Origin of the sequence: Xanthomonas arboricola pv. juglandis, from assembly GCF_905367715.1 — a bacterium.
Lineage (GTDB): Bacteria > Pseudomonadota > Gammaproteobacteria > Xanthomonadales > Xanthomonadaceae > Xanthomonas > Xanthomonas arboricola.
In genome coordinates this window covers 57,672-173,014 of the sequence record NZ_HG999362.1, presented here as the reverse complement: position 1 = coordinate 173,014, position 115,343 = coordinate 57,672, and the positions used below count along the sequence as shown (strand labels likewise).

92 protein-coding genes and 2 pseudogenes (2 of these 94 cut by a window edge) are annotated in these 115,343 nt (G+C 66.0%); 50 read left to right on the top strand and 44 right to left on the bottom strand.

What is annotated here, in order from left to right; translation table 11 throughout:
- Positions 1-1,061, bottom strand: partial view of an enoyl-ACP reductase FabV gene (gene fabV, locus KHN93_RS00690; RefSeq protein ID WP_211921516.1) — the 5' portion only. The gene continues 148 nt to the left of window position 1, outside the view; 1,061 of the gene's 1,209 nt are visible here — the first part of the coding sequence; its start codon is at positions 1,059-1,061; its stop codon lies beyond the left edge, outside the window.
- 293 nt (positions 1,062-1,354) lie between these two features.
- Here fabV and KHN93_RS00685 point away from each other — a divergent pair, with 293 nt between their 5' ends.
- A complete protein-coding gene (locus KHN93_RS00685; RefSeq protein WP_211921513.1) occupies positions 1,355-4,705 on the top strand; it encodes an nSTAND1 domain-containing NTPase in 3,351 nt (1,116 codons plus the stop codon).
- The gene (locus tag KHN93_RS00680) at positions 4,702-5,106 is read left to right on the top strand and encodes a hypothetical protein (protein ID WP_024939867.1); all 405 of its coding nucleotides are present in this window, start codon (positions 4,702-4,704) and stop codon (positions 5,104-5,106) included. The genes KHN93_RS00685 and KHN93_RS00680 overlap by 4 nt, the downstream gene beginning before the upstream one ends.
- Positions 5,107-5,402: 296 nt before the next feature.
- On the opposite strand, the gene KHN93_RS00675 is transcribed toward KHN93_RS00680, so the two are convergent.
- The 3 genes from KHN93_RS00675 to KHN93_RS00665 form a co-directional block, all read right to left on the bottom strand.
- Complete coding sequence (locus tag KHN93_RS00675; protein WP_244812176.1) at positions 5,403-5,861, bottom strand: hypothetical protein; 459 nt, start codon at positions 5,859-5,861, stop codon at positions 5,403-5,405.
- A gap of 550 nt (positions 5,862-6,411) precedes the next feature.
- Positions 6,412-7,044 carry a response regulator transcription factor gene (locus tag KHN93_RS00670; protein WP_024939865.1) on the bottom strand — a complete coding sequence of 211 codons (633 nt, stop codon included), beginning with the start codon at positions 7,042-7,044 and terminating at the stop codon, positions 6,412-6,414.
- On the bottom strand, positions 7,041-8,267 hold the full coding sequence (locus tag KHN93_RS00665; protein WP_211921511.1) for a sensor histidine kinase: 1,227 nt from the start codon (positions 8,265-8,267) through the stop codon (positions 7,041-7,043). Before KHN93_RS00665 ends, KHN93_RS00670 begins: the two co-directional genes overlap by 4 nt.
- Positions 8,268-8,300: 33 nt before the next feature.
- Here KHN93_RS00665 and KHN93_RS00660 point away from each other — a divergent pair, with 33 nt between their 5' ends.
- From KHN93_RS00660 to KHN93_RS00650, 3 genes are all read left to right on the top strand, one after another.
- Positions 8,301-8,867 (top strand): methyltransferase family protein, encoded by a 567-nt coding sequence (locus tag KHN93_RS00660; protein ID WP_211921509.1) that lies wholly within the window; start codon positions 8,301-8,303, stop codon positions 8,865-8,867.
- 207 nt (positions 8,868-9,074) lie between these two features.
- Entirely contained in the window at positions 9,075-9,497 is a 423-nt protein-coding gene (locus tag KHN93_RS00655) for a DUF2141 domain-containing protein (protein ID WP_244812175.1), read from the top strand.
- Positions 9,498-9,523: 26 nt separating this feature from the next.
- Positions 9,524-11,041, top strand: a complete 1,518-nt coding sequence (locus tag KHN93_RS00650) for a carotenoid oxygenase family protein (RefSeq protein ID WP_211921505.1) — start codon at positions 9,524-9,526, stop codon at positions 11,039-11,041.
- A 1-nt stretch (position 11,042) separates the two neighbouring features.
- On the opposite strand, the gene KHN93_RS00645 is transcribed toward KHN93_RS00650, so the two are convergent.
- Positions 11,043-12,155, bottom strand: coding sequence for a serine hydrolase domain-containing protein (locus tag KHN93_RS00645; RefSeq protein WP_244812174.1), 1,113 nt, complete (start codon positions 12,153-12,155; stop codon positions 11,043-11,045).
- A 401-nt stretch (positions 12,156-12,556) separates the two neighbouring features.
- Between KHN93_RS00645 and lldD the strand changes: the two genes are divergently transcribed.
- Positions 12,557-13,717 (top strand): FMN-dependent L-lactate dehydrogenase LldD, encoded by a 1,161-nt coding sequence (gene lldD / locus KHN93_RS00640; RefSeq protein WP_046345257.1) that lies wholly within the window; start codon positions 12,557-12,559, stop codon positions 13,715-13,717.
- Between the two features lie 366 nt (positions 13,718-14,083).
- Here lldD and ligD read toward each other — a convergent pair whose 3' ends face one another.
- Both ligD and ku read right to left on the bottom strand, forming a co-directional pair.
- Positions 14,084-16,861, bottom strand: coding sequence for a DNA ligase D (ligD, locus tag KHN93_RS00635; protein WP_211921501.1), 2,778 nt, complete (start codon positions 16,859-16,861; stop codon positions 14,084-14,086).
- 9 nt (positions 16,862-16,870) lie between these two features.
- Complete coding sequence (gene ku / locus KHN93_RS00630) at positions 16,871-17,830, bottom strand: non-homologous end joining protein Ku (RefSeq protein WP_047129870.1); 960 nt, start codon at positions 17,828-17,830, stop codon at positions 16,871-16,873.
- Between the two features lie 154 nt (positions 17,831-17,984).
- Here ku and KHN93_RS00625 point away from each other — a divergent pair, with 154 nt between their 5' ends.
- Positions 17,985-18,164 carry a hypothetical protein gene (locus KHN93_RS00625; protein ID WP_039529303.1) on the top strand — a complete coding sequence of 60 codons (180 nt, stop codon included), beginning with the start codon at positions 17,985-17,987 and terminating at the stop codon, positions 18,162-18,164.
- 49 nt (positions 18,165-18,213) lie between these two features.
- Here the strand turns inward: KHN93_RS00625 and KHN93_RS00620 are convergent, their stop codons facing one another.
- From KHN93_RS00620 to adh, 3 genes are all read right to left on the bottom strand, one after another.
- Positions 18,214-18,609 carry a DUF779 domain-containing protein gene (locus tag KHN93_RS00620; RefSeq protein ID WP_102583418.1) on the bottom strand — a complete coding sequence of 132 codons (396 nt, stop codon included), beginning with the start codon at positions 18,607-18,609 and terminating at the stop codon, positions 18,214-18,216.
- Between the two features lie 21 nt (positions 18,610-18,630).
- Entirely contained in the window at positions 18,631-19,659 is a 1,029-nt protein-coding gene (gene adhP / locus KHN93_RS00615) for an alcohol dehydrogenase AdhP (RefSeq protein WP_211921498.1), read from the bottom strand.
- Between the two features lie 135 nt (positions 19,660-19,794).
- On the bottom strand, positions 19,795-21,324 hold the full coding sequence (gene adh, locus KHN93_RS00610) for an aldehyde dehydrogenase (RefSeq protein ID WP_104554704.1): 1,530 nt from the start codon (positions 21,322-21,324) through the stop codon (positions 19,795-19,797).
- 238 nt (positions 21,325-21,562) lie between these two features.
- On the opposite strand from adh, the gene KHN93_RS00605 reads away from it, so the two are divergent.
- On the top strand, positions 21,563-23,458 hold the full coding sequence (locus KHN93_RS00605; RefSeq protein WP_211921496.1) for a sigma-54-dependent Fis family transcriptional regulator: 1,896 nt from the start codon (positions 21,563-21,565) through the stop codon (positions 23,456-23,458).
- Between the two features lie 123 nt (positions 23,459-23,581).
- Here the strand turns inward: KHN93_RS00605 and KHN93_RS00600 are convergent, their stop codons facing one another.
- The 4 genes from KHN93_RS00600 to KHN93_RS00585 form a co-directional block, all read right to left on the bottom strand.
- The gene (locus tag KHN93_RS00600) at positions 23,582-24,073 is read right to left on the bottom strand and encodes a hypothetical protein (protein WP_126968550.1); all 492 of its coding nucleotides are present in this window, start codon (positions 24,071-24,073) and stop codon (positions 23,582-23,584) included.
- A 196-nt stretch (positions 24,074-24,269) separates the two neighbouring features.
- Positions 24,270-24,650 carry a cupin domain-containing protein gene (locus tag KHN93_RS00595; protein ID WP_126968551.1) on the bottom strand — a complete coding sequence of 127 codons (381 nt, stop codon included), beginning with the start codon at positions 24,648-24,650 and terminating at the stop codon, positions 24,270-24,272.
- Positions 24,651-24,773: 123 nt separating this feature from the next.
- Positions 24,774-25,073: a hypothetical protein gene (locus KHN93_RS00590; RefSeq protein ID WP_212579570.1), complete on the bottom strand. Its 300-nt coding sequence runs from the start codon at positions 25,071-25,073 to the stop codon at positions 24,774-24,776.
- 285 nt (positions 25,074-25,358) lie between these two features.
- A complete protein-coding gene (locus KHN93_RS00585) occupies positions 25,359-27,497 on the bottom strand; it encodes a TonB-dependent receptor family protein (protein WP_211921493.1) in 2,139 nt (712 codons plus the stop codon).
- Positions 27,498-27,654: 157 nt separating this feature from the next.
- Here KHN93_RS00585 and KHN93_RS00580 point away from each other — a divergent pair, with 157 nt between their 5' ends.
- From KHN93_RS00580 to KHN93_RS00565, 4 genes are all read left to right on the top strand, one after another.
- Complete coding sequence (locus KHN93_RS00580) at positions 27,655-28,857, top strand: amino acid aminotransferase (protein ID WP_016903903.1); 1,203 nt, start codon at positions 27,655-27,657, stop codon at positions 28,855-28,857.
- A gap of 268 nt (positions 28,858-29,125) precedes the next feature.
- The gene (locus KHN93_RS00575; protein ID WP_016903904.1) at positions 29,126-30,142 is read left to right on the top strand and encodes a class 1 fructose-bisphosphatase; all 1,017 of its coding nucleotides are present in this window, start codon (positions 29,126-29,128) and stop codon (positions 30,140-30,142) included.
- 314 nt (positions 30,143-30,456) lie between these two features.
- Positions 30,457-30,924 (top strand): LuxR family transcriptional regulator, encoded by a 468-nt coding sequence (locus tag KHN93_RS00570; protein WP_126968559.1) that lies wholly within the window; start codon positions 30,457-30,459, stop codon positions 30,922-30,924.
- A gap of 585 nt (positions 30,925-31,509) precedes the next feature.
- A complete protein-coding gene (locus KHN93_RS00565) occupies positions 31,510-31,764 on the top strand; it encodes a DUF2164 domain-containing protein (RefSeq protein WP_039509942.1) in 255 nt (84 codons plus the stop codon).
- 148 nt (positions 31,765-31,912) lie between these two features.
- Here KHN93_RS00565 and KHN93_RS00560 read toward each other — a convergent pair whose 3' ends face one another.
- Complete coding sequence (locus KHN93_RS00560) at positions 31,913-32,554, bottom strand: TetR/AcrR family transcriptional regulator (RefSeq protein ID WP_211921491.1); 642 nt, start codon at positions 32,552-32,554, stop codon at positions 31,913-31,915.
- A gap of 178 nt (positions 32,555-32,732) precedes the next feature.
- Between KHN93_RS00560 and KHN93_RS00555 the strand changes: the two genes are divergently transcribed.
- The 11 genes from KHN93_RS00555 to KHN93_RS00505 all read left to right on the top strand — a co-directional run bounded on the left by KHN93_RS00555 (position 32,733) and on the right by KHN93_RS00505 (position 48,524).
- Complete coding sequence (locus KHN93_RS00555; protein WP_212579569.1) at positions 32,733-33,647, top strand: NmrA family NAD(P)-binding protein; 915 nt, start codon at positions 32,733-32,735, stop codon at positions 33,645-33,647.
- Position 33,648: 1 nt separating this feature from the next.
- Complete coding sequence (locus KHN93_RS00550; protein ID WP_211921489.1) at positions 33,649-34,803, top strand: epoxide hydrolase family protein; 1,155 nt, start codon at positions 33,649-33,651, stop codon at positions 34,801-34,803.
- A 195-nt stretch (positions 34,804-34,998) separates the two neighbouring features.
- A complete protein-coding gene (locus tag KHN93_RS00545) occupies positions 34,999-36,627 on the top strand; it encodes a TldD/PmbA family protein (RefSeq protein WP_184353057.1) in 1,629 nt (542 codons plus the stop codon).
- Between the two features lie 579 nt (positions 36,628-37,206).
- The gene (locus KHN93_RS00540; RefSeq protein ID WP_167707536.1) at positions 37,207-38,841 is read left to right on the top strand and encodes a TldD/PmbA family protein; all 1,635 of its coding nucleotides are present in this window, start codon (positions 37,207-37,209) and stop codon (positions 38,839-38,841) included.
- 14 nt (positions 38,842-38,855) lie between these two features.
- Positions 38,856-40,190, top strand: a complete 1,335-nt coding sequence (locus tag KHN93_RS00535; protein ID WP_039517956.1) for a TldD/PmbA family protein — start codon at positions 38,856-38,858, stop codon at positions 40,188-40,190.
- Positions 40,187-41,005, top strand: coding sequence for a DUF4159 domain-containing protein (locus KHN93_RS00530; protein ID WP_102255277.1), 819 nt, complete (start codon positions 40,187-40,189; stop codon positions 41,003-41,005). The genes KHN93_RS00535 and KHN93_RS00530 overlap by 4 nt, the downstream gene beginning before the upstream one ends.
- 254 nt (positions 41,006-41,259) lie before the next feature.
- Entirely contained in the window at positions 41,260-42,252 is a 993-nt protein-coding gene (locus tag KHN93_RS00525; protein WP_024940482.1) for an AAA family ATPase, read from the top strand.
- 13 nt (positions 42,253-42,265) lie between these two features.
- Entirely contained in the window at positions 42,266-43,162 is an 897-nt protein-coding gene (locus KHN93_RS00520; protein WP_211921487.1) for a DUF58 domain-containing protein, read from the top strand.
- A 43-nt stretch (positions 43,163-43,205) separates the two neighbouring features.
- Positions 43,206-44,393, top strand: a complete 1,188-nt coding sequence (locus tag KHN93_RS00515) for a BatA domain-containing protein (protein ID WP_211921485.1) — start codon at positions 43,206-43,208, stop codon at positions 44,391-44,393.
- Positions 44,390-46,648 carry a hypothetical protein gene (locus tag KHN93_RS00510; RefSeq protein WP_211921483.1) on the top strand — a complete coding sequence of 753 codons (2,259 nt, stop codon included), beginning with the start codon at positions 44,390-44,392 and terminating at the stop codon, positions 46,646-46,648. Before KHN93_RS00515 ends, KHN93_RS00510 begins: the two co-directional genes overlap by 4 nt.
- A gap of 115 nt (positions 46,649-46,763) precedes the next feature.
- Positions 46,764-48,524: a carboxypeptidase regulatory-like domain-containing protein gene (locus KHN93_RS00505; protein ID WP_211921481.1), complete on the top strand. Its 1,761-nt coding sequence runs from the start codon at positions 46,764-46,766 to the stop codon at positions 48,522-48,524.
- A gap of 124 nt (positions 48,525-48,648) precedes the next feature.
- Here KHN93_RS00505 and KHN93_RS00500 read toward each other — a convergent pair whose 3' ends face one another.
- Positions 48,649-49,293: a DUF938 domain-containing protein gene (locus KHN93_RS00500; protein WP_211921480.1), complete on the bottom strand. Its 645-nt coding sequence runs from the start codon at positions 49,291-49,293 to the stop codon at positions 48,649-48,651.
- A 183-nt stretch (positions 49,294-49,476) separates the two neighbouring features.
- Here KHN93_RS00500 and KHN93_RS00495 point away from each other — a divergent pair, with 183 nt between their 5' ends.
- Positions 49,477-49,833 carry a hypothetical protein gene (locus KHN93_RS00495; RefSeq protein WP_146090922.1) on the top strand — a complete coding sequence of 119 codons (357 nt, stop codon included), beginning with the start codon at positions 49,477-49,479 and terminating at the stop codon, positions 49,831-49,833.
- Between the two features lie 95 nt (positions 49,834-49,928).
- Here KHN93_RS00495 and KHN93_RS00490 read toward each other — a convergent pair whose 3' ends face one another.
- Positions 49,929-50,717 carry an EcsC family protein gene (locus tag KHN93_RS00490; protein ID WP_212579568.1) on the bottom strand — a complete coding sequence of 263 codons (789 nt, stop codon included), beginning with the start codon at positions 50,715-50,717 and terminating at the stop codon, positions 49,929-49,931.
- A 173-nt stretch (positions 50,718-50,890) separates the two neighbouring features.
- On the opposite strand from KHN93_RS00490, the gene KHN93_RS00485 reads away from it, so the two are divergent.
- Entirely contained in the window at positions 50,891-51,364 is a 474-nt protein-coding gene (locus KHN93_RS00485; protein ID WP_211921479.1) for an SRPBCC family protein, read from the top strand.
- Positions 51,365-51,500: 136 nt separating this feature from the next.
- Here the strand turns inward: KHN93_RS00485 and proP are convergent, their stop codons facing one another.
- The 5 genes from proP to KHN93_RS00460 all read right to left on the bottom strand — a co-directional run bounded on the left by proP (position 51,501) and on the right by KHN93_RS00460 (position 56,073).
- Positions 51,501-52,991, bottom strand: coding sequence for a glycine betaine/L-proline transporter ProP (gene proP / locus KHN93_RS00480; RefSeq protein WP_104596089.1), 1,491 nt, complete (start codon positions 52,989-52,991; stop codon positions 51,501-51,503).
- A gap of 357 nt (positions 52,992-53,348) precedes the next feature.
- Positions 53,349-53,684, bottom strand: coding sequence for a thioredoxin family protein (locus KHN93_RS00475; protein ID WP_211921477.1), 336 nt, complete (start codon positions 53,682-53,684; stop codon positions 53,349-53,351).
- A gap of 21 nt (positions 53,685-53,705) precedes the next feature.
- Positions 53,706-54,104, bottom strand: coding sequence for a host attachment family protein (locus KHN93_RS00470; RefSeq protein ID WP_016902952.1), 399 nt, complete (start codon positions 54,102-54,104; stop codon positions 53,706-53,708).
- A 100-nt stretch (positions 54,105-54,204) separates the two neighbouring features.
- Positions 54,205-55,341, bottom strand: a complete 1,137-nt coding sequence (locus tag KHN93_RS00465) for an alpha/beta hydrolase (RefSeq protein WP_211921476.1) — start codon at positions 55,339-55,341, stop codon at positions 54,205-54,207.
- Positions 55,342-55,614: 273 nt separating this feature from the next.
- A complete protein-coding gene (locus tag KHN93_RS00460) occupies positions 55,615-56,073 on the bottom strand; it encodes an NUDIX hydrolase (RefSeq protein WP_211921473.1) in 459 nt (152 codons plus the stop codon).
- Positions 56,074-56,395: 322 nt separating this feature from the next.
- Here KHN93_RS00460 and KHN93_RS00455 point away from each other — a divergent pair, with 322 nt between their 5' ends.
- The 4 genes from KHN93_RS00455 (at position 56,396) to KHN93_RS00440 (ending at position 60,082) form a co-directional block, all read left to right on the top strand.
- The gene (locus KHN93_RS00455; protein WP_039529366.1) at positions 56,396-57,052 is read left to right on the top strand and encodes an SDR family oxidoreductase; all 657 of its coding nucleotides are present in this window, start codon (positions 56,396-56,398) and stop codon (positions 57,050-57,052) included.
- A 110-nt stretch (positions 57,053-57,162) separates the two neighbouring features.
- Positions 57,163-58,233, top strand: coding sequence for a M4 family metallopeptidase (locus tag KHN93_RS00450; RefSeq protein WP_211921471.1), 1,071 nt, complete (start codon positions 57,163-57,165; stop codon positions 58,231-58,233).
- A complete protein-coding gene (locus tag KHN93_RS00445) occupies positions 58,230-58,541 on the top strand; it encodes a protealysin inhibitor emfourin (RefSeq protein ID WP_102253053.1) in 312 nt (103 codons plus the stop codon). Before KHN93_RS00450 ends, KHN93_RS00445 begins: the two co-directional genes overlap by 4 nt.
- Positions 58,542-58,930: 389 nt before the next feature.
- Entirely contained in the window at positions 58,931-60,082 is a 1,152-nt protein-coding gene (locus tag KHN93_RS00440) for an HDOD domain-containing protein (RefSeq protein WP_211921468.1), read from the top strand.
- Positions 60,083-60,150: 68 nt separating this feature from the next.
- Here the strand turns inward: KHN93_RS00440 and KHN93_RS00435 are convergent, their stop codons facing one another.
- A complete protein-coding gene (locus KHN93_RS00435; RefSeq protein WP_164496966.1) occupies positions 60,151-62,439 on the bottom strand; it encodes a hybrid sensor histidine kinase/response regulator in 2,289 nt (762 codons plus the stop codon).
- Between the two features lie 169 nt (positions 62,440-62,608).
- On the opposite strand from KHN93_RS00435, the gene KHN93_RS00430 reads away from it, so the two are divergent.
- On the top strand, positions 62,609-62,788 hold the full coding sequence (locus KHN93_RS00430; protein ID WP_104535312.1) for a CsbD family protein: 180 nt from the start codon (positions 62,609-62,611) through the stop codon (positions 62,786-62,788).
- Between the two features lie 283 nt (positions 62,789-63,071).
- Here the strand turns inward: KHN93_RS00430 and KHN93_RS00425 are convergent, their stop codons facing one another.
- A complete protein-coding gene (locus KHN93_RS00425) occupies positions 63,072-63,449 on the bottom strand; it encodes a winged helix-turn-helix transcriptional regulator (protein ID WP_104574751.1) in 378 nt (125 codons plus the stop codon).
- A gap of 92 nt (positions 63,450-63,541) precedes the next feature.
- On the opposite strand from KHN93_RS00425, the gene KHN93_RS00420 reads away from it, so the two are divergent.
- Positions 63,542-63,949: a DoxX family protein gene (locus tag KHN93_RS00420; protein WP_211921467.1), complete on the top strand. Its 408-nt coding sequence runs from the start codon at positions 63,542-63,544 to the stop codon at positions 63,947-63,949.
- A gap of 75 nt (positions 63,950-64,024) precedes the next feature.
- Here KHN93_RS00420 and KHN93_RS00415 read toward each other — a convergent pair whose 3' ends face one another.
- The 5 genes from KHN93_RS00415 to KHN93_RS00395 all read right to left on the bottom strand — a co-directional run bounded on the left by KHN93_RS00415 (position 64,025) and on the right by KHN93_RS00395 (position 69,288).
- On the bottom strand, positions 64,025-66,109 hold the full coding sequence (locus KHN93_RS00415; protein WP_211921465.1) for a S9 family peptidase: 2,085 nt from the start codon (positions 66,107-66,109) through the stop codon (positions 64,025-64,027).
- A 213-nt stretch (positions 66,110-66,322) separates the two neighbouring features.
- Positions 66,323-66,958, bottom strand: a complete 636-nt coding sequence (locus KHN93_RS00410) for a hypothetical protein (RefSeq protein WP_016902940.1) — start codon at positions 66,956-66,958, stop codon at positions 66,323-66,325.
- Positions 66,959-67,478: 520 nt separating this feature from the next.
- Positions 67,479-67,898, bottom strand: a complete 420-nt coding sequence (locus KHN93_RS00405) for a hypothetical protein (RefSeq protein ID WP_211921464.1) — start codon at positions 67,896-67,898, stop codon at positions 67,479-67,481.
- 237 nt (positions 67,899-68,135) lie between these two features.
- Entirely contained in the window at positions 68,136-68,873 is a 738-nt protein-coding gene (locus KHN93_RS00400) for an RNA polymerase sigma factor (RefSeq protein ID WP_244812173.1), read from the bottom strand.
- Entirely contained in the window at positions 68,866-69,288 is a 423-nt protein-coding gene (locus KHN93_RS00395; protein WP_167707528.1) for a SymE family type I addiction module toxin, read from the bottom strand. Before KHN93_RS00395 ends, KHN93_RS00400 begins: the two co-directional genes overlap by 8 nt.
- A 610-nt stretch (positions 69,289-69,898) precedes the next feature.
- On the opposite strand from KHN93_RS00395, the gene KHN93_RS00390 reads away from it, so the two are divergent.
- Positions 69,899-70,120 carry an XAC0095 family protein gene (locus KHN93_RS00390; RefSeq protein WP_211921463.1) on the top strand — a complete coding sequence of 74 codons (222 nt, stop codon included), beginning with the start codon at positions 69,899-69,901 and terminating at the stop codon, positions 70,118-70,120.
- A 622-nt stretch (positions 70,121-70,742) separates the two neighbouring features.
- On the opposite strand, the gene KHN93_RS00385 is transcribed toward KHN93_RS00390, so the two are convergent.
- Genes KHN93_RS00385 through KHN93_RS00375 form a run of 3 tightly spaced genes read right to left on the bottom strand, consistent with a single transcriptional unit; the run spans position 70,743 to position 74,544 of the window.
- Positions 70,743-71,588: a hypothetical protein gene (locus KHN93_RS00385; RefSeq protein ID WP_211921461.1), complete on the bottom strand. Its 846-nt coding sequence runs from the start codon at positions 71,586-71,588 to the stop codon at positions 70,743-70,745.
- The gene (locus KHN93_RS00380) at positions 71,588-73,288 is read right to left on the bottom strand and encodes a hypothetical protein (RefSeq protein WP_211921459.1); all 1,701 of its coding nucleotides are present in this window, start codon (positions 73,286-73,288) and stop codon (positions 71,588-71,590) included. The genes KHN93_RS00385 and KHN93_RS00380 overlap by 1 nt, the downstream gene beginning before the upstream one ends.
- A gap of 23 nt (positions 73,289-73,311) precedes the next feature.
- Positions 73,312-74,544 carry an N-6 DNA methylase gene (locus KHN93_RS00375; RefSeq protein WP_211921456.1) on the bottom strand — a complete coding sequence of 411 codons (1,233 nt, stop codon included), beginning with the start codon at positions 74,542-74,544 and terminating at the stop codon, positions 73,312-73,314.
- Between the two features lie 795 nt (positions 74,545-75,339).
- Here KHN93_RS00375 and KHN93_RS00370 point away from each other — a divergent pair.
- Positions 75,340-75,927, top strand: a pseudogene (locus KHN93_RS00370) (NAD(P)H-dependent oxidoreductase).
- A gap of 112 nt (positions 75,928-76,039) precedes the next feature.
- On the opposite strand, the gene KHN93_RS00365 reads toward KHN93_RS00370, so the two are convergent.
- Positions 76,040-76,792, bottom strand: a complete 753-nt coding sequence (locus KHN93_RS00365) for an SDR family oxidoreductase (protein ID WP_211921454.1) — start codon at positions 76,790-76,792, stop codon at positions 76,040-76,042.
- Positions 76,793-76,934: 142 nt separating this feature from the next.
- Between KHN93_RS00365 and KHN93_RS00360 the strand changes: the two genes are divergently transcribed.
- A complete protein-coding gene (locus KHN93_RS00360; protein WP_104544175.1) occupies positions 76,935-77,828 on the top strand; it encodes a LysR family transcriptional regulator in 894 nt (297 codons plus the stop codon).
- A 10-nt stretch (positions 77,829-77,838) separates the two neighbouring features.
- On the opposite strand, the gene KHN93_RS00355 is transcribed toward KHN93_RS00360, so the two are convergent.
- Positions 77,839-78,552, bottom strand: a complete 714-nt coding sequence (locus KHN93_RS00355; RefSeq protein WP_211921452.1) for a hypothetical protein — start codon at positions 78,550-78,552, stop codon at positions 77,839-77,841.
- A 455-nt stretch (positions 78,553-79,007) separates the two neighbouring features.
- Between KHN93_RS00355 and KHN93_RS00350 the strand changes: the two genes are divergently transcribed.
- A complete protein-coding gene (locus KHN93_RS00350; RefSeq protein WP_212579566.1) occupies positions 79,008-80,099 on the top strand; it encodes an ATP-grasp fold amidoligase family protein in 1,092 nt (363 codons plus the stop codon).
- Positions 80,100-80,258: 159 nt separating this feature from the next.
- Here KHN93_RS00350 and KHN93_RS00345 read toward each other — a convergent pair whose 3' ends face one another.
- Together KHN93_RS00345 and KHN93_RS00340 are read right to left on the bottom strand one after the other, a co-directional pair.
- Positions 80,259-80,555 (bottom strand): YciI family protein, encoded by a 297-nt coding sequence (locus tag KHN93_RS00345; protein WP_039529401.1) that lies wholly within the window; start codon positions 80,553-80,555, stop codon positions 80,259-80,261.
- A 134-nt stretch (positions 80,556-80,689) separates the two neighbouring features.
- Positions 80,690-81,492, bottom strand: a pseudogene (locus KHN93_RS00340) (SDR family NAD(P)-dependent oxidoreductase).
- A 233-nt stretch (positions 81,493-81,725) separates the two neighbouring features.
- Here KHN93_RS00340 and KHN93_RS00335 point away from each other — a divergent pair.
- The 4 genes from KHN93_RS00335 (at position 81,726) to KHN93_RS00320 (ending at position 83,714) form a co-directional block, all read left to right on the top strand.
- A complete protein-coding gene (locus KHN93_RS00335) occupies positions 81,726-82,163 on the top strand; it encodes a winged helix-turn-helix transcriptional regulator (protein ID WP_039529406.1) in 438 nt (145 codons plus the stop codon).
- A 170-nt stretch (positions 82,164-82,333) separates the two neighbouring features.
- Positions 82,334-82,855, top strand: coding sequence for a hypothetical protein (locus KHN93_RS00330; RefSeq protein WP_211921450.1), 522 nt, complete (start codon positions 82,334-82,336; stop codon positions 82,853-82,855).
- 86 nt (positions 82,856-82,941) lie between these two features.
- Positions 82,942-83,415, top strand: coding sequence for a hypothetical protein (locus KHN93_RS00325; RefSeq protein ID WP_244812172.1), 474 nt, complete (start codon positions 82,942-82,944; stop codon positions 83,413-83,415).
- A complete protein-coding gene (locus KHN93_RS00320; RefSeq protein ID WP_039411584.1) occupies positions 83,412-83,714 on the top strand; it encodes a plasmid stabilization protein in 303 nt (100 codons plus the stop codon). The genes KHN93_RS00325 and KHN93_RS00320 overlap by 4 nt, the downstream gene beginning before the upstream one ends.
- Positions 83,715-83,795: 81 nt before the next feature.
- Here the strand turns inward: KHN93_RS00320 and trhA are convergent, their stop codons facing one another.
- On the bottom strand, positions 83,796-84,458 hold the full coding sequence (gene trhA, locus KHN93_RS00315; RefSeq protein WP_039511099.1) for a PAQR family membrane homeostasis protein TrhA: 663 nt from the start codon (positions 84,456-84,458) through the stop codon (positions 83,796-83,798).
- A 173-nt stretch (positions 84,459-84,631) separates the two neighbouring features.
- Between trhA and KHN93_RS00310 the strand changes: the two genes are divergently transcribed.
- Positions 84,632-87,127: a DEAD/DEAH box helicase gene (locus tag KHN93_RS00310; protein WP_211921448.1), complete on the top strand. Its 2,496-nt coding sequence runs from the start codon at positions 84,632-84,634 to the stop codon at positions 87,125-87,127.
- Positions 87,124-88,632, top strand: a complete 1,509-nt coding sequence (locus tag KHN93_RS00305) for a ribonuclease H-like domain-containing protein (RefSeq protein WP_211921446.1) — start codon at positions 87,124-87,126, stop codon at positions 88,630-88,632. The genes KHN93_RS00310 and KHN93_RS00305 overlap by 4 nt, the downstream gene beginning before the upstream one ends.
- Positions 88,633-88,820: 188 nt before the next feature.
- Here the strand turns inward: KHN93_RS00305 and avrBs2 are convergent, their stop codons facing one another.
- Positions 88,821-90,977 carry a type III secretion system effector avirulence protein AvrBs2 gene (avrBs2, locus tag KHN93_RS00300; RefSeq protein WP_211921444.1) on the bottom strand — a complete coding sequence of 719 codons (2,157 nt, stop codon included), beginning with the start codon at positions 90,975-90,977 and terminating at the stop codon, positions 88,821-88,823.
- A 142-nt stretch (positions 90,978-91,119) separates the two neighbouring features.
- Entirely contained in the window at positions 91,120-92,277 is a 1,158-nt protein-coding gene (locus tag KHN93_RS00295) for an ROK family protein (protein ID WP_211921442.1), read from the bottom strand.
- Positions 92,278-92,382: 105 nt separating this feature from the next.
- On the opposite strand from KHN93_RS00295, the gene KHN93_RS00290 reads away from it, so the two are divergent.
- Positions 92,383-95,046 carry a TonB-dependent receptor gene (locus KHN93_RS00290; protein WP_425600164.1) on the top strand — a complete coding sequence of 888 codons (2,664 nt, stop codon included), beginning with the start codon at positions 92,383-92,385 and terminating at the stop codon, positions 95,044-95,046.
- A 10-nt stretch (positions 95,047-95,056) separates the two neighbouring features.
- Entirely contained in the window at positions 95,057-95,845 is a 789-nt protein-coding gene (locus KHN93_RS00285; protein WP_211921440.1) for a DUF1868 domain-containing protein, read from the top strand.
- A gap of 428 nt (positions 95,846-96,273) precedes the next feature.
- On the opposite strand, the gene KHN93_RS00280 is transcribed toward KHN93_RS00285, so the two are convergent.
- From KHN93_RS00280 to KHN93_RS00265, 4 genes are all read right to left on the bottom strand, one after another.
- Positions 96,274-97,404: a saccharopine dehydrogenase NADP-binding domain-containing protein gene (locus KHN93_RS00280; protein WP_211921438.1), complete on the bottom strand. Its 1,131-nt coding sequence runs from the start codon at positions 97,402-97,404 to the stop codon at positions 96,274-96,276.
- A 211-nt stretch (positions 97,405-97,615) separates the two neighbouring features.
- Positions 97,616-99,460, bottom strand: a complete 1,845-nt coding sequence (locus KHN93_RS00275) for a M56 family metallopeptidase (protein WP_211921436.1) — start codon at positions 99,458-99,460, stop codon at positions 97,616-97,618.
- A gap of 2 nt (positions 99,461-99,462) precedes the next feature.
- Entirely contained in the window at positions 99,463-99,861 is a 399-nt protein-coding gene (locus KHN93_RS00270) for a BlaI/MecI/CopY family transcriptional regulator (RefSeq protein WP_211921434.1), read from the bottom strand.
- A gap of 446 nt (positions 99,862-100,307) precedes the next feature.
- A complete protein-coding gene (locus KHN93_RS00265; RefSeq protein WP_211921432.1) occupies positions 100,308-101,156 on the bottom strand; it encodes an SDR family NAD(P)-dependent oxidoreductase in 849 nt (282 codons plus the stop codon).
- Between the two features lie 233 nt (positions 101,157-101,389).
- Between KHN93_RS00265 and KHN93_RS00260 the strand changes: the two genes are divergently transcribed.
- The 6 genes from KHN93_RS00260 to KHN93_RS00235 all read left to right on the top strand — a co-directional run bounded on the left by KHN93_RS00260 (position 101,390) and on the right by KHN93_RS00235 (position 109,044).
- The gene (locus tag KHN93_RS00260) at positions 101,390-102,286 is read left to right on the top strand and encodes a LysR family transcriptional regulator (RefSeq protein ID WP_104561539.1); all 897 of its coding nucleotides are present in this window, start codon (positions 101,390-101,392) and stop codon (positions 102,284-102,286) included.
- Positions 102,287-102,852: 566 nt separating this feature from the next.
- Positions 102,853-103,980 (top strand): NADH-dependent flavin oxidoreductase, encoded by a 1,128-nt coding sequence (locus KHN93_RS00255; RefSeq protein WP_211921430.1) that lies wholly within the window; start codon positions 102,853-102,855, stop codon positions 103,978-103,980.
- Positions 103,981-104,043: 63 nt separating this feature from the next.
- Positions 104,044-104,580: a (2Fe-2S)-binding protein gene (locus KHN93_RS00250; RefSeq protein WP_211921428.1), complete on the top strand. Its 537-nt coding sequence runs from the start codon at positions 104,044-104,046 to the stop codon at positions 104,578-104,580.
- Complete coding sequence (locus KHN93_RS00245; RefSeq protein WP_211921426.1) at positions 104,577-105,569, top strand: FAD binding domain-containing protein; 993 nt, start codon at positions 104,577-104,579, stop codon at positions 105,567-105,569. The genes KHN93_RS00250 and KHN93_RS00245 overlap by 4 nt, the downstream gene beginning before the upstream one ends.
- The gene (locus KHN93_RS00240) at positions 105,566-107,953 is read left to right on the top strand and encodes a xanthine dehydrogenase family protein molybdopterin-binding subunit (protein ID WP_211921424.1); all 2,388 of its coding nucleotides are present in this window, start codon (positions 105,566-105,568) and stop codon (positions 107,951-107,953) included. Before KHN93_RS00245 ends, KHN93_RS00240 begins: the two co-directional genes overlap by 4 nt.
- Before the next feature lie 44 nt (positions 107,954-107,997).
- Positions 107,998-109,044, top strand: a complete 1,047-nt coding sequence (locus KHN93_RS00235) for an XdhC family protein (RefSeq protein ID WP_166769325.1) — start codon at positions 107,998-108,000, stop codon at positions 109,042-109,044.
- Here KHN93_RS00235 and KHN93_RS00230 read toward each other — a convergent pair.
- On the bottom strand, positions 109,032-111,500 hold the full coding sequence (locus tag KHN93_RS00230; RefSeq protein WP_211921422.1) for a penicillin acylase family protein: 2,469 nt from the start codon (positions 111,498-111,500) through the stop codon (positions 109,032-109,034). The genes KHN93_RS00235 and KHN93_RS00230 overlap by 13 nt on opposite strands.
- 397 nt (positions 111,501-111,897) lie before the next feature.
- Between KHN93_RS00230 and KHN93_RS00225 the strand changes: the two genes are divergently transcribed.
- Positions 111,898-115,343, top strand: the 5' portion of a protein-coding gene (locus KHN93_RS00225) for a glycoside hydrolase family 94 protein (protein WP_425600163.1). It continues 5,215 nt past the right edge of the window; 3,446 of the gene's 8,661 nt are visible here — the first part of the coding sequence; the start codon lies at positions 111,898-111,900; its stop codon lies beyond the right edge, outside the window.

Here is a 115,343-nt window from a genome sequence, read left to right as displayed (position 1 = left end):
TGCGGCCAGAGCGCCTTGCAGGCGTCCTGCACGTCGTCGCGCAGTTCCCAGTCGTCCAGGCGCAGGCGGTTTTCGGCGTCCACCTCGGCGGGCTGGCCATCTTCGCGGTACAGGCGCTCGCGGAACAGGCGGTCGAGCTGCTCGATGGTGCCTTCGTGCAGGCCCTTTTCCTTCATGATCTTGTAGACCATGGAGATATACAGCGGCATCACCGGGATCGCCGCGCTGGCCTGGGTGACCACCGACTTGAGCACCGCCACGTTGGCGCTGCCGCCGCGCTTGGCCAGGCGCGCGTTCAACCGCTGCGCGGTGTGGTCCAGATCGACCTTGGCCTTGCCCAGCGCGCCGTGCCAGTAGATCGGCCAGGTGATCTCGGTACCGATATAGCTGAAGGCCACGCTGCGCGCGCCGTCGGCGAGCACGCCGGCGCCTTCCAACGCGTCGATCCACAGCTCCCAGTCCTGCCCACCCATCACGGTGACGGTGTCTTCGATCTCCTGCGCGCTGGCCGGCTCGATCGAGGCCTGGATGATGGTGTCCTTGTTGGTGTCGATGGCGGTGGCGGTGTAGGTGTTGCCGATCGGCTTGAGCGCCGAGCGCTTCACTTCACCCGTGCCCGGCAGCTTGCGCACCGGCGAGGCCAGCGAATAGACCACCAGGTCGACCTGGCCGCCCATCTCGGTCTTGATCAGCTCGATGACCTTTTCGCGTGCGGCATCGGAAAACGCATCGCCGTTGATCGACTTGCTGTACAGGCCCGCGGCCTTGGCGTGCTTGTCGAACGCGGCGGAGTTGTACCAGCCGGCGGTGCCGGCCTTGCTGGGGCTGCCGGGTTTTTCGAAAAACACGCCCAGCGTGCCGGCACCGAAGCCGAACGCGGCGGTGATGCGCGAGGCCAGGCCGTAGCCGCTGGATGCGCCGATCACCAGCACCCTCTTCGGGCCGTCGTTGCGTAAGCCGCGCGCGCGCGTGGCCGCGATCTGCTCGAGCACATTGCGCTCGCAGCCAAGCGGATGCGTGGTGGTGCAGATGAAGCCGCGCACTTTGGGATGGATGATCAACGTGGACTCCTGGTCAGCAAGATGCTGGCGGCATCTTAATCGCTGGCCTGCTGGCGAAACAGCCTGAGGCGCACCACACGCCGCTGTATGGCGCTGCGTGAAGCCCGCTTGCAGCGCCTGGCATGCCGCACGACCGGGCATGCATCTTCCGCGCACGGGCGCGAACGAACGGCGATCACCATCGATTTCCTGCGTCAGCGCCTGTGCTACTTTTGCGCCTGCCGTGCCGTGCCTGGCCGCGCCTGATGGCGATCGTCGAGGCTCCTCCCACCGTGCGACCGGTATCCGAGCGAATGTCTCTTCGAAGCGAGCGCGTCACGCAGCTGGGCTCTGTCCCGCGGTTTCGGCTTGGGCCCTTGCTGGTCGAGCCGGAACGGCTTGCGCTGATCGACGACGGCCAGACCATCGCGCTGGAACCGCGCATGATGGAAGTGCTGATCGCGCTGGCCGAGCGCGCCGGCGAGGTGGTCAGCGCCGAGCAGTTGCTGATCGAGGTGTGGCACGGCAGCTTCTACGGCGACAACCCGGTGCACAAGACCATCGCCCAACTGCGCCGCAAGCTGGGCGACGACAGCCGCCAACCGCGCTACATCGAAACCATCCGCAAGCGCGGGTACCGGCTGCTGCCCAAGGTGGTGTTTCCCGACGATTATCGCGGTGCGGTGATGGGCACGCAGGTGTGGGGACACGGCAGCCCGTACGTGGGGCTGCAGGCGTTCGATCCCGCACACGCCGAGGTCTTCTTCGGCCGCAGCCATGCGATTGCGCAGGTGCTGGGCGCGATGCGCGCGCAATTGCACAGCCAGCGCGGGCTGGTGCTGGTGAGCGGTGCCAGCGGCTGCGGCAAGACCTCGTTGCTGCGCGCCGGCGTGGTGCCGTTGCTGGCGCAGCCCGGCGGGCTGGATGGGCTGGAAGCCATTGCGGTGGCGTACTGCAACCTGGCGCAATGCCGTGGCGGCGATGTGCTCGACACGCTGGCGCGCGCACTCGGCGACTGGACAGCGGGTGGGCGCGCGGTGTTTTCGCCGGCGCAGATGGCGGCGTTGCCCGAGTGGCTGCAGCGCCCTGCCCCGCTGCATGCGGCCATTGGCGAGGCGATGCGTCAACGCCCACCAGCGCGCGACAGCGCGCAGACCCAGCGCCATCTGCTGCTGGTGATCGACCATGCAGAAGCGCTGGTGGCCACGCCCGGGATCACCGATGCCGACCGCGCCGCACTGGCCGCGGCCTTGCAGGCGCTGTGCAGCAGCGCGCAGGTGGCGGTGCTGATGCTCACCCGCAGCGATTTCTACCCGCGCCTGATCGACGCATTGCCACAGATCGTCGAACTCAAACGCGGCGACGGGCACGTGGATCTGCTGGCGCCGCGCGATGGCGAGATCGGCCAGATCATCCGCGTGCCGGCGGCCATGGCCGGGCTGCGTTTCGAAGAGGACCGCGACAGCGCCAGCCGGCTGGACGATGTGCTGCGCGATGCCACCGCGCGTCAGCCCGATGCCCTGCCGTTGCTGCAGCATCTGCTGCATGCCTTGCACGCGCAACGCAGCGACGACGGGCTGCTGACCTTTGCCGCTTACCGCGCATTGGGCGGGCTGGAAGGCGCGTTGGCGCACCATGCCGAACACACCTTCCGTGCCCTGCCGGCTGCCGCACAGGCGGCGCTGGGCGAGGTACTGAGCTTGCTGAGCGTGATCCATCCCGACAGCGATGCGGTGACCGCGCGGCGTGCGCTGTGGTCGGCCCTGCCGGCGCACGGCGCAGCGCGCGTGCTGGTGGATGCCTTCGTGCAGGCGCGCCTGTTCGTCAGCGAGCTGGTGGCCGGCGAGCCGGGGTTTGCGGTTGCGCATGAAGCCTTGCTGCGGCAATGGCCGCGCGCGGCCGAGTGGATCCACGAAAACCGCCGTCTGCTGCAGGCACGCAAGCGGCTGCAGCTGGCCGCACAGCGCTGGGCTGCCGAAGGCCGGCGCAGCGATCACCTGCTCAACAGCGGGCGCCCGTTGAGCGAAGCGCGCGAGGCGGCGCGGCGCATGCCGCAGGATCTGGATGCGCTGGATCACGCGTTCCTGCATGCCTGCGAGCGCTCGCAACAGCGCCGCCGCGGCCTGTATGCAGCGGCAGCGACCTTGCTGGTGGTGCTGGCAAGCGCCTCGATGCTACTGGGCTGGCAGGCGCGGCAAGCGCAGCAGGTGGCCGAACAACGGCGCGACCAGGCCCAGCAACTGGTGAGCTACATGCTGGGCGACCTGGCCGAGCAGTTGCGCACGGTGGGCAACCTCAAGCTGCTCGACAGCGTGGGCAGCCGCGCGCTGCGCTATCTGGAAGACCTGCCCAGCGCGAGCATGCAGCCAGGCGATCTGATCAACCACGCCCGTGCGCTGCGCACCACCGGCGAGGTACTGATGAACCAGGGCAAGCTGGACGAGGCGCAGGCGGCATTCACGCGTGCCGCCGCCACTGCCGAGCAGGCGCGTGCGCGTGCACCGGGGTCCCTGGAGGCGCACGCCGAAACCGGGCAGACCGCGTATTGGCTGGGCGATCTTGCCTACCGGAGCAAGCAGTTGCCCGTGGCACAACGCTACTGGTCGCAGTACCTGGCCGCCTGCGAACACCTGGTGCGCGCCGCGCCGCAGGATCCGCACTGGCAACTGGAACTGTCCTACGCCCTCAACAACCTCGGCACGCTGGCCAAGGAACAGGGCCGGACCGGTGCGGCAATCGGCTTGTTTGCACGCTCGATCGCCCTCAAGCGCCAGTTGCTGGCGCGCACACCGGACAACGCGGCGCTGCGCTACGAGCTAGTGGACAGCCTGTCCTGGCTGAGCCTGGCGCAGGAAATGCAGGGCTCGCTGGCCCCCGCCGAGCAGGGCTACCGCGAGCAGATCACCATGCTGCGTGTGCTGGTCGACCACGATCCCGACGCGCATGCCTGGCGCAGGCGTCTGGCCGGCTCACTGATCCGTGTCTCCAACCTGGCACTGGCGCGCGGCCAGCTGCACCAGGCGCAGACCGATGCGCAGGACAGCCTGCGCATGCTGCAGGCGCTGGTGGCCTTGCAGCCGGACAATGTCGCCTGGCGCCGCGATCTGGCGCATGCCGACGCCCAGGTCGGCTGGATGGCCGCGCTGGACGGGCAGCCCGCGCTGGCGGTGCGGCACCTCGAGCGCGCCCGCCAGACCATGGCCCGGTTGCTGACACAGGCGCAACCGCTGCCGGAGTGGCAGTGGCTGGACGCCATCATCGCGCTGCGCCTTGAGCGCGTGCAGCGCACGCGCGCGGGCAACCACGCCGATGGCCTGGCGCCGATCGTTGCGCAACTGGATGCCCTGCACCGCGCCAGGCCCGACGATCTGCTCGGCCTGGCCGCGCTGGCCCAGGCGCTGGTCTGGCAGGGCGAACAACAGGCCGACGACGGCGACGCGGCCGGCGCACGCGCGGCGTGGCAGCGCGCGGTGGCGGTGTTGGGCAAGGACATCGGCAACAGCCGCGACAAGAACCTGCTGGACCCCTGGATTCGCGCACAGGTGCATCTGGGCCAGCGCAGCGCCGTTACGCAACAGCTCGGATGGCTGTATCACGCGGGCTACCGCCACCCGGGATTCGTCTCCCTCTATGCCCCGCTTTTCAAGGAACAGGACAGCTCATGACGGACTTCAAGATCAAGCTCACGGTGGCGCGGGTGGGATTCGGCGGCAACACCGGTGCCGGCGAGTATTTCTACAGCTTCGCCCCGGACCTGCTGATTGTGGACAAGCACGACAAGGCATCGACGCTGCACTATTACTTCGATGAAGACGTCGTCCCCCGGCATTTCAAGATCAGGAGCCTGCTGAGTTCCGATGCCTTGAAACAGATCGGGCAACCCACGATCAGCCCCGACGGCCGCAGCGTGCAGGTCACCAATGCCAATAGCGTCCCGACCCTGATCTTCCTGACCATCATCGTCGAGGACGAAAGCCGGAAGGACAAGAAGACCTGGTTCAGCTGTGACCCCCAGGTGGGCAACGATCCGCAGATCAACCCGCAGGAAACCCCGCCCCGGCCGTAAGCCCTGCGTCGACCACCGTCTGGCGGCTCGCCGCCAGGCGGTGTGTTGCTGCGGTGTGTTGCCGAGGCACAGCGTGCGCATGCGCGGGGCTTGGGCCAGCGATGGCCGAGCCACTGCCGCAGATACCTAAGGTCGACCTGCACACTGGACCAGTTGCCACGGAGGAGACTCCTGGCGGTCGCGATATATCTCGCTGCGAGCTGGCTGGCGTGCGCGTTGCCGGGCGCTCCGGCCAACCGTAGATGGCGGCAGGCAGGCCTGCCGTGGTCTCGCCAACGGCACCTGGCGACGTTTTTTTATCCCACGCAGTCCCGCGCGCGCGGCTGGATGCCGGCCGGCGCGTTCGCCAGGCCGGTAGTGCAGTGCGGCGCCACCGGGTGCAGCCGGTCATCGCGCTCGGAGCCGTTGCTGAAAGCCACCTTGAACTGGCCGCGGCTAGACCACGCGCCGGGCATGCCGGTGCCGACGCGGTGGGTGCTGCCAACGCCGCGCCCTGCCCTTGGCCAACAGGCCGGGCCCCGGCTGCAACCGCCCTGGTCGGTCTGGGCGAACAAGCTGTCGCAGGTCCGGGCCGCTGCGCCCTGCGCAGTCAGGTCGCAGGGCACCACGCCGACGCGCAGGTCGCGCTCGGTTGGCAGCTGGGTGTGCAGTGCGGCCTGGACCCAGGCGATCGGCAAGTCGGCCTGGGTGGGCGCCGCCCAGGCGCTGGTGGACAGCACGACGATCAACACGAACAGATACCGGACCAGGCGCATGACGGACTCCGCAGCGGACCGGAGCGCGGCGCGTCCCCGAGCGACCTCGGTGGCCGCCGGACGACCTTCCCGCCTGGCCGCCCGCACGACCTGACGGCAACCTTACGGTTGCTACCCAATCCTGCAGAAGCCGGGAAATCCCTTATGAAACAATGTCATGCAACCTGGCGAGATCGCGTCATGCACTATGGCGGCGATGTGTCCAAGCGTTGCGCCAGTTCCCGCATGCGGCGGTGACAGCTCCGCAAAGCCCCGCCCTTCGACTGAGCGGAATGGGCCAACGCCAGCACCGACAACAGCGAACTCGGCCAGCAAGGGGCAGGCGCCAAGCGCTCCAGGCTGACCGCCGGCTCTTCCTTCTCCCTGCGGGAGAAAGGTGCCCCGCAGGGGCGGATGAGGGCACGGGCGAAGCCTCGTGCCATCTAATTCCAGGAGCGGCCTCGCCCGTACCCTCACCCCAACCCGCGCTCCTTCGATTCCCGATTCCCGATTCCCGATTCTTGAGTCCGCTCTGACCAATCCCCCACTCCCGACTCCCCAATCCCCGCCCTCAAATCACCCGCAACGTGATCGCCTTCAACACCGCCCTTGTGCGGTCGCGGGTGCCGAGCTTTTCCAGGATGGTGGAGACGTAGTTCTTCACCGTGCCTTCGGCCAGGAACAGGGTGCGGGCGATCTCCTTGTTGGAATAGCCGCCGGCCAGCAGGCGCAGGATCGCCACCTCGCGCTCGCTGAAGGTCTCGCGCGGGGGCTGCTGGTCGCGGAACTGGTAACGCGCCCGCACCGGGTCGGTGCTGACCGGCTGCAGCAGGGTCTCGCCGTGGGCAACCCGCTCGATCGCCTCGCGCAGGTCTTCCGGGGCGGCGTCCTTGAGCAGGAAGCCCTGCGCGCCGGCCTCGGTGGCGCGCAGCAGCAGGTCGCTGTCGTCGAAGGTGGTCAGCAGCAGCACCGGGGTGCGGTCGCCACGGGCGCGCAGTTGCTGCAGCGCCTGGATGCCGTCCACGCCGGGCATGCGGATGTCGCTGAGCACCACGTCCACCGTGGTGCTGACCAGCGCGTCCAGCAGGCCCTGGCCGTCGTCGGCCTCGCAGACCACCTCCACGCCCTGTTGCTGCAACAGCGCGCGCAGGCCGGCGCGGACCAGGATCTGGTCGTCGGCCAGCGCGATGCGATGGGCACTCATGCCGGTAGCCTCGCCATCAGGTGCATGCCGCCAGTGGGCGTGCGGCCAAGCTCAAGCTGCCCGTGCAGGGCGGCCAGGCGTTCGCGCATGCCGGTGATGCCGTTGCCTTCGCGGATGCGCTCGGCGCGGCGGCCATCGTCGCAGATGTCCACCTGCAGCTGCGCACCCGCGCACTGCAGGTGCACCGCGACCTCGTTGGCGTCGGCATGCCGCACCGCGTTGGTCAGCGCCTCCTGCACCAGCCGCAACAGCAGCTCGGCCACGCGGGCATCGGTGATGCGCACGGCCGGGTCGATCTGCAGGCGCAGCGCCGGGCGCGGGAACGGTGCGGCCAGCGCGCGCAAGGCGGTCTGCAGGTCCAGGCCCTGATCGTCGCGCAGCGACTGCACCACGTTGCGGATGTCCGACAGCAGCTCGGCCGACAGCTGCTCCACCACCGCAATCTCGTCGCGCCGCGCCAACGCCGGGTCGGCGCCGAGCAGGCGCAGGTTGATGCGCATGGCGGTGAGCTTGTGCCCGGCCACGTCGTGCAGCTCGCGCGCCAGGCGCAGGCGCTCGGCATCGCGCGCGCTGTCGGCCAGCAGCGCGCGGGTGGCTAGCAGGTCGGCGTTGACGTAGGCCAGCGCATCGCGCGCACGCTCGGCGCTGCGCGCGTAATGCGCGGTCAGCGCGGCGAAGGCCTGGAAACCGGCGTAGATACCGACGATCAACCACGGGCGCTCGAACCCGGCCTGCACCAGCAGCGCATACATGCCCGCGTTCAATGCCAGCGCCAGCAACAGCACGCGCACCGGCGGCCAGGTCATGCCCGCCTGCGCCACCAGCATGACCAGCAGCACCGGGGCGGTGCCGGCACGCGGCTCCATCCACACCAGCAGCAAGGCCAGGACCGCCTGCAGCAGTGTGGCGACAGTGCGCAAGGCATGTAGCGACGGCAACACGGTGTGCAGCAGGAACAAGGCGGTGAAGCCGGCCAGCACGCCCCAGCGCCAGGCGCCCTGCGCTGACGCATCGGGCATGAACGACAACGCCACCGCCGCAATGGTGAACGCACCGGCCAGCCGCAGCGGATGCGAGAGATGACTCAGGGAAGAATGCATGCGGCGATGCTGACGGCCGCGCGGCCACTCGGCAATGGTGCGCGTGCAGAAAGTGACTTCCGGCAGGTGCGATCGATGACCTGCGGCCCCTGTGCCGTGCGCAGCGCCTGCGCACACTGGCATCACCCCGCCACCCCATCGCCACGGAGTCACACCATGTCTGCTTCCAGTCTGTTTCTCGCCCTCACTCTGGTCTGGGGAGGCTATGAAATGCTGCTCAGCCGCCGTCGCCGCGCCAACGATGGCGGCGCGCACGACCAGGGCACGCTGCAGCAGCTGTGGCGGGTGCTGTCTATGGCGGTGGCCATTGCGGTGGCGCTGGCCTATAGCGGGCTGGCGCGCTGGCCGCAGGGCTGGTACGCACCGCTGCAGTGGGCCGGCTGCGCCCTGATCGTCAGTGGGCTGGCATTGCGCGTATGGGCCATCCAGGTGCTGGCACGCTGGTTCACGGTGGATGTGACCATCCAGTCAGACCACCAACTGGTACGCAGCGGCCCATACCGCTGGCTGCGTCACCCGTCCTATACCGGCGCGCTGATGGCGTTCTACGGGCTGGCGCTGGGCATGGGCAATGCGTTGTCCGTAGCGGCGATCGTGGTGCCGGTGACGTTGGCGTTTCTGCACCGCATCCGGATCGAAGAGGCCGCGTTGCAGCGTGCGTTTCCGGTTGCCTACCCGGCCTATGCCGCGCAGAGCCGGCGCCTGCTGCCGCTGGTGTGGTGAGGTCGGCAGGCGCGGATGGCACGCAGCAGCGCTTCGCGCGCTCGTACACCGGTTCGGCATGTGCTGGATGCACGTGCGAGCAGTGCCGCACTGTCTGGCGTCGGCGTGCATCGGTCGATGTGCGACGGCCGCCACCGCAGCCAGGCTGGTGCGCTGCGTACCATCGAGCTCCACGCGCCGCATCCCCATCGTTGCCAGGAGAGTTGCATGCTTGCCCGCACTTATGCCGTTGTCGCCCTCGCCGGACTGCTTGGCAGCGCTGCCGCCAACGCTGCCGATCTGGACGTGGGGGTCAGCGGCCTGCGTTCGCAGCAAGGCAAGCTGCGCGTTGCGGTGATCGCCGCGCCCGCGCAGCTGGATGGCGCCCAGCCGCCAGTGCAGGCGCAGACGGTGCCGATCACCAGCAGCACGCCACAGATCCAGTTCAAGAACCTTGCCCCGGGGCGCTACGCGGTGATGATCAATCACGACGAAAACAGCAACGGCAAGTTGGACACCAACCTGATCGGCATGCCGGTGGAAGGCTACGGCTTCAGCAACAACCCGACCGGCATGCGCAAACCCGACTTCGACGAGATCGTCTTCGAGCTGCCGGCTACCGGCAAACGCATCAGCGTGCAGATGCGCTGACGCCGGCACGCGCAAGGAGAACTGCCATGCACCGCCGTCGCTTTCTGCAGTCCTTGCTGGCCGCCAGCGGCAGCGCCGCACTCGGTAGCTGGGCTGTGCGCAGCCTGCCGGCCCAGGCCGCAGAAGCGGCGGCGTTTCATGCGCAATTGCAACGCACCCCGTGGCTGCTGGGCTGGCGCAGCGTCACCAGCCCAAGCTTTGCTCCGACCACGGCAACGCTACAGGGCACGCTGCCCGATGGGCTGGCCGGCAGCCTGTATCGCAACGGCCCGGCCTGGACCGAGCGTGCGGGATTCCGCTACGCGCACTGGTTCGACGGCGACGGCATGGTGCACCGCTGGCGCCTGGGCGGGGCGCAGGTGCAGCACCAGGCGCGCATGGTGGCCACGCACAAGTTCACCCGGGAGCAGCAGGCCGGTCGCTTTTTGTATCGCGCTGCCGGCACCTCGGTGCCGGACATGCAGCCGGGCCGCAACAACGACGACGTCAACACCGCCAATACCTCGGTGGCGATGCTCAATGGGCGCCTGTTTGCGTTATGGGAGGCCGGCTCGGCGATCGAACTGGATCCGGATGCGTTGGACACGCTTGGCCCGGTGACCTGGCGCGACGATCTGGCAGCGATGCCGTTCTCGGCGCATCCGTTGATCGATGACGACGGCAGCGCCTGGAATTTCGGCTCGATCGGCGTGATCGGCTCGACCGGGGTGGTGATCTGGCAGTTGGGCGCCGATGCGACGCTACGCAACGTGCAGCTGATGCATACCGATGCGCCCGGCTACCTGCACAGCTTTGCGATGACGCAGCGCCATCTGATCTTCGTGCTGGCGCCGTACCGGCGGCTCGAGGGCGATGGCGCGTTCTTCGAACAACTGCGCTTCACCCCGGACGCACCGTGCCGGATTGCGGTGGTGCCGAAGGACGCGCTGGACCAACCACGCTGGTTCGAGGCCGACTTCGCCGTGGCCTATCACTTTGCCGATGCCTACGAACACCGCAACCGCATCGTGGCACGCGCAGTGGTGCATACCGATCCGGAAGAAGCACGTTCGCCGATGCGCGCGGCCATGCTCGGCGATGCGCACGCGCAGCCGGCTGCGGTGCAACTGCGCAGCCTGCATCTGGATCTGCGAAGCGCCCGCGCGCACTGGCAGGCGCATCCGGTGGACAGCCTGGAGCTGCCGTTGTTCGACCGCCGCACCCCCGGCACGCGCGGCGCCCGGCTGTATGCACCGTGCATCGACGGGCCGAACACCTCGCCGTTTCTCAATGCGGTTGCCGGCTACGACCTGGAGCGCGACCGCCGCCAGGTGCACCGCTACGGCCCGGAGGTGCTGGCCGAGGAACACGTGTTCGTGCCCAGACCCGGCAGCCAGCGCCCCGACGACGGCTGGCTGGTCGGCACCGTGCTGGACACTGCGCATGCCCGCAGCGGGCTGATGGTGCTGGACGCGCGCCACATCGATGCGGGACCGATCGCCGAAGCCTGGCTGCCGTATGCGTTGCCGCTGGGTTTTCATGGGCATTTTGCGGCTGCCGGGTGAGTCAGCGTCGCGGTAGCGCTTGCACTGCCGTCGCGTGGCCGGCAGCGGGCCCCGCCTGCTGCCTGAGCTCCAATGCATACGCCCACAGATCGTCGAACAGCTGCGCATTGACCCTGGCATCGCTGCTGTCCAGGGAGGTGTTGCTGATCAGCACCACCGCATTGTCGTGCGCCAGGTCCGACAGCATCTCGGTGTGCACGCCCGGGTCCGAGCCGCCGTGGCCGATGCGGGTGACGTTGTACTTGGTGGACCAGAAGATGCCGGAGTTCTTCTCGTTCAAGGCGACATTGTCGGGCTTGTTGGCGGCGGTGTACTGGAAACGCAGCATCTGCGCGGTGGTGGTGGCGTCCAGGATGCGCACGCCCTGGTACTGCCCGCCATCAAGCAGGGCGATGAACAACCTGGAGAGGTCGTTGACGCTGGTGCGCACGCCGCCGTCGGGATAGGTGGTGAGTTCGTAGGACGGGATCGGCACGCTCACGCCGAACTGGCTCACATACAGCGTGGCCTGCGCGGCGGCCGGCAGATCGGCCGCATGCCAGGCGGTGTGCTGCATGCCCAGTGGCGCGAAGATGCGCGTGTGCGTGTAGCGCTCCAGCGGCTGGCCCACCGCACGCGCGACGATGTAGCCCACCAGGCCGGCACCGATGTTGGAGTATTCGCGATGCGTGCCGGGTTTGACCTGCAGATAGTTCTGCGCCTGGTAGTCGCGCCCGCCGGGCGCCAGATAGCCGCGCAAGAAGTCGCCCAACGGCGCGACCGGCAGGCCTTGCCAGCGATAGGTGTCGCGGTAGACCTCCCAGCGGTCGGTCAGGCTGGAGGTGTGCGTGGCCAGTTGCCGCAGGGTGATCGGCACCAGGGGAAACTGCGGGTTGCGCACGGCGAACGGCAGATAGGTGTTGATGTCCGCATCCAGCGCCAGCTTCCCGTCCTGCACTGCCTGCATCAGCGCCACGCCGGTCACGGTCTTGCTGATCGAGCCGATGTTCATGACGGTGTCGGGCGTGAACGGGGTGCCGCGCGCGCGGTCGGCAAAACCGACGCCACCGGTCCAGACCACCTTGCGGTCGCGGATGATCGCCGCGCCCAGGCCGACCACGCCGGCGGCGTCCATGTGTTGCTGCAGTGTGCGTGTGATGGCGTCCGGCGCGGGCGGCTGACCTGGCCCGCCCGCCCACGCCTGACCACTGCAAAGCACACCGATCGCCAGCCCGACCTTTACCGTCCATCCCGCTGCTGTGCCTGCACGCATGGCGCCCTCCGTCCGTGATGTGGTTGCTGCAGATGCCCCGCGTGGGCGGCACCGGCAAGCGCCAGCGCCGCTGCGGCAGCGCACGCAGTCTTGCAACCGATCCGTGCCGATGCCAGCGCGATGCGACCAAACCGCCTGTGCGTCCGACGAAACGCCGCGCACATCGCGCGCGGCTTGCGCAACGTGCCGATCGCGCAGCGGTCCACCGGCCACACCGATGGTCTTACACTCAGCGGCTACCCCGCCGCTGCCGTTCGTCTTCGATGATCATTTCCGCCGCTTCCGACTACCGTGCCGCCGCGCAGGCGCGCCTGCCGCCGTTCCTGTTCCACTACATCGATGGCGGGGCGTACGCCGAGCACACCTTGCGGCGCAATGTCGCGGATCTGGCCGATATCGCGCTGCGCCAGCGGGTGCTGCGCAACATGTCGGACCTGAGCCTGGGCACCGAGCTGTTCGGCGAGACGCTGGCGATGCCGGTGGCATTGGCGCCGGTCGGGCTGACCGGCATGTATGCGCGGCGAGGCGAAGTGCAGGCCGCGCGCGCGGCGGCCGCACGCGGGATCCCGTTTACGTTGTCCACGGTGTCGGTGTGCCCGATCGAGGAAGTGGCGCCGGCGATCACGCGGCCGATGTGGTTCCAGCTGTACGTGCTCAAGGACCGCGGCTTCATGCGCAACGCACTGGAGCGCGCCAAGGCGGCCGGGGTGACCACGCTGGTGTTCACCGTGGACATGCCCACGCCGGGCGCGCGCTACCGCGATGCGCACTCGGGCATGAGCGGGCCCAACGCGTCGCTGCGGCGCATGCTGCAGGCGGTGACGCATCCGCGCTGGGCCTGGGACGTGGGCCTGCTGGGTCGCCCGCACGATCTGGGCAATATCTCGACCTACCGCGGCAGCCCGACCGGCCTGCAGGACTACATCGGCTGGCTGGGCGCCAACTTCGACCCGTCCATCGCCTGGAAAGACCTGGAATGGATCCGCGAATTCTGGACCGGGCCGATGGTGATCAAGGGCATCCTGGACCCGGACGATGCGCGCGATGCGGTGCGCTTCGGCGCCGACGGCATCGTGGTGTCCAACCATGGCGGCCGCCAGCTCGACGGCGTGCTGTCCAGCGCGCGCGCATTGCCGGCCATTGCCGATGCGGTGAAGGGGCAGCTGAAGATCCTGGCCGACTCGGGCATCCGCAGCGGCCTGGACGTGGTGCGCATGCTGGCGCTGGGCGCCGATGCGGTGCTGCTGGGGCGCGCGTTCGTCTATGCGCTGGCGGCCGGTGGCCAGGCCGGCGTGGAGAATCTGCTGACCCTGATCGAGCGCGAGATGCGCGTGGCGATGACCTTGACCGGCACCCATTCGATTGCCGAGATCAGCAGCGATGCGTTGAGTCGGGTGACGCGGGAGAACGCGGTCTCGCCTTGATGGGATTTGGGACTTGGGATTCGGGATTCGGGATGCGTTAGTAGCAGAGCGGATGGTCTGCGGCTTTGCTGCAGGGCCCTTGCCCGCCCACCGTCGCGGGACACGCCGCAAGTACGTCCTTGTAGGCTCTTACGCGGCATCCATGCCGCGTAAGGTCCCGCGACGGTGAGCGGGCAAGGACCTGTCGAGAGGGTCGGTGCGCATGGTCAGGCTGTGTGCGTGATGCGTGTCTGATCGAATGAACGTAGCGAGCAGTCGTCGGGTCGGTGCGGGCCGCGTGGATAAGCATCGGCGCACGCGGGGGACATGCCAATTCCGAGCATCGACCGCGCCCGCCTGGTGGCGGCGCAGCCGTCTTGTTGGCTCTTAGTGGTTGTCGTCGCCGGTGGGCAAGTATTGCTGCAACGCCAGCACCGATTCCCAGGGATCTGCACGCTGACGCCTGGCACGCTGCAGGGCCTTGTCCATCGGGAAGGCATCCGGGCCGCTGATCTTGCCGAGTTCTTCCCAGCGCAGCGGCACGGCGACGGTAGCCTTTTCGCGCGCGCGCAGCGACCACGAACACACGCTGGTATTGCCGCGCCCGTTGCGCAGCCAGTCGACGAAGATCACGCCGTGGCGCTTGGCCTTGCTCATGGTGGCCACGTAGCGATCCGGCGCGTGCGTTGCCAGCGCCTGGGCGAAGGCCTCGCAGAAATCGCGCGCCTGTTCCCAGTCCGCTTCCGGCACGATCGGCACCACCACATGCAGGCCTTTGCCGCCGGACAGGCGCACCGCGCTCTCCAGGCCGGCACTGCGCAGCTTGGCGCGGATGTCGCGCGCGGCCGCCACCACGTCGGCCCAGGACACCCCGTCGCCCGGGTCCAGGTCGAACACCAGCCGATCCGGATGCTCCGCATCGTCGACCTGCGCGCCCCATGGATGCAGCTCCAGCGTGTTCATCTGCACCAGCTCGAGCAGGCCGGCGGCATCTTCGACGTAGATGTAGTCCTCGGTGCCGCTCTTCTGCTGCAGCGGAATCGCCTTGATATGCGTGCCCAGGTGGCGGCCTTCGTGCTTCTGGAAGAAGCAGTCGCCACCGGCGCCATCGGGGCAGCGCAGCAGCGACAAGGGGCGGCGTGCGATCTCTGCCAGCACCAGCGGCGCCACTGCGCGGTAATAGTCGGCCACATCGCCCTTGCTGATGCCCGCTGCAGGAAACACGACCCGCTCGGGATGGGTGATGGTGATGCCGTCCGTCGACGTGGACGTGGATTTGGATTTGGATTTGGATGTTGTGGACTTGGACGCCGTAGATTTGGAGACCGTGGACGTGGGCGCTGCAGCCTTTTTGGATGTCGTGGTCGCGGTCGTCTTCGATGCCGTCGACCGCACGCGCTTGCTGGCGGTGCTGGTGGATGCTTCGACCGTCGTTCTCGACGTTTTTTTACTCGCCGCCTTGCGCGCAGGCGCAGTGGCCGTGGTCGCAGCACTGCCTTTACCTGCAGCACGCGCCTTGCCCGGCGCGGCGCGGTCGCCGCCCAACTCGCTCATGGGTTTGTCCTCGCGCAGACGCTTGAACGCGGCCTGCCGCAGCAGGCCTTCCTTCGCCCAGCCGCGGAAGGCGACCTCGGCGATCAAGACCGGCCGTACCCAATGCACATCGCGTGGCCGCCCCGGAATATGCGTCGGCAATTCCAGCGTGGCGGTGTCGCTGTGCAGCGCCTGCAACAGCGCGGTGATCTTGCCGAGCAAGGCATCGTCGAAGCCGGTGCCCACACGCCCGACGTAACGCAGCGTCTTGCCCTCGCGCTGCGCCATCAGCAAGGCACCGAAGCCGCTGCGCGCGCCCTTGGGATCGGTGTAGCCCACCACCACGAACTCATCGCTGTCTTCGTGCTTGGTCTTGACCCAATCGGCGCTGCGCCCTTCGCGATACCGCGCATCGGCGAGCTTGCTGACGATGCCTTCCCAGCCGGTGCCGGCACTGGCCGCGAAGACCTCCGGGCCGTGGCCGATCACATGGTCGCTAAACGCCAGCGTGCCCGGCACATCGCCCAGCACGTCGTGCAGCAATTGCTTGCGTTGCAGCAGCGGGGTGTCGCGCAGATCCACTCCGGCCACGCCGAGCAGATCGAACACGATGTAGCGCAGCGGTTGCGTGACGCTGCCATCGAGCGCGCGTTGCAATGCCGAGAAATCGCTGCGCCCATGCGCGTCCAGCACCACCAGCTCGCCATCCAGGCGCGCATCGCGCACCGGCAGGGCCTGCACTGCGTGCACCACGTCCGGGAAGCGCTGCGTCCAGGCCTGGTCGTTGCGCGAGCGCAGCTGCACCTGGCCATCGACCATGTCGGCCAGCAGGCGGTAGCCGTCCCACTTGATCTCGTGCAACCAACGCTCGCCATCCGGCGCCTGCTCACGCAGCAAGGTCAGTTGCGCGCGCAGCTCGGTTGGGCATGGCGCATCGCGCGCGCCGTCCAGCGCCAGGGCGCGGGTACGCCATTGCCTGGCGTCCGCACGCGCCGGGCGTGCGCGTTTGCCGGCTGCAGTCGTCTCGGCGCTCGCCGTTGCCGTCGGCGCGCGCCGCGCCCGGCTGGCCTTGGCACGGGTTGCCGGCGCCGCCGCAGCAGCCGATGCGCCGGCGGCCTGCTGCGCCACCAGCGCATCGGCATCCAGATCGGCCGCGTACGCATCGCTGCGCTTGAACAGCAGCCATTGCGGTTTGCCACCGCGCATCTGCGTGCGCACCAATGCAAAACCGCCGCGCAGCAACGTGCCCTGCAGTTCGAATTCCAGCTTGCCGGCTTCCAGTGCCGCCAACGCATCGCCGTCGCACTGCCAATGCCCGTGGTCGAACACATCCACATGCCCGGCGCCGTAATGGCCCTGCGGAATGTCGCCCTGGAAGCTGGCATACGACAGCGGGTGATCCTCCACCTGAACCGCCAGGCGCTTTTCGCCCACGCGCAACGATGGGCCCTTCGGCACGGCCCAACTCTTGAGCACGCCTTCGACCTCCAGACGGAAGTCGTAATGGCGCGAGCTGGCGTGATGCAACTGCACGACGAAGATCGGCTGCTTGCTGGCGCGCGCCGGCGTGTCGCCGGCCGGCTCCGGGGTCTGGTCGAAGCGGCGCTTGGCGTTGTAATCGTGCAATGACATGGGCGGGGCCTAGCCGGCCTTGCGGCGCGGTGCCGCCTTGCTGGCGGTGGTCTTGGTGGCCTTGGTGGCCTTGGCCGCGGTCTTCTTGGTGGCCTTCTTGGCCACTTTCTTGGTGGCGGTCTTTTTGGCCGACCCCGTTGCCGGCGCGCTGCTCTTCTTGGCCGGCGTACGCGTATTGGCCTGCAGGCTCTTCTGCAGCAGCGACATGAAGTCGACCACGTTGGTGCTGGCGTCTTCGTGCTGCGGTGGCTCGACATCCACGGTGGTGGTGCCGCCCTTGGCCTGGATGCGCTTGCGCAGGATCTGCTCGAGCTTGCCGCGGAATTCGTCGTGGTAATCCTCCGGCTGCCAGGTGCCGGACATCGACTCGATCAGCTGCTTGGCCATCTCCTGTTCCTTGGGCGTGATGCGGTACTCGCCCACCGCGCCGGCCGGCAGCTTGAAGTCCTGCGGGTCCACCACTTCCTGCTGGTAGCGCAGCAGCAGCAGAATCAACGCATCGCCCTGCGGCATCACCGCGGCCAGGTATTCGCGCGTGCGGATGACCACCTTGGCAATACCCACCTTGCCGGTGTCGCGCAGCGTCTCGCGCAGCAGCACATAGCCTTTTTCGGCCTTCTTGCCCGGCACCAGGATGTAGGGCTTTTCGAAATAGCGCGGGTCGATATCGGCAGCATCCACAAAGGTTTCCACCTCCACCGTTTCGTGGCTTTCCGGCGAGGCCGAGCGGATGTCCTGCTCTTCGACGATGACATAGCTGCCCTTGTCGTACTCAAACGCCTTGACGATCTCCTTCCACGGCACCTCATCGCCGGTGTCGGCGTTGACGCGCTCGAAGCGGATCGGCTTCTTGTCGCGCGAATCGAGCATGCGGAAATGCAGATCCACCTTGCGCTCGCCCGACATCAACGACACCGGCACATTGAGCAAGCCGAACGAGAGCGTTCCGGTCCAGATCGGTCGTGCCATCGGCGTGTGACTCCGGGTGTTGTGTGAGTTAACCCATAGCTGTAGCGCGGCCACCGTGATCCATGCGTGAGCCGTGCGTCTGCAGCTGCCACTGCGCCCCCTTCACTAGGCGCGCGGTGAACTGCGCATCCATCCCGATGACCAGGAGCACCGCATGTCCCGCGACCCACTGCGCGACCAACCGACCCAGCCGGGCGAACAGCACGGCAAGCGCGATGCCGAACATTACGAGGACCGCGGCGCCGGCGATGCGCCAGATACGTTGGTTCCCGCCGATGGCGACACCCCGGCCAAGAAGCCCGGCACCGCGCCGTCGACCGTGGCAGACCGCTGAAACCAGCCGGCCGATTCCCCGCCCGGCAGCACAGCCAGGCGGGCCCGGGTTACGCCCGGCCTGCCCGCTGCAACCGGGCGAACTCCTCGTCGGCAAACAGGCGCGAGCGCACCAGAAAGCGCACGCCCTCGCCGTTTTCCAGCGAGAACATGCCACCGCGCCCCGGCACCACATCGATGATCAGCTGGGTGTGCTTCCAGTATTCGAACTGCGAGGGGCTGATATAGAACGGCGCGCCGCCGATCTCGCCCAGCAGCACGTCGCGGTCGCCAACGATGAAGTCGCCCACCGGGAAACACATCGGCGAGGAGCCATCGCAGCAGCCGCCGGATTGATGGAACAGCACATCGCCGTGGCGTGCGCGCAGCGTGTCGATCAACTGCAACGCCGCCAGCGTGGCCATCACCTGCAACGGCGGGTCTGTCTGCGTGGTGGTGCCCTGCATCGTCTGCCTCCTGCGGCGCGGTCAGGCCGCCATGTCGAGCACGATACGCCCCTCGATCGTTCCGGCGTGCATGCGCGCGAACACGTCGTTGATGTTGTCCAGGGTGTCGGTGGCCACGGTCGCCGCAACCTTGCCCTGCTCGGCGAAGGCCAGCGACTCCTGCAGGTCCAGCCGGGTGCCGACGATCGAGCCGCGTACGGTCACGCCATTGAGCACCATGCCGAAGATGTCCAACGGGAACTGGCCCGGTGGCAGGCCGTTGAGCGACACCGTGCCGCCACGCCGCACCATGCCGATCGCCTGCTCGAACGCCTTGGGCGATACCGCGGTGACCAACGCGCCGTGTGCGCCGCCGATTTCCTTCTTCAGGTACGCCACCGGATCGGTGGTGCGCGCATTGACCGTCACCGTGGCGCCCAGGCGCCTGGCCAGTGCCAGCTTGGCGTCGTCCACATCCACGGCGGCCACGTTCATTCCCATCGCCTTGGCATATTGCACTGCCATGTGGCCGAGCCCGCCGATGCCGGAAATCACCACCCACTGGCCCGGCTTGGTATCGGTGACCTTCAGGCCCTTGTAGACGGTGACGCCCGCGCACAGGATCGGCGCGACCTCGACGAAGCCGATGCCCTTGGGCAGATGCCCGACGTAATCGGCATTAGCCAGCGCGTATTGCGCGAAGCCGCCGTTGACCGAGTAGCCGCTGTTCTGCTGCGCCTCGCACAGGGTTTCCCAGCCACCCAGGCAGTGCTCGCAATGCCCGCAGGCCGAGTACAGCCACGGGATGCCGACGCGGTCGCCTTCCTTGATGTGCTTGACGCCTTCGCCGACTGCCACCACGTGGCCAACACCTTCGTGGCCGGGAATGAACGGCGGGTTCGGCTTGACCGGCCAGTCGCCTTCGGCGGCGTGCAGGTCGGTGTGGCAAACGCCACAGGCTTCGATCTTGACCAGGATGTCGCCGGCGGCCGGGCGCGGCACCTGCACTTCCTCGATCACCAGAGGCTTGCCGAACTCGCGTACCACTGCAGCTTTCATCGTCTTGTCCACATTGCACTCCTGTCGCTGTCGTTGAGGAACCTTAGCCCCGGGCCGCAACCGGGGCCTTGATCGAGGTCAAAGCCGCGGCGCGCACGCGCGGTGCCAGCCGATCGTCGCCGCGCACGAGCGCGACCGGCATGGGTGTCAGAAGAAGCCCAGCGCCTTGGGCGAATAGCTCACCAGCAGGTTCTTGGTCTGCTGGTAATGGTCGAGCATCATCTTGTGATTCTCGCGGCCGATGCCCGACTGCTTGTAGCCGCCGAACGCGGCATGCGCCGGATAGGCGTGATAGCAGTTGGTCCACACGCGCCCGGCCTGGATCGCGCGGCCCATGCGGTACAGGCGCGACGCATCGCGGCTCCACACACCGGCACCCAGGCCGTACAGCGTGTCGTTGGCGATCGCCAGCGCTTCGGCCTCGTCCTTGAAGGTGGTCACAGACACCACCGGCCCGAAGATCTCTTCCTGGAACACGCGCATCTTGTTGTGGCCCTTGAACACCGTCGGCTTGACGTAGAAGCCCTCGGCCAGCTCGCCATCGAGCGTGTTGCGTTCGCCGCCGATCAACACCTGCGCGCCTTCCTGCTTGCCGATGTCGATATAGGACAGGATCTTTTCCAGCTGCTCGCTGGAGGCCTGCGCGCCGACCATGGTGTTGGGATCGAGCGGGTTGCCCTGCTTGATCGCGGCCACACGCGCGAGCGCCTTTTCCATGAACCTGTCGTAGATCGATTCCTGGATCAGCGCGCGCGAGGGACAGGTGCACACCTCGCCCTGGTTGAAGGCGAACAGCACGAAGCCTTCCACCGCCTTGTCGAGAAAATCGTCGTCTTCGGCCATCACATCGGCAAAGAAGATGTTGGGCGATTTGCCGCCCAGCTCCAGCGTCACCGGGATCAGGTTCTGGCTGGCGTATTGCATGATCAGCCGGCCGGTGGTGGTTTCGCCGGTGAAGGCGATCTTGGCGATGCGCGGGTTGCTGGCCAGCGGTTTGCCGGCCTCAAGCCCGAAGCCGTTGACCACGTTGAGCACGCCCGGCGGCAACAGGTCGCCGATGACTTCCATCAATACCAGGATCGAGGCAGGTGTCTGCTCGGCCGGCTTCATCACCACGCAGTTGCCGGCGGCCAGCGCCGGTGCCAGTTTCCAGCACGCCATCAGCAGCGGGAAGTTCCACGGAATGATCTGCCCGACCACGCCGAGCGGTTCGTGGAAGTGATAGGCGATGGTGTCGCTGTCGATCTCGGAGATGCCGCCTTCCTGCGCGCGGATGGCGCCGGCGAAATAGCGGAAGTGATCCACGCACAGCGGCACATCGGCATTGAGCGTCTCGCGCACCGGCTTGCCGTTGTCCCAGGTCTCGGCATGGGCGAGCAGTTCCAGATTCTGTTCGATGCGGTCGGCGATCCTGAGCAGCACATTGGAGCGCTCGGTGGTGGAGGCCTTGCCCCAGGCGTCCTTGGCCGCGTGCGCGGCATCCAGCGCGGCTTCGATGTCCTGTGCGTTGGAGCGCGCGATCGAGGTGAACACCTTGCCGTTGATCGGCGTGGTGTTGTCGAAGTACTGGCCGCTGTGCGGCGCCACCCACTTGCCGCCGATGAAGTTGTCATAGCGCGGTTTGAAGATGGACTGCGGGTCGGTGTTCAGCGGCTTGGCGGATGTGACGGCATTCATCGGTGTCTCCTGCGGTACATGGGAGGAAGCCCGTGACGGGCGTCTCCGATGTCACGCAAGGGCGATGCCAGGTTTTGCCTGCTGCACTGCGTCAGCCCGATCGCGTCGCAGGTGCTGCCGATGGACACGGTCTTCGCTGCGGCGCATCACGCGCGGCGCTTGCGCTGTGTCCGCAAACATGGTGTTTATCGCGACAGTGATCTTCTGGACTGTCGCAGATTGCGACACGAGGTGGCGAATGGCGATGTCGACGGAGCAGCAGCTGGGCCGTGCGCGGCGCTCGTTCTTCGAGCGTGGCGCGATGCCGGCCGGGCAGGTACCGGACGCGATCCTGCAGTCGTGGCGACGCTGCCAGCGCCAGGGCCTGGCCGCCGAGGCGGCACCGGCGATCGAACCGGTCAGCGCCGCACGCCTGCGCGAGATGCGCGAACGCCACGAGACCCTGTGGCGGCGCGCACGCGCCGAGCTGGAAGGGCTGTCGGCCGACGCAGCGGCCACCGGTAGCGTCGTGCTACTCACCGACGAGGCTGGCTGGATCCTCGATGCCGAGGGCAGCACCGGATTCCTCGAGCGCGCCGGGCGGGTGGCACTGATGCCCGGCGCCTGTTGGAGCGAGAGCGTGTTCGGCACCAATGCCATCGGCACCGCGATCGTGGAGAGCCGCTCGATCGAGGTCCGCGGCGGCGAGCACTACCTCGCCCCGCACGGCATCCTCAGCTGTGCCGCGGCGCCGATCTTCGACCCTTACGGGCAGCTGGTGGGCGTGCTCGACATCTCCGGCGACGCGCGTCTGCAGCACATTCACGCGCTGGGACTGGCGCGGCGCGCGGTCGCCAGCATCGAGCACCGCTACTTCGACGACGGCATCGCCGATTGCGAACTGCTGCGCGTGCACCACGACCCGGCCCTGCTCGGCACCGCGCGCGAGGGCCTGCTGGCATTCCGCGGCGGGCGCCTGGTGGCAGCCAACCGCGCCGGCCTGCAGCTGTTCGGGCTGGAGCGCCACGAACTGGGGCGCGCGCGCTACGACGCGCTGTTCGAGGAGCCGCTGACCCGGCTACGCCACGACGGCGCCCTGTTCGATCGCCAGGGCCGCGCCCTGTACGGGCGCGTGGACGAGCGCGGCGACGCGCGGCCGCGCCGGCGCGCGACGCAGCCACCGATCACGGTCTCGGCCGCCCGCCAGGACGGTGACCGCGACGCGCCGCTGTTCGAGGCCGAGATCGAGCGCCTGCTCGGGCGCGCCTGCCGGGTGCTGGATGCCGAGCTGCCGGTGCTGGTGCAGGGCGAGACCGGCACCGGCAAGGAGGTGTTCGCGCGCGAGCTGCACCGCCGCTGCACGCGCGCCGGCCGCCCGTTCGTCGCGGTGAACTGCGCCGCACTGCCCGAGGGCCTGATCGAGGCCGAGCTGTTCGGCTACGAGGACGGCGCCTTCACCGGAGCGCGCAAGCACGGCAGCCCGGGGCTGCTGCGCCAGGCCGAGGGCGGGGTGCTGTTTCTCGACGAGATCGGCGACATGCCGCTGGCGCTGCAACCGCGGCTGCTGCGCGTGCTGCAGGAGCGCGAACTGTCGCCGCTGGGTGGCGGCAAGCCGGTGCGGCTGGACTTCGCGCTGATCTGCGCCACCCACCAGGACCTGCAAGCGGCGATCGCCGACGGCCGCTTCCGCGCCGACCTGTACTACCGCATCGCCCATCATGCGGTGGCGCTGCCGGCGCTGCGCGCGCACGCCGACCGCCCGCTGCTGGTGCAGGAGCTGTGGCAGCGCCTGGGCCAGGGCCGCCGGCTCAGCAGCGACGCGCTGCGGGTCCTGGCCGATTACGACTGGCCGGGCAACCTGCGCCAGCTCTCGGCCTGCCTGCGCACGCTGGTGGCGCTGAGCGAACCCGGCGAGTGCATCGACCGCGACGCGCTGCCGGGCTACCTCGCCACCCGGACCGCAGTGTCGGCGCTAGCCGCTGCCGCACCGGCACCGGCACCGGCACCGGCACCTGCCGATAGCCTGGAGCAGCTTGCGCAGGCGGCGATGCGGCAGGCGCTGGACGCCTGCGGCGGCAACGTCGCGCAGGCGGCACGCCGGCTCGGCATCAGCCGCAGCACGCTGTATCGCCGGCTCGGCCCGCAACGGGCCTGACACTGGGCGCGCAAACGTATCGCCCGCCGACCCGGCCCGGGACAGCGCGGATGCGCATGCCCACCGTCAAGAACCCCTCGCCATGGAGTGCGACGGGTGACTTGCACGCCGTGCGCACGCACCTCAGCCGCGCGGTGCAGTCGGCTTGAAGACGTCAGGATCGGCCATGGCAGCAGCGCAGTCCTGCACGTTTCTCAGGTGATAGGACTGCAACTGCCAACCCGCTGTGGCCGATGCCGCAGTCCACCGATACGTCCAGTGATAGCGCATCCCCGCGCCACATGCGTCGATGGCGACCGTATCGCCAGGCTGACCATGTTCCGGGAAGGCCACCTCGCTACTGGCCAGGTCTGCACGCCCGCCGGCAGCTGGCGCGTGCTTGCGGTAACTGGTGCGCAGCTGGCCTAGCTCGGCGGCGCTTGCCGGCGGCTGTTGCCTGGACGGCTGCGCCAGCAACCAGCGATGCACCTGCGCCACGGCCGGGCTATCGGCCGGAAAGGTTCGCGTTATCTGCAGCGTGCCTGGTTCAGAAGATGCAGCGGCATTGGCGATGGTGCCGCTCAGGAGACTGATCGCGCCGAGCGCCGCAACCGACACCACTTGCAGGAATGTCATCCCGTGCTCCATGCGTTGTGTGCAGAAAACCGAGCCTAGCACGCAGCCCACGACCGGCTCGGCGCAGGCGCTGCAGCGCTGCTGTGCAGGACCAGATGCGCCCTACGCAGCTCGGTGTTTGCAATAACCTGCCATGCAGGAGTGGCTGCGTCGATGCAAACCGATGCCGCCAGCACCCGCCCTCCGGGCGCAGCGATCAGATCCAGACGTCGTTGTTTGCGGTGTATGCGCCGCCCGCATCGCCGGTATTGACCACGCCGCGCGGCTCGACCAGCAACACGCTGCATTCGTGCTCCGCCGCCGGGCGGTGTTCGACACCCTTGGGCACCACGTGCATCTGCCCGGCCGACAGCGCCACCACGCCGTCGCGAAACTCGATGGTCATGTTGCCGTCCAGCACGATGAACACCTCGTCCGTGTCCGCATGCTGATGCCACACGAACGCACCTTGCAGCTTGACCAGTTTGAACTGGTAGTCGTTCATTTCCGCGACGACACGCGGGGACCAGTGCTGCGACAGCAGGGCGAGCTTGTCGCTGAAATCGATCGGGGCGTAGCGCGTGTTCAACGGAAACATCCTTGTGCGGGGAATGCGCTTGCAAGCTTAGTGCATCGCATTGCCGGCAGTCACCGCTGCATCAACGCGGCGCATTGCAGCCGCGCGGCGAACAGCACAAGCGGTTTGCCCGGCGCGATGGGTTCATGCGCGCGCGGTGCTGGCGTCTGCCGCGCGCCACGCCCGCACCGCTGCGATGACCTGCACACCGTGGCTGGCGCTGACATCACGCGCGGCAAAATCGTGCGGCCGCCATTGCACCTTCGCGGCCAGCCGTGCGCAGGCGGCATGCCCGTCTGCCAGCACATCGGCCTGCTCGGCTGCGTTCAACGCCAGCAGGAGCGAGAAGCCGGTGGCCGAGATCGTGCAGTTGATGTCCAGCCAGTAGCGGTTGTCCGCACGCAGCAGAAACCAGTCTGCAGGGGCGTGATCGATGACGATCATGGTGGGCCCTGGTGTGTTGGTCATAGGTGCGGCGTGTCGATGGCAGACCGTGCGTTGGCGGGACGGCTTTGTCGCGCCCGGGTGCGCTCCTACGGGCGGTGTGCATGTTGTTGAACGCGCGCCGCCTGCGGCCGGATCAGCCGCCGAAATCACGCTACAGGCCGAGCGTTTGTTGGAGATGCATCGCCGTGACGACGCGCGCGTTGGCGGGATGGCTTCGTCGCGCCCGGGTGCGCTCCTACGGGCGGTGTGGGCGGTGGTGTGCACGCACCGCCCATTGACGGCTCAGCCGCCGAAATCCCATTGCAGGCCGACCGTGTAGGTGCGGTCCGGACCCGGTTCGTAATAGCGGCCATTGCCGTCGTTGACGATCACCGAGCCGATGTAGTGCCGGTCCAGCGCATTGTCGATGCGGGCGAAGGTGCGCAGCCCGCCCAGCGTAGTGGTCCAGCGCCGGGAGGCTTCCAGGTTGACCAGCGCGTAGCCGGGCGCACGCTCGCTGGCCAGGTCGTTGACCACGGTGGCGTCGGAGGCCACCGTTTCGGCGGCGAACTGCCATTGCGCCGGCTGCCACTGCCAGCGCGCGAACAGCTGCTGGCGCGGCACGCCCGGCAGGCGCGCGCCGCTGGCCACCGGTGCGGTGGGTGTGGCGCAGCCGCTGCTGGCGCAGGTGAGGTAGCCATCGCGCACGCTGGCATCGACGAAGGTGTAGGCCAGCTGCAGCTGCTGGGTGGTGCCCACCGGTTGATTCCAGCTCAGCTCCGCACCCTGGCGGCGGGTGGCGCCGATGTTGCGATAGGTGCTGCGGCCATTGGTGTTGCTGGCCACAGCCAGCTCGTCGTCGGTGTCGGCGCGGAACAGCGCCACTTCCACCGCTGCGCCGCTCTGCGCGCGCCACTTGCTGCCGATCTCATAATTGCGGCTGGTCGCCGCGCCCAGATCCAGCGCCAGGCCGGCGCCACCATCGCTGCGATAACCGAGCTCGTTGAAGGTGGGCGTTTCGAAACCGCGCCCGACCGAAGCGTAGAAACGCAGGTCCTCGGCGGCGCGAAACACGATGCCGGCCACCGGCGTAGTCGCCGAATAATCGCGCTGGCCGCTGTCGTCGGGGTTGCGCCCGACGATGTAATGGTCGTCCGAGTCGAAGCGCACCTCGCTATGCCGCACGCCCAGCAGCGCCGACCAGCGCTCGCTCCACTGCCACCACGCCTGCGCAAACTGGTCCACGTTCTCGACCTGGTCGCGCTGGTTGCGGCGCAGCGCACCCTTGACGCCCAGCGTATCGCCAACAAAGTTTTCGTAACCGGTGCGGTGCTGACGCTGGCGATCGACGTTCGCGCCCACGGTCAGCTGCAACGGCCGGCCCAGCGCCTCGCCCTGCCAGGCCCAGCGCGCATCGGCGCCTTCGTAATTGCTGTCCAGATCGATCACGCCGCCCGAGTGCAGCGGGTTGCGCTGCACCGCCACCGGGATCGCCAGGAATTGCTCCACGCTGCGCTGCCCGCCGTAGGCCATCAGCCGCAGCGTCTGGCTGTCGAACTGCTGGGTGAAGATGGCGCCGGCCTGCGACTGGCGCACCGACTTGCGGGTGTTGAACTGGGTGGCCACCGCCGTGGCCTGCGCCGGGTCGGCATTGAACTGCGCGCGGGTCAGGCCGAGCGGGTCCTGCGCGTCGGGTGCGTCCAGGTAATTGAGCACCAGGTCCAGCCGGCGGCCCTCGGCCAGATCGAAGCCGAGCTTGGCGTTGACCGAATCGCGCTTTGCGCGGCTATGGGCGCGGAAGCCATCGGTTTCGAAATGATTGGCGGCCAGGTTGTAGTGCACCGCGCCCTGCTGGCCGAGCAATTGCGCACCCGTGTTGACGGTGGCATTGCTGCCGTAGGTAGCGCGCAGCCGCCACGGGTCGCCCGGCGCGCCGTCGGCGCTCCACAGCTGCAGCACGCCGCCGGAGGAGTTGCCGTACAGCGCCGAAAACGGCCCGCGCAGCACTTCCACCCGCTCGGCGCCCAGCGCGTTGAAATGCGAGAGCTGGCCCTGGCCATCGGGCATGCTGGCCGGGATGCCGTCGACCAGCAGGCGCACGCCGCGCACGCCGAAGGTGGAGCGCGCACCGAAGCCGCGGATCGACAGCTGGGTGTCCTGCGCGTAGTTCTGGCGATCGCGCGCCACCAGGCCGGGGATGCCGTCCAGCAGCTCGGACACCTGCGCGCCGCGGCGGTTGTCGGCATCGGCCGCCACCACGGTGAAGGAGGCCGGCAGGTCGAAGTCGTCCACCCCGCGCACGCGTGCTGCGTCCACCTGCACGGTGGGCAATCGCTGGATCGGCGTGGAGGCGGGCGGCGCCGGATCGGCGGCCAGGACGGGCGGCGCGGCGCTCGTGGCGAACAGGCCGCAGGCGGCGGCCAACAAGGTAAGTCTGGGCATGGGCGTAGTGTCCCTCATCCGTACTGTGGCCGCATCGTTGCGTACGGAACGAAGCATGCTACGCCGGCCATGGGCTGCTACGATGAAGTGGTTTGGCCCAGCCGCGGCCGAACATCCCGGAAGTCCCTCACTCTTTCGTCCTTCAGCGAGTCATGCCGTGTCCTTCTTTGCAAACGTGGAACAGGTTCCAGGCGACCCCATCCTGGGCCTGACCGAGGCCTACAACGCCGACAGCCGCCCCAACAAGGTCAACCTGGGCGTGGGCATCTATTACGACGAAAACGGGCGCATCCCGCTGTTGCGCGCCGTGCACAAGATCGAGCAGCAGCTCGCGCTGGACGCCAAACCGCGCGGCTACCTGCCCATCGACGGCCTGGCCGCCTACGACAAGGCCACCCAGGAGCTGCTGTTCGGCGCCGAGTCGGCGCTGGTGGCCTCCGGCCGCGTGGCGACCTCGCAGACCGTCGGCGGCAGCGGCGCCTTGCGCGTGGGCGCGGACCTGCTCAAGAAACTGCTGCCCACCTCCACCATCGCCATCAGCAACCCGAGCTGGGAAAACCATCGCGCGGTGTTCGGCGCGGCCGGCTTCGAGGTCGTGGACTACACCTATTTCGATGCCGCCAGCCATGGGCTGAACTTCGACGGCATGCTCGCCGACCTGGCAAAACTCGAACCGGGCACCGTGGTGCTGCTGCACGCCTGCTGCCACAACCCGACCGGCGCGGACCTGAGCAAGGAGCAGTGGAAGCAGGTTGCCGGGCTGTTGAAGGAACGCAACCTGTTCCCGTTCGTCGATATCGCCTACCAGGGCTTTGACAAGGGCATCGAGGCCGATGCCTACGCGGTGCGCCTGCTCGCTGCCGAAGGCATCGACAGCTACGTGGTCGCCAGCTCGTACTCCAAGTCGTTCTCGCTGTATGGCGAGCGCGTGGGCGCGCTGTCGGTGGTCTCGGCCACTGCGGCCGAAGCCAAGGCCGTGCAGTCGCAGGTCAAGCGCATCATCCGCACGATCTACTCCAGCCCGTCCACGCATGGCGCCGCCCTGGTGGCCGGCGTGCTGACCAGCCCGGAGCTGCGCGATCTGTGGGAGCAGGAGCTGACCGAGATGCGCGAGCGCATCCACGCCCTGCGTGCGGGCCTGGTGGCCAAGCTGGCCACACTGGGCGCGCCGGAGTTCGAGTTCATCCAGCGCCAGGCGGGCATGTTCTCGTACTCGGGCCTGACCAGAACGCAGGTGGACCGCCTGCGCGAGGAGTTCGCGATCTACGCCGTCGGCACCGGCCGCATCTGCGTGGCCGCGCTGAGCCAGCGCAACCTGGACTACGTGGCACAGGCCGTGGCCACCGTCAGCCGCATGTAAGCAAGCGCATCGCGATCGGCCACCGCGGCCGACGCCTGCAGACCGGGAGCGCGCCAGCCTCCCGGTTTTTTTTGTGGGTGATTCACCGCCTCTGCGCATGTGCAGAGCTGCGCCAAGACCGCGTGGTACATGTCGGCAACCCTAGTCTTGGGCACCACATTCGCGCATGTTCGATCAGGTTTGCTGCAAAACGCGCATCCAGTGATCGAAATCTAACGGCGCAATGGCGACAATGGCGGACCACTTCCTACACAGGCTGCCCGCTCCCATGTCGCGTCCCTCGCTGACCCGCTTCCTGATCGAAGAGCAACACGCCGGCCGTATCGACCCGGAATTGCGCCAGCTGATCACCATCGTCTCGCGCGCCTGCAAGCGCATTTCCATCGCCGTGAGCAAGGGCGCCCTGGGTGGCGTGCTTGGCGATGCCGGCACCGGCAACGTGCAGGGCGAGGCACAGAAGAAGCTCGACGTGCTCAGCAACGACATCCTGCTCGAAGCCAATGCCTGGGGCGGCCACTTGGCCGCGTGCGCGTCGGAAGAAATGGATCACAGCCAGCCGGTGCCCGACCAATACCCCAGCGGCGATTTCCTGCTGCTGTTCGATCCGCTGGACGGCAGCTCCAACATCGACGTCAACGTCTCGGTGGGCACCATCTTCTCGGTGCTGCGCGCGCCCAAGGGCACCGAAAAGCCCGGCGACGAGCACTTCCTGCAGCCGGGCACCCAGCAGGTTGCCGCCGGCTACTGCATCTACGGCCCCAGCACGATGCTGGTGCTCACGCTCGGCCACGGCACCCACGCTTTCACCCTGGAGCGCGAGGAAGGCAGCTTCCTGCTGACCCAGGCCAACATGCGCGTGCCCGAAGACACCGCCGAATACGCCATCAACATGTCCAACCAGCGCCACTGGGAACCGGCCATGCAGTCCTATGTCAGCGACCTGCTGGCCGGCAAGGACGGCACCCGCGGCAAGGACTTCAACATGCGCTGGATCGCCAGCATGGTTGCCGACGTGCACCGCATCCTCACCCGCGGCGGCATCTTCATCTACCCCTGGGACAAGAAGGACGCGTCCAAGCCGGGCAAGCTGCGCCTGATGTACGAAGCCAACCCGATGAGCATGCTGGTGGAACAGGCCGGCGGCGCGGCCACCACAGGGCGCGAGCGCATCCTTGACCTCCAGCCGACGCAGCTGCATCAGCGTGTGCCGGTGTTCTTGGGGTCGAAGAACGAAGTGAACGAGGCCACGCGCTATCACGTGGAGTTCGACAAGGCGCAGGGCTGAACTTTCGGCGCAAGCCACACGCCGCGCTGACGCATGCCAGACACCCGCCCCGTGCGGGTGTCTTTGTTTGTGAGACAACGGCTGATTACGCAGTCAATGATGGTCTGCAGAGCGACGAGAACTGCGCCAGCAGCCACATCCTGCCGTCAGTTGACTCACCACCGGGCAGCGGTGAGTATCGCCCTCGGGCCGGAGTGGGACGGTCTACGGGAAGTCGATCTCTACGCGCAATGCCTTGCAAGCAGTCGCCTGACTGCCCACAGGGATCACATATCGATCAGGGAGTTCACATGAAGACCGCATGTGTTGCACTGGTGGCTGCCGTCATGTTGCAGGCCACACCCGCCTTCTCCGCATCAACCGCGCCATCGCCACTGGTCGGAACCTGGCTGCTGGATACCAGCAGCCTGCCGATGCCGGCAGCGGTACGACCCAAACGTGTCGTCCTGGAGTTCAAACAGGTTCCAGGCAACAAGTGGGCCACCACCGCCGAGATCATCGAACACGACAACAAGACGCTGCAGGCGCAATCCACGCTGTTGCTGGACGGCACGCCGGGCAAGGCCTCGGGCACCTACCTGGTGGATCGCGCCGCAGTCAAAATGCCCGAGCCTGGCGTGCTGGTGATGCAGTTGATGTATCAAGGCGTCCCGGCATCCACACGCACCTATACGGTCAGTGCCGACGGCAAGGTCATGACCGAGATTGAAGCGTACTTCAAGGACGGCAACCCGGTGATGCGCACGGCGTATTTCAAACGCGCGGCAAGTCAGTCCAAGTGAACACGGGCGAGCCGACGCCGCATCGCGGCGCGGCTCGTTTATTTGAGGAGCAGCGGCAGTTTGAAGGCAGGGAGCCTGTATGCGATATCTTTCACCGATCGATCTTGCAGCCACATTACGGCGCAGCAGGTCGGTCGAGCAGTTCCTCGGAAAAAGTCCAGTCGATGCAGCGTACATTCGCCATGTCGAGTTACGGCCGGCAAACAATTGCATCGAGGTATGGATGTATGACGTCGAGGATGTTGGCAGCGAAGACTGTTCGGATCTATATGACTTCGCATGTTTCGAGCCAGACGGACCCCGTGCCCCTGCCGCCATCTTTGCGGAGGCCGCCGCTGCCGTGACGTATGCCAGCACATTCCTGGCGGCAGACCCTACGCGCTGGACCAACCTCGGGATTGCCGAGTCCGAATACCTTGATTACCTTCGGGCAGGCAGGCCTTCCCGTTGGCCGGTTGCCACCTGACCCTTCATCTCGATGCCGACCGGGCAAGCGCTTGGGTTCAACCGCCAGCACTCGCCCCAAGCTGCCTGTGTCGCAACGCACATCGCCCCGATACCGTAGTTGAGCCAAGCAGAGCATCCATGACCGAGATCAAATTCACCGAAGGCGAGCGGGCGGCGATCACCCGCAAGATCCAGCTGTATTTCAGCGAGGAACTGAAGCAGCAGATCGGCCGCTTCGATGCGGAGTTTCTGCTGGATTTCTTCGCCGAAGAGGTGGGGGCCTATTTCTACAATCGGGGCGTCTACGATGCGCAGGCCATCGTTGCCAGCAAGCTGGACGACCTGGGTGAAGCGATCTACCAGCTGGAACGCCCTACCGACTTCAAAAAGTGATCCGTCACCTCACATGCCGCAGCACTGAGAAGTTCCACGTCGCTGCTGCGAGCAGGGACAACATGCGCGTGTCCAAGGACACCGCCGATACGCCATCAAGTCGCGTCGTTGCGTTGCGTTGTTCAAGAATTCCTGCAACTCAAGGGTGTCACTGAGGACTTCCGGTCTCCAGCTGGCCAGCATCCTTGAGAAGTGCAAGCGCCCACTCCACACGCGCCGATGCGGTGGCGATCAGGTCATCCGGGTGCTCGCCCAGCAGCGCGCGCAGTTGATGCGGCGCGAACACCAGGTCGACGAAGTGGCTTGCCAACGCAGACGGATTGGCCGGTTGATCCGGGCCGTCCAGGATCGTCATCTGCACGCGCCGCAGCCCGCCCTCCCAGCCGATCCGGTTGACTTCAGCGGCAAGCGCTGGCGCGCGAATGGAGGTGCCGACGACCAGGCGCATCATGGCCACCGTCTGGGACTGTAATGCATGCGCAAGTATCCCTTGTCCTGCGCGTCTCAGGCGCCCCTCCAGATCCATGGGGACGCTGGCTGCGGCAGGCAGCGGCTGGGTATCGACATCGCGACGGACCACCGCCTCGAAGATGGCGTCTTTGTTGGCATAGCGCGCGTAAAGGCTTGCCTTGCCCGCGCCTGCCAGCCGCGCGATGTCCTCGCACGAGGTGTGCTCGAACCCGCGTTCCAGGAAGAGTTGCAGTGCCGCATCGAGTAAGCGCCGTTCGACATCACCCGCCTTATCGAGTGGCGGCCGTCCGCCTTTTGATTTTTGCTTGACCGCTTTCATGCACGAAAACTTACACGCCGCTTGCATTGCCATCAACTGAACGTTATCGTTCAGTTATTCGCTGCGTGGTCTGCCAAGCCGGCGAATGGCCTGGGTGCTGCGTGACAGACAGCCTGCATCTTCTGTTGCAGTTCCCGTTGCCGTCGTTGGCGCAAAAGACCCAAGCGAGAGGCAAGTCGTGACGTCAGATGTGAGATCCCCAATCGTTGTTGCAGGCGCCACCGGCGACCTGGGTTGCCGCATCGCCTTTGCCCTGCAGGACCAGGGCGCCGCGGTGGTTGCGCTTGTTCGGCAAGGCGCAGGCAAGGACCGTATTGCGGCCCTGCAACGCAGGAACATCACGATCCGCTACGTCGAGATGGAAGACGCCAACTCATTGCGTGAAGCGGTCGGGAATGCGGCATGCGTCGTTTCCGCGCTCAACGGCCTGGAAGACGTCATGCTGGGTCAACAGGGAAAGCTGTTGCATGCAGCGGTCAGCGCCGGCGTGCCTCGCTTCATCCCGTCTGATTTCTCGCTGGACTATACGAAGACACGGCCGGGCGACAATCGAAACCTGGATTTGCGGCGCCGGTTCAGAGACCAACTGGATGCCGCGCCGATCGCGGCCACCTCGGTTCTGTGCGGCGGTTTTCTGGAGCTTCTCGAGGGCAGTGCGCGCCTCGTGGTGCCGGGCCGTCGCGTCATGCATTTTGGCGACGCCAACCAGCAGCTCGATTTCACCGCCAAAGATGACGTTGCCAGCTACACGGCGGCCGCCGCACTGGATCCCACGGCACCACGGGACCTGCGCATTGCCGGCAACAGCATTTCGCCCAACGACATCGCGCAACTGCTCACCCAACTCACCGGGCAGCGCTATCGCACGCTCAGGCCCGGCGGGCTCGGGACGATGTCGGCAATCATCAGTGCGGTGCGTGCACTCACGCCCGCAAGCGATGATCCCTTCCCTCCCTGGCAGGGCATGCAATATCTGCGCGACATGATGAGCGGGCGCGGCAAACTGGTCCCACTGGATAACGATCGCTACGGTGCGCGCTCCTGGCAAACAGCCCGCAAGACACTGGCCAATACCTATGTACGGGAGTCTTGAGATGCGCGATGGCATTGCAGCGTTCCACATCCAGGTTGCACAGGCCGAGCTGGATGACCTCGCACACCGGCTCAGGCAAACGCGGTGGCCGAGTAAGGAAACCGTGGAGGACCACAGCCAGGGCCCGCAAAGCGAGCGCATCCGGCGCCTGGTGGACCGCTGGCAGTCCGGCTACGACTGGCGTGCGACCGAGCGGTTATTGAACGGCTGGAACAGCAGTCGCACCACGATCGATGGACTGGAGATCCAGTTCCTGCATGTCCGCTCGCCGGAGCCAGACGCGCTTCCGTTGCTGCTGACGCACGGGTGGCCCGGATCGGTGCTCGAATTCCGCGAGGTGATCGGCCCCTTGAGCGACCCGGTGGCCCATGGCGGGCAGGCGTCGGACGCCTTCCATCTCATCATCCCATCCTTGCCTGGCTTTGGTTTCTCTGCAAAGCCGACCGCCCGTGGCTGGGGCGTCGGGCGCACAGCTGCCGCATGGGTCGAACTGATGCGCCGTCTGGGTTATGGCGAGCGTTGGGCCGCACAGGGCGGCGATTGGGGCAGTGCGATCACCACCGCGCTTGGATTCATGCAGCCACCAGGCTTGCGGGGTCTCCATCTGAACATGGTGATGTTCGAACCCAGCACGCAGGACATCGCCGAGGCCACACCGGCCGAGCAGAAGATGCTGGAAGACGCCCAGCGCTACTACGCGGAATTTTCCGGCTACATGAAGCTGCAAAGCACACGGCCGCAGTCGGTGGGTTTCAGTTTGGCTGACTCCCCGGTAGGCCTGGCTGCATGGATCTATGCACTCTTTCAGGACGTCTCACAAAGCGACGGCGAGCCGGAGAACGTGTTCGCCTTGGACCACCTCATCGATGACATCATGCTGTACTGGCTCCCGAACGCAGGGCCCAGCTCTGCACGCCTGTACTGGGAAGCCGCGCATGAGGCGATGGCGGAGATGCCTTCGCATCCAATGCCCACGCCCACCGGCATCAGCATGTTTCCCGGCGAGCAGGTGCGCGTTTCCCGGCGCTGGGCAGAGCGACGCTTTGCGGATCTCCGCTTTTTCGGCGAAGCGGAGCGGGGCGGACATTTTGCGGCAATGGAGAATCCGCCGGTGTTTGTCGATCATCTGCGAACGACCTTTCGGTCTCTGCGATGACGGCAGCCGAGCCTGGCATGCCCGCATTGCCTTCGCGCCACGGCCCTGCCGACGCTGCCGATGTCTCCGCTTTGCAGCTGGAGCTGCTTGACGCCATGCCGGCACCGCCCCCTTGACCGCCGTCGCCTGCACGGGCCAGTCTCGGGGGCTGGCGCGGCGGGGAGTCGTGCCGCTGGCCTTCAACGGAGAACCGCCGTGGACCGTCGTACCTTCCTCACCCTGTCCGGCATTGGTGCTGCCGGGCTGCTGCTGCCGAACACGCGCCTGATCGCGGCCGAGCAGTTGCTCACACCCAACGATGCCGCGCGCAGCCGTCGCTTGTCCGATACCGCGCTGAGCACCGCCAAGGCGGCCGGTGCCAGTTACTGCGATGTGCGCGTGGGCCGTTATCTGCGCCAGTTCGTGATCACCCGCGAGGCGCAGGTGGAGAACGTGGTCAACGCCGAATCCAGCGGCGTGGGCGTGCGCGTACTGGCCGATGGCGCGTGGGGATTTGCGGCCACCAACACGCTCACCAGCGATGGCGTGGCCACCGCCACGCGCCAGGCGGTGGCGATCGCCAAGGCCAACGCGCGGCTGGGCGGCTCGCCGGTGCAGCTGGCGCCAGTGACGCCGGCCGGACAGGTCAGCTGGAAGACGCCGATCAGGAAGAACGCAATGGAAGTGCCGCTGCAGGACAAGGTGGCGCTGCTGATGGACGTCAACGCGGCCGCACTCAATGCCGGCGCCACGTTCGTGGCCTCGCGCCTGTTTGCGATCAACGAGCAGAAGTACTTCGCCAGCAGCGATGGCTCCTATATCGATCAGGATGTGCACCGGTTGTGGTTGCCGTTCACCGTCACCGCGGTGGACAAGGCCAGCGGCAAGTTCCGCACCCGCGACGGGCTGTCGTCGCCGATGGGCATGGGCTACGAATACCTGGATGGCGATGCCAGCCAGAAGCACCGGTTGCCTGGCGGACTCATCGGCTACGGCCACAGTTACGACGCGCGCGAAGATGCGATCGCCGCCGCCAAACAGGCACGCGCCAAACTCACCGCACCGTCGGTGAAGGCGGGCAAATACGATCTGGTGATCGATCCGAGCAACCTGTTCCTCACCATCCACGAGTCGGTGGGCCACCCGCTTGAGCTCGATCGCGTGCTCGGCTACGAGGCCAATTACGCCGGCACCAGTTTTGCCACGCTGGACAAGCGCGATGCCGGTTTCCGCTGGGGTAGCGATGCGGTGACCTTCGTCGCCGACCGCACCCAGCCCGGCAGCCTGGGCGCAGTGGGGTACGACGATGAAGGCGTCAAGAGCAAGCAGTGGGAGCTGGTGAAGGACGGCATCCTGGTCGATTACCAATGCACGCGCGATCAGGCGCATCTGCTCGGAAAGACCGAGTCCGATGGCTGCAGCTATGCCGACTCGTGGTCCAGCGTGCAGTTCCAGCGCATGCCCAATGTCTCGCTGGCGGCAGGCAAGACGCCGCTGGCTGTTGCCGACATGATCAAGAACGTCGAGCGCGGCTTGTACATCCACGGGCGCGGCTCGTATTCGATCGATCAGCAGCGCTACAACGCGCAGTTCGGCGGGCAGTTGTTCTACGAAATCGAGAACGGCCAGGTCACGCGCCTGGTGGAAGACGGCGCCTACCAGATCCGCACGCCGGAATTCTGGAATGCCTGCAGCGCGGTCTGCGATCAACGCGATTTCCGCCTGGGCGGCTCGTTCTTCGATGGCAAGGGCCAACCCAGCCAGGTATCAGCGGTCTCGCACGGGTCGTCCACGGCGCGCTTCGATGGCATCAACGTGATCAACACCGCGCGCGCCTTGGGTTGAGAGAAACTGGTCGGTCGCGGGCGTGGTGCCCCAGAGATTGAGCTTGCGCACCAGCATCGAACAGCGCGCATCACGCACTGTTCTTACCGCTCTTCACTGTGCACACCGACCATCTCGACAGGTCCTTGTCCGCCTACCGTCGCGGGACCTTACGCGGCATGGATGCCGCGTAAGAGCCTACACGGACGTACTTGCGGCGTGTCCTGCGATGGTGGGCGGGCAAGGGCCCTGCAACCAAGCCGCAGACCAAACGCTTTTCAACCAGACCCCCATGAAGCAAACACCGCCCCCGACGACCTGCTGATCGCACATGCACGATCGCAGACAACCACGCATGCCTGACATCCAGAGCTCTCAACGCGCGGCCACATCCATCGCAGCGGTTCAGCAGCGCTCGCCACACGCGCAGGCCCGCTGCGCCAACCGATTCATGCAGGTATAGCGTTTGCGCAACGACCCCTGCCGAAAGTCATTTGACGCAGCGTTCATCGCCCGGCAAGAATCGGCGATACCGCGCAGATAGCGATCTGTGCGTCACCACACTACCTGCGCGCCGCGCGGGATCATTGGGGAGTTGCCGTGCAGCGACGTGATTTCCTGGCCCTGACCGGGCTGACCATGGGCGGGCTGATCGTGCCCGCCTACTTCGGCAAGGCGATCGCCGCCGAGCAGTTGGTGACGCAGCTGGATGTGGGCCGCAAGAAGCGCCTGGCCGATGCCGGCCTCAACGCCGCGCGCCAGGCCGGTGCGAGCTATTGCGATGTGCGCATCGGCCGTTATCTGCGCCAGTTCGTCATCACCCGCGAGGACAAGGTGCAGAACGTGGTCAACACCGAATCCATCGGTGCGGGCGTGCGCGTCCTGGTGGCTGGCGCCTGGGGATTTGCCGCCACCAACGAGCTCACCGAACAGGGCGTGGCCAAGGCCGCCTCGCAGGCCGCCGCGATCGCCAAGGCCAATGCCAAGGTGCAGGGCACGCCGGTGCAGCTGGCGCCCACGCCGGGCGTGGGCGAGGTCAGCTGGAGGACGCCGATCAAGAAAAACGCGATGGAAGTGCCGATCAAGGACAAGGTAGACCTGCTGCTAGGCGTCAACGCTGCCGCCACCGCTGCCGGCGCCAACTTCGTCAATTCGATGCTGTTCGTGGTCAACGAGCAAAAGTACTTTGCCAGCACCGACGGCTCGTATATCGACCAGGACGTGCACCGCATCTGGGCGCCGCTGAGCGTGACCGCCATCGACAAGGCCAGCGGCAAGTTCCGCACCCGCGACGGCTTGTCCGCGCCGATGGGCCTGGGCTACGAATATCTGGATGGCGCCGCCTCGGGCAAGTTCGTCTCGCCCAATGGCGTGGTGAATTACGGCCTGTCCTACGACATGAAGGAGGACGCGATCGCCGCGGCCAAACAGGCGCAGGAAAAGCTCAAGGCGCCGTCGGTGAAGCCGGGCAAGTACGATCTGGTGCTGGACCCCTCGCACACCTGGCTCACCATCCACGAGTCGGTCGGCCACCCGCTGGAGCTGGATCGCGTGCTCGGCTACGAGGCCAATTTCGCCGGCACCAGTTTCGCCACGCTGGACAAGCTCAAGGCCGGTTTCCAGTACGGCAGCGACAAGGTGCATATCCTGGCCGACAAGATCCAGCCCGGCAGCCTGGGCGCGGTGGGCTACGACGATGAAGGCGTCAAGACCAAGCAGTGGGACCTGATCCGCGACGGCAAGCTGGTGGACTACCAGGCCATCCGCGACCAGGCGCATATCCTCGGCAAGACCGCCTCCGACGGGTGCTGCTACGCCGACTCGTGGTCGAGCGTGCAGTTCCAGCGCATGGCCAATGTGTCGCTGGCCGCCGGCAAGACACCGTTGAGCGTGAGCGATCTGATCAAGAACGTGGAAAACGGCATCTACATCATCGGCGACGGCTCGTTCTCCATCGACCAGCAGCGCTACAACGCGCAGTTCGGCGGCCAGCTGTTCTACGAGATCAAGAACGGCGCGATCACTCGCATGCTCGAGGACGTGGCCTACCAGATCCGCACGCCGGAATTCTGGAACGCCTGCAGCGCGGTGGCCGATCAACGCGACTACCGCCTGGGCGGCTCGTTCTTCGACGGCAAGGGCCAGCCGAGCCAGTCCTCGGCGGTCTCGCATGGCTCGTCCACCGCCCGTTTCGACGGCATCAACGTCATCAACACCGCCCGCTCGCTCGGCTGACAGGAGAAACCCACATGAGCATCCTTACCGAAGCGCAGGCCAAGGCCATCCTGGACAAGGTCATCAAGCTGTCCAAGGCCGACGAGTGCACCGCCACGCTCAGCGGCTCGATCGACGGCAATATCCGTTTCGCACTCAACAACGTGTCCACCAGCGGCATCGTCGACAACACCGACCTGCAGGTGCAGGTGGCGTTCGGCAAGCGTGTGGGCATCGCCACCATCAACGAGTTCGACGACGCCGCGCTGGAGCGCGTGGTGCGGCGTGCCGAAGACCTGGCGCGGCTGGCGCCGGAAAACCCGGAGTTCATGCCGGCGGTAGACAAGCAGACCTATAAACCCAGCCCCACCTTCAGCGAATCCACCGCCGCCATCGACCCTGCGTTCCGCGCGCAGGTGGCCGCCGATTCGATCGCTCCGTGCAAGGGCAAGGGATTGATCGCGGCCGGCTTCCTGGAAGATGGCCAGAGCTTTACCGCGTTCGCCAACAGCAAGGGCAACTTCGGCTACCAGCGCGGCGCGCGTTTCGACTACACCTGCACCGTGCGCACCGAGGATGGCCGCGGCTCGGGCTGGGTCGGGCGCAACCTCAAGGATGCCGCCGACTTCAAGGCCGAGCAGGACATCCGCATCGCCATGCGCAAGGCCAGCGACTCGTCCGAAGCCAAGGCGCTGGAGCCGGGCAAGTACACGGTGATCCTGGAGCCGGCAGCGGCGGCAGGCCTGATTTCTTTCATGATGCGCTACTTCGATGCGCGCATGGCCGACGAGGGCCGCAGCTTCCTGTCCAAGAAGGGCGGCGGCAACAAGCTGGGCGAGCAGGTCTACGACCCGCGCGTGAACATCACCGCCGACCCGTGGGATGCGCGGGCCGCCGTGCTGCCGTGGGACGAGGAAGGCCTGCCGCGCGAGAAGATGCCGATCGTGGAGAACGGCAAGATCGCCAATCTGCAGTACTCGCGGTTCTGGGCGCAGAAGAACGGCAAGCGCGCGGTCGGCGAGCCGGGCAACCTGCTGATGGCCGGTGGCGACAAGAACATCGCCGAGCTGGTGCGCGGCACCGAGAAGGGGATCCTGGTCACGCGCACCTGGTACATCCGCATGGTCGACCCGCAGACCGTGCTGCTGACCGGGCTGACCCGCGATGGCACCTTCTACATCGAGAACGGGCAGATCAAGTACCCGGTGAAGAATTTCCGCTTCAACGAATCGCCGATCATCATGCTCAACAACATCGACGAGCTGGGCAGGCCGGTGCGCGTGGCTGGCGATGAATCCAGCTACGTGATGATGATTCCGCCGATGCGGCTGCGTGACTTTACGTTTACCTCGTTGTCGGATGCGGTGTGACTGAGAGCCGGGAATCGGGAGTGGGGAATCGGGAATGGGAGAGCGGAGCAAGCTCTTCGCGGCCCGATGGTTTTCCTGCACATCCCGTTCCCGGTCTACACGCCCTGGCGGCGCCCGCGACGCGCCGTCATTTCCTTGGATTGCTGCTCGGTAGCGTCGCTGCGTTGGCGTTACCGCGGCAGGCGCGGGCGGCGGGCAATTACGATTTCTGGTTTACCCGGCTGCGGTATGACTCGGGCGATTGGGATGTGGATGCGCGCATGCCGTCCAACCTGATCACCTCGTTGATCGATTACACCCAGCTGCGCGTGGACCCGCAGGAGCATGTGCTGGACCTGGCCGATCCGCGCATGCTGCAGGCGCCGTTCTGCTATCTGTCCGGGCACAAGCTGGTGGAGTTCAATCCCGCCGAGCGGCGCAACTTCGAGCGCTATGTGCGCAATGGCGGCTTCGTGTTCGTGGACGATTGCAACCACGATATCGACGGGCTGTTCGCCACCTCGTTCGAAGCGCAGATGGCCTCCATCTTCGGCAAGACCGCGCTGCAGAAATTGCCCAAAAACCACCGTCTCTACAGCGCATTCTTCAAATTCCCCGACGGCCCGCCGGCCACCAGTTTCGAGCTCAATGGCTGGGGCGACGACCTGGTGCACGATTATCTCAGGGGCATCAGCATCGACGGCCGGCTCGGCGTGTTGTACAGCAACAAGGATTACGGCTGCGAATGGGATTACGACTGGCGCAACAAACGCTTCCTGGCCGAAGACAACACCAAGTTCGCAGTGAACATCGTGATGTATGCATTGACCAACTGAAACCACCCTGTAGGAGCGCGCTGGCGCGCGATGCCGTACCGGTAACGCCGCCTCGCGCGCAAGCGCGCTCCTGCACAGATCGCGTGAGATGTTTCACAGGCACGGGCACGGCATCCACCGCTAACCACCGCCGTCGCACCCGCGAGCCCCGCACGCTTTTGTAGGAGCGCGCTGGCGCGCGATGCAGATTCACCGGTAGCGCATCGCGCGCCAGCGCGCTCCTACGCCAGCAGTCCCACAACGAGACGTTTCCCATGACTTCCCCCAACGACGACACCCTTACCCGGCAGCTCTCCCAACTTGGCGCGTTGCGTGCGGCCCTGGCGCAGGCGGTGGTGGGCCAGGACGCGGTGGTGGAGCAACTGCTGATCGGCCTGCTCGCCGGCGGCCACTGCCTGCTGGAAGGCGCGCCCGGCCTGGGCAAGACGCTGCTGGTGCGCTCGCTGGGGCAGGCGCTGGAGCTGCAGTTCCGCCGCGTGCAGTTCACCCCGGACCTGATGCCCAGCGACATTCTCGGCACCGAGCTGCTGGAAGAGGATCACGGCACCGGACATCGCCAGTTCCGGTTCCAGCAGGGGCCGATCTTCACCAACCTGCTGCTGGCCGACGAGCTCAATCGCACCCCGCCCAAGACCCAGGCCGCGCTGCTGGAGGCGATGAGCGAGCGCACGGTGAGCTACGCCGGCACCACCTATGCGTTGCCGGCGCCGTTCTTCGTGCTGGCCACACAGAACCCGATCGAACAGGCCGGCACCTATCCGTTGCCGGAAGCGCAGCTGGACCGCTTCCTGTTGCATGTGCGGGTGGACTATCCCAGCGAGCAGGAAGAGCGCGACATCCTCAGCCAGACCACCGGCACCAGCAGCGCGCAGGTGCCCAGGGTGATGGATGCCGACAGCGTGCTGGCGCTGCAGCAACAGGTGCGGCACGTGCACGTGGGCGCGGATCTGCTGACCTGGATCAATCGCCTGGTGCGCGCCAGCCGCCCCGGCCCGCAGGCCAGCGAGGACGTGCGCCAGTGGATCAAATGGGGCGCCGGCCCACGCGCCGGGCAATCGCTGGTGCTGGCGGCCAAGGCGCGTGCGCTGCTGCATGGCCGCCTTGCCGCCACCCGCGAGGATGTCGTCGCGCTGGCAGCGCCGGTGATGCGCCATCGCCTGCTGCTGTCGTTCGCCGCCGAGGCCGAACAACGCAGCGCCGACGACGTGGTCGCCGCGCTGCTGCGCGCCGTGCCGTTCCCGGCGTGAGGCGGGTTGCGGCGTGAGCATGGACGTGCCGGCACTGATTCCCGCCGAGCTGCGCAGCCGCCTGCGCGGCCTGCAGTTGCGTGCGCGGCAGGCGCAGGGCGCGCAGGGGATCGGCCAGCACGCCAGCCGCAGCCGCGGCGCCGGGCTGGAATTCTCGCAATACCGCGCCTACGAACCCGGCGATGCCTTGCGCCAGATCGACTGGAAGCTCTACGCCCGTTCAGACCGGTTCTTCGTGCGCGAGGCCGAGCGCGAAAGTCCGCTGACGCTGTGGGTGTTGCTCGACGCCACCGCCTCCGCCGGCCAGGCCGACCAGGCGCGCCCGCAGGTCACGCGCCTGCAGGCGATGGCGACCCTGGCCGCGTGCGCTGCCGAGGTCGCGCTGCGGCAAGGCGACCAGGTCGGCCTGTTCGCGGTGCATGGCGATGGCCTGGTGGCCGTGCCGGCCGGTGGCGGGCCGCGCCAGCGCGACCGGCTCTGGCTGGCCCTGCACGGGCTGCGCGCCGGTGGCCGCTGGCCGGGCATGGACGCGCTGCGTCCGCTGTGGGAACGCATCGCCGCTCATTCACTGGTGCTGTCGATCGGCGACGGCTTCGACCAGGACCTGCTCGGCGCGCTGGAAAAACTCGCCGCCGCACGCCGCGAGGTGATGCAGCTGCAGGTGCTGACCTGCGACGAACGCGATTTTCCCTTCAGCGGCGGGCACCGCTTCCGCGACCCGGAAACCGGCGAAGAACTGCTCGGCGACGGCGCCGCGATGCGTGCTGCGTATCTGCAACGCTTCGGCGCTGCCCAGCGCGCGTTGCAGGCACGCTGGCAGGCGGCCGGCATTGCGCACGCGGTGCATTACCTGGATGCGCCACCGGATGCGGCATTGCGCGAGCTGTTTGCACACGGTGCGCGGCGATGAGCCAGCGCGCCGGCGCCAGCGCCGCAGCTGAGGGAGCGCAGCAGTGAACCTGCTCCTGCTGTTCCCCGCCGGCCTGGCCGCGTTGGCCGCACTGCTGCTGCCGTTGCTGATCCATCTGGCCCGACGCAGCGAACACCGGCCCACCGACTTTGCCGCATTGCGCTGGCTGCGCGCGCAGCCGCGGCCCCGGCACCGGCTGCGTTTCGACGAATGGCCGCTGCTGCTGGTGCGCCTGCTGCTGCTGGCCGCAGTGGCGCTGCTGCTGGCCGAGCCGGCCTTGCGCGACCACCAGCAGGCGCGCCCGCGCGTCGCGGTCAGCCCCGGCGTGGATCTGGCCGCGGCCCGGGCGCTCGGCCACGCGGCCAACGCGCAATGGGTGTGGCTGGCCCCGGGCTTCCCGCCGATCGCTGCCGATGCCACACACCCACCCGCCACGCCCGCCGGCACCGCGCCGCCAGTCGGCAGCCTGCTGCGCGAACTCGATGCCAGCCTGCCGCCGGAGACCGCGCTGCGCGTGATCGTGCCCAGCCAGTGGGGGCCGCTGGATGCGCAACGCCTGCAGCTGTCGCGCGAGGTGCGCTGGCAGGTGCTGCCCGGCCAGTCGCCGGCAGCCGCTGTGGCGCCCGTCCCACCGTTGCGGCTGCAGGCAATCGCCGATGCCCCCACCGAGCCGGCCCTGCGCTATCTGCGCGCCGTGCATGCCGCCTGGGCACTGCCCGGCGCATTGCCGGTGAGCGCCCCCAGCGCGGCCGAGCCGGCACGCTGGCCGGCCGGCACGGTGGTGGCGTGGCTGTCGCAGCGCCCACCACCGGCGCCGGTCATCGCCTGGGTCGCGGCCGGCGGGCAGCTGCTGCTCGATGCGCAGACGCCGGCCCCGCCCGCACTCGCGGGCCCGCTGCAAGCGCTGCTGCAGGACGCACACGGCGCCGCGCTGATCGATGCCGCAACGGTTGGCCGCGGCCGCCTGCTGCGCTGGGCCGCGCCATTGCAGCCGCAGCGGCTGCCGGCGCTGCTGGATGCCGACTTCCCCACCCGCCTGCATGACGCCCTGCAGTCGATACCCGCACCACAGCGCGCGCTGGCGCAGACCCAGCAGCCGCAGCGCGGCCCCGCCATCCGCCTGGCCAATGCCCCCTGGCCGCTGGCGCCATGGCTGATCGGCCTGGTGCTGCTGCTGTTTGCGATCGAACGCTGGCTGGCCACCGCGCCCCGCCGGAGCAGCGCGGCATGAGCACGCCAGCCCTGCACCACGCCTGGCAGGCCGCGCGGCGACGGCAGGCCGCAGGCGTGCTGCTGTGCGGGCTGCCGCTGGCCATGCTGCCGGCGCTGCTGGCGTGGCGTGCCGGTGCGCAGCCGGCGATCCTGCCGTTGCTGCTTCTGGGCCTGCTGGTGCTGATCGGCGTGGCGCTGCTGGCAGCACGCCGGCTGGACCAGACCTGGCTGATCCGCCGGCTGGATCGCGACGCGGATCTGGAAGACAGCAGCGACCTGCTGTTCGCCCCGGCCGGGCAGCTCGGCCCGTTGCAGGCCCTGCAACGCCAGCGCCTGGAACAACGCCTGCGCAGCACCCCGCGTGATCTGCGCCCGGCCTGGCCCTGGCGGCGCGCCTGGGCATGGGGCCTGCCCGGCCTGCTCGCCTGCGCCGCGGTGCTGCTGTGGCCGCACACCGCTCACCGGCCCACCGCAGGCAACGACCGGATCGCCGCCGCACGCGCCGGCACCGGCGCCCCCACCCTGGGTCAGGCGCGGCTGCACAGCACCCCGCCCGCCTACACCGGCCTGCCGCCCGCACGCCTGCCCGGCCTGGATGCGCGTGTGCCCACCGGCACCCGGCTGCACTGGCAGCTACAGGTCAACCCGGCCCCGCGCAGCGTGGCACTGCGGCTCAGTGACGGCCGCAGCATCGCGCTGGCCCGGCAAGGCAGCACCGACCAATGGCAGGGCCAGTGGGTCGCCGAGCGTGCCAGCCTGTACCGCATCCTCATCGACGGCGCGCCGGCCGACCGCCAGCTGCATCGCCTCGACGTGCTGCCGGACCGCCCACCACAGGTGCGCGTGCTGGTGCCCGAGCAGAGCCTGGTGTTGTGGACACCGTCCAGTGGAGGCTGGACGCTGCGCTTCGAAGCCAGCGACGACTACGCGGTCGCCGCCAGCGCCGAGCTGCGCCTGACCCTGGCCCAGGGCAGCGGCGAGAACATCACCTTCAAGACCCAGCGCCGCACGCTCGGCGGCAACGGCCCGGCCCGGCTGCGCGGCTTTTCCACCACGCTGCAGCCGCAGGCGCTGGGCATGACCGCCGGCGACGACCTGATCGCCCAGCTCATCGTGCACGACACCCGCCAGCCTGGCCCGCAGGAAGGCCGCAGCGCCAGCGTGATCCTGCGCTGGCCACCGCCGGAGCAGACCATGGCTGCCGGCCTGGAGGCCAGCGTCAAGCAGACCTTGCCGGCCTACTTCCGCAGCCAGCGCCAGATCATCATCGACGCCGAGGCGCTGCTGAAGGAAAAGCCGCGCCTGGACCCGGCCACCTACCTCAAGCGCGCCGACGCCATCGGCGTGGACCAGCGCCTGCTGCGGCTGCGCTACGGCCAGTTCCTGGGCGAAGAGAGCGAAGGCCCGCCCAAGGGCCCGCCGACCGCCGACGAAGCGCCGACCAGCGACGCCCCGGCCGACGATCTGCCCACTGCCGACATGCCCACCGCGGATGCGCCGGCAACGCCTGCGGCGCCCGCGCCCGCCCGGGACGAACACGGGCACGATGCGCACGACCATGCCGCCGAGGCCGGCGCTGCCGCGCTGGACGACCACGACCATGCGCATGGCGACGGGGCGCCGGAGCGCGGCGGCTTCGGCCAGGCGCAGGACGTGCTGTCCGAGTTCGGGCACACCCACGACCACGCCGAAGCCGCCACCCTGCTCGACCCGCAGACCCGCGCGCTGCTGCGTGCCGCGCTGGACCAGATGTGGCAGTCCGAGGGCGAGCTGCGCCAGGGCCACCCGGAGCGTGCGTTGCCGTTTGCCAACAAGGCGCTGGGCTTCATCAAGCAGGTGCAGCAGGCCGAACGCATCTACCTGGCGCGGGTCGGCACGCAGTTGCCGCCGATCGATCCCGGCCGCCGCCTGAGCGGCGACCGCGCTGGCCTGGGCGACCGTGCCGCCGGCCTGGACAGCCGCCCGGATCCGGACCCGTCGGCGCTGCAGTTGTGGGACGCGCTCGGCGAGCAGGCTCCGGTGCCCGACGCCACCCTGGCCCGCTACGCGCAGTGGCTGCAGGCCCAGCAGGAGGGCCTGCAGGATCCGCTGGGCCTGGCCGCGGCGGTGGAAACCCTGCGCGCCGAACCCGCTTGCGCCAGCTGCCGCGCCCAGCTGCGCGCCCAGGTCTGGCGCACCCTCGTCGCCCCGCCGGCCCCGCTGCACCGGCGCGCCCCTGCCGACGCGCGCGGCCAGCGCTATCTGGATGCCCTGCGCCAGGAGCCGCAACCATGATGCTGCCACCACCCCGGTTGACCACACGCGGCAGCCTGCGCCGGCTGCACGCGCGCACGGCGACCCGGCGCCTGTGGCCACGGCGGGCTGGATGCACGCAAGCGGAGCCGCAGGCATGACGCTCGCGCTGCCCTGGCTGGTCGGCAGTGCCTTGTTGCTGCTGGTGATGCTGAGCTGGTTCCGGCTGCTGCGCGCACATGCCCGGCAACCACGCGCGCGCGCGCGGCTGTGGCTGTTGCTCGCCGCCCAACCGCTCCTGGCCGGCCTGCTCTATCCGGTGCTGCTGCCGCCGCCGCGCGCCGGCAGTACGAGCGAACTGCATGTCGCCACCGCGGGCACCCCGGCAGACCAGGTTCGCCCGACTGCTGCGGCGTGGGTCGCCCTGCCCGAGGCGCCCGCCTTGCCCGGCGTGCCACGCGTCCCGGACCTGGCCACTGCGTTGCGGCGTGCGCCCGGCACCACCGCGCTGGTCGTGCATGGCAGCGGCCTGCCGGCGCGCGACCGCGACGGGCTGCGTATCCCTGTGCGGCTTGCGCTAGCTCCGCTGCCCACCGGTCTGGTCGCCGTCTCCACGCCGCCGCCGGTCGCACCCGGCGAACGCATCGCCATCAGCGCGCGCGTGCAGGGCCTGCCGGGCGCGCGGGTGGAGCTGCTGGACCCGGCCGGGCAGGTGGTCGACACCGCCACCGCCGATGCGGCCGGCCAGGTGCAGCTGCGTGGCCTGGCGCGCGCACCGGGGCAGGTGCTGTTTGCGCTGCGCCTGCGCGATGGCGCAGGCGCCGAACGCAGCCGCGTGCCGGTGCCGGTGCTGATCGCCGCAGTGCCGTCCGCACGCGTGCTGTTGCTGGCCGGCGCGCCGCAGCCGGAACTGAAATACCTGCGCCGCTGGGCCAGCGATGCCGGCATGCAGGTGCGCAGCCAGATCGCCGTCGGCCCCGGCGTGCAACTGGGCGAGGGCGCTGCGCTGGATGCGGCCAGCCTGGATGCGCTGGACCTGCTGGTCATCGACCAGCGCCGCCTGGTCGCCCTGGGCAACGCGCAGCGCCAGGGCGTGCGCGCCGCGATCGGCCGCGGCCTGGGCGTGCTGGTGCGCACCGATGGCCCCCTGGATGCTGCCGCCCGCGCCGCGCTCGGCGAGTTGGGCCTGGCCGTGACAGGCGGCAGCACCGGCGCAGCGGTCGCCGCGCCACGCTCGCTGGCATCGCCCGGCGCCATCGACCCAGCCGCAGCGCCGGCCGGCGCCGCGCCACTGCCGCCCCTGCAACGCCGCACCCTGCAGCCGCAACAGGCCGACGCCGTGATCGCCGCACGCGCAGACGACGGCAGCGCGTTGGGCTGGTGGCGGCCGCAAGGCCGCGGCCGCATCGGCATCGGCCTGATCGAAGACAGCTTCGCCCTGGTCCTGGCCGGCCGCAGCGACCTGCATGCCGCGCTGTGGGCGCAGCTGGTGAGCGCTGTCGCCCGCGCAGGCGGCAGCGCACCGGCTGCGGTGCAGGCAGGCTGGTCGCAGCACCGCATGACGTTGTGCGGTGTCGCCGCAGACGCGGCTGTCACCGGCCCTACCGGCGCATCTCAAGCGTTGCTGATCGATCCCGCCAGCGGCACGCGGGCCTGCGCCGCCTACTGGCCGGCCGCCGCAGGCTGGCATCGTCTGCAGACCGGCACCGAACAGCGCTGGCTCTATGTCCGCGCGCCCGGCGATGCCCCCGCGCTGCACACCCAGCAAACCCGCGACGCCACCGTTAGGATGGCCGCCATCGACACGCCCGCAAGCGTCGGCGCGCCAACAGCACAACCCGGCGCCCGCTGGCCCTGGTTGCTGGCCTGGCTCACGCTGGCCGCAGCACTGTGGTGGCTGGAACGACGCAGGCGCTGACTGCCGCAGCGCACGGCCACTTCATCAGCGCAGGCTCGCGTGCGGCGCGCTTTCCAGGGCCTTTGCACTCCACTGCACTGGAAAACAGCAGTGCTGCAACATCAGCAATCTCTCGGCGACACTTTCAACGCGACTGACGCGACCACACCCGGCAACAGTTGTTCGCCGGCAGCGCCACATCGTCGAGCAACTGCAAACCCACCGACGCCGCCAGTGCATCCACCGCTTCGGCATCGCGAATGCCCGATGCGGCATCGCGTTCGCGCAACATCGCATCGAACGCGCGATTGCTCTGGCTGGTGAATTGGCCATCGCGGTTGAACGGCCCATACACCACCAGCAGCGCATCCGGCGCCATCACCGCCGGCAACCCCGCAAACAACGCCTGCACCTGCGGCCAGCCCATGATGTGCAAGGTATTGGCGCTGTAGACCGCGTCGTAGCCGGCAGGCTCGCCCGCCTGCGCAGGCGGCAATGGCGGCGTGGGCGCCAGGCCCGGTGTCGGCGTCAGCACCGCCTGCAATGCAATCGGTGGCGGCGTATTCGGCAGTGCCGCCTCGTCCAGCCACTGCGTCATTCCCGGCAGATGGTCGGCATGATCGCTGGCCTGCCAGCGCGCCCACGGCATCGCAGCCGCAAAATGCACCGCGTGCTGCCCGGTCCCGGCGCCGATTTCCAGCACATTGCGGCGGTCGGCAAAGTGCCGTTGCAACACCTCCAGGATCGGGTCGCGGTTGCGTGCGGAGGCTGGTGAGAACGGCTTGGTCATAGGGAGCATCGAAAGAAACGTCAGGACATCTCTGCATTATGGATGCAAAACATCCAGCGAGCTCATGCGCTCATCGGTAGTTTTCACACAGGCGCATGCCCATCGATTTAGCGATCCCCATCCCAAATGCCTCGCTATCGTTTGTGCATGATGACGCGGGGACATACTCCAGAGGAGATCTGCATGAACAAGGCCGTTGCTTTTTTGACCACGAGTTTCCTAGCGATTGCTGCGAGTTTTGCTGCCGCACCCACTGCAAATGCACAAGCTTCCACTGTAATACTCGACTGCACAGGCAGTGATTATTGCTGGGCTGGCGTAGATAGCCCGGGATCACCAACGCCATTCAAATATGCATGGACCTTCAACAATACTGCTGGCGCCATCTTCCCCAGAAATTGCACCAACAGCGAGGATTGCAACTTTTATTGCCCACGCAGCAGTACGTTCATCACCGCCAATGTAATGGTGAGCGACGCCAACAATCAGTTTATCGGCTCGGCGAGTGCGCGCGCACTCTGTACACCGCAACCGCTCTGAACTCAGGCAGGAACATCGTCTGCTGATCAGCTGAAAGTGGCACCGGATCGCAAGGATCTGTCCCCATCCTTGCGGGTCCGGTGCCTTATCACCGTTTAGCTGGTCAATTTCTCATACGCACGTCGCACCGCATCCTCGCCATAGCGCCGCTCCAGCCGGCGCATGATGAAGTGCCCACGCGCCATCGCCTGGAAGTGGCGCATGAACACCGTATTGAGGGTTGCGCCGCTCACCGCACCGACCAGTGGCACTGCCTGCACGGCGAGTTTTTCGCCGACATTGACCGAGAACTTGGCCGCAACGCGCGACACCAGCGACACCAGCACTGGTGCGCCCTTGCTGGCAAAGCCGTGCGCGGTGACGTAATGCGCCGCAGCGCTGAGTTGTTGCGCCATTGCTGCGCGCACCGCGAAATAGCCCGACTCGGCGCCGTCGTCGCTGACACTGCGCCCGCCATGCGCCAGCACTTCCAGGCAGGCCAGCGCGGTTTCCGGATCGTGCAGCGATTCGCCTTCGGAACGGGCGATATCGGCAATGGAGCGCAGCATCACCGTGGTGGTCACCGGCAGCTCCACCAACAGCCCGGGCAGGCCGAAGAATCCGCCGGCACCACCGGCGACAGCCACCGCCATGGTGTGGCGTGCGGTGGACGCAGGCTGCTGCAGATCGGTCTTGCCGCGCAGGCTCAGTAATGCCGATTTCATCGCCACCTGCAACGCGCGGCGGGTGACGCCGTCGATGCTGCGGGTAACCAGTTTCGGTAGCCGTCGGGTGATCAGGCTCTCGATCGGCGCGCCCATTGCATTGGCCAGTCGGGCGGCCACGCCGGGGTTTTCCAACAGCGCGTGCGCGGTGGCCAGATCGCGTTGCGCGGCAACGTCCATCACCGGGATCGGAAGCGTCGTCATGCCTGCTCTTCGTTGTTGGGGGCTTGCGCCGATGGTACCCAGCACCATGTGAGCGCCGGACGAGCGAACTCGGCAAGCGAAAAACACCACCCTGCAATTGGCTGGCAAAATGCGCGATCATCGGGGTTCAAGCAGCGAATGCCGATCAGATGAATCGTGAGATCCGCCACAGCATCGTCATTGCGGCCGCGCCGGAAGTGGTCTGCGCCGCATTGTCCGAGCCCATGCAGCTGGCCCGCTGGTGGACGCGCGAGGTGAGCCTGGTCGAGGACCGGGTGCGGCTGGACTGGAGCCGGCAGGGCTGGCGGGTGGAGCTGAGCATTGACGACGGTGCCGACTACCGCCTGGTGCGCTGGCGCTGCCACGCCTCCAACATGCTCGACACCGACGCCTGGAAGGGCACGATGATGCGCTTTGACCTGCGTTCCACCAGCCAGGGCACGCAGGTGGAGTTCGAACACTCCGGCTATCGCGACTCGCCCTGCAAGGAAGCCTGTGCGCGCGGCTGGCGCTTCTTTTTGGGCAGCAGTCTCAAGCGCTATGTGGAAACCGGCGAAGGCATGCCGTCGGCCGACATGCGCAGCCCCGAGCTGCCAGCCAGCAGCGGTCGCGCGCTGCGCTAGTGGCGGCTGATGTCACGGCCGCCCGCTGGCATGAGGGCGACACGGTAGACGCCGATCCATCAAGCCACGCGCCCTGGCGTGCCAACTGTCGTCCCCGATGGCGACATAGCGGACCGCTCGCTCACGCCGGGTCCGCTTACGCCGTATGCGGCTGGCCCATGGCAGGCGCCGTGCTGCCGGGCAGCTGCGCATCCACCGTCACCGGGCTGTCGCCGCGCAGCAATGCGCGCGCCTCGGCATCGGTGGCCACCGCCGGCGGCGAGCCGCGCAGCGGCAGGCCGGCGGTTTCGCGCACGAACAGCATCGTCACCAGGCCGATCGCCGCCGCGCCCATCAGGTAGTACGCCGGCACCAACGGGTCACCGCTGCGCTCCACCAGCCAGGCGGTCACCAGCGGCGTGGTGCCGCCGAACAACGACACCGACACGTTGAAGGCGATCGACAACGCGCTGTAGCGTACCGGGGTGTAGAACAGCGCCGGCAGCGTGGACGGCATCGAACTGGTGAAGCACACCAGCGCCAGGCCGAGCAGCATCAGGCCGGCGAAGATCAAGCCGTCGTGGCCGCTGCCGATCAGCAGCAGGCAGGGGATGGCCAGCGCGAACAACGCGATGCAGGCGCCGATGATCATCGGCCGGCGGCCGAGCCTGTCGCTGAACAGGCCGCCGACGATGTTGAGCGGCATCATCACCAGCATCACCAGAATGATCAGCAACAGGCCCTTGCTCTCGGCATAGCCCATGGTGACGCTGAGATAGCTGGGCATATAGGTCAGCAGCATGTAGTCGGTGACGTTGAACACCAGCACCAGGCCCACGCACTTGAGCAACTGTGGCCAGTGCAGGCGCAGCATCGTCAGCAGGCCCTGCGCGGCGGTTTCGCGCTCGCGCTGTTCGGATTGCTCGGTATAGGCGCGAAATGCCGGGGTTTCTTCCAGTTTCATGCGCATGTACAGGCCCAGCAGCCCCAGCGGGCCGGCAATCAGGAACGGCACGCGCCAGCCCCAGTCGAGCATCTGCGCCTGGGTTACGGTCATGTGCAACACCGTCACCGTGGCGGCGCCGGCGATGTAGCCGCCCAGGGTGCCGAATTCCAGCCAGCTGCCCATCAATCCACGATTGCGGTCGGTGGCGTATTCGGCGATGAAGGTCGCCGCGCCGCCGTATTCGCCACCGGTGGAAAACCCCTGCAACAGCCGCGCCAGCAACAGCAGCGCCGGTGCCCACAGGCCGATCTTGGCGTAGGACGGAATCAGGCCGATGCTGAAGGTGCCCAGGGCCATCAGGATCATGGTCGCGGCCAGCACCTTCTGCCGCCCGTAGCGGTCACCGAGCGGGCCGAACACCAGCCCGCCGATCGGCCGCACCAGGAAGGCGACGGTGAACGTGGCAAAGGTGGCAATCAACTGCGCGGTGGGATTGCTGGCCGGGAAAAACACCTGCCCCAACGTCACCGCCAGATAGCCGTACACGCCGAAGTCGAACCATTCCATCGCATTGCCCAGCGCGGCGGCGCCCACCGCCTTGCGCAGCATGCCGCGGTCCACCACGGTGACTTCGTCCAGTTGCAGTTGGCGGCGGCGCTTGAACCAACCGAAGTGCGAGGCAATCGCGCGCGTGTCGTGCATGTGTTGTGTCTCCATGTGCGGCCATCGCTGCCCGCTCGCCCTGGCAACGCACAGGACACGGCGCATCACGCAGGCATGGCAATGGCACATGCACAAGATGACGCCGGAGGCATTCCCGGACGGCCGCGTGGACTCAGCGACGCTGCGGGACAGACGACCAAGGGATGGGCAATGCCCAAGGGCTTGATCAGCCCGTTATGGTACTACAGCGCGCAGATCGCTGCAGCCGCGCTACGGCAGCAGCGCTGAAAACTGCTTGTTTCAAGGCAGTTGGCGTGTTTGGCGCGCACCTTGCGCCCTCGGTGCACTGCGCAAGTCCTGCCGTAGTGCGCGCCATCGATCAGGCGTTGTGCATGCTTACACCAGGGCCTCACCCAGCTGCGACAGCAGCGGCTGCAGGTCCTCGCGCGTCTGCGGGCGCACGGCGCGCGCCACTTCCACACCGTCGCGCAGCAGGATGATGGTCGGCCATAACGTGACGCGGAACGAGCGGCCCAGGGGCCGCCCTTTTCCATCTTCGATCTTGCGGTAGTCGAGCGCCGCCACGCCACCCAGCAGTTTCTGCAGCAGCGGTTGCGCGGCAATGCAGTGGCCGCACCAGTCGGTGCCGAATTCCAGCACCTGCAGACCGGCCTGTGCATCCACCTCGCTGCGTTCGGGCGCCTGGGTGGCGTAGTTGCGAACAAACCCCATCGTCTAGCCGCTCCGGTGTGCTTACGACAATGCGCGCTGGATCTCTTCCAGCGGCAGGTTGGTCAGGTCCTTGGCCAGGTCGCCGACCAGGCGCTGCTGGGTTTCCTTGTGCAGCAGCGGGCGCACGCGGCCCAGCGTGGTCGGGTCGGCGACCAGCACCAGATGCGTGTACTCGTGCTTCAGCGCGCCATCGTTCAAGGCATGCGACAGCTGCTTGGCGAAGGTCATTTCGTCCATGTCCGCCTCGCTGAGATCCTGCGGCGCCTTGCCGGCCGGGCCATCGTCGTCGACGTTCTGCACATCGGTGCGCGCGTGCTGGCGCAGCACCACCTTGGCTTCGTTCCCGGTGTTGGTGAACCAGCGCGCTTCGCCGCCATCAGCCACCACCACCAACGCACCCTGAGGAATTTGCAGACTCATTCGATTCTCCTGATAGAACGGCGCTGCATGTGCAACGCCAGTCGGCCTCAACCTAGGTGAGAGGATGTAAGCGCCGCGCCTAGCCGGTGTCAGCGTGGCGTTAGCGTGGTGCGGCCAGCGGCGGCGGCGGCAGGCCCAGGTGCTTGCTGAAGAAACGCGCGGCCACCCGCAGCGCCTGCTGGCTCTCCGGCAGTGCATTGGTGAGGTGGAAGGCGTGCCCCAAGCCGTCCCACACATGCAGATCCGATTCGCGGCCCAGATCCACCAGGCGCGCATGCGTGTAGGCGGCATTGCTCAGCTCGGCAGCACGCGTGGCGGTCAGAAACAGCGTTGGCGGGAACTGCTGCAGCACCGCGTCGGAAAACACCGGCGACACCAGCGGGTCGTGGAAGTCCACGTTGTCGCCGTAGTACAGGTCTTCCCAGATCGGCAACGCACCGGCCTCGTCCGGCAGCAAGGCATCGTTGACTGCCGCCACCACAATGCGCGAATCGCCGCGGTAGCGCGCATCACCTGCGGCGCAGAACAGCCCGGCCGCCGCCGGCATCGGCAACTTCTCCTTGGCGAACCACGCCAGCGATTCACCAGTGAGCACGCCGCCTGCCGAACAACCGAACAGGCCGATGCGCTCTGGCGCATAGGTCTTGAGCGCGGCGCGATACACCGCCGCCACATCCTCGCTGGCAGCCGGGAAATGGTGCTCGGGCCCCATGCGGTAATCCACCGCGACCACGGTCATGCCGGTCATCGCCGCCAGCGGAATGGCTTCCATCAAGCCGAACGAGGCCGCGCTGCCCATCACGAAGCTACCGCCATGCAGTTCGATCAACATGCGCTTGGCCTGCTCGGGTGTGCGCGTGCGCGGCTCCACCCGCAGCACCGGCACGCCGTTCCAGGTTTCGGGCGTGATCTCCACCGCGTAGCGCGTGCGCAGCTGCGCAATCACGCCTTTGGCCCAACGCTCGGTGTCGGCGCGGATGCTCGGCAATTGCTTGAGCAAGGTGGCGTTGTCGGCCTTGTCCAACGGATCGGCGCGGGCCACCCCGGCGGCCATATGCGCACGCGCGGCCGGGCTCAGATACTCCGACACCGGCAGGTCGAATGCGGGCACATGCCGGATGCCATCGGGGGCCGATGCGGTCGCCGTTGGTGCCGGCTCGGCGGCGATTGCGTGCACGCTGCACGCGGTACAAATCAACGTGAGCGCCAGCGTTTTGTTCAACCAATGACGTGTCATGCAGTGCCCTCCCAGGCAAGTCAAACCGCCAAGGATACCGTCAGCGGCCGGCTTGCATCGCGTGCAGACAATGGCGCTGCATGTAACGACGCGATGTAACGAAAATGCTGCAACTACGCACACCACAGCGTGCAATCGGACCATCGCATCAAGCGTGCGCGAGCGTTCGCTATCGCAGGCAGGCAGATGCGTTTCCTTGCATCAGGCGGACATCGACATCGCGACCACCACGGCGTGTACCGGTGCATCGACGCATGCACTGAAGTCATGCGCTCAGGCAGCAGGTGTCGACGCTGCAGTCGGTGGCAGATGCTGCAACGCCTGCAGCGTGGAGGTGGTCAGTGGCGACGGCAGTGCGTCCAGTGCGAACCAGCCGATGTCGGCGATCGCCTCGGGCTCGCGGCGCTCGGCGTGCTCGCTGCCCTGGATCGCGGCCAGATACACCGGCGCGACCCAATGCTGCGGCGGCGTCAGGTCCGGCTCGAAGTAGCTGACAATGCACAGCACGCCTTGCAGTTGCACCTGCAGGCCGGTTTCTTCCAGCACTTCGCGCACCACCGCGTGTTCCACCGTTTCCATCCAGTCCACCTTGCCGCCGGGCAGGCCCCAATGGCCTTGCTCGGGCGCACGCCCGCGCTGCACCAGCAGCAGGCGGCCATCGGCGCGGCGGATGAACGCGCCGCAGCCAACGCGTGGACGTCGGTCGGTATCGATTGAGTTGGACATAGGCATTCCGCACGTTGTGGCGCGTAGTGTCCCAGATGTGCGGCAGGCAGGTGGTGCATCTGCGCCGTGCATGCCGGTGACGAGGATGCCGGCAAGGCTGCGCGATGCCGCCAGTCGATGCAGTGCATCGCACGCGCCTGCTCGCGTGATGCGCAGGGCGATCGCCATGGCGCCGCACTACACAAGCACCCGCTGGATCGAATCCACGCACCTGCAAGTGCATGCGCATACGGAGCGCCTCTCCACGCCCATCCACGCTGCCTTAGCGCCGTGTTGGCGAGGATGCGTGCAGCCCGCGCCGTCATGGCGCACCGTCCTGGAGGTTGGAATGTCGCGTATCGTCGTGATCGGTGGCCATGGCAAGGTCGCGCGTCTGCTGACGCCGTTGCTGGTGCGTGGTGGGCACTCGGTCACCGCACTGTTTCGCAATCCTGCGCACGCAGACGATGTGATTGCCGACGGCGCCACCCCGCAGGTGTTCGATATCGAACAGGCCGACACCGATGCCATCGCCGCGCAACTGGCCGGGCACGATGCGGTGGTGTGGTCGGCCGGCGCCGGTGGCGGCGATGCGGCACGCACCTACGCGGTGGACCGCGATGCGGCGATCCGGTCGATGCACGCCGCCGCGCAGGCACGCGTGCGCCGTTACGTGATGGTGTCCTATCTCGGCGCCGGGCTGGAACACGGCATCGGCCCGGACGATGGCTTCTTCGCCTACGCGCAGGCCAAGGCCGCCGCCGATGCGCAGCTGCGCACCACCCCGCTGGACTGGACCGTGCTGGGGCCGGGGCGGCTCACGCAGGAGCCGCCAAGCGGCCGTATCACCCGCGATCCGGGCAGCGATGCCGATGGCGGCGTGTCGCGCGCCAACGTGGCACAGGTCATTGCCGCGGCATTGGCCATGCCGGCCACCATTGGCAAGACGGTGGGCTTCATCGACGGGCAGACGCCGATCCAGCAGGCCTTGTCGCAGCTGGAATGAACGCCAGGCCTATCGCGATGCCTGCGCGCGGCGCACCGTGCACCGGACTAACGAATTCCTAAAGCCGGCCTCGGCATAGTCGCGGGCGCAGCCTATTGTGGAGGTCGCTTATGTCTGCATTCGTCACGCCACGCCGTGCCGGCATCCTGCCGCCGTACCTGCTGGACCATGTGGCCCAGGCCGCGCCCGAGCGTGCGCGCCAGTGCGCGCTGTTGTCGCGGCAGATCACCGCGCAGCTGCGCCAGCAGCGCGCGCTCGGCCTGCTCGCACGCGCCCAGGCGCTGGCCGCCGATGCTGCCAGCACGCCCACCACGCAGGCCGTGCAGCGGCAGATCTACGACGCCCGACAAGGCACCGCGCTGCCCGGCACCCTGGTCCGTGCCGAAGGCGCTGCCGCCACTGACGATGTGGCGGTGACCGAGGCCTACGATTATCTCGGCGCCACGCACGACTTCTTCCAGACGGTATACGGGCGCAATTCCATCGACGGCGACGGCATGCCGTTGATCGGCACCGTGCATTACGAGCGTGGCTACGACAACGCCTTCTGGAACGGCGAGCAGATGGTGTTCGGCGATGGCGATGGCGAGGTCTTCAACCGCTTCACCATCGCCATCGACGTGGTGGGCCACGAGCTGACCCACGGCGTGACCGAGCGCACCGCCAACCTGATCTACCAGGGCCAGTCCGGTGCCCTGAACGAGTCGCTGTCGGATGTGTTCGGCGTGCTGATCAAGCAGTACACCTTGCAGCAGCCGGCAAGCGAGGCGGACTGGATCATCGGCGCCGGCTTGTTGATGCCCGGCATCAACGGCGTGGGCCTGCGCTCGATGCGCGCGCCCGGCACGGCGTACGATGACCCGGCCCTGGGCAAGGATCCGCAACCGGCCAGCATGGCCGGCTACGTCGACACACAAGAGGACGATGGCGGCGTGCACTACAACTCCGGCATTCCCAATCACGCGTTCTATCGCGCGGCCGTGGCCATCGGTGGCTACGCCTGGGAGAAGACCGGGCGCATCTGGTACCGCGCGCTCAGCGGCGGCAACCTGGCCGCCGGTGCGGACTTCGCCACCTTTGCCGCGCTCACCGTCAGCATTGCCGGTGCGGACTACGGCGCCGGCAGTGCCGAGGCAACCGCGGTGCAGCAGGCCTGGCGCGACGTGGGCGTGCTGGCATGAATCCACAGCGTCCGCCGGTGGATGCAGGCGTGACCTTGCGGCTGGCACGCGAAGGCGGGGTGGCCGCCTTCCCCGCCATGCGGCGCGAACGCCAGCTGGTGATGGATGACCTGGACGATGCGCAGCGCCTGCAGCTGCGCACCTTGCTGGACCAGTGCCTGGTGCATGCGCTGCCGCGCCCGCAGGCCGGTGGCGGCGACCGCCGTTATTTCAGCATTGCCTGGGACGGTGCCAGCGAACCGCTGCGCATCCCCGAAGAACATGCACCGGCCGCGATCGTGCGGCTATGGAAACAGGGCACGCTGTAGCGCGTTTGTGCCGCGATGCCGCCGCAAGCGATGCCGCGCGCGTGCCCATCGCCATCCACAAACGAAGACACCGCGCAGTGCGCGGTGTCTTCGTATCGAAAGTGGTCCAACTGCGGATGCCTGCACCCTTTAAGCTGCCTAGATGCTCTAGGGCTGCACAGCTGGTGACGCATAGTGCGGCCTGCGGCGTTAGCGCCACGTGCAGCGCAGCAGTCAACTTGAAGACACCCCACTCATCGCTGCAGTGCAGCAGGCCATTGCCGATATCCGGCCCTGGCGCGCGCGCGTGGCGGGCGCCATTGGCATCGCACGCCGCCGCACGCCTGCATTGCCGTCAACACCGGCTTCGCGGATAGTCGCTGCACCGATCGGACGACTCCTGGACCTTTGTGATTGTGTTGCTGCTTGCCGCCGGACTGCTTGCCGGCCTGGGACTCGCCGGCGTCGTCGCCTGGCTGCTGCTGCGCCAGCGCGCGCGCACCACTGCCGCGTCTGCCACCGTCACGCATGCCGCTGCTGCGCCGCACGTGCCGCAGCCCGCAGCTGAGCAGGTGCCGGCGCCGCCGCAGGCCCAGGCGCATACTGCCGCTGCAGCACAGCCCCTGCCGTCCGGGCCGCCACCGATGCAGCCGCTGCTGCGCCGCATGTATGCCGCGGTGATGTCCACCCCGGCGCTGGCCGACGGCCACCTGCCGACCGACCCGGCCCAGGCCGCGGTGCTGGCGGCGGTGGGCGCTGCGCTCGACCACGTGGACCTGCGCCCGCAACTGTTGCCGCGCCGCCCGCAGTTGTTGCCGCAGCTGATGCGCGCGGTCAACGACCCGGATGCTTCCGGCCGCGGCATCGCCGCGATCATCGCGCAGGACCCGGCGCTGGCCGCCAACCTGCTGCGCATCGCCAATAGCGCGCTGTATCGCCCGCAGGGCGGCCCGCTGGAAAGCCTGGAGCGGGCCGTGGTGCATATCGGCACCGAGGGCGTGCGCCAGATCGTCGCCGCCGCGGTGATGCAGCCAGTACTGAGCCTGGAGGGCGGCCTGTACGCACGCCTGCCGGCCGCGGTGTGGGACTACGCCCTGCGGACCGCCGCCGCTGCGGCCGCCTACATGCGCGAGCGCGGTGGCGACACCTTGTCGGCGCAGCTGGCCGGCCTGCTGCAAGGCCTGGGCGCGGTGGTGATCCTGCGCGTGCTGCGCGATGCCTACGCAGAGCGCCCGAGCCTGCCCTACAGCCTGGAAGTGGCCGCCGCGCTGGTCGAGCGCCACACCGCCGCCGTCGCCAAGACCATTGCCACCACCTGGGACCTGCCCGCCGCGCTGGGCACCGCGCTGGACGAGCAACGCCCCGAGCACGACACCACCCTGCTCACCAGCTCGCTCGGCATGGCGCTGCGTTACGGCCGGCTGGCCGCCGCGCTGGCCATGCTCGCCCGCCACGGTGCCGAGCAGGAGGAGCATGCGCTCAGTGTGCTGTCCACGCTGGAGCCGGACCACGCGGCCAACGCCGCGCTCTGGCAACGGCTGGTCGCCGCCAGCGTGGAGTGAGGCCGGCCCGGTTGCCGCAGGCCGGGCACAGGCACCTGCCCTGACAAGCGCATGCGCAGCGCCACCGCTCAGCACTCGCTCGCAATCATCTCCTTGACCCGCGCCGCCAGCAGGCTGACGCTGAACGGCTTGGCCAGCACCGCCATGCCCGGTTCCAGGTGGCGGTCGTTCAACTGCGCGTGTTCGGCAAAGCCGGTGATGAACAACACCTTGAGCCTGGGCCGGCCCACGCGCGCCGCATCGGCCATCTGCCGGCCGTTCATGCCGCCGGGCAGGCCCACATCGCTGATCAGCAGATCGATGCGCGCCGGCGACTGCAGGATGCCCAGCCCGGTGGCGCTGTCGCCGGCTTCCAGCACGGTGTAGCCCAGCTCTTCCAGCACCTCGGTGAACAGCAGGCGGATGGACGGTTCGTCGTCGACGATCAACACGGTTTCGCCGGCCAGCGAGGGCGCCAGTTCCAGCGTGGCGGCACCGCCGTCGCTACTGTCGTCGGCACCGGCATGCCGCGGCAGGTAGATGCACACCGTCGAGCCCTTGCCCACTTCCGAATGGATGCGCACCTGCCCGCCGGATTGCTTGGCAAACCCGTAGATCATCGACAGGCCCAGGCCGGTGCCCTCGCCGATCGGCTTGGTGGTGAAGAACGGATCGAACGCGCGTGCCACCACGTCCGGCGGCATGCCGGTGCCGGTATCGCTCACGCACAGCGACAGGTAGTGGCCTTCCGGCATGCCCAGCTGCTGGCCCATCTCGCGGTCGATCCAGCGGTTGCTGGTCTGCACGCACAGGCGCCCGCCGTCGGGCATTGCATCGCGCGCGTTGATGCACAGGTTGAGCAGCGCGTTCTCCAGCTGCGGCGCATCCACCAGCGCCAGCCACAGCTCGGCTGCGGCAAGGTTTTCCACGCAGATCCCCGGGCCCACCGTGCGCTGGATCAGCTCCAGCATGTCCACCACCAGTCGGTTGACGTTGGTCGGCTTGGGCAACAGCGTCTGCCGCCGCGCAAATGCCAGCAGCCGGTGGGTCAGCGCGGCCGCGCGCGTGGTGGCGCCTTGCGCAGTGGCCACGTAGCGCTCCAGGTCGCGGAAGCGGCCTTGCTCGATCCGCAGGCTCATCAGCTCCAGCGCGCCGGAAATGCCCGCCAATAGATTGTTGAAGTCGTGCGCCAGCCCGCCGGTGAGCTGCCCCACCGCTTCCATCTTCTGCGATTGGCGCAGCGCCTCTTCCACCGTCATCAGCTCGCGCGTGCGCTCGGTGACCCGCTGCTCCAGCGTGTCGCTCAGCTCGCGCAGTGCTGCCAGCGCGCGGTCGCGCTCTTCCGACAGCGCGTGGCGCGCCTCGATGTCCAGCAGCACACCGGGAAACCGCAGCGGCGTGCCATCGGCGCCCTTTTCGACCCGGCCATTGGCTTCCAGCCAGTAGTATTTTCCGTCGCGCCGCTTGACCCGGTACTGGTGCGCGTAGGCACCACCGCGGGCGAGCGCCTCGCCAATGGCCGCGCGCAGCCCCTCGCGGTCGTCCGGGTGCACGGTCTGGATCACCTGCTCCAGCGACAGGCCGGTGCGGCTGGTGGACGGATCGAAGCCGAAGTTCTGCGCAAACGCCTCGTCCACCGAAAACGCGTCGGTGGGCAGGTCCCAGATCCAGGTGCCGATGATCGCCCCGGCCGCCAGCGCCAGCTGCACGCGCTCGGCATTGCGGCGCGCCACGGTTTCCGCCTCCAGCGCGCGATCGCGCTCGCTGGTGCGGTTGACCACCTCGTGCACCAGGTGGGTGTTCTCGTTGCTCAACATCGCGTGCTGGATGTCGCGGTTGCGGTCGGCCGCCACCTGCGCGGTGGTTTCGATCGCGATATTCATCAGCCCCACGATGCTGCCGTCTTCGCCGCGGATCGGCGAGGCGGTGGCATTCCAGTAGGTCATCTCGTTGACGCCGTTACGCAGCATCGGCAAGGCGATGACCCCCTGGCCGAAGCCCTCACCGGTTTGCATCACCCGGGCGAAGTCCTGCGCGATGGGCGCGTAGGTTTCCTTCCATACCTCGGTCACCGGCTGGCCCAGCGCCTGCGGATGACGGTCGCCCATCGATTGCACGTACACGTCGTTGTAGAGCAGGCGCAGCTCCGGCCCCCACAGCACCGCACCGAGCAGGGTGGAGTTGAGCACCACCGACAACGACGAACGCAGCGACTGCGGCCAGGTCTCCGGCGCCCCCAGCGGCGTGGCGGCCCAGTCGTGTGTGCGCATCAACGCGCCCATCTCGCCGCCCCCCGCAAGAAACTCCAGGCCGGCGGACTCGGTGGCGGGGCGCTGTGTGCTCACGTGACGGCATTGCCTGGCGGAAAGTGCGCGCATTGTGGCACGCAGCGACCTCAGCAAGCCGTGCAGACGCGCGCGTGCCCCGCGGTGGCGCTGCGCGCGCCAGCTGGGCGTGCTGACGCGGGGATGACGGCATGCCCACGTCGCACTCACGTCCTGCGGGTACAGACTGGGCTGCAACATCCCCAACCGTATGAGGCACCCCGTGGACAAGAACCGTATTGAAGGTACCGCCAAGCAGGTCAAGGGTTCCATCAAGGAAACCGTTGGCCGTGTCACCGGCGACAAGAGCACCGAGCTGGAAGGCGCTGCCGAAAAGAACGTCGGCAAGGTGCAGAACAAGGCTGGCCAGGTCGCCGACAAAGTGCGCGACGCCTCCAAGTAACGCTGGCAAGTCAGCACCGTAGGCAGGCATTACGCCCGCCGCGCTGAAGCAGTGGATTGGCCGTCAGGCGTCACGCATGACGACGTAGACGGTAGATTCCACTTCGGCGAGAGATCGCACCAACGCCCCGACATGATCGGGGCGTTGGCGTTTTTGGGGTTTGGCGTTTTGGGGTTTGGAAATGGTTTTTGATTTACCAGGCTGACGGCCAGGAGTGTTCGCACGTCGCCGCAACCATGATCAAGCCACGTGCACGCGCACAACGCACTCCCTGGGCTGCATCCTAAACGCCGGGCTTGCGCCCGCGTGCAGCTGGCCGCTTCGCAACGCTGTCGCCATGTTGCTGCCACCACGCGGTCAGCGCTTCCATCGTTGGGCCCAGTCCGCGCGCCTTTGGCGTGATGGCGTATTCCACGCGCGGTGGCACCTGCGCAAATACGGTGCGCGTGACCAGACCATCTGCTTCCAGCTCGCGCAATTGCGCCGTGAGCATGTGCTGGGTAACGCCGGGGATGGCCTTGCGCAGCTCGCCGAAGCGATACACACGCTGATTGAGCAACCACATGATTTCCAGCTTCCATTTGCCAGACAGCAACGCAAATGCACGGCGCATCTGTTCGTGCATGTTGCGCTCGCCATCCTCAATGGTCTGCTTTTTCATACTAGGCCCTGGTGATTCATCCTACTTTTCAATCGATATCTTAGGCGACATTCTGATGGCCGGTTGCATTTAAGTATTAACTGGCAAACACCATGAGCATTTCTATTTACTGGATCAGTACCGTCCTGCTGTGCCTCCTATACCTGGCCTCTGCCGGCATGTATCTGGCCAAGGGTGAGTTCGTGCGCAAGGCGCAGGCCGAGCTGGGGTATTCGGCACCGTTGCTGGTGCCATGGATGATCGTCATCAAGATCCTGGGCCCGGTGGCGATTGTGTGGCGCTTCAACACCGCGTTGAGCGATCTTGCCTACGCCGGCATGTTCTACCACCTGCTGCTGTCGGGCATGGCGCATCTGGGTGTGCACAAGCCCAAGGGCGCGGTACCGGCCGCGTTGGGACTGCTCTTCCTGCTCGCCTCGTTCGCTACGCAAAACGCCGCGCGCCAGCCGCCCTCACCCTATGCTCCAACTGCAGCGGCCTTCCATGCAACGCTGCAGTGAGGCAACACAGGGTTGGGCGCTGCCGGCTGGGTAGCTATACCGCACCACATCCCATCCGGCACCCTCACCCGCAGGCTAGTTCCGGATCGCCTGGGTATGCGTCTTCAATGCATCGGCAAGGCCATTGATCTGCTCGGCGCCGGCGGGCACGGTGATGCTGGAGCCGGTGAGGTCGCTGCCGATGGGTTGCACGCGGCCGCCCAGGCACTGGCCCAGGAAGGTTTCGGCCACCGCGTTGAAGGCCTTGCTGTTTTCCGGGCGCTTGAAGCCGTGGCCTTCGTCCGGGAACAGCACGTAGGTCACCGGGATGTTCTTGGCGGTCATCGCATTGACGATCTGCTCGCTCTCGGCGCGATTGGTGCGTGGGTCGTTGGCGCCCTGGCCGATCAGCAGCGGCTTGCGGATCTTGTCCACATGCGTCACCGGCGAGCGTTCGGTGAGCCACTGCTTGCCCTGCGCGGTGGCCGGGTCGCCCATGCGTTTGATCGCCTGCTTGTAGAACCCTGTCCAGTAAGGCGGGATGGTGGCCAACAGCGTGTTGAGGTTGGCCGGGCCCACGATGTCCACCGCGCACTTGAAGGTGTCCGGGGTGAAGGTCAGCCCCACCAGGCTGGCGTAACCGCCGTAGCTGCCACCCATGATGGCCACGTTGTCCGGCGTGGTGACGCCTTGGGTGACCGCCCACTGCACCGCGTCAAGCAGGTCGTCGTGCATCTTGCCGGCCCATTCGCCATTGCCGGCATTGGTGAAGGCCTTGCCGAAGCCGGTGGAGCCGCGGTAGTTCACCGCCAGCACCGCGTAGCCGCGGTTGGCAAACCATTGCGTGTAAGCGCCGTAGCTGTTGTAGCTGTCACGCAGCCAGGGGCCGCCATGCACGAACACCACCAGCGGCACCGGCTTGTCGGCCTTGCCATCGTGATTGGTATCCGCATCCGCCGGCAGGGTGAGGTAGCTCACCAGATGCAGCCCGTCGCGCGCGGTCAGCGTCTGCGGCCAGCTTGGCACCAACGGCTTGCCTTCCAGGGCGGGATACGCGGAAAACAGTTTGGTCAGCTTCGCCGTGGCGCGGTCGTAGCGGTAGTAGCGCAGCGGCGTTTCTGCAGCCGAATAGCTCACGATCCAGGTGGCATCGTCCTGGGTGCGTGCTTCCACCTTTGCATCGCCCGGGCCCAGCGCCTGCAAGGCTTGCAGGTCCTTGGCGATGCCCTTGTCCAGCACGGTCCATTCCCGGCGCAGGTACTCCACCGAGGCGGCCTGCACGGCACCGGTTTTTGGATCTTTCAGCACGCTGTCCACATCGGCGCGCGCGTCTTCTGTAAGCAGCGTGCGCGCGTGGGTGGCGGTGTCCACTGCGTACAGCGCGGCGGTGTCGCGGTTGCGCGAGTCGCGCAGGTACAGCGTGTTGCCATCGTTGCTCAGGCCCACCACTTCGGTGGTCAAGACATCTTCGAAGGGAACGCGTTCCAGCGTTTTCCAGGCGGCGCCCTGGCGGGCAAGCACCTCAACCCCGCCGTCTTCGGTGACGCGTGTTGCGTAGCGCAGCTGCAAGTCACCATCGAGCAGATAGGTTTCGATGTGTTGGGTGTTCTTCTCCACCAGCGTGCGATGGCCGGTGGCCAGATCCACGCGATACAGGTCGTGCCACTTCGCGTCGCGGTTGTTGATGCCGACCATGAGCTGATCCGGGTGCTGCGCGCTCAGGCCGTACAGCTCCACACGGGTCTTGTCGAACGGGGTCAGGTCCTTGCTGCTGCCGTCGGCCAGGTTCAGCGCATACAGGTGGAAGTTTTCATCGCCGCCCTGGTCGCGCTTGTACAGCAGCGTGCCGGCACGGTGGCTCCAGGAATACTCGCTGATGCCGCGCCCGCCGTCCTGGGTGACCGCGCGTGCCTTGTCGGGCGCATCGATCGGTGCCACCCACAGATTGGGCACGCCCTTTAGCGGCGCCACCCAACTGAGGTAGGCGCCGTCCGGGCTCACCAGCACGTGCACCTTCTCGGCGGCGCCAAACAGCGCCTCGCGGGTGAGCAACTCGGGCGGCGCAGCGGTCTTGGCGGGCGCTGCAGCGGCGGCGCCGGCAGGCGTGGCGTGCTGTGCGGATTTGTCGCTGCAGGCAGACAGGCCCACCAGCAGGCTGGAAACAAGGAGCAGGCGTTGCATGAAACCTCCGCTGCGGCGCCGGCCGGGTGGCCGAAATGTCCCGCTGGGCGCGCAGCATAGGGTGGCCCCCTGCCCGATAGCTGAACCCCGTGCGCGCCGCTACGCGTCTGCGGTCATATGTTCCGAAACGGAACCACCTGCCCGCAGTCACTTTTTGGTTACCGCGATAGGTGCCACTTGTGAACGGGCTCGTGCAGGTGGTGCGCGGCTCGCTTAATCGGATTTCTTCCAGTTCGGGTTATTTCCCAATGTCGGGTACCGCCTGACCAGCGTGTGCAGTGCGCCGGCCAATGCAACCGGGTCTTTGCGCAACGGCCAGACAATGTCCAAGAGTCCCCCTGACAGGGCCGCTCCCTCCGTAAGCTTTCTAAGAAGATTCTGTATGCGTCTTCCATGCTCTTCGCTCGGCGCGTCGTAGGTCTCCTCGACTCCGGACACCAGGTTCGCAGCCTGCGCTGCCACGTCTCGATCGAGGACCAGACCCTCCTTGAACCGCAGGAACTTTTCATCGCCCCCTGCCTTGGCCACCTGGATCTCAAGATCGACATCCGCCGCAAGTTGCCGCATCTTTTTGAACGTGGCGCGGCCCGCGTATTGCTCGATGCCCTCGACAGGCGGCGCAGCTGCGTCCGGGTTCGCATAATGATTCGCGATCCGGTTCTGGATCTGCTCAATTCTTTCAGCAATATCGTCGCTACCGCCAACGGCCCGTTTTCCGAGTGCGCAGTCACTCATGTGCTTGAGCAGCCTGAGCGCTGATTTGTGTTCGGCACGGAGCGCTTCATTGTTGAGGATGGGGCCAATCTGATTGAGCAACGCGTGCGCCATCCCCTGCATCTGCAACAGCATGCGAGTTTCCACACCCGAGCGCTGTGGCCGCGTTGGCGGTGACGTCGTTGGTCGCGAGGGAGTTGGCCGTGATGTGGGCCGTGATGGGGTTGTCGGGCGCGATGGGCGCGGCGAGCGGCGTTGCAGGCCCTGCAGTGGCGACTGATCCGGCAAGGGTGTGGATGGCGTCGGCCGCTGCGGCGTCCCCTGGGGCGTGGGTTCGTGCTGCGCGTAGGTCACATGCGCATGCGTGCTACTGACATTGTTTGAAAAACAGTTGCCCATCGCTTTTTCCTGAGACGCCAATGCCGGGCGGCAAGTAGACCAGGGCTAACCCCGGCACTGCGCAAGCACACGCGAATGGGCGATTGTGTATCCGAAGCGACGCATTGCTGGTCAGCAATGCGTGTACCCACCTGGCCAGCAGGCACGGGGATGCCAGCACATAGACAAAGTCCACGACGGGTTGCGGCCCGTTGAAGACTAGCTCAGGGCCAACCTGGAGCAGGGGCGGCAAGGCGCTGACCTGATCCCGGTGCAGTTAGACCGCACTGACGCCGACCAAAACCTGCGTCAGTAGTACATAGCCGATCAGCGCCAGCGTTGCGAAAACAAGACAACTCGCTATCAAGTGGGAGCGGTTGCTACGGCTGCCAGCTGCAGCACGTTGCACTGCCTGTGCCCGGTTAACACGGTAAAGCAAGAACGCCAGGCCAACCATGATCGCTGCACTACAGCCGAAGGCGGCAGGATGATTGGAGATGAGATAGCCCTGCAAGAATTTACCGTGACTCGGAACTGCAGCCTCCCAGCCGGCTGGTAAGGATTTACCTTGAAGATCGAGAGTAGCGATGGGTTTGGCTGCAAGGAACGTGGACGTGCCATAAAACGAGATGAGCAGCGGCAGCCATATCAGTAGCTCAACTATGTATAGGAGTGGGAACTTTACATTTTTCAGCATATCGTTCTGCTATCTCAACCTAATAATCAATACTTTGAATAATCGAGATTTCGCTCCCAATCGTGCCTCAAGCGGATTTACTCGCGACCTCTGGTTGAATGAGCGTCACCTACTGGTGATCCCTAGGGCCGCGTGCCACAACCGCTGCTAACTTAGCCGAATACCTAGGTGCGATAAATCCTGGCAGTGCCCGCTTGTCGTGACGCACCGCCACCTGCACGATGCATTGCCCTGGCGTTACTCACCCACCGCCGCGCGGCAGGCGGCCAGGGCGCGGCTGATGTGCTTTTCCACCATCTTGACCGAGATGCCCATGACGGCGGCGACTTCCGGGTAGGTGAGGCCGTCGAAGCGGTTGAGCATGAAGGCCTGGCGGCATTTGGGCGGCAGCGCGGGCAGCGTGTGGGTGTGCAGCTGCTGCAGGGTGCGGCGGGCGTCCACCAGCTGGTCCACCGCCGTGCCGGTGGCGGCGAGCGGTTCGCTGCCCTCCAGCGGCACATGGCGGGAGGCGTGCCTGCGGTGGCGCGTGCGCCAATGCTCCAGCACCACGTTGTGGGCGATGCGGTACAGCAGCAGCTTGTAGCTGTGGATGTCTGGCGTGTCGCGGTAGGCCAGCAGGCGCAGCAGCGCTTCCTGGGCGAGGTCGGCGGCGGTGTGCGGGTCGCGCAGGCGCCGCCGCATGTAGGTGAGCAGCTCCGCCTGCAGCTGCACCACGGCCTGGTCGAAGCGTTCCCTGGCAGGCGCACGCTCCTCGCGCACTTGCCAGCGCGTGGTGAAGCGGCCAAGCGCGTAGATGCCCGCCATGGGCGCGCGGGCCGGCAGCTCGCGCACGGCGTAGGCGCTGCGGTGGCGCCACGGGCGGCTGCCGTATCGCTCAACCGGCACCGCGCTTGCGGCGTATGCGCGTGCCGCGACCACCTGGCCGATGACAACGTGGCGGTCTGCACGCGACGCGCCGGTCATGCCCTCACTCATCATGCGACGTCTCCAGCAACGGGCCGGGCACATGCGGTGCGCACATGCGCTGCGGCGTAATCAGCGTGGGTCTTACAACGCTGATGACCAGTTCGCCATCGCGCTGGCGGATGTGCAGCTTGCTGCCGATGGCAAAGCCCAATTGTTCCAGCCAGCGGCCGCGCAGGCGCAGGGTGGGAATGCGCTGGTGACTGTCGGGATAGTACCCATAGCCGACGGTGCACTGCTGCGGCGCACGCGGGCGGCCGGGCCGCCGTGGTGTGCGGGGTTCGGCGCGAGGTTCGGGGATGGGCGTGCGCTCAAGGTACGGACGCGGCTGAATCGAGGGATCCAGCGAGCGCCAGACGACTTCGGTAGGCGGTGGTACCGTGGCACGCTTGCGCGCAGGCGTGGAACGGGATGGGGATCGACGCATGGCAAAGCCCTCCTTGACGAACAAGCCCCGTCGCACGACGCGACGGGATGTCGGGAGGCTAGAAACCATAGACAGACTTCAGAATTGTTTTCCCAAACATCTTTGCATTGGCTGCACTCCGACATAGGCATCGCGTCGGCTGCACTCGTACAAAAAGTCCAGGCACAAAAAACCCACCGGTTTGACGGAGGTGGGTACCGCTGTCTGAGGAGTTTCTAGGCTCCTTGCAGCCGAGATTGCTACCTGTTTGGCGATGTGTCAACTGACAGCTAGTGCGTCATTGCCGCAGCGCATTTATTCGAAAAAATACGTGCAAAGCCGCACACGTGGGCGCCGGACATCGCTTCAACTTGACCCAACTCACCGCCACACGCACACTTCCGCTCGGAGCCTAGAAACTCCACACAGACAGCGGTACCCACCTCCGAGAACTTGGTGGGTTTTTTGTGCTCGGCCATCTGGCTTGGCACTGCTCGGCGTTCCTACGCCGGGAGGGCGGCGAATACAACACCCGCAAGGGGAATAAGCCCGCCGGCTGTCTGCGGTTTCTAGCCTCCCGGCATCCCGCTGCGTTGTGCAGCGGGAGCTGCCTCACGGCAAGGAGAGCGGCATGCACGACGAACCCGGCTACTGGATGTCCGAAGGCACGCAATACCAGCTGCTGCGCGTACGCGATCAACTGCGCCTGCTCGCCACCCTGGCCACACCACGTACCCGCGACGAAGCCGCGCTGGGGTCGCCAACGATTCCACTACAGCAATGGGCGCATTGCCTGCAGCATCTGGCCGAGCAGGTGGAGGATGTGCTGGAAGATTTGCGCGGTACGCGGTAGCGGCGTGCGTCAATGCACGCGCAACGCGATGGAAGTACCGCCGCCCCATTACGAAACGGACTTAACCATCCACGCCCGCAAAAGTGGACTAGATAGATGCGTACAACGAGAACACGATGGACAGCATCGCCATCGCGCGGCGCGGTGACGTTGGCAGGTGTGTGAATACGTGCGTGCGCACAGGCCGCACCCGTACAAAGCAGGCACTCGTCCACGGGAAAGGGCACGCATACGTACATACCGCCGGTGCGGCAGCTGCGCAATTCCATCGCGCGTGACATTAAGCCGTTCAAGTGCGAGTAGTAATGCACGCATCCGCATCCGGACATGGTGCGTTACTTCTAGGGCATCGAGAACATATCCTACGCAGTGAAGCACAACGTCAAGGGCGCCCTGCGCTGTCGGATTCATCATCGCGCTACCTGGCCTGGGAACTGCTGAAGACAAATAGCTGGGTTATGCATATCTGCGCGGGCAAGCGTGAGGCGGCTGCGCAATGGGTAGGGGCAGGTATCTGCTGATACTGGTGGGTGACAGAAGTGTCAGTTCGACTAAGCGTTTCTGAAATGACCTTGAACCAACTTCTACCCTATTTCCTTCTTCCTTTACACATTAGAGAACGTTAGCGCCCAGCAGTCCTTTTAAAATCTTCCCTCTGCTTAATGTACGCGACATACACATCTTTCGGTGTAGGCGACTTATTGATACTTTCCTTGTCTTGGAATAGAGAGTAATACTTAATGAATCTTACTCGGTCATCCTTGTAAGCTCCACTGAAATAGTCATCCGGCAGCCTTGAAATAAGAGAATTAAATAAAAATCCATTGAAAGCACGAACAAATCCGGTGCTAATCGCAATCGCATTTTGAAGTGATGTATAGTCAAGCTTCAAAGGTTTTTCAAGCAACATCGAATGCTGATCTAATCCGAGATGAACTGCATTGCTCGCTCCTAACTTCCCGAATCTGTGAACTGCGCAATGCCTCAAGTGGCAAATCCTTACGTAATCCTTGACTGCCGCCTGTAGCGAAATAGGGAAATCACCTTTAATACCCAAAAGTTCTCTACAAGCATTTTCAATGTTGTCTTTGCTAGTAAAACTTATTCGCTCCAGAAGAGCCTCCGGCAGCAAATCAGCATGAAGATGCAAAGCAGCAGCGTAAGTAATGTCGCGCTTCATTACCGATTCACGACAAACTGGATCGCAGGAAATCGATTTGCGAAAAGCGGCTCGCAAGTAGCTTTCAACAGCAGCTACGGCACCTAGCAATACGAGCTGTCCCAAGTACGAATTGAAAGCAGCGGGCGTTGGTGCTAGCGAGTTCAATGCACGCAGTCTCCGAGTAAATTCGTCGATAGGTGAGCCGCTAAAGCCATTGTCCGTGTGATCGAAGAGTTTGTGAGTCTCCAATTTTGGACTGCTTGGCGCTGTAGTGATGTCGATTGATGATCTGAATTGCTTAGCCATCAGGAAAGCCATTCCTCCACGACCAAAGAAACTGCGCCAATGATCCCATCCGCACGTTTGGGACCGATGTAACTAGCCTTTTGAAGATCTGCACCAGGACTTTGCGACGAGTAAATATCTCCTACTGTCCTTATTTTTGTTTCGTTGCTCAACCTGCTAATTAAGGCTGTGCTGATCCCCGGGACGTTACTAAGTGGAAGCTTCATGCATTGGTCGAATAATGAGGCAACAACGAGCTGCTCGCCACATGTATGGCAAAAGCGCTGTGACTCATTAATCCTTACTGCGCCGCACCTCTGACACGGTGGCAAGTCGAGTACAAGATGTACACGTTGCGATTCTGTAAGAAGAGAAGAAAGCTTTGCTCGCACCGGGTGCTTGGAAGCAGGTCGCTGCATGTAAGCCGGCAAGTCTCGCGGCGATGAACCACGACCCTGTCTAAACGCGCCACCCGAATGAAGAAACGCCAGATGCACTATGTAACGATCGTATCGACGGTTTTTTCCATGGGATACAGGGCTATTCAAAGGATAAAGCAGTCCCACTTCGATAAGAAATCTCAACATCCGGTCGACCAGAGGAGTGCGGTCAACATCCTGTTGCAGTCCTAACACTATGGTCCGGTCGCTGCCGGAAGGATTCTGCCCACCAATAATTTGGAGTACGGCGGACTCAAGAAAGTCGTGACCGATCCTAATTACTGAGGCAAATTGCCTCAACTTAATCGCTAGTGAGTCATACTCTAGCCAAAGCAGCTCGACATGTTTCTCGGTCACCCTGTTAGCACGACTCTGCGCGCTACCGCTTGGATTTTCAGAGAAATCGCGAATCATTCTTAGATAAGCTCGAGGACTGCCAAAAGCAACGTACTTAAAATGATTTAATGTATCCTCGGAGATTGAAGTTACTGCAGAATGAAGACGCCTGCTTCCAATGTCGCCCATTATAGAGATATATTCTGGATCTTCGACAGAAAGCCAGAGCTCAACTTCTTCTGCCTCATGAGAAGTATGAAAAGTTGGACCGTACTGTGTTGAGCCCGGATAGACCGATGCTTTTGGCGATATGAATTCGGTTTTCAGGAGACGATAGATTTCAAAGAAAGCTATTAGATATTCATTAGTCAAGCTAAGAGCAGCGTCGTCTAGTAGCAGAATAATTCTCGATCGACGGTACTTTTTAGCGAGAATCGTAAATATATCAAGAACTGCTTTTACAGTCATAAGTCGGCTAAGCGAATCATACTCATCGCTAGCACTCCCTCTTTCCAAGAGCGCCACAAACTGATTGATCGATGCCTCATTGAACTCAGATTGATACTCTGTAATGATATCTGATGTAGTCTTCGGGTGAGCCTTGGACATATCTTTTATCAAGTCAAATGCGCTTAATATAAGCCGCGCAATGACCCAGGATTGAAATCTTGCAAGTGCGTCAGGTGATTTTTTTAAAAGTGGTTCTAAACTGAGATAGCGGCTGAAATTAGCATACGCGGGCAGAGGGGCAGCACTGTCTTTCATGGCTTGCAGATACGTATAACGCATCAGGTGCGTTTTACCGGTTCCGCGAGGTCCAACTAGAAGCTTAGCCCCCCTACTAAGTAACTTGCGTCTAGCATCTCGAAAAATCTTCCCATCTGAAAGCGTGGACTCAATATCCACAATAGAAAGCTGATCAGCTCGCTCTTCGAATTCAGTCACAAGGGCTCCCCAAATTTTGCTAATTAATACTCAAAACCCATTAGTGCAGACTTAGGCAGCTGGCGTGCACTGACGCCATATGAATTGGCTGCAATCCAAGCCCTCCCCAACTCGGAAGACAAGGCGCTTAATAATCTTGACCTAAATTTTATCGGCACTCGAATTCTATATATGCAATCCGTAATGTAGGCATAGCCAGATGCCACGCCAATAACTTTTTCGTCGAGATTTCTTCCAACCCTTGCGATAAGTATGTCTCCCGGACCAGCTATAACAGCGCTTTTCGAATTGAGTCGGCTTAGGGTCTCTTGAAATATAGGATCTAAATGCACCCATTTACCAAGATCCTCACGCAAGAGGTCTTTAGTGTGCAAAACATTACAGCCACGCTTTGCAACAATGGCGTTTTCAAAACTGCCTCTCCTGATCGCCTCAGAATCAAGCTGCAAGGTGTGCTTATACTTTCCTATCTTTCTTTCTATCTTGCCCGCGCAGTGGAACTCGCCATCCATGCGGATAGCTGCCTCATCCTTAGACACAAGGCATTTGTCAGCCACTGAAGTCCCATCAAAAGAAGAAAGCTGGATGTTCTTCCCAGGTGAGTTCTTTTCCAACGTTATGATATAGGCAAGCGCATCAGTCCCTGTAAAAGATCCCCTAGGCAGCCTTATGACTTTGTTGATTCGGTACTTTTCCAACAGCTCCTCACGGAACCAACGATATCTCGCCGAAGAAATAAGGCTATCTGGCAGAATGATACCCAGCTGCCCTCCGTCAGACAGTATTCTCATATTTTGAGCGAAGAAAAGAGCTGGCGCTTCGATATATCTATTCACAGAGGGGATTTTATTAAATCCTGCACTCTTGAGGATTTCCAAATAGTCTTTTCGCCATTTCGGCATTATGAAAGGCGGATTGCAAACACCTACGTCCACACTGTCACTAAACACACGAATACGCTCGGGGAGTTTCGTATCCAAGGCGTTCACTCGGATGTGCTGATATCGCCCCGATATTTGCTTGTTTTCTCCAAGCATTTCCACCGATTTTCCGTCAACGTCGATGGTCAGAATGTCGGACTCGTTCCATCTATTGGCTGCAGCAACAGCTAACGCTCCACCGCCTGCTCCGAGGTCAATGATCGTCTTCGGGCGCCCCGTTTTCATTTGGCTCACAAGTAGCTGACCAACCTCGTGAGCGGTGTAATACCGCCCTAGCCTATCGGAACTCTTACGCCTAAGATCAGTGACGGTCATGAAGCCTCGGACAATTTTCATTAGCCTAATGCTGCAATAGTAACCGATCATCGGTATTGAGCGGGGTTCAGTCTCGCTGACTGGCTGCGTTGTAGTTCTTGAGCGTTCCCGGCACATGCCCTACGTGGATATACCAGCAGGTGCGCTCTGGTTGGTCTTATTGGTTTTATAAGCATTGATCTATCCGCAATTTTTAAAATTTTTCTCCGGCGCAACAGCTTGAATTTTGCCGCCAAGATTTTCTACCTTGTTCAGCCGCTCATGACTTTAAGGACCATCACTACAAATTAAGCAACACCACGGCTATGGCCAAATGACCATGCTCGAGATTCGCGTCGCAAGGTATGTCGAATAATTAGCTCTTACGACTGCATCTTTAAGCCATCTCCCACACAGTACTATCGAGGCAACGGGCCTAAGCGAGCATGCTAGCCGCCGTTAAAACGCTTTGGGATCGTAGCCACTCTTTTGTTTGCCATCCGCGGCGGCTCTGTAGCGGATCAATATAAGTGTGCCATTTCGCGAAGCGAGACCAGGTGACAATGGCAGTGTCCACACACGTCAGTAAGCCGTTACTTACCCAGTCTGCATCCATGCATCAACTCCATTCCAGTCTGGACGACACTGCCGTGTCGGATTTTTCGAGAGCAACCCGACGTTTTCTCGACGATGTCATTTCTTGCGCTCATTAGCAGCAGTCCTGACACCCGCAAGCCAACAACACTCCCATCAACATTTGGCAGTTACGCCCGGTGCTTCGTCTCTTTTGGAGTCCGCACACGCGCGCATGCCCCGATTGTTGTTGCAACCCCGCGCCCACCTCGCACACGCGTGCCGTGGCAGCGCAGGTGCGGGCTGGGCTGGTTTACCAAGGTGGCGACCACACGGTGGAGACGGCGGACCTGGCGCAGGAAGCTTTGACCAGCGCTTTACGCAGGTCGATGTGGCACTGTATGCCGGGCAGGCCGGTGTACCACACGATGTGGCGACCGAGCAGGCACGGCTGGACCGGGCCGATGTGCTGGTGCTGGTGTTCCCGATCTACTGGTGGCCGTTCCCGGCGCTGCTCAAGGGCTGGATCAACCGGGTGTCTACGCTGGGCTGGGCGTTCGATGAAGACGCCAACGGCAAGATCGCCAAGAAGCTGGGGCGTCTTGGCGTGCACGTGGTGGCGATTGGCGGTGCAGACCAGCGCACCCATACACGGCATGGCTGCTTCGGTGCGATGAAGACGCAGATCCACCACGGCATCTTCGACTTCTGCGGGGCGCACGTGCACACCTCGGAGTGATGGTGGTGCCGGATGCGGACTTTCCGCGATCGCATTACGCGGCAGCGCGCGCGATTGGTGGGCGGTTGTTCGATCAGGCAGGGCTTTCGTGATACCACCGCCACTTGGTGGCGGCGGTGGCATCCGTAGCGACGCATGAAGAAGACGACCACGCTCCCGATTGCGGTGAGCGTGGCCGTTCGCCTGCTACTGCCTTCGAAACGCTCAGCCGTTGAGCGTGCGGCCGCCGTCGACGATGAGTTCCGAGCCCACCGTCCAGCGGGATTCGTCCGAAGCCAGATACAGCACGGCCTTGGCCACCTCGTCCGGGGTGCCGAAGCGGCCGAACGGGATGGTGGCGGCGATGTCCTGGTTGACCTGGTCGCGGTATGCGGCGGGGATGCCGAGCTTGTCGTACAGCGGGGTTTCCACCGGGCCGGGGCTGACCGCGTTGAGGCGGATGCCGCGCGCCAGCAGCTCGCTGGAGAGTGTCTTGGCTATGCTCAGGAACGCCGCCTTGGTGGCTGCATACACCGATGAGCGGGCCGCGCCCACATGCGCGTTGATGGAAGTGTTGAGCACCACCGCGGCGGGGTTGGCGAACACCGGCAGCAGCGCCTGCATGAGGAAGTACGGGCCTTTGACGTTGATGGCGAAGGAGGCGTCGAAGGCCTGCTCGGTCCAGTCTTCGATCGGTGCCCACACCGACACGCCCGCATTGAGGAAGGCGATGTCGAGCTGGCCGTAATGCGCCTGCACCGCCTGCGCGAGTTGCTGCTGCGCGGCAACGCTGGCCGAATCGGCGCGCAGCACCAGCACCTCGGCACCCAGCGCGGCCTTGGCATTGGCAATGGACTCAGGATTGTTGCCGGTGACGATGACGCGGGCGCCTTCGGCCAGGAACTGGCGGGCGGTCTCCAGGCCAATACCGCTGGTGCCGCCGGTGATGAGGGTGCGTTTGCCTGCTAGACGGGACATGGGGTGCTCCTGGGAGGGTGGCACAGGCCCGCCGCGTGTGGCCGGCCTTCGATGGGGTGCAGCGTGCGCCCATGCACGATTTGCCGGAAGACCGCGCCGGCACATACCATTCATGCGATCTGCGCATGAATGGGGGTGGGCGATGGACCGGTTTCTGCTGATGACCTGCTTTGCGCGTGCGGTGGAAACCGGCAGCTTTTCAGCGGCCGGGCGCGACCTGGGCCTGGGCCAGCCCAATGTCAGCCGCCACGTGGCGGCGCTGGAAGAGCACCTGCACACCCGGCTGCTCAACCGCTCCACCCGCAAGCTGGTGCTGACGCCGGAGGGAGAGCGCTACTACGCGGAGGTGCGCCGCATCCTGGATGCGGTGGGCGAGTCGGAGATGGCGCTGCACGACAACGTGCAGCCGTCCGGCTTGCTGCGGGTGGCTTGCCCCACGGCCTTGTCGCATCACTATGTGATGCCGCTGGTGCCGGAGTTTTTACGGCGCTTTCCGGGCCTGGAGCTGGATCTGCAGATCAACGACCGCTTCGTCAATCTGCTCGACGAGGGCGCGGAGCTTGCCATCCGCATTGGCCACCTGGAAAACAGCGCGCTGCGCGCACGGCGGATCGGCACGTTCAAGCGCGTGTGCGTGGCAAGCAATGCCTATCTTGCCGAGCGCGGCGTGCCCCGCGTGCCCGAGGACCTGCGCCAGCACGATTGCGTGCTGTACACCTTGCTGGCCTCCGGGGCGACGTGGCGTTTCAAGGATGTGGAGGTGCCGGTGTCCGGCCGGATCCGGGTCAATTCGCCGGAGGCCGCGCGCGAGTCGGTGAGTGCGGGCCTGGGCATCGGGCAGGGGCCGGAGTGGCTGTTCGAGCAGGGGCTCAAGGCCGGGCAGTTGCAGATCGTGCTGGGCGCATTCTCCGCACCTGCGGTGCCCATGCACATCCTGTATGCGGCCAACCGGCTGGTGCCGAAGCGGGCGATCGTGTTCATGGATTTTATTGCCGAGGCGTTTGCGAAGATTCCGCAACTGAATGTGGGAGGCTGATCGCCCGGCGTTATTCCAGCGGCCGTGGCGACGGGCGCTGATACTTGGAAAACGTCTTGTGCAGTGAGGCGGCGCGCTCGTCGGCAACGACGTTTTCAACACTGCTCAAGCCACGCGATGCGATGACGGCCGAGGCTTTTGCATCGCCCAACAGGTAGGCCAGGCGCAGGTAGGCCAGGCTGTCGACCAGGTTCTTGTTTGCGGTGTCGCTGACGTACACGTCCGACAACCCGTAGTACGCATATAGATTCCCCGCCACCGCTGCCCGCCGCAGGATGTCGATGCCCTGATAAAAACGGCCCGCCAGTGCGGTCTTTTTGCCGTAGATCACCGTTGCGGCCTGGTTGCCTGCCTGCGACTCGGCCTTGAGCTGGTCCAGCGTCAGGGTTTCCAGGCGGGCCAGTTCGTGTTCCGTCGGGTAGCCGTGGCGCAGCAGCCACTGCGCCTCTGCATCGGAGTTGGCGATCAACGGCCCACCGGCCGGGCAGGCATTGGGGCCCTGCAGGCAGAGATAGCGCCTTGCCTGCTGGCTGACCGAAGGCGGATGGCTATTGACCGCCTGGTCGGGCGGTAGTGCGGCTGCGTTGCCATCTGCGGTGGCGGGGCTGGCTGCTGCCCGTGCCGATGTGGGCGCCTTATCGGCTTGTGCTGGCTGGTCTGTGTCTGCGCAGGCGGCAAGCGCAAGGCACAGCGCTGCCGGGGACAGGAGTTTGGTGACGTGCATGGGCCATCCGTTGCGGACTGCAGTGGTATCGCCTGATGTTGCTCGATCCTGGGCCGCGATGCGACTGCGTCCCCTGAGTGCGGGCCTGCGCTGGCCTTCAACGCCTGGCGCTTCCCCTGGGTGCACCTCCCCATCGCGGCGCAGGGCACACGCCGCCATTTGAGTTCCGCGACCTCCGCCTACGGCCCTGACCGGCGTTGTGCCCAAGCGGCGCCCGGCCGTGGCTGCGTCGTCCTGGCTCGCGCGGCTGCCGCAACGCAGCAAAGCGGACGCGACAGCAGCCACCAGACCCGTCTTTAAGCCCTAAAACGCACTGATCTTTGCGAAATCGGTCTGCTTGAGACGATTCGCAACCCTCTTCTTACTTTTCCCGTATACCGTGACTAGCATCACACTTAATTGTGACCTGCGTCTCACTAAACGACGAGAAGAGGGATCTGGCGATGGACAACGGGATGGGGCTGCAGACGCAGCCGCTGGGAGCGCGGGTTGGGGCAGCAGGTGAGCCGTGGGCTGCTCTGCTGCCGGGGTTGACGCGGCTTGCAGGCGACGCCCGCCCGGCCGCATTGCCTGGCGCAGCTGCGCCGGCCACCGACGCCATCAGCCTCAAGCGCCTGCTGCGCAAGGGCGCGCGCGGCCTGCTGCGCACCCTGCCCTGGCGGCACCAGGACCGGCTGTACTACCTGCACACCTTCGGCCGGCTGCCGGATCTGTACGCGCCCAAGTGCTTCAACGAGAAGATCCTCTACCGCAAGTGCGTGCACGGCGATTACCCGCTGTACCGGCGGCTGGCGGACAAGTTTGCGGTGCGCCCGTATGTGGCGGCCAGGATCGGCGAGGCGCACCTGATCCCGCTGCTGCTGGACAGCACCGACCCGCAGGAGCTGCTGCGCCTGCCGCAGTGGCGGCAGACCGTGATCAAGGCCAACCATGGCGCGGCGATGGTGGAGGTGGTGCGCGATGAGCCGGACGCGCAGCAGAAGCGCCGCATCATCGAGCGCTGCGGCCAATGGCTGCGCACCGACTTCTCCGACAAGGTGCGCGAGATCCATTACCGCGATATTCCGCCGCGCATTTTGGTGGAGCAGTACATCGGCGATGCGCAGCAGGTGCCGGTGGACTACAAGTTCCACATGTTCCGGCAGGCGGACGGCAGTTTTCAGTACGTGCTGCAGGTGATCTACGGGCGCTTCGACACGCCGAAGTTGGGCATGACCTTCTTTGTGGGCAACCTGCACGAGGCCTTTCACCGCATCCGCGACGACGGGCGCGCACCGCCCTGCGCGCCGGCGCTGCTGGAACAGGCGCTGGAGCTGAGCAAGCTGCTGGCAAGCGACTTCGATTACGTGCGGGTGGATTGGTACATCCAGCACGGGCAGGTCTACTTCGGCGAGCTGACCTTTACCCCGGGTGCGGGGCTGGTCACCGGCCTGGACCGCGGGCTGGACCGGATGATGGGCGACATGTGGGTGCAGCGGCGTGCGCCGGTGGAGGCGGCGTTTTCCACGCAGGGTTTGGGCGCCAGCGCGCGGGTGCCGGTGCGGTGAGAGCGCTTGCCCGCCGCGTTCGGGCGGCGGACAACTGACAGTGTGGCCTGAGCGCAGCACGCCTGCGGCCGCCATGGCTTGCCGCATGCACGACGCGCTCTCGTCACCGCAACGTGCTGCTGCGATGACGATCCACGCGTGCCGCCTGCAGCGCGGCGTTTATCCGCGCGCCTTCAGATGCAGCATGGGGTAATGCGCATACTGGCCGACGCCGTGTTTGATGATCGGGTCCTGTGCGGTGATGGCGGCAATATCCTGGTCGTCGGCAATCTGATACAGCGATAGACCAAAGCCACCGGTTTCATCGATGACCGGGCCGTGCGCCAGCAGCACACCCTCGGCCAGGCGCTGGTCCAGAAACGCGGCATGCTGCTGCATCAGGGCTTTTTCCTGATCCGACATGGTGGCCAGAAAGTCCGCGCGCGGCGGGATGAATTTGCAGAAATACGCTTTCATAATCGTGTACTCGTGGCATAGGGGATGCGTCACGGCTTTAGCAAAGCCGTTGATCGGGTGATAACACGGAGGTTTTGCGCGGTTTACTTGATTGAATCAGCAGCTGGATTGGCGCTGCATGTAACGCATAGCACTCAGGCTGTTTTGATGCTTTTGAAAATCGCGCCTTCAAACATCTTTGGCAGGTAACTCTGCAGGAACAGGATCATGCCGGTCATCTTTCCGACCGGGTTGCTGAACTTGGGGTCCTTGGCCTGGATCAGCTTCTGGATGGTGTCCACCACGGCATCCGGTGCTTCTGCGGTGTCGATTCCCTTCTGGGTCGCCGCGTTGGCCTGCGTGCGGTAAGCGTTGTAGTCGGCAATGGTGTTGCCGGCGGCAGGCACTGCGTTGTGGCCCAGATTGGTCTTAAACCAGACCGGTTCCACCATATTGACCTTGATATTGAACTGGGCAAGTTCGAACCGCAGCGATTTGAAATACCCCTGCACCGCATGCTTGGAGGCCGCGTAATACGACAGGTTTGGCGGCCCGATCAGCCCACGATGGAACTGACGGTGATGATCTGCCCGCTCCGCTGCTTGCGGAAGTACGGCAGCAGCGCATTGGTGGTTTTGACCGTGCCCCAGAAGTTGGTTTCGAACTGCTGGCGGCCCACGTCGATGGCGGTTTCTTCGGCGATACCGGTGACCATGTAGCCGGCGTTGTTGACCAGCACATCCAGGCGGTCGACCGATTGAAACAGCGTTGTGGCAAACGACTGGATCGAGGCGTCATCGTCGATATCCAGGCGCAGCAGCTTGAACGGCAGCTTGGCCTGGTGCTTTTCCGGCTCGCGGCTGGTGCCGATGACGTTGAAGCCCTGCTTGTGCAGGTTGGTGGCCAGCAACAGGCCAAACCCTGAGGATGCGCCGGTGATCAGCACTGTCTTTTTCATCGTGGTGTCTCTGAAGAAATGCGGTTTAGGGAAGGTGGAGAAACATCGCCAGCCATCGGCGTGCAGCTGCGCGGTGCCTGACGCTGACCTGCATTGCGGTGTGCGTTGATGCGGACTGCCGCCGCGGTTGCCGCCGCGGCCTGGGCGCCCGTCACCTGCCTGGATCGCGCGGTTGGACTGCCCATGCGCCGCATGCTAGTATCGATTTGATAGTGAGTCAATACGGAAATGATATGAACTCAAAAACTTCGTCGGACAGCCTGTGCCCGATCGCGCGCAGCCTGACCTTCCTGGGCGATGCGTGGACGATGCTGATCCTGCGTGACGCCAATTCCGGGCTGACCCGCTTCGACCAGTTCCGGCAGAGCCTGGGGATTGCCCCGACCATGCTGACCAAGCGGCTGGCGACGCTGACCGAGGAGCGGCTGCTGGAAAAGCGCCTGTATTCCACCCGCCCGCCGCGCGAGGAGTACGTGCTGACCCAGGCAGGGCGCGACTATTTGCCGGTGCTGTTCATGATCGGCGCGTGGGGCCGCAAGCACCGTGGCGAGGGCAAGTTGTTGCGTTTTCTGGATGCGGAAACCGGCACCGAACTGCAGCCGGTTGCCATCGATGCAGTCACCGGTGCAGAGATCGGCACACGCGAGATCCGCATGGTGATGCCGGAATGAGCGCGGCGGCGTGGTTGATGGCTCTCAGCATGCGTTGACGCCTGACGCGCTACCCTCGCGCGCCCTGGCTGCCTCGACCTGTGCGATTGCGTGATGCGTTGGCGTCATGTTGGGCGCCGATGTCGAGGGACAGCCGCGCCGCTCTTCCAATCACTACAAGGACGTCACCGTTGTCGCACGTTTCCCTACGCCGCTTCCTGCCGCTCGCCTGTCTGGGCCTGCTGTCTGCCTGCAACGGTGGCACGGCCACCCCCAGCGCGCCGCGCCCGGAGTCCGAGCACTTCACCCTTGCCGAGCTGCAGCAGCTTGGCTGCACCGTCACCGCCACGCCCAAACGCGATGTCCGCAAGATCCCGTTGCTGGGCGAGGTCGATGGCTATGGCGTGACCAGCACCAACGCCTGCGCCACCCACCTGATCAGCCTGCTGCAGCCGATGAGCTACGAGGACGCGGTGTGGGAGGGCGCACGCAGCGCCGCCGGCACCTTTGCCAAGGAGCACGGGCTGGAGCGCGAGAGTTATGAAGGCCGGCTCGGCGAGTACAGCGAGATCGAGGTGTTCAGCCGCGGCGGCAAGCCGGTGGGCTTTGAATACAACGTGCAGGCAAAGGACACGTTGCATTCGGTGGTCGTGCTCTCCGACAGCATCGCGCCGGATGCGGCGTTCGAGGCGGTGATGAAGACCAAGCTGTGAGGGTGTGAGCCTGGCTGACAACCGTTAGCTGGCGCGCCAGATCAATGATAAAGTGGCTACCACCTAATCGTTAACTGGATAACGCCATGACGACTCTGGTCAAGCTGGCGACCGCACGCGCGCTGGTCGACGCCAGTGCGGTCAGGCAGGCGTCGGTCATCGGGGAAGCCGGTGCCTGGACCGTGCAATTGCAGACCCATGACCAGACCCGTGTGCTGGCCACCAAGGCGAATGCGCCGCGCCGGTTTGGCAGCTTCGAAAGTGCGTTAAAGGTCTTGCGCGAGATGGGCATGCCATTGGACGTGCTTCACGTGGACGCTGCGCAGTGGGACGCCGAGGGCGGCAATGCGAAGCGCCGGCCTGACCGCTCCGAGGCGATGAAGGTCAAGGAGTTGGATGCACGCTATGCGGTGTCGCTACGCACCCAGACCGAGCATGCCCTGGCCGACCCCCGCCCCGCACTCTCCAGCGCGCAGGCGAAGCAGCAGATGGAGACGCTCAAGACGCAACACCGTGCGGCGCTTGAGGCAGCCCTGGCTGCAAAGGGCACGCGTGCGTGAGCGTGGCCTGGAAGCAGAGCGCGCTGGATGCGCGCACCGCGTTGCTCGCTTCAGCATTGGCGCGCGCGATCGAAATCTCCGACCCGCAGATTTATTTCGCTGCATGTGAACAGGACGACCGGATCGAAACCGAGGGCGACGCGCTGGATGGTGCAGCCACCTATCACTCTGGGCCACTGCCGGGAACGCGTTTGTACACCTGCCAGGACGGCAGATATCTCTTGATCTACACACGCGACGGCGACGATGTGCTGATCCTTGCCCTTGTACCTGCGCGCTCTGATTGGAAGCCGACGTAGTCAGGCGATCAATAGATCCATGACGCGTCGATGCTACCGAGCGATGGGCATACGCGACTGCTCGACGACATCGACAGCGCGCTACACCCCGCCCAACGGCTGCAGGCACAACCAGATTGCGCACCAGTGCGAGAGCGCGCCGCCCAGCACGTGGGCGTGCCAGATGGCGCGGTTGTAGACCAGCGACTTGCGCACGTAGAAGGTGACGCCCACGGTGTAGAACGCGCCGCCGGCGGCAATCAGCCACAGCACGGTGCTGTCCAGGCCGGCGAGCAGCGGCTTGATCACCACGATGCCGGCCCACCCCAGCAACAGGTAGATCACCACCCAGAAGCCCTTGGCGATGCCGGGCAGGAACAGCTTGGCGAATACGCCGAACAAGGCCACGCCCCACACGCCCAGGATCATCGCCCAGCGCCAGGTGCCGTCGAGGGCGACCAGCAGGAACGGGGTGTAGGAGCCGGCAATCATCACGAAAATGCCGGCGTGGTCGAACTTGCGCAGCATCGGCTGGCGTTGCGGCGGGGCGAAGTTGTACGCCGCCGAGCAGCCGAACATCACCAGCAGCCCCAGCGCGTAGACGCAGGTGGCCAGCAGCATGGTCTGGTTGGCATGCGCGCGCCAGACCATCCAGGCGCCGCCGACGATGGCCAGGAACAGGCCGGCGGCATGCACGATCACATCGGCACGGCGGGCGGAACGGGTCTTGTAGTGCGGCGCGGTAAGGCTGGGGGAAACGGGCACGGCAGTTCTTCGAAATGGGGGAGCCACAGCGTGCAAGGCAACGGTGACGCGGTGGGGGCAACAGAATACCCGGCTTGCTGAATCCGCTCAGTGACACAGGCTCGCCGGTTCGGCGCTGGTCTCATACCCTGAGACACCTCCCCTGTCTCATGCCCCTCTTTGGGAGCCGCCGTATGCCTCCGTTTGCCCTCGCTCCCCGCACCGAAACCGCCGAACGCGCGCTGGCCACCACCGATGGCCGGCCCAGCCGCGATGGCGCACTGCTCACCGAACGCCTGGAACGGCGCTACCACGACCGCATCACCGGCAGCTTCACCCTGCCCGGGCGCGACGGCCGTTATGCGCCGATTCCCGCCGACGTGCCGGCCGCGCTGGCCGACGCCTTGCGCGCGCGCGGCATCAGCCAGCTCTACAGCCACCAGGCCGACGCCTGGGCCGCCACCCAACGCGGCGAACATGTGGCGATCGTGACGCCGACCGCGTCGGGCAAATCGCTGTGCTACACGCTGCCGGTGGTGAGCGCGGCGATGCGCTCCGGGGCCAAGGCGCTGTACCTGTTCCCGACCAAGGCGCTGGCGCAGGACCAGGTGGCCGAGCTGCTGGAGTTGAACCGCGCCGGCGAGCTGGGGGTGAAGGCCTTCACCTTCGACGGCGATACGCCCGGCGATGCGCGCCAGGCGATCCGCCTGCATGGCGACATCGTGGTGAGCAACCCGGACATGCTGCACCAGGCGATCCTGCCGCATCACACCAAGTGGGCGCAGTTCTTCGAGAACCTGCGCTATGTGGTGATCGACGAGATCCACACCTACCGCGGCGTGTTCGGCAGCCACGTCACCAACGTGCTGCGCCGGCTCAAGCGCATCTGCGCGTTCTATGGCGCCAACCCGCAGTTCATCCTGTGCTCGGCCACCATCGGCAACCCGCACGCGCACGCGCAGGCCCTGATCGAAGAGCAGGTGCATGCGATCACCGAGTCCGGCGCGCCCACCGGCGACAAGCACGTGCTGCTGTGGAACCCGCCGGTGGTCAATGCCGATTTGGGGCTGCGCGCATCGGCACGCTCGCAGAGCAACCGCATTGCGCGCATCGCGATCAAGAGCGGACTGAAGACGCTGGTGTTCGCGCAGACGCGCCTGATGGTGGAGGTGCTGACCAAGTACCTGAAGGACATCTTCGACCACGACCCGCGCAAGTCGCCACGCATCCGTGCGTACCGTGGCGGCTACCTGCCCACCGAGCGGCGCGAGGTGGAGCGCGCGATGCGCGCCGGCAATATCGACGGCATCGTGTCCACCTCGGCGCTGGAGCTGGGCGTGGATATCGGCGCGCTGGATGTGGTGATCCTCAACGGCTACCCCGGCAGCGTGGCGGCGACCTGGCAGCGCTTCGGCCGCGCCGGGCGCCGCCAGCAACCGGCGCTGGGCGTGCTGGTGGCCAGTTCGCAGCCGCTGGACCAGTACGTGGTGCGGCACCCGGATTTCTTTGCCGATGCCTCGCCCGAGCATGCGCGCATTGCGCCGGACCAGCCGCTGATCCTGTTCGACCACATCCGCTGCGCGGCGTTCGAGCTGCCGTTCATTGCCAGCGAGCCGTTCGGGCCGATCGACCCGCTGGTGTTCCTGGAAGCGCTGGCCGAGAGCGAAGTGATCCACCAGGAAGGCGACCGCTGGGAGTGGATCGCCGACAGCTACCCGGCCAATGCGGTGAGCCTGCGCTCGGTGGCCGACGGCAACTTCGTGGTGGTGGACAAGAGCGACGGCAAGCAGCAGATCATCGCCGAGGTGGATTATTCGGCCGCCGCGCTGACCTTGTACGAAGGCGCCATCCACATGGTGCAGAGCACACCATACCAGGTGGAGCGGCTGGACTGGGAAGGCCGCAAGGCCTACGTCACGCGCACCCATGTGGACTACTACACCGACAGCATCGACTACACCAAGCTGAAGGTGCTGGACCGCTTCGACGGCGGCGTGGCCGGGCGTGGCGACTCGCATCACGGCGAGGTGCATGTGGTGCGGCGCGTGTCCGGCTACAAGAAGATCCGCTATTACACGCACGAGAACATCGGCTACGGGCCGGTCAATCTGCCCGACCAGGAACTGCACACCACCGCGGTGTGGTGGCAGTTGCCGCAGGCCACGCTGGGCAAGGCATTCGCCTCCAAGCAGGATGCGCTGGATGGTTTTCTGGGTGCGGCCTATGCGCTGCACGTGGTGGCCACGGTGGCGGTGATGGCCGATGCGCGCGACCTGCAGAAGGCCGTGGGCAATGGCGACGGCGCGTGGTTTGCGGTGGCCGACCAGACCGGGCGCGGACAGCTGCGCGGCGTGGACGAAGGCGAAGAAGGCGCGGTGGAACTGCAGCAGGCCTTCGTGCCCACGGTGTATCTGTACGACAACTTCCCTGGCGGGGTGGGCCTGAGCGAGCCGCTGTGGCTGCGCCAGGCCGAGCTGCTGCAGCGCGCCGACGAGCTGGTGCGGCGTTGCGACTGCAGCGCCGGCTGCCCGGCCTGCGTGGGCCCGGTGCTGGCCGCGCATGAGGAAGGCAAGGGCGAGTCGCCCAAGTCGCTGGCCTTGACGGTGCTGGCGCTGTTGTTCGATGCGGATGCGCCGTTGCGGCATGCCACCCAGGTGGACGACGACCTGGCGCTGGACGTGCTTGCATGAGCGTGAGTGCGGACCGGTTGCGCTTGTTGCGGCGTCAGGCCGGGCACGCCGATGTGCCTGCGCCGGCGGCGCTTGCAGAGGGCGCTGCAGTGGATGGTGCGGATGTTTCCGCTGCGGTCGATGCGCAGGCCGATGCCCACCCGCTGCGCGCGGCAGCGGTGGCGCGTACCTCGGGTGATGCAGTCGGTGCGGATGCTGCGGCAGGCAATGCGCGCACGCGTGCCGCAGGTGACATGCCTGCGGCGGCGCAGCCAATGTGTGCGCCGGCAGCGCCGGTGCCTGGCAGCGATCCTGGGGTGAGCGCAGAACGTTTGCGCCTGCTGCGCCGCCAGGTCGGCGGGCTGACGCCCACGGCGCGCAAGGACGATGCGGTGATGCCGACGCGCGCGCAACGCCAGCCTGCGCCGGGTGCTGCTGCGTCTGGGTCACGCGCTTTGCCGCGCGATGCGGCTGTACGAAGCGCGCAGCCCGGCAACGTAGAGGCGGCCGGTGCACCGCGTGCCCAGCCCAGCGCACCGGCCATGACGCGCCGCGCCCTGCAGGCACCGGTTGCTGCAGCGCCTGCGCGCAATAGCTCGGCGTTTGCCTGGGTGGACCACGATGTGCGCCACAAGCCGGCGGGTGCGGCGGCCAATGCGGCTGCGCGCGTGCCGGCTGTGCGCGCGACACCGGCTGCGCCCACATCACTGCCGGCACCGCAGCGCCGCACCGATATCGCCGGCCTGCGCAAGATGATCGGCCTGCGCGAGCGCGCGGTCTCGGCGCACGTGCCGGTACGCGCGGCGTCCACCGACCGGCATCTGCCCGGCAACGAGATCGCGCCCGGCCTGCACCTGATCGAAGCCTTCCTGCCGCAGGCGATCCCGCGCCAGGCGCTGTCGCTGGCGTTCGCCAAGCGCGAGGACGCGGTGGACCCGATGGACCTATTGTTCTTCGACACCGAAACCACGGGCCTGGCCGGTGGCACCGGCACGCGCGCCTTCATGATCGGCGTGGCCGATTGGTACACCGACGCTGCGCAGGGCAGCGGGCTGCGCGTGCGCCAGTTGATGATGTCCACGATGGCGGCCGAAAGCGCGATGCTGGACCTGTTCCGCAGCTGGCTGTCGCCACAGACGGTGCTGTCCAGCTACAACGGCCGCTGCTACGACGCGCCGTTGTTGAAGACGCGCTACCGGCTGGCGCGCCGCGGCGACCCGATCTCTGCACTGGACCATGTGGACCTGCTGTTCCCCACCCGGCGCCGCTATCGTGGCACCTGGGAGAACTGCAAGCTGGCCACCATCGAACGGCAGCTGCTGCGCGTGGTGCGCGAAGACGACCTGCCAGGCTCCGAAGCGCCGGCCGCCTGGTTGAGTTACCTGCGCGGCGGCAGCGCGCGCAACCTGCGCCGCGTGGCCGAGCACAATCACCAGGACGTGGTGACCTTGTCGCTGCTGATGCAGCGCCTGGTGGCGGTGGACGCGCAGGACCGTGAAGTGATTCCGATGCTGGAGACGCCGTAGCGCCGTAGCGGCGGACCACGCGCAGTGGTTGGTGGCGCAATGCGGGCGTCCTGGGTGCGCGCGCCAGTGCAGTTTGCCGGCAGAGGCGATGTCCACCGGCAACACTGTAAGGCCGCCACCCATTGGCGAGCACCTGAGCGGTCATGCCGCCAAGTCACGCGCGCCGGCGCAGCATCAGTGCGCCGGCATCACTCGCCCGGCTCGATCTGTTTGGCCTGCTCGTTGAGGTACTGGGTGACCGGTGCGCCACGGTACTGATCGGTCAGCCGCCCCAGCGCGTCGGCGCGTGCATCCACCGCCTGCCTGGCGGCGGCATCGTGCGGATGTTCTGCCGAGCGATCCAGCAGCCGGCCTTCGCGCACTGCCGCAACATGCGCCGGGTCGGCGGGCCTGGACGCGGCGCGGAATTCGCTGGTGCGCTGCTGCACGATCGCCGCATCGCGTGCGCTGTCGATGGGGGTCTCTGGCGGCAGGTCCAGTTCCATGCCGGTGTGGCCGCGCGCCAGGGTGCGGTTTTCCAGCAGCGCGAGCAGTTCTTCTTCGGGCTGGTCGGTCAGCAGGCTTTCACCGGCGTCGCGAAAGGCACCGGCGGTGGTGCGCTGGATGCCGAAGGCTTCGCCGCTGAGCTTCTGCATCTCGCCGAAGTTGCGCCAGACGTAATAGTCCTTGTCGTGGTTGGCGCGCGGCAGCGAGAAATCCTCATAGCGGTAGCCGGACGAGAATGCCGCCTGCGCGTAGGACGAGTCCGGCTGGCGCAGGCGTGTGCGTGTCAGCTCCATGGCCTTGCCCGCAGCGCTTTGCTGGTCGGTGGCCACCGCCTCGACGATGACCGGGCGCATCCGGTTCCAGCTTTCCAGCCATTGCACCGCCGTGTCGGCCAGCCCCTCCGGGCCATCGTCCTTGCCCGGGAAGAAATCGCGCAGCTGCGCGTCGGCAAGCATGCCCTGGCTGAAGACCGGCACCACGTTGATCTTGGCCAGCAGGCGATCGAGCGCGGCACGGCGGGGCGCGTCCTGGGAGTGCAGCGGATTGATCTGGTAATGCTTGTACAGGTTGGACAAAAATTGATCGAAGCCGCCCGTGTAGTACTTGGCATACAGCTTGATCGCGGCGCCCTGGCGCAGGTCCGGCCGACGCATCAGCAGCATCGCCACCGCTTCGCCGGTGTCTTCCTTGCAATCCAGCGCCACCGACATCGCCTCCGGCTTCTGCAACGCGTGCTCCAGCGCCTGCTCCACGGCGGCAATGCTCTGATCGGTCTTGATGAAGTTGCCGTCGACCGGGTTGCGGATCACCAGCGGCATCTCGCGCAACTGCGCGAACGGGACCTGCGAGACCAATCTGTTCTGCGGGTCGTCGGTCATGCGGCCGATGCTGAAGTCGTGCATCAGCACCGGCACGCCGTCGGCGCTGACCTCCACATCCAGTTCCAGGTTGCGATAGCCGTGTTCGTAAGCGCGATCAATGGCGGCCAGCGAGTTCTCCGGGATACCGGCGTGGTTGTCGAACAGGCCCCGGTGCACCATCACGTCCTTGCCCAGCGCGCGCGTGCTGGGCGCCTGGAAATACGCGTCGTGGACGAGCTCCTTGCGGTGCTTGCGCAGCAACGCGTCCTTGCCGGCCACCAGATGATGATCGTTGGGCTTGAAGAACGCTGCGCCGCCGTCGCGCGCCGGCACCTCGTGGCCGTGGTAGCGCGCGGCCTGCTGCAACTTGCGCCGCGGCTGCGTGGGCGTGGACGCTGCGGGCTTTAGCCAGCCCGGTGTTTCCAACCCATGGGCGCGCAGATCCAGCGCCTTGCGCAATGCCGTGCGTGCGGCATCGCTGAAGGTATCGCCAGGCGCAAACGCGTGGTCGAGATCGAAGACGATGTGCCCTTGCTGCGCATCGACCAGCACCGGGCCGGCCGCTGCACGCGAGTGCTCGGGCAAGCTGGCGGTCATTTCGTCGAACGCGGCGGTGTCCAGATACACCGGCTGCAGCGTTCCGGCCGCAAAGCGTGCCGCGATGCTGTCGGGCTTGGGTGCGGGAGTAGCCTGTGGCAGCTGCTTGGCCAGCGCGCTTTGCGCGGCCTGCAAGGTGATCTGGTGCGCCTGCACTTCGGCCAGGCGCTGCTCGGAGAACTCGCCGTCCAGCGCCACCAATGCCTGCTTGCCGGTCATCGCGCTGTCGTCCAATGGCACCAGCGGCGGTAGCACGGCCGCCTGGCGACGCGGCCGTGCGCGCAATGGCGGGTTGCCGCCTGGCGGGTGCGGCACCTCCATCGGGGTGATCGCGCTGGTGTGCGCCGGTGTGGCCAGCGCGGTGGTGGGCGTGGCGGCGGGTTGCAAGGGAGCAATACGCATGACGACCTCAAGAGCACTGCGGGCGGCCAGTAAACCGCTTGGCAGATGACAATGCGCAACCGAGGCGAACTATGCCGCCGCGATGCGAAACGATGCCCCGGCGCAACGCCGGCGCGCTACGCCGGCTGGTCCATCGCCTGCGCTAGAACAGCGTTTCCTTGAACGGCAGCATGGCCGCACCCAGCACCGTGGCGTGTGCCTGCACCTGCCCGACCAGCAATGCCGGATACGGCGATGCGACGCCGCGCCGTGGCGCCGGCTCGAAGGCGACGCGGGCGATCAGCCGCTGCGCAAGATCTGCCGGCAGGCGCGCGCCAAAGACGATGACGCGCGGGTCGATCAACGCGATGATCGCCGCCACCGCCAGGGTCACGGTGGGTTGCACCGCATCCAGCCAGGCCTCGATCTGCGGCCATGCCGGATCGTAGTGCTGCAGCATGGTGTGCAGGTCCGGCAGCGCGTGGCCATCGGCGACCAGCGCCTGGCGCAGGGTTTCCAGCGTGGGCCGCGCACTGCCGGTGATGGCCGAGATGCGCCCCAGTTCGCCCACGTTGCCGTGCGCGCCGCGGTGCACGCTGCCGGCCGCGATCACGCCTGCGGCAAACCCGTCGGCGATGGTCAGATAGACCAGATCCGGCGACTGGCGGCCGACCCCGTACAAGGCTTCGGCCAGGGCGGCGCAATGGGCGTCGTTGTCCATCCAGACCGGCAACTGCAGGCGTTCGGCGATGAAGCGGTCCAGCTCGACCTGCATCCATTCGGCGGCCAGCGTGAGCGGCGGATTGACCCGCGTGCCATCGCCGATGCGCGGGCCGGTCATGCTGACGCCCACCCCGAACAGCCGCTGCCGGTCGACACCGGCCGCCTGCAGCAACTGCTCCACCAGGTGCGGCAACTGCGCCGCGACCAGGTCCAGCGTCAGCGGGAACGCCGTGAGCTGGCGCATGCCGCGCACCTGCCCGGCGAAGTCGATCAGCACCACCGCGATGCCATCGACCATCAACGAGACCCCCATGCTGAATGCATAGTCGGGCACCAGACTCAGCTCGACGCTGGGTTGACCGCGCCCCCGCCGCAACGACGGGCCGAGCTGGAGCAGGCCATGTGCGACCAGCGGGTCGATGATGCCCTTGGTGCCGGGGACGCTGAGCCCGCTGGCACGCGGCAGATCCGCACGCGCCAGCTGGCCGGCACTACGGATCAGATCCAGCAGCGCGCGCTCGCTGGAACCGGCGGCCTGGCCGTCGCTACGACGGCGGTAATGCGAACGAATGGCCGCGTGGGCGAAGAAGGAAGACATGGAAGGCAAAAGAACCGGTGGTGTCACATAAGCTTAAATTAAGCAGATTAATTTAATCGGCTTGCGGCCACCACGTTGGGGCTGCCCGACAGTGCGGATCGTGCCATGCGTCTGTTTCATCGCTCTCCCTCTGGCTTCCGGTATCTGCCCGGCCCGGCCTGCATCGCGCAGCGTCGCACATTGTCGCTTGCGCTGGGCATGGCCGTTTCGGGCTGGATGCACGCGCCGGCGCAGGCCGCCGAGGCGCCCGCCGATGCCTCGCCGCAGACCCTGGATGCGGTGCAGGTGCGCACCTCGTTCCAGTCGCAGAACACCCGCGCCATCGCCACCAAACAGGCCGCGCCCACCGTCGTGGACTCGGTCGCCGCCGACAGCATCGGGCAGCTGGCGGACTTCAATGTGGGCGATGCGCTGCGCCGGGTCACCGGCGTCAGCACCGTGGAGTACCAGGGCGAGCCGCGCTACGTGACGGTGCGTGGCCTCAACGGCAACTACAACAGCATGCTGATCGACGGCTTTGCGTTTGCCAGCAACGACATCGGCAGCCGCCAGGCGATGATGGATGTGCTGCCGGCCAACTTTGTCGACCGCATCGATGTGGTGAAGTCGTTCCTGCCGGAAAACGATGGCGGCGCGATCGGCGGCGTCACCAACCTGGTCACCGCCACCGGCTTCGGCCGCCCGGACGGCCTGCTCACCTTTTCGGCCAAGGGCGGCGCCAACCTGATGGGCAGCCGCTACGGCGGCCGCTCGCCGGTTGGCGAGGGCGATCTGAAATGGGGCAAGCGCTTCGGTCGCGACGGGCAGTTCGCCTTCCTGGGCGCTGCCAGCCAGTGGCGGCGCGAGATCTCGGTGCCGCAGCAGGAGAACGGCGGCGGCTTGAACTGGTACGCCGCCGACGGCACGCGCGATCCGGTGTCCTACGGCGGCACCGGCGCTGCGGTTCCCAGCGAACGGCGCTGGTACAACTACGCCAACACCCGCGAACGGCGCGGCCTGACCGCACGCGTGGACTGGCAGCCGGAGGGGCCGCTCAGCGGCCATGTGTCCGGCTACAGCTTCCGCCAGCGTGAGGCCTCGGACCGCAATACCCAGAACGCCCAGGTGCAGAACAGCGCACGGCTGACCCGCACCGGCGCGCAGAGCGGCACGCTCGACAACCTCAATCAATACGTCGAACTGGGGCAGTTGCGCTGGAAGCGCGCGCTGACGGGCATCAATGGCGAGCTGCTGGCCGAGTTGCCGGCGCAGTGGCGCGCCGCGCTGCGCGCGAGCACCTCGCGCGCCACGGTGGACAACCCGCAGACCTGGGACCGCTTCCAGCAAAATCGCCTGGGGTACGGGTTCGACTGGAGCGGCACCCTGCCCGCTTTCACGCCCCTGGACCCGGCCCTGGCTGATGACCCGGCGCGCTACCCCAACGCCTATCACCAGCAGGAGCGCACCGGCTACGCCGAACGGATTGGCGACCTGCAGCTGGAGCTGCGGCGCAACATGGACGAGGACAGCCGCGGGCTGGGGTTGGCCGTGGGCGCACGGCAGGTCCGCACGCATATGCGCACCACTGTGCAGCGCACCACCTGGAACGGCCTGCCCGACACATTGGCCGACGTGCTGGGCCGCCCGACCTGCGCCCTGGGCTGCAACAGGGAGATGATGACCATCGACCCGGCATTGGCCGACGCACGCTGGGATGCCCTGGCCGGCCAGGCGCGCGGGGTGGTGGACACCACCGCGCAGAACAGCGGCAGCTACGGCGTCGACGAACAGGTGCGTGCCGGCTTTGCCCAGGCGCAATGGCGCGGCGAGCGCTGGCTGCTGGCTGGCGGCATCCGTCTGGAACAGACACGCTTTGCCAGCGCCGGCCAGCAGCTGAGCGGAACCACCTGGACACCGGTCAGCGCGGTGCGCACCTACCGCAACTGGTTGCCATCGCTCAGCGGGCAACTGCAGACCAGCGCCAACGGCACGCTGCGCGTTGGCGTGTCGCGCTCGATCGGGCGCCCGCGCCTGGACCAGATGGCCTTGAACGGCGGCGTGCTCACGCTGGGGAGCACACCGCCCACGCTCAACCAGGGCAACCCGGACCTGCAGCCGCGCCGCTCGCAGAATCTGGACCTTGGCCACGACTGGAGCTTTGACGACGGCGGCAGCCTGCTGTCGGTCGCGCTGTTCCACAAGACCATCGACGATGAAATCTTCCGCTACGGCCAGATGGACAGCATCGACGGCGAGCAGGTGCTGGTCACCCAGCCGCGCAATGTGGACCGGCCGGTGCGCCTGCGCGGTGCCGAGCTGGGGGCCATCAAGGAGCTGGGGCCGTGGCTGCCTGCGCTGGCCGGCTTGTCGGTGACCGCCAATGTCACGTTCCTGGACGTGGACTACCCGGTGGTGCTCGGCGATGGCACCCGCACCACCCTGGACGTGCTGCCGCAGCAGCCCAGGCAGTTGTGGAATCTGACCCTGAATTACGCCCGTGGGCCGTTGCGCGCCACGCTGGCCTGGAGCCGCACCGGCGAGCTGTGGGATGACCGCTTTCCCAATTACAGCAGCCTGCAGGAGTTCTATCGCAACCGTTACCAGCAGCCGCTGGACCGCATCGATCTGAAACTGGGCTGGGACGTGTCCCCGGCGGTGTCGCTGAGCCTGGACGTGCTCAACCTGGCTGGCCAGGGCTACCAATACCGCATCGGCCGCGATCAGGAGTATGTGCAATCGGCCTGGAAGATGGCCCCCACCGTGATGGTCGGCGTCAACGTCAAACTTTGAGGAGCTACGCATGTCGTCATGTCTGGATACCACCTTCAGCCGCCGTCGTCTGCTCACCGGCGCCGCCGGCGCCTCGTTGCTGGCAACCGCACTACCCTCGCTTGCCGGTGCAGCGCCGCCCGCGGATGTGGGCCGCAAGTTCCTGCGCTCCAGGCGGCCGATGCCGTTTGCCGGCAACACGTTTGTCGGCCATCTCGAGCAGCAGGGCGATGGCTACGCCAGCTTCGACCGGGTGCTGGACATCTACCGCGAGCTGCCCGAGCACGGCTTTGCCAACAAGCTCGCCGTGCTGCCGCCCAGCAGCTATCACGTGACCTTGCTGGGCGGGGTCAATGAAACCGACCGCGCACACGGGCCGTGGCCGAGCGATCTGGCGCGCGATGCGGCGCTGGCCGACATCAACGCCAGCTTCCTGTCGCGGTTGCAGCAGCGAAACACCACGCCGCTGGGAGCGTGCCGGTTTGTGGTCGACCCCAGCGCGGCCATGACCGGCAGCAACGACAATCTGCTGATTCCGTTGCTGCCTGCCGATGCGGCCACCGCGCAGCGGCTGGAGACGGCGCGCAAAGGGCTGATGGCGCTGACGCTGCTGCAGCGCCCGGATTACAGCCACTACCGGTTCCACATCTCGCTGGCCTATCTGTGCGAGACGCTCGATGCCGACGAACAGGCGGACTACCACGGTGCGGTGGGCGTGTGGCTGAAGCGCCTGGCTGCCGCCGGCCCGATCACGGTGCCGCGTTTCCACTTCTGCACGTTCAGCGACATGTATGCGTTTCGTACGATCCGCGAGGTGTGACGTTGAGTGCGTATGGCCATCTGTTGTGCGTGTAACGACACCTGCTGCGGCGCTGCAAGCTGATCATTGGCCGTGTGTACGGACGCGCAGCGCTGTAAAGCCCCTCTCCCCTCGGGAGAGGGGTTTGGGGTGAGGGTACGTACCCTCGCCCATTCGCAATCGCCGGGCGTATCTGCAATAGCGCCAAACCACACTATTTGGTTTTTACAGTCGTCTGCAGCGCGTTACATGCTGCATGTGATGGCAACCACGTTGCGCGTGGTTGATGGAGGACGTTGAAATCTTTAGCGGCCCTACCCTCACTCCAACCCCGCTCCCGTGGGGAGAGGAGCTCTGCTCCCTGGCACGTTGGTTGGGACGTACTGGTGTTAGGCGTTGCGCACAGTGTGGTGATGCGTGCGTCTGCAGCGGTCGTGCACGACATGTCCTCAGACACGCACGTCCGACACCTCGGTCACCATCTGCCACGCTGCAAACTCCTGCTCGAATTCGGCCAGGGTCAACAAGCCCATGCAGGCATGCGCGCCGATCGGTAATGCCTGCCCTGCGGCAAGCTTGCGCACCAGCAGGATTGCGGCGAAGCAGGGAATCTCCGGGCCGTGCAGCATCGCAGCGGTGAGGTCCCACTGCAGTCGCAGCGGCCGGGGATCGCCGGTCTGGGGATGGCTCATGCCACGCAGCTCCACGCGCATGCCACCGAGGTCGGTGCCGAAGCGATCAAACCAGCGTGCCGCACGTGCAAACACATCGGCCAGGCGCGCCATCGGCAATGGCACGCCGTGGTGACGCAGCCAGGCGACACCGGCCAGGCAGCGCTGCAGGAACGGCACCTCCAACGCGGCGCGAAACTGCACGCTCTGCACGCCCGGATAGCGCGGTGGCAGCAGATCGTGATCGGGCACATCGCACGGCGACGCAAGCCGCGGCGCGAGCTGGGCGAACTGCACGCGCGTGGGTCTGGCCCAGCCCACCACCGTTTGCCGGCGGCCCTCATGCAGCCATGCGAACGGCGTGCCGCAGTACGACAGCACCGCACGCACGGTGGCCAGGCCAAGCGGTGTGCCTTGCGCGGGTGCGATGACGATGCGGATGTCATGCAACGCTGAAAAACGCGGGAGCAAGGCATCGATGACCGCGCTCGACAGCGCGGGCAAGGTGCTGGCGCCGCTAATGGCCACACGCTGCGCTTGCCTTGCCGCTGCGTCCATTGCCGCGGCGAAATCTCGGACAAACGCGCGGCCGTCGGCCAGGTCGATATAGTGCATGCCGGCCTGCAGGCAGGTGTGCGCCACGGCGTAATCCTGGCCCTGGAACGGGCCTGCGGTATGCACCACCGCATCGGCGGCAGTGGCCGCCAATTGCGCGGCAAAATCGCTTGCGTCGATATCCAGGCGACAGCACGCGATGCGACCGGGCGCCACATCCGGCCACCGGGCCGCCACATCGCCGGGATGCCGTCCCGCCGCGATCACCTGCAGTTGCGCCGTCGCCGCCAGCGCCCGCACGATGCGCGCGCCGAAATGCCCGAAGCCCCCCAATACCACCACCCGGTACGTCATTGTCTGCTCGCCGTCTGCGCCTGCTCCACAGTATCGGCGAGCAACGGGGTCACCGAGTCACCAGCGCTGTGTGTCGCCCGCCGCGCGTGCCTGCATGGCGCGTGCGGCGCCGAGCCGGTTTGACGCCAGTCACTGCCTCCGGCCGAGAGGGCGCCAGCTGCTGGCCGTCTGCGCGTGCTGCACAGTCTCGGCGAGCAGCGGCCTGCGGCGATCAGCCCTCGATCTGCGTGGCCAGCCCCTGTGCGATCGCCTCGCGCATGATGCGCTGGGCTTCCTTGTCGGCGCGGACGCTGGCAGCGGCCTGCTGGCTGGCCAGATCTGCCTGCTCGGTGGCGAGCGCTGCCTGCTGCCTGGCCAGCGCCTGCATCCGCTGTTGGGCGCCGCTGCGCTGCATGGCCTGTTCGGCCTGACGTACTGCGCGTTCTGCTTCCCGCGCCGCACGCTCGGCGGCCTGCTGTGTGCGCGCATCGGTGTCGAGCAAGGATGCATTGACGTGCTTTGCGGCCGCGTCGGCAGCACGTGCACCCAGCTCACCCATCTGCGCACCCAACTCGCCCTGCTGCTCGCCGAGCTCGCCCTGGCGCTCGCCCAGCGCGCCCTGCGCCTGGCCCAGTTTGGTGACTGGCGCATACACCGCATTCAAGCGCTTGAAGGTGTCGGGATCGCGCACGACGTACTGCTTGCCATCCTTGCGGAACCACATCAGCTGGCCATCCTTGCCGGCCAGACGACGCACATGCTTGAGATCGTCCACCGAGCCATTCATGACGCTGTCGTTGCCCTGCAGCAGCACGTAGGCATCGCGGTCGGGGTCATGCGACAGGTTGATCTGGCCGTGCGTGGAGGTGGTGGTGAAGGTCTGGCTGGTGGATGACGCCGCTGCAGCCGGTGCGGCCGCGTTTGCCGGTGCGGCGGTTGCTGCCGCAGTTGCCGGTGCAGCTGCAGCGGCGGCGGTGGCCGGTGCCGCTGTGCTGGACACGCCGGCAGCTGGCTTGGCGGGTGCGGCCGCTGATGCGGCAGCAACAGCCGGCGCCGCGGGCATCGCCACCAGGCGCAGCGGCAGCACGCCGGTGATGGCCACCGCGCCCAGGATCAGGGCCGCGCCAAACCGCGGGAACGAGGTCGGGTTCTGCAACATGAGCAATCTCCGTTTGAGGCTGAGGAAGGACGGTGAGGCGCTGGCCACGCCGCCGTGCGGGCGCGGTGCCACGCCCAGTTGCAGCAACAGCCGGCCATAGTCGTGGCGGCAATGACGGTGGCCTGCGACCACCGCGGCATCGCAGGCGGCCTCGCGGGCGGTGGCGTATTCGCGCGCGGCCAGATGCACCAGCGGGTGGAAGAAGAACAGGTGCTGGGCCAGCGACGGCGGCAAGCCCCACCACAGATCGCGCCGGCGCAGATGGATGAGTTCATGGGTCAGCGCCATGTCCAGATCGTCGTCGGCCATGTGCGGCAGGCGTGCGGCGGGCAGCAGCAAGACCGGGCGCCAGGGCCCGATCAACTGCGGCGAGACGATCTGCTGCGACAGCCGTATTTCCGGCGGCTGCGACAGGCCATGCGCTTCTGCGGCCATGCGCAGTGCGGCGACCAGGGCGCGATCGGTGCACGGTGCGGCAGCGCGTACCAGGGCACGGCTGCGTCGGTATGCGCGCAACGTGCCGAGCGCCATCACTGCAACGCCGGCAACCCATAACGCGGCCAGCCACAGCGCCCAGGACGGACCGCTTGCACCCTGCAGCACGTCTACCGCGCCCGCGCTGGCGACCGCGCTGGTGCCGGATGCAGTGGCATTGGCCATCACCATCGGCGCCAGGCTGTCGCCGGCAATCAAGGCAGGCGTGGACGTGGCTGCGGGCAACACCGGCAACTGCAGCGGCGCGTTCCACAGCAGGCCGATCACCGCCTGCACTCCCACCAGCCACCATAGCCAGGTCTGCGTGGTGGCCGGCAGCCGCCGCACGCTGCGGCACAGCGCCCACACCGCCAACGCCAGCACGGCGGTCTGCACGCTGGTGGCGCCCAGTCTCCAAAGCAAGGCTTCGATCATCGGCGACATGCTCAATCCTCCTTGCGCTGCGACTGCAGCTTGGCGACCAGGGCTTCGAGCTCGGCCAGCTCGCTGTCGCTGACCTCGGCTCGCTGCGACATCCACGCCACGAACGGTGACACCGAGCCCTGCAAGGTCTTTTCCACGAACTGCCCCACCGCCGAGCGCACCACCGCGTCCTGCCCGCTGGTGGCGCTGTAGCGGTACATGCCGTCCACTTGCTCGCGACGCAGAAAGCCCTTGGCGCGCAAGCGCTCCATCATGGTCAGCACGGTCGAGCGCGCCAGCCCACGCGGCTCACCGAACGCGCCCGCCACTTCGCCGACACTGGCCTGCCGTTGTTCCTCGATGTGTTGCAACAGGGCCAGCTCCTGGTCCCCGATGGTCTTGCCACGCATGCCGTTCTCCATGACTACAGTTGTCGCTACCGTAAGCGTGACGACAGCTGTAGTCAACAGGTCGGATGGCAGGGCTGGCAAGGAGAGCGTCGCCGCGGTGCGGATTCGGCGGCACGCGGGAGTGCGTGGGAGCACGCTGCAGGCAAGGGCTGAGAATGAAGAGCCGGCCGCTCCACTGCTCCGTGGCTCTTGCACACAGCTCTACGAAAGCGCACGCGCCCACTCCATGGCTGGCTCCGACTTCCAGGATGGCCAACCAGCTGGAGGGGCTGCGTGCGATCTTTGCACTACTGCCAGGGAAACAAGGTCCGTTCAAGACTGCACGACCCGAACGGACGATAGGCTGGGGAGGCGACTGTCGCCGCCCCGATTCTGCTGTTCGTACCGGTCAGCAGCGCAAAACGTCCTGTCAGTTGCGATGGCATCAATGCAGCGATCAGCAAAGACGCGTTATGGGTCTACGCAGCTGCATCGAAGGACAGCGACGCGGACAAGTCGCGTTGCGCATCGATCTGCGCTTGAACGGTTTTCAGATCGGCTTCGACGATGTCCATGGCGTCGGCGCCGGCCACAAAGCGCAGTGGCAGCTCGTCGGCGTCGGACAGCGTCACCAGCGCGGCGGCGAGCTTTACGGGATCGCCACCTTGCTGGCCGTTCACGCCCTTCCATGCAGCAATCGTCTGCGCCGTGCGCGCCGCGTAGTCTTCGATGGAGAGTTCGGGCCAGATCGTCGAGGCGCCTTCGACCAGCAGCTCGGTCCGGAAGAATCCCGGCTCGACCGCCATCACCTCGATGCCATACGGCTTCACGTCATAACGCAGCGACTCGACCCAACCTTCCAGCGCGAACTTGGAGGCCGCATACGCTGCGCAAAATTCCATGCCCACGAAGGCGGCGGTGGAGGTGACGGTAATCACCTGACCGCTGCGCTGCTTGCGCATGATCGGCAGAACTGCGCGCGTGACATTCAAAGGGCCGAAGAAGTTCGTCTCCATCTGCGCCCGGAATTGCGCGTCGCTGATCTCTTCGAAATAACCGGCGTAGAAGTTGCCTGCGTTATTCACAAGCACATCGATGCTACCGAAGCGATCGACCGCGAGCTGCGCTGCGGCCTGCGCGGCGTGCGGGTCGGTGATATCGAGCGCGATAGCCAGCAGATTGTCGTGTGACCCGATCGCTTTCGATACGTTATCGGCATTGCGCCCCGTGGCGACGACGCGGTGGCCGGCGTCCAATGCTTGCCGGGCGATTTCGGTCCCCAGCCCTCGGCTGGTGCCAGTGATGAACCAAACGTTGTTGTCGGTCATGAGATCTATCTCTGTGTGTTGATCGGCTGTCACCCACGCATCGCGCAGGTGGTGAAAGGACGTGGTAGCTGCAGCCCTGCGGGACTGCTACGCGTGCAGCGCCCGCGCACGGAATCTGCAATGGCCATGTGTGTTCTGCTGGCCAATCGGCAGCTGTTGGATGCAACATAGCGCAAGGCCAATTAACTGATTAGCCCATATAATCCGCATGCACCTATAAACTGGATTTATGAATGCGCCGAGATAACGTCAACGACTTCCTGGCCTTCATCGCAGTCGCGCGCGAGCAGAGCTTTACAAGGGCGGCCGCCCAACTGGGGGTCTCGCAGTCGGCGCTGAGCTATACGGTTCGAACGCTCGAGGCGCGCCTGGGTCTCACCTTGCTCACGCGGACCACGCGCAGTGTGTCGGTCACCGAGGCCGGCGAACGCCTGCTCAACCGCATCGGCCCGCACTTTGACGAAATCGAAATCGAGATCGCCGCGCTCAGCAGCATGCGCGACAAGCCGGCGGGCACGGTGCGCATCACCACCGTCGAGCACGCTGCCGAAACCATTCTCTGGCCGCGGCTTGCGCCGATGCTGCGCGAATACCCCGACATCAACATCGAAATCATCAGCGAGTACGCGTTGAGAGACATCGTGGCCGACCGCTATGACGCAGGCGTGCGGCTGGGCGAGCAGGTCGACAAGGACATGATCTCGGTGCCGCTCAACCGCGATTTCCGCTTCGCCGTCGTCGGGGCGCCCGCCTACTTCACCAACAGAAAACGCCCCGTCAGCCCCAACGATCTAACGCAGCACAGCTGCCTGAGGCTGCGCCTGCCCACCCATGGGGGGACGTACGCGTGGGAGTTCTACAAGGGCGGGCGCGAATTGAAGGTGCGCATCGACGGCCGGGCCACTTTCAGTTCATTGCGGATGATGCACCAGGCAGCGCTGGACGGCCTGGGCCTGGCTTATCTCCCGGAAGACCAGGTGGCCGCCGACCTCGAAGACGGCGCACTGGTGCAGGTGCTTGGTGCCTGGTCGCCGCCACGGCCGGCATATCACCTGTATTACCCGAGCCGCCGACAGCACGCGCCGGCGTTTGCGCTGGTACTAGAAGCGCTTCGCTACCGCCGCCCCTGACATCGCTGCAGGCCGGCTCAACGCCGGCACTCGGCCAATACGGCCGACTAAGAAAACGGCCTTCTAGGCACATTCGAAATTAGCCATCTAGTCTCTTAATCGCCAACGGCCTATCGTCGTTCGGGCAAGTCTTCCCAGCGTATCGCCGCTCAAGACCCGAACCCGATCAGGCACGTGTGCAAGCACGGCCCATCACCGTGTCCATGGTCTTGGTATCTCGACAACGCGCGCAAGGGTCACCGTCCGTGTGCGCGTATCTGAGCAGGAATCCAGACCATGCAGTCTCCCAAACCCGGTAACCCGGGCCTTTCCAACTCGAACCCGATCCTGGCAAGCATGGGGGTTGGAACCGAACTGCCTGGAGCATTGGTAGCCCCGGTTGGCGTCTGCACCGGGCGCCGTTGTGGTGAGCGTGCGCCGATGCCGGATCACTTTCTCTGTGGACGTTTCGGTGTGCTCCAGCGCCATCGCCCTGTCGATCAGGCGAGCGGGCGCTTTGAGGACGTTGATCTTTCAAGAACTCGGACAAACAGCTTTCAACTCTTGCAAATGATGGAACCCCTGTAATGAATTCAACAGCGCTTCTCCAACCTTTCTCGCTTGGCAATGGCCTGACGCTGCGCAACCGCATCGCGATGGCTCCGATGACCACATGGGCTGGCAATGCCGACGGCACGGTGTCCGATGCAGAGGAGGCTTATTACCGGCGACGTGTCAGAGGCGTGGGACTGGTGATTACCGGTTGTACGCATGTGCAGAAAAACGGGATCGGATTCACCGACGAATTCGCCGCGTATGACGACCGCTTCATTCCCAGCCTGAGGCGGCTTGCAACCGCTGCCAAGAGCGGGGGTGCGCCGGCGATCCTTCAACTCTTCCACGCCGGCGTCAAGACCAGCCCGGAACTGGTCTCGGACATTGTTGCCGCAAGTGCGGTTGCCGGCGACGCTGGCCCCTATGCCCCGGCAGTCGTGCCGCGCGCGCTTGCCGATGAGGAAATCCAGGGCGTTGTGCGCGCCTTCGGCGAGGCAACCCGTCGTGCCATCGAGGCAGGCTTCGACGGTGTCGAGCTGCATGGCGCGCACGGGTTCCTGCTGCAGAACTTCCTGTCCCCACATTTCAATCGCCGGACCGATCGTTGGGGCGGCTCCCTCGATCACCGCATGCGCTTTCCTGTCGCGGTGGTGCAGGCCGTTCGTGACGCCATTGCACGCCATGCCAGCACACCGTTTGTGCTGGGCTATCGCATCACCGTCGACGAACCGCATGCGGACGGCCTACGCATTGCCGAATCGCTCGCGCTGGTCGATCGCCTGATCGATAGCGGTGTTGACTATCTGCATGTGTCGCTGGGGGATGCGCTTGAAGCGCGCCCGGTCGATGCACCCGACGGCCCAAGGATCATTGAAGTCCTGCGGGATCATCTGGCTGGCCGCGTGCCGCTCATTGCAGCCGGCCAGATCCGGACACCGGAACACGCCGAGGACGCGCTTGCTGCGGGAGTCGGTGTGGTCGCGGTCGGCCAGGGGCTGGTGATGAATCCGGACTGGGTCGACTTCGCGACGTGCGATGCACAGGGAGAGGTCGCATTCGATATCGCCGCGTCCGACGTTCAGCGTCTTGCCATTCCCGCCAAGCTTTGGGCGGTTATCGCGAGCACCACAGGGTGGTTCAACGTTCGAAAAGCCGCCTGAGTCCAGCGGAGATGTGGTGTTGGCCGGCCGGCAGTGGGAATACCGGCCACGGCCGCAAGCCCGATGCCCACGCGCGATCCATTAGCCCCACCTTCAAAAGGAAATGCGATGTCAGCAACCCTTCCCTTGACGCTCGACATCAATGGCCAGCACCACCAACTTCGCGTCGACGTGCGTACAACACTGCTCGACGCGCTGCGCGAACATGCCGGCCTGCCGGGAACGAAGAAGGGCTGCGACCACGGACAGTGCGGGGCCTGCACGGTGCATCTGGATGGCGAACGCGTCCTGAGCTGTCTCACCTTGGCGGTCCAGGCAGTGGGCCATCAGGTCACCACGGTCGAGGGCTTGCAGGGGCCCGATGGTGTGATGCACGCGGTCCAGAGTGCATTCGTCGAACACGATGCCTTCCAATGCGGTTACTGCACGCCTGGTCAGATCATGTCGGCCGTCGCCTGCATCCGCGAAGGTCACGCAAGTACTGACAGCGAGATTCGCGAGTACATGAGCGGCAATCTCTGTCGCTGTGGCGCCTATCCCCATATTGTCGCGGCCGTGCGCGATGCGGCCGGCCGCCTTGAGAAAGAGACCGTGCGATGAGGAGCTTCGACTACCTGCGTGCACAGGATGCCGCCATGGCGATTGCCGAAGGCAGCAAACCGGAGACGAAGTTCCTTGCCGGAGGAACCACCCTGCTCGATCTGATGAAACTCAACGTCGAGCGCCCTGCACGCCTGGTCGATCTCACCAGACTCCACGGCCTGGACACCATCGCGATCTCGGCCGATGTCATCCGTATCGGCGCGCTTGCCAAGATGAGCAGGGTTGCCGATCACCCCGACATCCAGCAGCTCGCTCCTGCGCTGTCCCAGAGCCTGTGGCGTGCTGCCTCTGCGCAATTGCGCAACATGGCATCCATTGGCGGCAACCTAATGCAGCGGACCCGTTGCACCTACTTCCGCGACCCCGGCGCCTATTCGAACTGCAACAAGCGCAACCCCGGCTCCGGATGCGCTGCGATGGACGGTATGAACCGGAATCATGCCGTGTTCGGAACCAGCGATGCCTGCATCGCCATCTATCCGGGCGATCTTGCGGTGTCGCTGGTGGCCTTCGATGCGGTGGTCCTTCTCCAGGGATCCACGCAACGGCGGATTCCGGTCGATGACTTCTTCCTGCTTCCAGGGCAGACGCCACATCTTGAGCACGCATTACGACCGGGCGAGATCATCGTCGGGATTGAAATCCCGCGCTCATCCGCACTGAAGCGCTCGCATTATCTCAAGGTCCGTGATCGCGCGTCCTACGAGTTCGCTGCAGCCAGCGCCGCGGTCGGTCTAGAAATGGAAGCCGACACCACCACCATTCGGCAGGCGCGCATCGCCGTAGGTGGTGTCGCAACCAAGCCCTGGCGATTGCACCAGGTCGAAGCATTGCTCAACGGCGCCGTGCTCGATGAGAAAACGCTGCGCACTGCAGCCGCAGCATCGGTCGACGACGCGAAGGCGAGCGGACACAACGCGTTCAAGATTGCTCTGACGCCCAGCGTGGTGGCACGCGCTCTGATGCAGGTAGGAGGCATCGCATGACCCGCAAGACCGAACTGGAACTTGACCGCCGCACCTTCATCAAACTGGGCGTGGGTGCAGTGACGGTTGCCGCCACCGGCGTTGGCCTGGCCGGTGAGGAAGCCGCCGCAAGTGTGCCTGCCGACACCCAATCGCCATTGGGTGCGCGCCTGTCGCGCGCGGAAGGCCCGTTGAAAGTCACGGGCAATGCCCGCTACGCAATCGAACAGACGCTGCCGAACATGGCCTACGGCGTCACCGTGCAATCCACCCGTCCCGCCGGGCGTGTGGTCGGTATCGACACATCGGCTGCCCTGGCCTTGCCCGGGGTGATCGATGTCTACACCCCGCAGCATCCCTTGAAGCTCAACAAGCCAACGGTCTACAGCAAGGGCGGCGGCGCGACCGAGGAATTTACGCCACTACAGGACGATGTGATCCGATTCAACGGCATGCATCTCGCGCTCGTGGTCGCCGACACCTTCGAGCAGGCAACCGAAGCGGCCAGCCTGCTCAAGATCGATTACGAAGATGCCGCGCCCATTCTGGACCTCAACGATCCCAAGGCGACAGCGCAGGTTGTCGATGCGATGGGGGCGACGTGGGGCGATGCAGCGGCAGCGCTGGCCAGCGCCGAGGTCAAGGTCGATGTCATGTACACAACCGCTCGCGAATACAACGTGCCGTTGGAGCCGCATGCCTGTATCGCCTCGTGGCAGGACGGCCAGATCACCGTCTGGGAACCCAGCCAATGGGTGGGAGGCGCGCGACGCGTGGTGTCGGAATGGCTGGGCATCGATATCGAAAAGGTGCGGGTCATCTCGCCTTACGTGGGCGGCGGGTTCGGCTCCAAGATCGGCGCGCATCCGCATGTGGGCCTGGCATGCGCGGCTTCGCGGCAGCTGGGTAGGCCCGTCAAGGTCTCGCTGACCCGACCACAGACCTTTACCGGCCTGGGCGGGCGCCCTGCAACGCGGCAGACGCTCTCCATCGGTGCATCGAAGGATGGACGAATCAGCGCGATCGTCCACGAGAGCTGGAACGAGACGGCGATCGACGAGGTGCATGTCGAGGCCTGCAACAACGTCACCAAGATCATGTATGCCACACCGAACTTTTCGTCCCGGCTGAGCGTGGTTCCGGTGCACACCGTCGTGCCCGGATGGAAGCGCGGCCCCGGCGAGAATCCGAGCGCCTACGCGCTGGAGAGCGCCATGGACGAGCTGGCCTATGCGCTGGACATGGACCCGATCACCTTGCGCCTGGCCAATTGGGCCGACATGGATCCCAGCAGCAAGTTGCCGTGGACGACACGGCAGCTGCGCCAAGCCTATGCGACTGGCGCAGAAGCCATCGGCTGGTGGAAGCGCAACCCGCAACCGCGCTCGATGCGCGAGGGTCGCGAGCTGATCGGCTATGGCATGGCGGCAGGCGCCTATCCGATGATCCGCACCGCCAGTGAAGCCAGGCTGGTGTTTCACGACAGCGGAAAGATCGAGGTGCTCAGCGCCGGTACCGATATCGGAACCGGCACCTACACCATCCTTGCGCAAACCGCTGCGGCGGCCCTGGGCGTGCCTGTCGCAAATGTCGTGGTTCGCCTGGGCGATACCGTGCTGCCCCGCTCCGCGCTTGCCGGTGGCTCGCAGCAAGCCAACAACCTGGCCGGCGCAGTCGACCGTGCAGCGCGAAATGCGCGTGCGCTCCTGCTGGCGCTTGCAGTGACCGACCCGCGCTCGCCGCTGGCGGGCTCCAGACCTGCCGAACTCGTCTACAAGGACGGCTACATCCGGCCCGCGCGGCGCCGTCGTGGCGGTATCGCCATTGCCGACCTGCTCAAGGCGGTCGGAAAGAGCAGCCTGGCGGTCGAAGGCAATACGTTCGCCGCAGATGCCACCGAGCAAATGAAGAACGAGGCCGATCGCAGTTTCGCGCAACTGAAAACCGCGCTGGAAGGCGGCGTCTCGGCGCACAGCTGGTGTGCGCAGTTTGTCGAGGTCCGCGTCGACGAGGACTTCGGCACGATCCGCGTCAAACGCATGGTCTCGGCATTCGATAGCGGGCGCATCTTCAATCCGAAACTGGCCGAGAGCCAGTGGATCGGCGGCATGATCATGGGGCTTGGGCAGACGCTTCTCGAGGAAGGCCACATCGATCAGCGCGACGGTCGCACCGTCAATGCGAACTTTGCCGACTATGCGGTGCCCGTCAATGCCGACGTGCCTGACATTGAGGTCATCTCCGTGGGCATTCCCGACCTGCAGGCAAGCGCGCTTGGCGGCAAGGGCGTGGGTGAGATCGGTGTTGTCGGCGTCGCACCGGCGATCGGCAATGCCGTCTTTCATGCCACCGGCAAACGCATCCGCAGCCTGCCGATCACGCTGGACAAGCTCGCCGCACGATGAGCACGCACGATGCACGCGTCAGGCGTTGGCGACCGAGGTGAGGGATGGCTGGGAACCTTTCGATCAACAGCGGCCTCTCGGCCGCTGTGCCGATGCCCTGTGATTGGCGCAGGTGCAGCGAGCGCAGCGCTGGCGCGCAAGCAGTGGTGCTTGCCGCAGCGCGCGCCAGCAGCGTTGACGGCGTGCCCACCGCGCTCGCCGTCGTGCTCGACACCGAAGGGTCGGTGTATGCCAGGCAAGGCACGCTGGCACTGTTCGGGTCGGGTCGGCATGTGGGATGGCTCAGCGGCGGTTGTTTGGAACCTGCCCTGCTTGCGTGTGGCGAGCAGGCAATTGCAACCAACACATTGCAGCTGCTTGAGATCGATAACCTGGAGGACAGCGCCCTGTTCTCCGCTGGCGCGACAGGGTGTCGGGGCCGCCAACTGGTCGCGCTGTTTCCAGTCAGCGCCGTCCCTTGCCTGGACGCCGCCGTCGACACCTGGTCTGCAGGCGGCGCGCCACTTGAGGTGACCGTCATGGCCTCAGGCGAAATCCGCCTCGGCTGTGCGGCGCACATCAGCCAATGCGTGCTTGCGGCCGTGTTGCCGGAGCATGTGCAACCGTCCCGCTGCTGGAACATTCGCATTGCGCCACCGCCGCGCGTGTTGGTGCTGGGGGCCGGCCCCGAAGCGACCTACCTTTCGGCGATGTTGCAAGACCTGGGCTGGCAGGCCAGGTACAGGGAGCCGCGCGCGACGTGGCGTCACCGCAGCGGCGCAGGGGCACTCGACACATCGGTGTCCGTCCCGGCGCTGTTGGCTGATTTTTCGCCGGATGCGGTGCTGTTGATGCACCACAATTTCGAGCTCGATCTCGAATCGCTACAGGCCTTGGCAGCCTCGCCTTGCGCCTTCGTGGGGCTGCTTGGCCCTGCCCGCCGGCGCGAGGATCTGCTCAGGTTCGTCAAACCTGAGCTGCGCGCAAGGCTGCTACCGACATTGCGATCTCCGGTGGGACTGCGCTTAGGCAGTTCCGGGCCAGCCGGAATTGCACTGAGCGTCTGCGCGGAGTTGGAACAATGGAGGTCTGGACGTTCTCAGTTGCGGTGATCGCCTTGCGTCGCGCTTGATATTGCGCTCGGCGATGCGGCCGGCACCAGATCCACGATCTGCTCCGTCGCCGCATCAACCGCCGCCCGCGTATACAGCAACGGGAAATAGCTGCCTTGCAGCCACATCGGTGCGAGGTTGCGGTAATGCGGGCTGGCCGGGTCGCCGGATTGGCCTGGGTAGTTCATCGCGCGCGAGTTATCCCAGTTGCCGAGGTCGATGATCAGCCGTGCGGATGGGCCGATGGTCTGGCGGAAATCCTTGGGGTCGTAGCTGGACTGATTCGGCGTGTACGGGCTGCCGCCCTTGGCGAACGGGCCGACATCCAGCAGCGCACGATCGCTGCCGACCGCCGCGCTCATCGCATGCGAGACCTTGTTGACGTGCAGCTTGCCCCACTGCCATTGCGCAGGATCCGGCCCCTGCAGCTCGACCAGCGCTTGGTACGCGCTGCGTAGCGAGTCCAACAGCAGCTGATCGCGGCGTGCGGCCGGTGCGGGGCCGAAGGCGGCGCCTGGATGTTCAAGCGCATCCATCAACACCGCTGCATCGGGCATGCCGAAGGTGGCCGCCTCGGAGGGGCGCAGCACCAGCGCCTTGTAGGCCTCGCCGAGATAACGGCTGAACCACAGCTCCTCCAGCGCAGCGGCGGCGGAGGTGGCGCTCACCGTGCCGTCCCAGGGCTTGAGCAAGCCGAGTGCCGCAGTGGTGGCCTCGTCGTGCGCCTGCAGCGGGGCGATCAAGGCGACCAGGCGCTGCGCCAGCAGCGATACCTGGTCGTTCTGCAGTCTTTCCGAATCCTGCAGGCTCAGCGTCGGCAGCTGCGACAGCACCTGCGTGATGCGCGCATGCCGCGCGTCGTTGGCCCATTCGAAGCCGATCTTGCGCTGCGCATACGGATAACCAGCCGGCAGGTTCATCTCGTTGGACGTGGTGATGAAGCCTGCCGCCGGATTCTTCGCCGAAGGCAGGACATCGGCGTTCCAGAAGCCATCCCACTCGTAGCGGCCGTCGCCGGGCACCGGCAGCAGGCCGTCCGAGCGTGGACGGCGCGGCGTCATGCCGGCAGTGGCCCAACCGATGTTGCCCTTGATGTCTGCGTAGACCTGATTCACCGAGGGCGCGCCCCAATGTGCGAGTGCGTCCTTGAATTGCTTGAACGAGGTACTGCGCAAATAGCGCAGCGAGCCGAGATACGGCGCGGCGCCGGGTTGGCTCCACACCGAGCGGATCGCGTAGGCGATGTGCTTGTCTGCATCGATGTAGATCACCGGCCCGTGGCGGGTGAATTGCAGCTGCGCGTCGACTGCTGCGCCATCGCGCACCGCGATGGCGGCGTGTTCGGTGTGCAGCGGCTCCCACTTGCCGTTGTACCAATAGGACGCGTTGTCGGCCGGGTTCAGGCGATAGACGTACAGGTCTTCCTGATCGATGTTGAAGATGGTCAGCCCGAACGCGCTGGTCTGGTTGTGGCCGATTGCAACCCCGGGTGCAGTCGGCTCGCCGGCACCGATAACGTCCAGGCCCGGGCTGTTGAGGTGCACGAAGTAGCGCAGGCTGGGAACGCTGTAGGCACGGTGCGGGTCGTCGGCCAATACCGCGTGACCGGTGGCGGATTTTTGCGGTGCGATGACCCAGTTGTTGCTGCCTTCGGCGAAGGCTTCCTCGCCCGGCCGCAATGGCGGTGTCTGCGCCTCTGCCACGTGCGTGTCGGCGCTGAGCCTGGGGCTTTGTGTTGCCAGCTCGTAGACCTTCAAGACATCTTCGGGCAGACAAGGATCCAGTCCGTCAGGCACCATGGTTTTCCAGGCCGGTTGCAATTTTTGGCGCACGGCATCTACAGCAAGCGAGGCCTTGCACGCGACCTTGGCACGCGCCACTTCGCTTTTGACGTTACGGCTCAGGCCGGTGGTGCGGATACGCAGCACGTCTTCCGGCGCCCATTTTTCCGGGCGATACGAGAACGTACGGAATTCATACGGCAGCGCGTGCGGATGTGCGCCCAACCAATCGATGTAGGCGTTGATGCCGGCGACAAACCGCGTCACGTCGCGCTGCGCGTCGGGCCCGTAACTGCTCCACTCCTCGGCCATGCTACCGCGATACAGAAACAACCGCGCGGCACGATCCTGCTGCACATACGCAGGTCCGAATGCCGCCGATAGGTGGCCAAGCCCTTTGCGGCGCAGCAGATCCAGCTGAAACAGGCGGTCGCGTGCCACGTTGAAGCCCTGCACGAAAAATGCATCGTTGTCGGTTTTGGCATAGAGATGCGCCACGCCCCAGCGATCCACACGGATCTGCGCGGGCTGCTCCAATCCCGCAACTGTCAGCGTGGCGTGCGTCGGCGGGGCCGCCGCTGCGTTGTTGAGCATCAGCTGGCACAGCGCAAGACACCATAGCGCTGTCTTGCCGATCAAGATCGTGCTTTTTGCGATCTTGCGTGTCGCAATCATGCTCATCCAGATCATGCGTGGCGCACCTTGCGGGTAAAAAGAGTGGTACTCAGCGGCATGTCAGTTATCCCATAAACAGGCGCGCAGGGTGCGGCATGGGGTGCGTGGTGCATCGGGTCGCCGGAGAACCAGCGGCGCGAGAAACGAATCGTGTCTGCACTACTGGCCGCGCATCGTCTGGCGGCGATCTGCACCATCCGCGTACGGCCCCTTGCAGCTGCGTCGATGGAGGCGCGCGTGCAGTCGTCGGTTTGCCGGATCGGCGCGCGTGGCGCATGAGCGTTTGTCGCCAGGCCAACGATTGCAACGCCTCGACGTAGTGCCTTCACATGCCTGCCAGACCAAGCGCGCATGATCGTGGTTCTAGCGGCTCTTATGCTGCACAGGTCATGTCTCGATGCCGCCACAGCGGAAGGCTTCTGCGTTTTCTCTCTGGTGGCAGTCGATTACCCAGCCAGCAGCAACCCTGCAGCATCCGTCGGTGCGCGATGCCGTGCCTGAAGGCGCGGCCCTGCTTGGCGACGAGCAGATGGAGGCGCTGGGGCACAGCCTGGCGCAGGCGCATGTGCTCTATACCGGGCCAACCCGCGAGCTGCTGCTGTCGCAACTCAAATTCAACGAGCGCTCGCTCGGCACGGCCGCAGCGCGACTGGCCGAAATGTCTGCCGATGGCTTGCGCCTGCATCCGGCCGGCGAGTGGTTATTGGACAACTATTATCTGGTGGAAGAGCAGATGCGCCTGGCGCGTCAGCATCTTCCGCCCGGGTATAGCCGACAATTACCGCGTCTGCGCACGCCAACGTCGGTGGGCCTGCCGCGCGTCTACGAGCTGGGCTTGCAGGTGGTGGCGCATGGCGACGGGCGCGTGGATGCGATCACGCTGAGCCGTTTCATCGCGGCCTACCAACAGGTGGCGCCGCTCAAGCTCGGCGAGCTGTGGGCGATTCCGATCATGTTGCGGCTGGCGCTGATCGACAATCTGCGCCGCATTGCCGAGGACATCATGCACGACGGGCGCGACACCCGCCTGGCCGCGCATTGGGCCGCGTTGCTCAACGCCACGGCGGCGGCGCAACCCAAGGACGTGGTGGTGGTGGTGGCCGATCTGGCGCGCTCACAGCCACCGGCCACCGGTGCGTTCGTGGCCGAGCTGACGCGCGGCATCCAGGGCCGCGGCCCGGTGTTGTCGATGGCCAGCGCCTGGGTGGAGCAATGGCTGGCAAGCGAGGGCCACAGCGTGGAAGGCCTGGTGCACGCCGAAAGCCAACGCCAGGCGGCCGAGCAGGTGGCGATCAGCAACAGCATCGGCAGCCTGCGGTTTCTGGACGACATGGATTGGCGCGATTTCGTCGAGGCCATGAGCGTGGTCGAGCAGACCTTGCGCAAGGATCCGGCCGACGTGTATGCGCGCATGGATTTCCACACCCGCGATACCTACCGGCATGTGGTGGAACAGCTGGCGCAGCGCCTGGAGCGCGACGAGCCGGCCGTGGCCGAGGCAGTGCTGCAGTTGGCGGCGCACGCAGATGCCGCGATGCCGGTGGCCGGCCACGTGGGCTATTACCTGGTGGATGCGGGATTGCCGCGGCTGCGTGCCGCGCTTCGCGACTCAGCAGCGGCAGATACGCCGCCCCCACCGCGCCCACGCGCGCGACGCGTGGCGCTGCCGGTGTATCTGCTTCCGATCGCCGTGATCGCCGTGCTGTGGAGCGGCGTGCTGCTGCAGGGCGTGAGCGCACTGCCGCCAGCGCTGTGGTGGATCACCGCTGGCATCGCGCTGCTGGCCGCCAGCGAGCTGGGCATTGCCCTGGTCAACTGGGTGGCAACGCTATGGGTGCGCCCGCATCCGTTGCCGCGCATGGACCTGCGTGCCGGCATCACGCCCGATTGCCGCACGCTGGTGGTAATGCCGAGCATGCTGGCCAGTCACGAGGCCATCGACGAGCTGATCGGCGCCTTGGAGGTGCATTACCTGGCCAACCGCGACGAACAGTTGTACTTCGCGCTGCTCACCGATTTTCTCGATGCCGCGCAAGCGCTGTTGCCTGGCGACATGGCATTGGTGGCGCATGCGGCGCAGCATATCGACCGGCTCAACGCGGCCTATGCCGATGCCCACGGCGATCGCTTCTTCCTGCTGCATCGCGCACGCCAGTGGAACGCGGGCGAAGGCTGCTGGATGGGCGCAGAGCGCAAGCGCGGCAAGCTGGAAGCGCTCAACCGCCTGCTCTGCGCCGACGACGCGCGGCTGCAGGCAGCCCACGAATTCCTGCAGGTGCAAGGCGATGTCGCCACGCTGGTGCAGGTGCGTTATGTGATCACGCTCGACAGCGACACCCACCTGCCGCGCGATGCGGCACGCGCGCTGGTCGGGGCAATGTCGCATCCGTTGAATGTGCCGCGCATGGATGCAGCCGGGCAGATCGTCGAGGCCGGTTACGGCATTCTGCAGCCGGGCCTGGGCACCGGCATGAGCGAGGGCGGCGAGTCGCGCTTTGCGCGCATGTTCGGCATCGAGCCGGGCATCGACCCGTACACGCGTGTGGTCTCGGACGTGTATCAGGATCTGTTCGGCGAAGGCTCCTTCATCGGCAAGGGCATCTATGCCGTGGCCACCTTCGAGCAGGTGCTGGCCGGCCGCTTCCCCGATAACCGCGTGCTCAGCCATGACCTGCTGGAAGGCTGCTATGTGCGCGCCGGTTTGCTCAGCGACGTGCGTCTGTACGAGCGCCACCCGCAACGCTATGCCACCGATGCCAAGCGCCGCGCGCGCTGGGTGCGTGGCGACTGGCAGTTGCTGCCGTGGTTGCTGCCGTGGGTGCCCGACCGAGGTGGCCGGCGCGCGCGCAATCCCTTGTCGTGGTTGTCGCGCGGCAAGCTGCTGGACAACCTGCGCCGCAGCCTGGTGGCCCCGGCCGCGCTGAGTCTGTTGCTGATCGGCTGGTTGTGTTCGCCCACGCCATTGCGCTGGACGCTGTGGCTGCTGGTGCTATGGCTGCTGCCGGGGCTGTGTTCGGCGCTGTATGCGCTGGCGCATCCGCCCGAGGGCCTGGGGCTGCGTCATCACGCGCGCCAGGTCGGTGTGGGGCTGCGTCAGCATCTGCTGCGCACCGGCGTGGTGCTGGCCTGCCTGCCGTTCGAAGCGGGGATGCAGCTGGCCGCCATCGCCCGCACGCTGGTGCGGATGTCGATCACCCGGCGCCATCTGCTGCAGTGGGCGCCATCCAGCGAAGTGGAACGCAGCGCGCGCAGCGGCAATGCCGAGCGACAGCTGATGGCCGGCGCCGCGTGCAGCGCGGCATTGGCGATCGCCGCGGTGGCGTGGTGGGCGCCGTTGGCGCTGTGGGCGGCATTGCCACTGGGGCTGGCGTGGATGGCCGCGCCCTGGCTGATGGCCTGGCTGGGCGAACAACCCGCCGCACCGGTGGCGCAGTTGTCGCAGGAACAACGCGCTTTCCTCGGTGGATTGTCGCGGCGCACCTGGGCGTTCTTCGAGAGCCATTGCACCGCGCAGCACCACTGGTTGCCGCCGGACAATGTGCAGGAGTATCCGGTCACGGTGGTGGCCAACCGTACCTCGCCGACCAATATCGGGCTGGGCCTGCTGGCCAATCTGGCCGCCTACGATCTGGGCTATCTGACGGTGGCCGGCGTCATGACCCGCGTGGCCGATACCTTGACCACGCTGGAAACGCTGCCGCGTTATCGCGGCCACTTCTACAACTGGTACGACACCGAAACGCTGGTGCCGTTGTTGCCGCGCTACGTCTCCACCGTGGACAGCGGCAACCTGGTCGGGCATCTGCTGACGCTGCGGCAAGGCCTGCTGGCACTGGTGGATGC

What these genes read in the sequence shown, in the direction of transcription:
- KHN93_RS00270 (WP_211921434.1), bottom strand. Translation starts at nt 99,861, where the DNA reads ATGGAGAACGGCATGCGTGGCAAGACCATCGGGGACCAGGAGCTGGCC.
- KHN93_RS00275 (WP_211921436.1), bottom strand. Translation starts at nt 99,460, where the DNA reads ATGTCGCCGATGATCGAAGCCTTGCTTTGGAGACTGGGCGCCACCAGC.
- KHN93_RS00390 (WP_211921463.1), top strand. Translation starts at nt 69,899, where the DNA reads ATGCACGACGAACCCGGCTACTGGATGTCCGAAGGCACGCAATACCAG.
- KHN93_RS00435 (WP_164496966.1), bottom strand. Translation starts at nt 62,439, where the DNA reads ATGCGCGCACTTTCCGCCAGGCAATGCCGTCACGTGAGCACACAGCGC.
- KHN93_RS00405 (WP_211921464.1), bottom strand. Translation starts at nt 67,898, where the DNA reads ATGCTGAAAAATGTAAAGTTCCCACTCCTATACATAGTTGAGCTACTG.
- KHN93_RS00625 (WP_039529303.1), top strand. Translation starts at nt 17,985, where the DNA reads ATGTCCCGCGACCCACTGCGCGACCAACCGACCCAGCCGGGCGAACAG.
- KHN93_RS00595 (WP_126968551.1), bottom strand. Translation starts at nt 24,650, where the DNA reads ATGTTTCCGTTGAACACGCGCTACGCCCCGATCGATTTCAGCGACAAG.
- KHN93_RS00460 (WP_211921473.1), bottom strand. Translation starts at nt 56,073, where the DNA reads ATGCCTATGTCCAACTCAATCGATACCGACCGACGTCCACGCGTTGGC.
- KHN93_RS00445 (WP_102253053.1), top strand. Translation starts at nt 58,230, where the DNA reads ATGAATCCACAGCGTCCGCCGGTGGATGCAGGCGTGACCTTGCGGCTG.
- KHN93_RS00235 (WP_166769325.1), top strand. Translation starts at nt 107,998, where the DNA reads ATGGCTGGGAACCTTTCGATCAACAGCGGCCTCTCGGCCGCTGTGCCG.
- KHN93_RS00245 (WP_211921426.1), top strand. Translation starts at nt 104,577, where the DNA reads ATGAGGAGCTTCGACTACCTGCGTGCACAGGATGCCGCCATGGCGATT.
- KHN93_RS00660 (WP_211921509.1), top strand. Translation starts at nt 8,301, where the DNA reads ATGTCTGCTTCCAGTCTGTTTCTCGCCCTCACTCTGGTCTGGGGAGGC.
- KHN93_RS00450 (WP_211921471.1), top strand. Translation starts at nt 57,163, where the DNA reads ATGTCTGCATTCGTCACGCCACGCCGTGCCGGCATCCTGCCGCCGTAC.
- KHN93_RS00575 (WP_016903904.1), top strand. Translation starts at nt 29,126, where the DNA reads ATGTCGCGTCCCTCGCTGACCCGCTTCCTGATCGAAGAGCAACACGCC.
- KHN93_RS00310 (WP_211921448.1), top strand. Translation starts at nt 84,632, where the DNA reads ATGCCTCCGTTTGCCCTCGCTCCCCGCACCGAAACCGCCGAACGCGCG.
- KHN93_RS00685 (WP_211921513.1), top strand. Translation starts at nt 1,355, where the DNA reads ATGTCTCTTCGAAGCGAGCGCGTCACGCAGCTGGGCTCTGTCCCGCGG.
- KHN93_RS00400 (WP_244812173.1), bottom strand. Translation starts at nt 68,873, where the DNA reads ATGAGTGAGGGCATGACCGGCGCGTCGCGTGCAGACCGCCACGTTGTC.
- KHN93_RS00565 (WP_039509942.1), top strand. Translation starts at nt 31,510, where the DNA reads ATGACCGAGATCAAATTCACCGAAGGCGAGCGGGCGGCGATCACCCGC.
- KHN93_RS00495 (WP_146090922.1), top strand. Translation starts at nt 49,477, where the DNA reads ATGAACAAGGCCGTTGCTTTTTTGACCACGAGTTTCCTAGCGATTGCT.
- KHN93_RS00475 (WP_211921477.1), bottom strand. Translation starts at nt 53,684, where the DNA reads ATGGGGTTTGTTCGCAACTACGCCACCCAGGCGCCCGAACGCAGCGAG.
- KHN93_RS00375 (WP_211921456.1), bottom strand. Translation starts at nt 74,544, where the DNA reads ATGACCGTCACTGATCTTAGGCGTAAGAGTTCCGATAGGCTAGGGCGG.
- KHN93_RS00560 (WP_211921491.1), bottom strand. Translation starts at nt 32,554, where the DNA reads ATGAAAGCGGTCAAGCAAAAATCAAAAGGCGGACGGCCGCCACTCGAT.
- KHN93_RS00355 (WP_211921452.1), bottom strand. Translation starts at nt 78,552, where the DNA reads ATGCACGTCACCAAACTCCTGTCCCCGGCAGCGCTGTGCCTTGCGCTT.
- KHN93_RS00240 (WP_211921424.1), top strand. Translation starts at nt 105,566, where the DNA reads ATGACCCGCAAGACCGAACTGGAACTTGACCGCCGCACCTTCATCAAA.
- KHN93_RS00325 (WP_244812172.1), top strand. Translation starts at nt 82,942, where the DNA reads ATGACGACTCTGGTCAAGCTGGCGACCGCACGCGCGCTGGTCGACGCC.
- avrBs2 (WP_211921444.1), bottom strand. Translation starts at nt 90,977, where the DNA reads ATGCGTATTGCTCCCTTGCAACCCGCCGCCACGCCCACCACCGCGCTG.
- KHN93_RS00585 (WP_211921493.1), bottom strand. Translation starts at nt 27,497, where the DNA reads ATGCCCAGACTTACCTTGTTGGCCGCCGCCTGCGGCCTGTTCGCCACG.
- KHN93_RS00385 (WP_211921461.1), bottom strand. Translation starts at nt 71,588, where the DNA reads ATGGCTAAGCAATTCAGATCATCAATCGACATCACTACAGCGCCAAGC.
- KHN93_RS00605 (WP_211921496.1), top strand. Translation starts at nt 21,563, where the DNA reads ATGGCGATGTCGACGGAGCAGCAGCTGGGCCGTGCGCGGCGCTCGTTC.
- KHN93_RS00350 (WP_212579566.1), top strand. Translation starts at nt 79,008, where the DNA reads ATGGGGCTGCAGACGCAGCCGCTGGGAGCGCGGGTTGGGGCAGCAGGT.
- KHN93_RS00600 (WP_126968550.1), bottom strand. Translation starts at nt 24,073, where the DNA reads ATGACATTCCTGCAAGTGGTGTCGGTTGCGGCGCTCGGCGCGATCAGT.
- KHN93_RS00525 (WP_024940482.1), top strand. Translation starts at nt 41,260, where the DNA reads ATGACTTCCCCCAACGACGACACCCTTACCCGGCAGCTCTCCCAACTT.
- KHN93_RS00280 (WP_211921438.1), bottom strand. Translation starts at nt 97,404, where the DNA reads ATGACGTACCGGGTGGTGGTATTGGGGGGCTTCGGGCATTTCGGCGCG.
- ku (WP_047129870.1), bottom strand. Translation starts at nt 17,830, where the DNA reads ATGGCACGACCGATCTGGACCGGAACGCTCTCGTTCGGCTTGCTCAAT.
- KHN93_RS00290 (WP_425600164.1), top strand. Translation starts at nt 92,383, where the DNA reads ATGCGTCTGTTTCATCGCTCTCCCTCTGGCTTCCGGTATCTGCCCGGC.
- KHN93_RS00260 (WP_104561539.1), top strand. Translation starts at nt 101,390, where the DNA reads ATGCGCCGAGATAACGTCAACGACTTCCTGGCCTTCATCGCAGTCGCG.
- KHN93_RS00650 (WP_211921505.1), top strand. Translation starts at nt 9,524, where the DNA reads ATGCACCGCCGTCGCTTTCTGCAGTCCTTGCTGGCCGCCAGCGGCAGC.
- KHN93_RS00505 (WP_211921481.1), top strand. Translation starts at nt 46,764, where the DNA reads ATGACGCTCGCGCTGCCCTGGCTGGTCGGCAGTGCCTTGTTGCTGCTG.
- KHN93_RS00535 (WP_039517956.1), top strand. Translation starts at nt 38,856, where the DNA reads ATGAGCATCCTTACCGAAGCGCAGGCCAAGGCCATCCTGGACAAGGTC.
- KHN93_RS00655 (WP_244812175.1), top strand. Translation starts at nt 9,075, where the DNA reads ATGCTTGCCCGCACTTATGCCGTTGTCGCCCTCGCCGGACTGCTTGGC.
- KHN93_RS00470 (WP_016902952.1), bottom strand. Translation starts at nt 54,104, where the DNA reads ATGAGTCTGCAAATTCCTCAGGGTGCGTTGGTGGTGGTGGCTGATGGC.
- KHN93_RS00265 (WP_211921432.1), bottom strand. Translation starts at nt 101,156, where the DNA reads ATGACCGACAACAACGTTTGGTTCATCACTGGCACCAGCCGAGGGCTG.
- KHN93_RS00230 (WP_211921422.1), bottom strand. Translation starts at nt 111,500, where the DNA reads ATGATTGCGACACGCAAGATCGCAAAAAGCACGATCTTGATCGGCAAG.
- KHN93_RS00455 (WP_039529366.1), top strand. Translation starts at nt 56,396, where the DNA reads ATGTCGCGTATCGTCGTGATCGGTGGCCATGGCAAGGTCGCGCGTCTG.
- KHN93_RS00345 (WP_039529401.1), bottom strand. Translation starts at nt 80,555, where the DNA reads ATGAAAGCGTATTTCTGCAAATTCATCCCGCCGCGCGCGGACTTTCTG.
- KHN93_RS00590 (WP_212579570.1), bottom strand. Translation starts at nt 25,073, where the DNA reads ATGATCGTCATCGATCACGCCCCTGCAGACTGGTTTCTGCTGCGTGCG.
- KHN93_RS00500 (WP_211921480.1), bottom strand. Translation starts at nt 49,293, where the DNA reads ATGACCAAGCCGTTCTCACCAGCCTCCGCACGCAACCGCGACCCGATC.
- ligD (WP_211921501.1), bottom strand. Translation starts at nt 16,861, where the DNA reads ATGTCATTGCACGATTACAACGCCAAGCGCCGCTTCGACCAGACCCCG.
- KHN93_RS00360 (WP_104544175.1), top strand. Translation starts at nt 76,935, where the DNA reads ATGGACCGGTTTCTGCTGATGACCTGCTTTGCGCGTGCGGTGGAAACC.
- KHN93_RS00420 (WP_211921467.1), top strand. Translation starts at nt 63,542, where the DNA reads ATGAGCATTTCTATTTACTGGATCAGTACCGTCCTGCTGTGCCTCCTA.
- KHN93_RS00675 (WP_244812176.1), bottom strand. Translation starts at nt 5,861, where the DNA reads ATGCGCCTGGTCCGGTATCTGTTCGTGTTGATCGTCGTGCTGTCCACC.
- adh (WP_104554704.1), bottom strand. Translation starts at nt 21,324, where the DNA reads ATGAATGCCGTCACATCCGCCAAGCCGCTGAACACCGACCCGCAGTCC.
- KHN93_RS00295 (WP_211921442.1), bottom strand. Translation starts at nt 92,277, where the DNA reads ATGTCTTCCTTCTTCGCCCACGCGGCCATTCGTTCGCATTACCGCCGT.
- KHN93_RS00415 (WP_211921465.1), bottom strand. Translation starts at nt 66,109, where the DNA reads ATGCAACGCCTGCTCCTTGTTTCCAGCCTGCTGGTGGGCCTGTCTGCC.
- KHN93_RS00645 (WP_244812174.1), bottom strand. Translation starts at nt 12,155, where the DNA reads ATGGACGCCGCCGGCGTGGTCGGCCTGGGCGCGGCGATCATCCGCGAC.
- lldD (WP_046345257.1), top strand. Translation starts at nt 12,557, where the DNA reads ATGATCATTTCCGCCGCTTCCGACTACCGTGCCGCCGCGCAGGCGCGC.
- KHN93_RS00395 (WP_167707528.1), bottom strand. Translation starts at nt 69,288, where the DNA reads ATGCGTCGATCCCCATCCCGTTCCACGCCTGCGCGCAAGCGTGCCACG.
- KHN93_RS00485 (WP_211921479.1), top strand. Translation starts at nt 50,891, where the DNA reads ATGAATCGTGAGATCCGCCACAGCATCGTCATTGCGGCCGCGCCGGAA.
- KHN93_RS00410 (WP_016902940.1), bottom strand. Translation starts at nt 66,958, where the DNA reads ATGCTGTTGCAGATGCAGGGGATGGCGCACGCGTTGCTCAATCAGATT.
- KHN93_RS00665 (WP_211921511.1), bottom strand. Translation starts at nt 8,267, where the DNA reads ATGCCAGTGTGCGCAGGCGCTGCGCACGGCACAGGGGCCGCAGGTCAT.
- KHN93_RS00490 (WP_212579568.1), bottom strand. Translation starts at nt 50,717, where the DNA reads ATGGACGTTGCCGCGCAACGCGATCTGGCCACCGCGCACGCGCTGTTG.
- KHN93_RS00305 (WP_211921446.1), top strand. Translation starts at nt 87,124, where the DNA reads ATGAGCGTGAGTGCGGACCGGTTGCGCTTGTTGCGGCGTCAGGCCGGG.
- KHN93_RS00335 (WP_039529406.1), top strand. Translation starts at nt 81,726, where the DNA reads ATGAACTCAAAAACTTCGTCGGACAGCCTGTGCCCGATCGCGCGCAGC.
- KHN93_RS00250 (WP_211921428.1), top strand. Translation starts at nt 104,044, where the DNA reads ATGCCCACGCGCGATCCATTAGCCCCACCTTCAAAAGGAAATGCGATG.
- KHN93_RS00550 (WP_211921489.1), top strand. Translation starts at nt 33,649, where the DNA reads ATGCGCGATGGCATTGCAGCGTTCCACATCCAGGTTGCACAGGCCGAG.
- KHN93_RS00510 (WP_211921483.1), top strand. Translation starts at nt 44,390, where the DNA reads ATGAGCACGCCAGCCCTGCACCACGCCTGGCAGGCCGCGCGGCGACGG.
- KHN93_RS00670 (WP_024939865.1), bottom strand. Translation starts at nt 7,044, where the DNA reads ATGAGTGCCCATCGCATCGCGCTGGCCGACGACCAGATCCTGGTCCGC.
- KHN93_RS00465 (WP_211921476.1), bottom strand. Translation starts at nt 55,341, where the DNA reads ATGACACGTCATTGGTTGAACAAAACGCTGGCGCTCACGTTGATTTGT.
- KHN93_RS00285 (WP_211921440.1), top strand. Translation starts at nt 95,057, where the DNA reads ATGTCGTCATGTCTGGATACCACCTTCAGCCGCCGTCGTCTGCTCACC.
- KHN93_RS00365 (WP_211921454.1), bottom strand. Translation starts at nt 76,792, where the DNA reads ATGTCCCGTCTAGCAGGCAAACGCACCCTCATCACCGGCGGCACCAGC.
- KHN93_RS00255 (WP_211921430.1), top strand. Translation starts at nt 102,853, where the DNA reads ATGAATTCAACAGCGCTTCTCCAACCTTTCTCGCTTGGCAATGGCCTG.
- KHN93_RS00620 (WP_102583418.1), bottom strand. Translation starts at nt 18,609, where the DNA reads ATGCAGGGCACCACCACGCAGACAGACCCGCCGTTGCAGGTGATGGCC.
- proP (WP_104596089.1), bottom strand. Translation starts at nt 52,991, where the DNA reads ATGCACGACACGCGCGCGATTGCCTCGCACTTCGGTTGGTTCAAGCGC.
- KHN93_RS00680 (WP_024939867.1), top strand. Translation starts at nt 4,702, where the DNA reads ATGACGGACTTCAAGATCAAGCTCACGGTGGCGCGGGTGGGATTCGGC.
- KHN93_RS00425 (WP_104574751.1), bottom strand. Translation starts at nt 63,449, where the DNA reads ATGAAAAAGCAGACCATTGAGGATGGCGAGCGCAACATGCACGAACAG.